Origin of the sequence: Rathayibacter sp. VKM Ac-2835 (genome assembly GCF_013266705.1) — a bacterium.
Taxonomy (GTDB): Bacteria; Actinomycetota; Actinomycetes; order Actinomycetales; family Microbacteriaceae; genus Rathayibacter.
This window is the reverse complement of the sequence record NZ_JABSNQ010000001.1, coordinates 1,026,845-1,138,100: the sequence shown is the minus strand read 5'-3', so window position 1 is coordinate 1,138,100 and position 111,256 is coordinate 1,026,845. Positions and strand designations below refer to the sequence as shown.

Genomic DNA, 111,256 nt, shown 5'->3' with positions numbered 1-111,256 from the left:
TGCCGGTGACGAGGAGGACGGATCGGGGCATGCTGATTCCTGCTTTCCGGCGCGGAGGCGCGCCGCCCGGAGGCTATCGGCGGAGCCTCCGAGAACGGTCAGCATCGAGCACCCGTGGCAGTCGAGCAGCCGCGCAGCGGCGGCCCATGCTGGTCGAGCAGCCGCGGAGCGGCGTATCGAGACCCGGCCTGCTGAGCACGGTGGATCTCGATACGCCCTCTGCGAGGGCTGCTCGATCAGCATGTCGGCGCCGCGTCAGCCCTTGTAGCGCTCACCCACCGGCACCTCGACCGGCAGCGTGTTGCCGGCCTGCGCGAGCGGGCAGGCCCAGGCCGGGTCGTACGCGCAGGAGGGGTTGTAGGCGAAGTTGAAGTCGAGCACGAGCGTCGACGGCGTCGCTCCGGTGCCGAGGTCGGCGCCCTTCACGGTGTCGAGCAGGTAGCGCCCGCCGCCGTAGGTGCCGCCCGGCGTCCCGGCCAGCGCGTCCTTGACGGGCACGAAGAGCCCGCCGCCGTAGGAGCCGAGCTTCCAGACGTCCAGGGTCCCTGCGGAGGGGACCTCGACGGTCCCGACCAGCTCGAACGGCACGACGCCGTCCGTCCCGGTCTCCACGTCCATCCGCCGCGCCTCCTCGGCCGGCGCGACCTCGAGCTCGAACCGCCAGGCCGCGTCGTACGGCGCGATCGGCAGCGAGCGGAAGTGCGCCCGGTCGGCGGGCAGCAGGGGAGTGGCGGGGTGGCGGTCGAACAGCGCGTTGCGCGCCCGGATCCACGACGCGTGCGCGGCGAGCAGGTCGACGTTCGAGAGCCTGCGGACCTCGGCGTACATCGCCTGGACGTGGCGGCGCCAGTCGGCGACCTCGATGGCGGAGGCGAGCCGGCGCCGCGGCGACACGGCGTCCTCGTCCTCGCTGCCGTCGTCCTCGCCGGAGGGCCAGCGGAAGCGCAGCAGGTCCGCGCGGGACAGCTCGACGGCCTCCTCGGCCGATCCGTCGGGGCTCACGGTGCGTCCTCCCCTCGGGGGCGGGTATCGGCGCCGACGTCGTGCCGCCAGGTCGGAGCCAGGGCGCGGATGCGGATCCCGCGCCACTGCCAGAACGCCCACATCGACGGCCAGAGCGCCGGCGAGGCGAGCCCGGCGCTGAACTCCAGCCGGTCGCGGAAGAGCGTGCGCCCGTCCGGGAGCGGGGCCACGGCCATCCGGTGGTCCCACGCGGTGATCAGCCGCAGCGCGCCGGACAGCGGAGCACCGTTGTCGCGGAGGATCCGGACGTCGGGCATCGACGGGACGCGGCGGTAGGAGAGGTCGATCTCCTGCGCGCCCATCGGCACGATCCCGAGGGCGTCCATCGCGACGTCGTGCGGCCCGAGGCCCCAGGTCGGCCGGAAGCCGCCCTCGTCGAGGGACGCGGCGGTCAGGAACGGGGACATCACCTCGCGGAACACGGCGGGACTCTGCAGGGCGCGCCAGGCGGAGTCGGGGTCGGTGTCGAGCACGTGCTTGAGCATCACCTTCACGGAGTCCATCCTCCTCCGGGTTCTCCCGGGCGGGAACCGGGTGCGCGCCGGGCCGCGGGCGTGTAGGCGGCGGCGGAGCGGTCGGTACCGTGGAGGAGTGAACGCCGCGCTCCCCGACTCCGACCGCACCGCCGCCGCCCCGGCCGCCGCCCTCGACCAGGGGTCGTACCAGATCCGCTTCGACTGGGGCTCCCGCGGTCTCCGGGCCCTCGCCCCCGCGCACATCACCGTGCTGGTCGACGCGCTCCCGGGAGAAGCGGACGACGCCGTCGACCCCGACGCGATCGACGGCCACGTCGTCCGCGCCGGCCTGGCCGACCGCACCGCCGTCGCCCGCTGGATCCTCGAGCGCCAGCACGAGAACGGCGGCCGGACTAGCGTCAACGTCGTCGCCGTCGGCGAGGTCGACGCGGCGGGCGAGCCGCGCTTCGCCGTGGAGGACCAGCTGGCCGCGGGCGCGCTGATCGACGCCCTGATCGGGCTCGGGATCGACCACGTCTCACCCGATGCGGCCGTCGCGTCCGCGTCCTACGAGGGTCTCCGCCGCGCCTGCGTCCACCTGCTGACCGCCTCCGCCACGGGTCGCCTGCTCACCGCGCGCGGCCGCGGGGCCGAGATCTCCGCCGCCGCTCGCGTGGACACCGTCGACACGGTGACGGTCCTGCGCTCCCCGCGCTGACGGATCGGACCTGAGCGTCTCCGCAAGGGCTCCGGCCGCGCTCGACCGGCGGGGGCGGGGCGGCGTAGCGTTCCCCGGGAGCGGAGGACCGCCTCCGCCGACCGTCTCCGCGACAGGAAAGCTGGCCCGAATGAAAGCCGTCCTCAACGACGTCGTCATCGCCGACGCCCCCGACTCCGATCTCATCTCCATCGAAGGCAACTGGTACTTCCCGCCCACGAGCGTGAACAACGACTACCTGGTGCCGAGCAGCACCCAGTACACCTGCCCGTGGAAGGGCGAGGCCCAGTACTACGACGTGAAGTCCGACGACGGGATGCTCAAGGACCGCGCCTGGTCCTACCCGACGCCGTACCCGACCGCGTTCGACCGCGTCGGCAAGGACTTCTCGGGCTATCTCGCGTTCTGGAAGGACGTGAAGGTCGTCGACTAGTCCTCGCCGCGGTCCGCGCGCTCGGCGCTCCGGCGCCGGTGCGCGCGGACCTTCGCCCGGTTGCCGCAGCGCTGCATCGAGCACCAGCGCCGCGAGCCGGCCCGGGAGGTGTCGAGGTAGAGGATGCGGCAGTCCTCCGCGTCGCAGCGGCGCAGCCGCCCCGGAGTTCCGCCGCCGAGCAGGTCGACCGCCTCGCGGGCGAGGGTCGAGAGCGCCTGCCGCGCCGCCGCGTGCGAGCGGCCGGCCTGGCGCGAGCCGCCGGAGAGCGACGGCGGCACGTCCGGCATCGCGGCGAAGAGGTTGACGACGTCGACGTCCGCCGGGTCGCCCGCGGCACCGCGCTCCGCGGCGACGGCCAGCCGGGAGACGGCGCCGCGGAGCATCAGCGCGTCGTCGAGCCGCGCGTCGCGGGCGGTGGCGTCGACGGCGTCGAAGCGCTCGGCGAGCCAGGCCGCCAGGGCCTCGTCGGAGTCGAGGCGCTCGCCGGGGATCCCGCGCAGCGGCCCGGTGCAGGCGAAGTCGAGCGCGAGGCTCCCGGAGTCGAACCACCAGCGGAGCCCGCCCGCGTCGACCAGCCATTGCCCGGTGCTCGGCACCCGGCCACGGACGACGCGATGCGGTGCGCCCTCGCTCACGCCGAGCGCCCGCTCGCGGCCGGTCGCGCCGGCACCTCGCGGCGCCGCCACTCGATCGCGTTCGCCGGCTCGAAGCGCCGCGCGCACTTGCCGCAGGCCAGCGGGCGGCTGGGCCGGCGGTGCCGGTAGAAGAGGTGGCCGCTCGGGCAGGTGCCGACCCAGGGCGCGAGCTCGTCCGCGGTCGGATTGCTGTGCGTGCGGTCGCCGGTGTAGCCGAGAGCGGTCGCCGCGCGCCGCCACGAGGGCCCGTGCCCGGCCTTCGGACCGGCGAGGGCGTGCGCGACCTCGTGCAGCAGCGTCTGCCGCACCTCCTCGTCGCTCCACCGCGCGGCGAGGCGCCGCGAGACGGTGATGCGCCGGTCGGTCCAGTGGCAGGCGCCGCCGCGGGTGCGGGCGTGGTCGAAGCCGAAGCTCCAGGAGTCGTCCAGGTGCTCGCGCAGCAGCTCGTCGGCCCAGCGGGCGACCTGGTCGAGCTCAGCCATCGATCGCGTCGGCTCCGGGGCTCAGGCCTCGTCGCCCTCGGCGCGGCGGCGGCCGCGCACGGCACCGTCCGCCCGGGGGCCGCGGGTCGACTCGTCCTGGAACTCGGAGGCGGCGGCGAAGCCGAGGCGCGCGACCTCGAGCTCCTCCTCCTCCACGCCGACGCGCTCGCCGAGCGCGGTCGCCGCGTCGAAGTCGCGCGCCGCCTGGCTGTACTCGCCGCTCTCGAAGAGCGCGAGCCCGCGGTGCTTGAGCGCGAAGGAGTGCTCGAGGTGCCACTCGTGGGTGCGCGCCTCCTCGACGCAGAGCGTCAGCTCCGAGAGCGCCTCGTCGGAGCGGTCGCGCAGCTGCATCAGGCGGGCGCGGCGGACGCGCGCGGTCAGCAGCTCGGCGCGGTCGCCGGAGAAGCGGGTGCGGCGGACGGCCTCGGTGGCGATGTCCCACGCCTCGTCGAGCCGCCCGAGCAGGCGGAGCAGCTCGGCCTTCTCGGTGAGCGCGGCGAGGGACCGGAGGGCACCGATCTCCTCCAGGCGCTCCTGGGCGGCGTCGGCGTCGATCTCCTCGCGGAGCGTCGAGGGGTCATGGCGGATGATGATGCTCAGGGCGGTTCTTCCTCGTGGATGCGGATCCGGATCGGCGCACGCGGCGGCGAGAGGACGGAGGGGGCGCTGGCCCCCGTCCACTGTACGGGCAACCGGGCCGGGCCGTCCGGCCGGGGCGTGCACGACCGCCGCCGGCCTCGGCGACGGTCCTCGCCCCGGCGACGGTCCTCAGCCCCGGCGGACCTGGAAGATGCTGCGTGCCGGCAGCGGCGACGGCGTGGCGGTGTCGTCGGTCACGACCGAGGCGCCGCCGAGGAAGTTCTCCAGCTCGCGCCCCTGCACCAGCTTCGCGGGCGCCGGATCGGAGGCGAGCCGCCGCGGCAGCCCGTCCACCGGCAGCGGCGACGGCGAGGCGAGCATCACGACGTTGCCGAAGCGCTTGGCCTTGAGCATCTGCGTGTCGGTCATGATCGCCGTGTGCGCGAAGACCGCCGCGAGCGTGGCGGCCTGGGCCCGGGCGAAGGCGAGCGCGCCGCCGTCGGCCACGTTCACCGCGACGATCCCGCCCGGAGCGAGCAGCGGCGCGATCTCCCGGTAGAACTCCGCGCTCGTGACGTGCGCCGGCGTCCTCGCGCCCGAGAAGATGTCGACCACGACGACGTCGACCGTGCCGAGCAGTCCCGGCGGCAGCTTGCCGAGCACCTCGCGGGCGTCGCCCTGGCGGATCCGGATCTGCGCCCCGCGGGGCAGCGGGAGCACCTCGCGCACGAGGTCGACCAGCGCCGCCTCGATCTCGACGACCTGCTGGCGCGAGCCCGGCCGGGTCGCGGCGACGTAGCGGGGGAGGGTGAGCGCGCCGGCGCCGAGGTGCAGCGCCGTCACCGCCTCGCCCTCCGGCGCGAGCAGGTCGATCGCGTGGCCGATCCGCCGCACGTACTCGAAGGAGAGGTGCGCCGGGTCGGCGAGGTCGACGTGCGACTGCGGGGTCCCGTCGACGACGAGGGTCGCCGCGTCGGCGGAGTGGCGGTCGGGCTCGATCTGCGCGAGGAACCCGCTGGCGAGTACGGCGCGGGGGTGCTCGGAGTCGTCGCCGCGTCGGCGACCGGTGCGTTCGGCCATCCGACCAGTCTGCCGTGCCGCGCGGGAGGCGAGGCGGAGGGAGGAGAGGCGGCATGGGAGAGGCGGGGAGGGCGGGACCCTCGACCAGGCCGTATACCCGAGCCCCGAGCCGGACGCAAGCACCTGCACTTGCGCGGCGTGGCGCTGGACATCTATAGTTGTACTTTGCGCTCCCGAGTGCCGAGTCGTCATATTGCGGTCGACCAGCCATCGGAACCCGGCATCAGATGGTGGATGCCGATGCCACACTCTAGCCCCCGCCCCGAAGGCCGCGTCAAACCGGTCGCTTCGTCGCTGCGGCCGCGTCACCGCGGTCACGGCACAGGGGAGCAGGACGTGTCGGCCCGCCCGGCGGGAGCCCACTCCACACATCCCACAGATTGAGACCCGCGAGGGTCTACGGAGGTTCCTTCCTTGGCTGCTGCGCCCAACGCAACCACCACCTCACCCAAGAACGGACGCGGAGCTTCGCGTCTCTCGTTCGCCAAGATCAGCGACACCCTGACGGTTCCGGATCTGCTCGCGCTGCAGACCGAGAGCTTCGACTGGCTCGTCGGCTCGGAGGCGTGGAAGACCCGCGTCGCCGAGGCGAAGGCCGTCGGCCGGGAGGATCTCCCCGCCAACTCCGGACTCGACGAGATCTTCGAGGAGATCTCCCCGATCGAGGACCTCAGCGAGACGATGCAGCTGAGCTTCACGAACCCGTACCTCGAGCCCGAGAAGTACACGATCGAGGAGTGCAAGGAGCGCGGCAAGACCTACGCCGCTCCGCTGTACGTCGAGGCCGAGTTCATGAACCACCTCACGGGTGAGATCAAGACCCAGACGGTCTTCATGGGCGACTTCCCCCTGATGACCGAGAAGGGCACGTTCATCATCAACGGCACCGAGCGTGTCGTCGTGTCCCAGCTCGTCCGCAGCCCGGGCGTGTACTTCGAGCGCCAGCAGGAGAAGACGTCCGACAAGGACATCTACTCCGCGCGCGTCATCCCCAGCCGCGGTGCCTGGCTCGAGTTCGAGATCGACAAGCGCGACCAGGTCGGCGTGCGCATCGACCGCAAGCGCAAGCAGTCGGTCACGGTCTTCCTCAAGGCCCTCGGCCTGACGAGCGAGGAGATCCTCGAGCAGTTCGCCGGCTACGAGTCGATCGAGCTGACCCTCGAGAAGGACAACATCCTCACCAAGGAGGACGCCCTCCGCGACATCTACCGCAAGCTCCGTCCGGGCGAGCAGGTCGCCGCCGAGGCCGCCCGCGCGCTGCTGGACAACTTCTACTTCAACAGCAAGCGCTACGACCTCGCGAAGGTCGGCCGCTACAAGATCAACCGCAAGCTCGGCATCGACAAGGCGCTGTCCGACTCGGTGCTCACGGTCGAGGACATCATCGCGACCATCAAGTACCTGGTCGCGCTGCACGACGGCCGCACCAACCTCCCCGGTGTGCGCGACGGCGCCGCGGTCGACCTCCGCCTCGACGTGGACGACATCGACCACTTCGGCAACCGCCGCATCCGCGCGGTCGGCGAGCTCATCCAGAACCAGGTCCGCACCGGCCTGTCCCGCATGGAGCGCGTCGTCCGCGAGCGCATGACCACGCAGGACATCGAGGCGATCACCCCGCAGACCCTGATCAACGTCCGCCCCGTGGTGGCCGCGATCAAGGAGTTCTTCGGCACCTCGCAGCTGTCGCAGTTCATGGACCAGAACAACCCGCTCGCGGGTCTGACCCACAAGCGCCGCCTGTCGGCGCTCGGCCCCGGCGGTCTCTCCCGTGAGCGCGCCGGCGTCGAGGTCCGCGACGTCCACCCGTCGCACTACGGCCGCATGTGCCCGATCGAGACCCCGGAAGGCCCGAACATCGGCCTGATCGGCTCGCTCGCGTCCTTCGCGCGCATCAACTCGTTCGGCTTCATCGAGACCCCGTACCGCAAGGTCGTCGACGGCGTCGTCACCGCGCAGATCGACTACCTCACCGCGTCCGAGGAGGACGAGTACCTGGTCGCCCAGGCGAACGCCCCCCTCACCGCCGACATGCGCTTCGCCGAGGGCAAGGTCCTGGTCCGCCCCAAGGGCGGAGAGGTCGAGCTCGTCGACGCCGAGCGCGTGCACTACATGGACGTCTCGCCCCGCCAGATGGTCTCGGTCGCGACCTCGCTGATCCCGTTCCTCGAGCACGACGACGCGAACCGCGCGCTCATGGGCGCGAACATGCAGCGTCAGGCCGTCCCGCTGCTGCGCAGCGAGTCGCCCGTCGTCGGAACCGGCATGGAGGGCTTCGCGGCCATCGACGCCGGCGACGTCATCACGGCCGACAAGGCCGGCGTGGTCCAGGAGGTCTCCGCCGACTCCGTCACCGTCCAGCTGGACGAGGGCGGCACGCAGACCTACTTCCTGCGCAAGTTCGACCGCTCGAACCAGGGCACCTCGTACAACAACCGCGTGGTCGTCTCCGCCGGTGAGCGCATCGAGGTCGGCGAGATCGTCGCCGACGGTCCCGCGACCGAGAACGGCGAGCTCGCGCTGGGCAAGAACCTGCTCGTCGCGTTCATGCCGTGGGAGGGTCACAACTTCGAGGACGCGATCATCCTCAGCCAGAACCTGGTGAAGGACGACGTCCTCTCCTCGATCCACATCGAGGAGTACGAGGTCGACGCCCGCGACACCAAGCTCGGCAAGGAGGAGATCACCCGCGACCTCCCCAACGTCAGCCCGGAGCTCCTGGCCGACCTGGACGAGCGCGGCATCATCCGCATCGGCGCCGAGGTCCGCCCCGGCGACATCCTCGTCGGCAAGGTCACGCCCAAGGGCGAGACCGAGCTCTCGGCCGAGGAGCGCCTGCTCCGCGCGATCTTCAACGAGAAGAGCCGCGAGGTCCGCGACACGTCGCTGAAGGTGCCCCACGGCGAGCAGGGCACGATCATCGGCGTCAAGGTGTTCGACGCGCAGGACGGCGACGACGAGCTCGGCTCGGGCGTCAACCAGCGTGTGGTCGTCTACATCGCCCAGAAGCGCAAGATCACCGAGGGCGACAAGCTCGCCGGCCGCCACGGCAACAAGGGCGTCATCTCGAAGATCCTGCCGGTCGAGGACATGCCGTTCCTCGCCGACGGCACCCCGGTCGACATCGTGCTCAACCCGCTCGGCGTCCCCGGCCGGATGAACTTCGGCCAGGTCCTCGAGATCCACCTCGGCTGGATCGCGAAGCAGGGCTGGAAGGTCGAGGGCAAGCCCGAGTGGGCCAAGCGCCTGCCCGAGCACGCCCGCGAGGCCGCTCCCGGCACCAAGGTCGCCACCCCGGTGTTCGACGGTGCGGCGGAGGAGGAGCTCGCAGGGCTCCTCGACTCCACCACCCCGACCCGCGACGGCGAGCGCCTGATCGGCTCGTCCGGCAAGACGCAGCTGTTCGACGGCCGCTCGGGAGAGCCCTTCCCGGACCCGGTCTCGGTCGGCTACATGTACATCCTGAAGCTGCACCACCTCGTCGACGACAAGATCCACGCGCGCTCGACGGGCCCGTACTCGATGATCACCCAGCAGCCGCTCGGTGGTAAGGCGCAGTTCGGCGGCCAGCGCTTCGGCGAGATGGAGGTGTGGGCCCTCGAGGCCTACGGTGCCGCCTACGCGCTGCAGGAGCTCCTCACCATCAAGTCGGACGACATCCTCGGCCGCGTGAAGGTGTACGAGGCCATCGTCAAGGGTGAGAACATCCAGGAGCCGGGCATCCCGGAGTCCTTCAAGGTCCTCATCAAGGAGATGCAGTCCCTGTGCCTGAACGTCGAGGTCCTCTCGGCCGACGGCACCGCGGTCAGCCTGCGCGACACGGATGACGAGGTCTACCGCGCCGCGGAGGAGCTCGGCATCAACATCTCCTCCCGGTTCGAGTCGTCCTCCGTCGACGACATCTGATCCCGCGCCAGCATCTGACGACTCCCCGTCTCTGACGAGACACCCTGTTTTCCGACAAGGAGAAAACATTGCTCGACGTAACAACTTTTGACGAGCTGCGCATCGGCCTCGCGACGGCCGATGACATCCGTCGCTGGTCGCACGGTGAAGTGAAGAAGCCCGAGACCATCAACTACCGCACCCTCAAGCCCGAGAAGGACGGTCTGTTCGGCGAGCAGATCTTCGGACCCTCGCGCGACTGGGAGTGCTCCTGCGGCAAGTACAAGCGGGTCCGCTTCAAGGGCATCGTCTGCGAGCGCTGCGGCGTCGAGGTCACCAAGTCCTCGGTCCGCCGCGAGCGGATGGGCCACATCGAGCTCGCCGCCCCCGTCACCCACATCTGGTACTTCAAGGGCGTCCCCTCGCGCCTCGGATACCTGCTGGACATGGCGCCGAAGGACCTCGAGAAGGTCATCTACTTCGCGGCGTACATGATCATCGACGTGGACGACGACGGCCGTCACGCCGACATGCCCGGCCTCGAGAACGAGCTCCGGCTCGAGATCAAGACCCTCTCGGACCAGCGCGACTCCCGCATCGCGGACCGCCTGGCGCGCCTCGAGACCGACCTCGCCGCCCTGGAGGCGGAGGGCGCGAAGAGCGACCAGAAGCGCCGCACCAAGGACGGCGCCGAGAAGGAGATGGGCCAGATCCGCAAGTCCTTCGACGAGGACATCGCGCGACTGGAGAGCGTGTGGGAGCAGTTCCGCACCCTGAAGGTCGGCGACCTCAAGCCCGAGGACGCCGTCTTCAACGAGCTCGTCGACCGCTACGGCGTCTACTTCGAGGCCTACATGGGCGCGGAGGCGATCAAGAAGCGCCTCGAGCAGTTCGACCTCCAGGCCGAGGCCGAGACGCTGCACCTGCAGATCGCCGAGGGCAAGGGTCAGAAGAAGATCCGCGCCATCAAGCGCCTGCGCGTCGTCAACTCGTTCCTCGCCACCGGCAACTCGCCGGCCGCGATGGTCCTCGACGTGGTCCCGGTCATCCCGCCGGAGCTGCGCCCGATGGTCCAGCTCGACGGTGGCCGCTTCGCCACCTCCGACCTGAACGACCTCTACCGCCGCGTCATCAACCGCAACAACCGCCTCCGCCGCCTGCTCGACCTCGGTGCCCCCGAGATCATCGTGAACAACGAGAAGCGCATGCTCCAGGAGGCGGTCGACGCCCTCTTCGACAACGGCCGCCGCGGCCGTCCCGTCACCGGTACCGGCAACCGCGCCCTGAAGTCCCTGAGCGACATGCTCAAGGGAAAGCAGGGTCGCTTCCGCCAGAACCTGCTGGGCAAGCGCGTCGACTACTCGGGCCGCTCGGTCATCATCGTCGGACCGCAGCTCAAGCTGCACCAGTGCGGTCTGCCCAAGCAGATGGCGCTCGAGCTGTTCAAGCCGTTCGTCATCAAGCGCCTGATCGACCTCTCCCACGCGCAGAACATCAAGGCCGCCAAGCGCATGGTCGAGCGCTCGCGTCCGCAGGTCTGGGACGTGCTCGAGGAGATCATCCGCGAGCGCCCCGTCCTGCTCAACCGCGCGCCCACCCTGCACCGACTCGGCATCCAGGCCTTCGAGCCCCAGCTGGTCGAGGGCAAGGCGATCCAGCTGCACCCGCTCGTCTGCGCCGCGTTCAACGCGGACTTCGACGGCGACCAGATGGCCGTCCACCTGCCCCTGTCAGTCGAGGCCCAGGCCGAGGCGCGCATCCTGATGCTCGCCTCGAACAACATCCTCAAGCCCTCCGACGGCCGCCCGGTCACCCTGCCCACGCAGGACATGATCATCGGCCTGCACCACCTGACGACCATCCGCGAGGGTGGCGCCGGTGAGGGCCGCGCGTTCTCCTCCGTCTCGGAGGCGATCCTCGCGAAGGACCAGGGCTCGCTGCACCTGAACTCGAAGGTCCGCATCCGCATGTCGGACGTGTACTTCGCGCAGGGTCAGGCCCCCGAGGGAGTCGAGATCGACGACAAGGGCAAGGTCACCGCGCCCGTCCTCCTCGACACGACGCTCGGCCGCGCCCTCTTCAACGAGGCGCTGCCGGTCGACTACCCCTACTTCGAGCAGGTCGCCGACAAGACGACCATCTCCGGGATCGTCAACGACCTCGCGGAGCGCTACCCGAAGGTGGAGGTCGCCGCCTCGCTCGACCGCATCAAGGACGCCGGCTTCTACTGGGCCACCCGGTCCGGTGTGACCGTCGCCCTCTCGGACATCCTCACCCCGCCCTCGAAGCCCGTCATCATCGCGGGCTACGAGAAGAAGGCGGCCAAGGTCGAGTCCGAGTACGACAAGGGTCTGACCACCCAGGCGGAGCGCCGCCAGGAGCTCGTGAAGATCTGGACCGAGGCGACCGACGAGGTCGCCAAGGCGATGCGCGCGAACTTCCCGATCGACAACACGATCAACCGCATGGTCACCTCCGGTGCCCGTGGCAACTGGCTGCAGGTGCGCAACATCGCCGGCATGCGCGGTCTGGTGAACAACCCGAAGGGCGAGATCATCGCCCGACCGATCATCTCCTCGTACCGCGAGGGCCTGTCGGTCGCCGAGTACTTCATCGCCACGCACGGTGCCCGCAAGGGTCTGGCCGACACCGCGCTCCGCACCGCGGACTCGGGCTACCTGACGCGTCGACTCGTCGACGTCTCGCAGGACGTCATCATCCGCGAGGACGACTGCGGCACGACCAAGGGCCTCGACCTGCCGATCATGCTCCAGGACGCCACCGGCGCCTGGATCCAGGACTCCAACGTCGAGAACTCCGTCTACGCCCGCTCGCTCGCCACCGCGGCGACGAACGAGGCCGGCGAGGTCGTGGCCGAGGCCGGGGAGGACGTCGGCGACGTCCTCATCGAGAAGCTGGTCGGCGCCGAGGTGCGCCACATCAAGGTCCGCTCCGTCCTGACCTGCGAGTCGGCCGTCGGCGTCTGCGCGGCCTGCTACGGCCGCTCGCTCGCCACCGGCAAGCTCGTCGACATCGGAGAGGCCGTCGGCATCATCGCGGCCCAGTCGATCGGCGAGCCCGGCACGCAGCTCACGATGCGCACCTTCCACACCGGTGGATCGGCCTCGGCCGACGACATCACGCAGGGTCTTCCCCGCGTGCAGGAGCTCTTCGAGGCCCGCACCCCCAAGGGTGCGTCGCCGATCGCGGAGGCCGCCGGTCGCATCACGATCGAGGACACCGACCGGGCCCGCCGGGTCATCCTCCAGCCGGACAACGGCGACGAGGCGGTCATCTACCCGGTGCTCAAGCGCTCGCAGCTCCTCGTCGAGGACGGCCAGTCGGTCGTGCTCGGTCAGCAGCTGCACGTGGGAACGGTCGACCCCAAGGAGGTCCTGCGCGTGCTGGGCGTCCGCGAGGTCCAGAAGCACCTCGTCGGCGGCGTCCAGGGCGTCTACCGCTCGCAGGGCGTCCCGATCCACGACAAGCACATCGAGGTCATCGTCCGGCAGATGCTCCGCAAGGTCACCGTCGTCGACCACGGCGACACCGACCTGCTGCCGGGTGAGCTCGTCGACCGCTCGCGCTACAGCGAGGTCAACCGTGCGGCTCTGACCGAGGGCAAGCGGACCGCGTCCGCCCGCCAGGAGGTCATGGGCATCACCAAGGCCTCGCTCGCGACCGAGTCGTGGCTGTCGGCCGCGTCCTTCCAGGAGACGACCCGCGTCCTGACGCAGGCGGCCATGGAGGGCAAGCGCGACCCGCTGATGGGCCTCAAGGAGAACGTGATCATCGGAAAGCTGATCCCGGCCGGAACGGGTCTGCCCCGCTACCGGAACGTGTCGGTCGAGGCGACGGAGGAGGCGAAGGCCGAGCGGTACCCCAACCGCATCTTCGCCGACGACGCCGCGTTCAGCGACGCGGACCTCTCGTTCGTCGACTTCGACTCGTTCTCGAGCGACGGCTACGAGCCCGGCAACTACAGCTGAGCACAGTCCGACTGACGAAGGGCCCCGCCGGGAGACCGGCGGGGCCCTTCGTCGTCCGCGGGCGGGTGAGGGCACCCTCACCCTGACTGGGGGTCCGTCGATTCCCGACAGAGAGCCCGAACGGGGGCGCCAGGGTGATTGACTTCGGGGACGTTCGTCCGGTCGATCCCCTGAACCCGCTCAGCAGGGGTCGCGGCGGTGAGGAAACGTGCGGATGAGAGTCCTGATCGTCGTGCTGTCCGCCCTTCTCGTGGCGGTCGGTGCCGTCGTCGTCCCCGCCGGCAGCGCGGTCGCGGCGGTCGCGGCCGCTCCGCCCGCCACCTGCGGGATCGCCGAGCTCGCGCCCGTGCTCGAGGGGGACGACGTGACGACGACGGCCGCCGCCTCGCTCGTGCCGATCCTGGTGCTGCACGGCTGGCTGGGCACCGCGACGCACGACGAGTCGCGCACGGGCGCCTTCTCGCACCTGGTCGACCTGATCGCCACGAACGGCGTGGACCAGCCGGTCACCACCTCGCAGCGCTCCCTCATCGGCGCGTTCCAGGACACCGAGGGGGCCGTCGTCTACACCTTCGACTACCGCGACCTCGCGGCGCGCTGGGTGACCGATCCCGGGATCGCCGACGCCCTCGCCTCCTCGATCGCCTGCCTCACGGCGGCGACCGGCCACCGCGCGGTCGTCGTGGCGCACTCGATGGGCGGCCTCGCCGCTCGGCAGGCGCTCAGCCAGAGCGTCGACGGCGTGCCGGTGGAGTCGATGGTGCGCGAGGTCGTCACCTTCGGCACGCCCAACACGGGCTCCGACCTCGCCCTCCGCCTGGGGCAGATCATCGACTCGACGGGGACGGTCAGCCCAGCGGTGGTCGGCGGCCTCGAGCCGCAGTCGCGGCTGGGCATCTCCGCGCTGCTCGCCTCCTGCGGCGAGGCCGCCTCCGAGGACGCGGCCAACGCGGGGGAGTGCACGGGGATGCCGATGATCGACGCGCTGTCCTCGCAGGCGGGGATCGCGATGCGCACCGGATCCACGGAGCTGGCGGCGCTCCCGCCGTGGCCGGCGGGTGTGCGCGTCGTCTCGCTCGCCGGCGACATCCGGGTCACGATCGCGTCCGTCCTCGGGTCGAGCACGGGCTCGGTCTCCCTCGGCGACATCATCGTCGCACCGCCGTCGGCCGAGTCGGGCGTCGACGAGTACGTGGTCTCGACCTGCTACTACACGATGCTGTCCATGCCCGACGTCCCGTCCGTGCTGGCGGAGCTCAGCCCGATGGCGCGCCTGGGCGACGCGCTGCGCTTCTCCGCGATGGTGGTCGCCATCGACGCCAGCCCCTGCCACCACGCCAAGCTGATGCGCAACGTCGAGCTGGCGGGGCACGCCGAGGCGGAGATCGCCGACGCCGTGGCCGGCGAGCTCGGCCTGCCGCACACCGACTCGGCTCGCGCGGGGCAGCGCCACCTCCCGCCGTCGGACGAGCCCCGCCGTCCGTTCCGCCGCTGATCGGCGAGACATGATGTCTGGAGTTTTGACGCGGGCATGATCGAGCGCCTACGGTCGGAACCGGCCGATGGGGCGGCCGCCTGGGGGACAGGCAGCGCGGCTCGCGCGGCTTCCGAGCCGAGCGCGAGCCGCGCCCGTCCGCGCGGTCCGGCTCCGTGTGTGACCTCCCGCGCAGCCGATGTGCACGACGACTGTCGGCGATCGTCTACGCTCGGGTGCACCGGGGACCCCGAAGCCACCCCGCTCACCCGCCTCCGGAGGCACGATGGGCAACGACACCCCGCCCGAGGTCCCGCCTCGTCCGGGCCGACTCAGTCGCGAGCAGGTCAGGACCAGGCTCCTCGACGCGGCCCTCGCCGTCGTGAGGGTGGAGGGCCTGCGCGTCGGCGTCTCGCACCTGCCGCTCGAGGAGGTCATCCGCTCGGCGGGAGTGCCTCGCAGCACCGTCTACCGGATCTGGCCCACCCGTCAGGCGTTCTACGACGAACTGGTCGCGGCGATCCCCGAGCGGATCCTCACGGCGCGGCTCGATCCCGCCTCGCTCTCCGCGGGGGACTCCTACCTGCACCGTCGCCTCGCCGAGCCGCCGAGCCCCGAGCAGATGCGCGAGATCCTCGTCGCCTCGCTCACCGTCGCGATCGAGGCCAACTACGACAACGTCTTCGCCTCGCAGCACTGGCGCAACTTCGTCGCCCTGATCGGCGCGGTCGACTCGCACTCGGAGCCGGCGAGTGCGGCGATCCGCGAGGCCCTGCACTCCCGCCAGGTGCACTTCATCGAGAACATGGCGAAGTACTACCGGCACACCCTGGCCGAGGCGGGTCTGCGCCTGCGCTCGGGGCGGGACGAGGAGTACGCCGTGCTCGCCTCCGCCATCTCCTCGTTCGTCGAGGGGCTCTGCATCGCCAGGATCGCCGCTCCCGAGCTGGTGACCGGTCCGATCGACCCCGGCCGCCCCGGCTCGCCCTCGCTCGTGGTCGCCGGAGCCCTGATGCTCATCGACGGGTTCTGCGAGCCCGCGCCCGCCGGACCGGCGGCACCGGCCGGCGCGGGCCCCGGGAACTCCGCTCCGCGCTAGTCGCCGGCGGGCGGGTCGTCCTGCGCGACCGGCACCAGCATCCCGTCCACGATCGAGCGGATCGTCCAGGCGGTGAGGGTCCACTCCACCGGCTCGCCGTCCAGCCCGGGCGCCTCGATCACGGCGTCGAGCTCGTCGTCGAGCAGGCGCCCGCGATGCACGAGACCGTCGGTCACGATCGCGGTCAAGTGCGCGAGCTGCAGCGTCGTGAAGCCGGGCTTCAGCGAGGAGCCGAAGCGATCGAGGACGTCCTGGTAGTAGTCGCGCATCCGCTGGGTCAGCATGGTCTCCAGCCGCAGGGCGGTCGCCCGGACCGCCTCCCGCGCCGGGCCCTCCTCCATCGAGAAGGTGCAGGCGAGCAGGGCGTTGTAGGAGGACCAGTCGACGGAGGCGCGCAGCGTCTCGACGCTCGAGTTGGCGCCGATGCGGATCATCTCCCAGGCCACCTCCCGGCGGCCGGCCGCCGTGCTGAGGTGGGCGGAGGAGCGCTCGTACACCTCCCTCATCGCCCGCGACGCGTCGGGGTCGGCGCCGTCGGCGAAGCGGTCGGCGACGAAGATCTCGCCGATCAGGTCGGCGACGAACTCCTCGCGCGTGCTCCAGATCCGGTACACCGAGCTCCGCGGCACGGCCGCCAGGCGGATGTACTCCTCCATCGGCAGGTGGGCGAATCCGACCGTGAGGCCGTTGACCGAGATGACCTCGCGCGCGGCGGCGAGCATCCGGGCCCGCACCTGGTCGGCGGGGATCCGGATCGAGCGGGTCGTGGTCTCGTCGGAGTCGTTCATCGCCTCGGAGACTAGCCCTCCTGGGCCGGGAGCGGGCGGCGATCGTCCCTGGAGCGCGTCGTCGCCCGCACGATGACGAGACGGAATGTCCCGTCCGTCGCCTGCGCAGCCGCCCTTTCGCTACGGTTCGATCGAGGACGGACCCGACCGTCCTCGCAAGGGGTTTCCGTGGCGGAATTCGAGAAGTTCGCTGTGTCCGTGGTGAGCGGTCCGACCATCGAGCGCGCAGCGCTCCTGGCTCTGCTCGCCCACGTCCTCCCACGCCTGCGCGCCGCGGACGCCGAGACGGCCGAGGCGGAGACGATCGCCGTGCTCGACCTCGACCGGGTCGCGCCCGACTCGCTCGCGAGCACGCTCGCGACCCTCAGCGCGCGCTATCACGGCCTGGTCGTGCTGTCCGCGTCGGACTCGCTCGAGGCCGTGCGCGCCGTGCTGCGCCTCGAGCGCACCGCGTTCGTCTGGAAGGGCGACGAGCCGGGCGAGCTCGTCGCGGCCGTGGTGTCGATCGCTTCGGGCCGCTCCTGGATCTCGGAGGCGGCACGGCACCGCTTCCTCGCCGCGGGAGAGCACCACCGTCCCGTGCTCAGCCGGCAGGAGAGCCGGGTGATGCGCTCGTACGGCTCCGGGACCGCGGTCAAGGACGTCGCCCTCGACATGCGGATCGCGGAGCACACCGTGCGGACCTACATCAAGCGGATCAAGGCGAAGTACCTCGAGGCGGGCATCGCCCTGCAGTCACGGGTCGACTTCTACCGCCACCTCGACGGGCACGACGTCGCCATCCGCAACGGCCGCGACCGGGTGCGGGCCGGCCTGCAGGAGGCGGACGGCGGCGCGCGCAGCGGCATCGCCTCGTGAGGCGAGCAGGATCGCGTTCCCGCTGCCGCGCCCCTCGGCGAACGACAGCGAGCCGACCGCGGCGGTGAGCGGCAGCGCCTCCCGCAGACCCTGCCGCAGGCGGCGCAGCCGGCGGTGATCGGCGTCGTCGGCCACGTTGACCGCCAGCAGCCCGTCCCCGTCGACCAGGCGCGCCAGACGGGCGAGCACCTCGGAGCGGTAGAAGGACTCGGGGATCTCGTCGCCGTCGTAGACGTCCAGCACGACGAGGTCGGCCGGCGGCACGGCGAGAGGACCGGCGGCGTCCGCGGTGACACGGCGCAGCCGGGTCCCGGCGGGCAGCGGCGCGTGCGCCAGGACGAACTCCACCAGGCCCGCCGCTCGCTCGACGACCGTCTGCTCGGAGCCCGGCCGGGTCGCCGCGACGTAGCGCGCGAGCGCCAGCGCCCCCGCGCCGAGGTGGAGCACGGTGACGGGAGCGCCCGCGGGTGCGAGAGCATCGACCGCGGCGCCGAGCCGGGCCAGGTACTCCAGACCGAGCTGCTCCGGGGCGAGGAGATCGATCAGCGACTGCTCGGAGCCGTCGATCTCGAGGACGAGCGATCCCTCGCGGATCGGGTCGGGCTCGAGCGAGACCACCGCGCCGTCGGGGAGGCGGACCGAGGGCGGCATCCGCTCACGCTAGCGCGCGCCCGAGCCTCGCGCCGGGCCTCGGCCGCGGCTACGGTTGCAGCCATGGCCGCCCTCATCCTGCTCGACGTCGACGGCGTCCTGAACCCGTCCGTCTCGAGCGACCGCGCCGCCGGCAGTCACCGGCTGATGCTCGAGCCCGAGCGCGAGGAGCTCGTCCGCCGCCTCGCTTCCGTCGGCACGATCGTCTGGGCGACCACCTGGCCGCCGAAGCTCACGTCGGTCCTCGCGGGCGACCTCGGGCTGCCGGCCGGGACCGAGGCGATCGTCTTCGGCGGCGGGCTGCCGCGCGACCCGCGCTTCCCCGGGCAGACCGGCAAGCTGCAGCCCGTCGCCGTCTGGCTCGAGCAGGCCCGGGAGCACGCGACGATCGACGCCGTGGTGTGGATCGACGACAACCTCCGCGGCGACGCGGTCGACTGGGCGCGCGAGCAGGAGACCCCCTTCCATCTGATCGTGCCCGACGCGGCGACCGGTCTGACGGCCGACGAGGTCGCCGGGGCGGAGTCGTTCCTCGCGGAGGTCGGGGTGTCCTCGGCGTCACACGGAGACATCCGGGAATAGCGGTCCCCCTCCTCCTGGTTGGCTGAGAGAGGGCGGGCGTGCGCGATCCAGCGCCGTCGGCTCCACCCCTCCCCACCGAACCGTGCGCGGCTCCGGCCGCGATCCGGTCGTGAGACTCCGCGATGCACCGAAGGAAAGACACCGTGACGCTCCTCCCCGCCCGCACCTCGCTGCGCGTCCTGCTCGGCACGACCGCGGCCGCCGCCGCCCTCGTCCTCGCCGGCTGCGCTCCCGCCTCCACCGACGACGTGGTCTCCGGCTCCAGCGACGACAGCACCGCCTCGACCTCCTCCGGGCTCACGCTCGCCGAGGTCGAGGAGTCCGGGAAGCTGACCATCGGCACCGAGGGCACCTACTCGCCGTTCTCGTTCCACGCCGACGGCGGCACCGGCGACCTCACCGGCTACGACGTCGAGGTCATCACCGCGGTCGCCGAGAAGCTCGGCGTCGAGCCGGAGTTCGAGGAGACCCAGTGGGACGCGATGTTCGCGGGTCTCGACGGCGGTCGCTTCGACGTGATCGCCAACCAGGTCTCGATCAACGACGAGCGCAGCGCGAAGTACGACTTCTCCGAGCCGTACTCGGTCAGCCCCGGCGTCGTCGTCGTCCCGACCGCGGACACCGAGATCACCTCGCTCGACTCGCTCTCGGGCAAGACCACCGCGCAGTCGCTCTCGAGCAACTGGTACACGCTCGCGCAGGACTCCGGCGCGACCGTCGAGGGCGTCGAGGGCTGGGCGCAGGCCGTCGCCCTCGTCGAGCAGGGCCGGGTCGACGCGACCATCAACGACCGCCTCACCTGGCTGGACTGGTCGACGACCTACCCCGACCAGGCCGCGGGCCTCAAGGTCGCGGTGACCACCGACGACAGCTCTTCGAGCGCCTTCACCTTCCCGAAGGGCTCGGACGACCTCGTCGCCGCGGTCGACGGCGCCCTCGACGAGCTGCGCGCCGACGGTACCCTCGCCTCCATCTCCGAGCGCTACTTCGGAGCCGACGTCTCCCAGTAGCACCGCCTCCGGCGGCGGGTCTCGATACGCCCCTGCGGGGCTACTCGACCAGCAGGAAGGACGCCTGCGGCGCTGGTCGCCGCTTCCGACTGCCGGCTGCGACATGCTGATCGAGTAGCCCGCGCAGCGGGTGTATCGAGATCCACCGTCACCGAGACGCGAGTCCGCAGACCACCGTGCCGGACGCGGTGGGTCTCGATACGCCCCTCCGGGGCTACTCGACCAGCATGGGTCGACCGACACCCCCGCTTCGCAAGGCCGAGCGGTCCCGGGAAATGCGTGCCAGCATTTCCCGGGAGCGGACGCACGACGCTCTACGATTCGTGACCACCTCGAAATGCCGACTGCGGTCTTCTCCCGCCTCCGGCGGGAGAAGACAAGATGGAACTCTTCGTCAGGTCGTTCTGGCCGATCCTGTCGGGCGGCATCGTCGGCACGATCCCGCTCGCGCTGTCGAGCTTCGTGCTCGGCCTCGCCCTCGCTCTCGCCGTCGCGCTGATGCGCCTGTCGCGGGTGAAGGTCCTGGCGTGGATCGCCCGCGCGTACATCTCCGTCATCCGCGGCACCCCGCTCCTGGTGCAGCTGTTCGTGATCTTCTACGGGCTGCCGAGCCTGGGTGTGAAGATCGACCCGTGGCCGAGCGCGATCATCGCCTTCGCGCTCAACGTCGGCGGCTACGCGGCCGAGGTCATCCGCGCCGCCATCCTCAGCGTGCCGAAGGGGCAGTGGGAGGCCGCGCACACCATCGGCATGGGCCGCGGGCTCGCGCTGCGGCGGATCATCCTGCCGCAGGCCGCCCGCGTCTCGGTGCCGCCGCTCTCGAACACCTTCATCTCGCTGGTGAAGGACACCTCGCTCGCCTCGCTGATCCTGGTGACCGAGCTCTTCCGCCAGGCGCAGAAGATCGCCACCGCCTCGAGCGAGTTCATGCTGCTCTACCTCGAGGCCGCCCTCATCTACTGGCTCATCTGCCTCGTCCTCTCCAGCGGCCAGAGCCTCCTCGAGAAGCGATTGGACCGCTATGTCGCCCGTTGACGCACCTTCCGGCACCGCAGGCCGCCCGGCTGACGGCGACCGCCCCGTCCTCCGCGCGACCGGGCTGCGCAAGTCCTTCGGCGGCGTCGAGGTCCTGCGCGGCATCGACCTCGAGATCCGGCGCGGCGAGGTCATCGCGCTGATCGGCCCGTCCGGCTCGGGCAAGACCACCGTGCTGCGCTCGCTGAACAGCCTCGAGGTCCCCGACGGCGGCGTCCTCGAGCTGGCGGACGGCGCCGTGCTCGACTTCGGCGGCACGGTGGGCAAGCGCGCCCTCACGGCGCTGCGCGACCGCTCGGCGATGGTCTTCCAGCACTTCAACCTCTTCCCGCACCTCACCGTCCTGCAGAACGTCACGGAGGGTCCGCTGCGCGTCCAGCGCCGCCCGGCGTCCGAGGTGGTCCCGGAGGCGGAGGCGCTGCTCGAGCGCGTCGGTCTCGGCGGCCGCGGCGGCGCCTACCCCTTCGAGCTGTCCGGCGGTCAGCAGCAGCGCGTCGGCATCGTCCGCGCCCTCGCGCTCCGGCCCGACCTGCTGCTCTTCGACGAGCCGACCTCGGCGCTGGATCCCGAGCTCGTCGGCGACGTCCTCTCGCTGATGCGCGAGCTGGCGAGCGAGGGCTGGACGATGCTGGTCGTCACGCACGAGCTGGAGTTCGCCCGCCAGGTCGCCTCCGAGGTCGTCTTCATGGCCGACGGCGTGGTCGTCGAGCGCGGCGCTCCCGCGCGGATCCTCCGCGACCCGCAGGAGCCGCGCACGCGGCAGTTCCTGCACCGCCTGCTGCACCCGCTCGAGTAGCGCGCCTCCGGGTGGATCCGTCCCCCGTCCCGGGGTGGGCGCGGCGGTCGCTCGCCCCGCGCGGACCCGTGCCTAAGCTGTTCGAGTGACGGGGAACAGCGAAGCCGAGACCACGCGGATGCCGACGACCGGCGACGGCACCGAGCCGACCCGGGAGTACGTCTGGCCCGAGCCGGAGCCGGGCGGCCGCCGCCCCGCGACCGGAGCCACCGCGGTGCAGGAGCGGCAGCCCGTGTCCCCCTCCCCGCTCGGCTCCGTCGAGCCGGAGCCCGAGCCCGTCCGCCGGAAGGGCAACCGCCTCGCCGGACTCGCGATCGCCCTGCTCACGACCGCTGTCTTCGCGTTCCTGCACCTGGTCGCCCTCACCGCGATCCGCCTGCTGATCGACGGCGTCGAGGGCGATCCCGTGACCGTCGCGCTCGCGCAGGGCCCCACGGCCGTCTTCCTCCTGCCGGTCGCCGCCTTCTTCGCCGGACTCGCCCTGATCGTCCTCGCCGTCAACCGCGCCGGCTGGTGGGCCTACGTCCTCGGCGGCTTCTTCGTCGCCCTGCTCGCCGGTGCGGCGGCCCTGGTCGGCGCCTGGTCCGCGGTCGGCGGCTTCGCCGTGCCGCAGGACCGTGCCGCCGTCGTCGACGTCCTCCGCGACCCTGCGACGCTGGCCGCCGTCGCCGCGGCCGCGGTGCTGGCCCGCGAGGTCAGTGTCTGGGGCGGGAGCCTCATCGCCGGCCGGGCGCGCCGAGTGAAGCGCCGCAACGCCGAGCGCGACGCCGCCGCGCAGTCGTGACGCCCGCCGGCCCGGGGGAGCAGGGCCGCGGCGCCGGGCTCGGCTACGGCATCGCCCTCGCCGCGTTCGCGTCCTTCCTCTACCTCGCGCTCGTGGTCTGCGCGTTCGGCGTGCTCAGCCTGCTGCTGGACCAGGACGTCGTCCCCGAGCGCGACGCCGGCCCGATCCTCGGCCCGGTCGTGGTGGCGGTCTGCGTCGTCGCCGTCCTCGTCTCGATGATCACGCTGGCGGCCCGGCCCGGCGTGACGCGGCTCGTCGGCCCCTCCGTCCTCACCGGTGCCGTCGTCTACGCGCTCTTCCTGCTGGTCGGCGGCGCGATCTACGGCCTGGGGCTGGGGGAGCCGGGGGCGATCCTCCGCTTCGTGCTCGACCACGCGGCCACGCCCTTCGCGATCGCCGCCGGAGTGCTCGCGGCCGGGGTGCAGATCCTCTTCCTCGCGATGCTCGCCCGCCGCGACGCCGGCGGCGGGACTCCGCGCTGGGGCTGGGAGGGCGACGAGCGCGAGTGAGGCTCCGGGGCGCCGTTCTCTCCCAGGGCGAACGCCCTCCGGTTGACCGCCCCCGTCACTCCCCGTAATATTCTTCGGGTGTGCGCTTTGTCGTGCGCTTGTGTCGTGCCTCCGGGTCGGCGCAGTGCCGCGCTTCGCTCCACCGGGTCCGCGAGGACCCGCGGGTTCGTCCGATCGGGCGGCCCCCACGGCATACCCCTCCTCCTCCAGGTCTCCGCTCGTCGGCGCCGAGAGGGAGTCGGGTCCAGATGAACTCGGCCGTCCCGGAGACGGGCAGGCCGAATGTCGACCATCGATCCGCTGTCACCGTGCAGCATTCAAGGAGCAAATCAGTGCCAACGATTCAGCAGTTGGTCCGAAAGGGACGCACGCCGAAGGTCACCAAGACCAAGGCGCCCGCCCTGAAGGCCAACCCCCAGCAGCGCGGCGTCTGCACGCGCGTCTACACGACCACCCCCAAGAAGCCGAACTCGGCCCTCCGCAAGGTGGCCCGCGTCAAGCTCTCCAACGGCACCGAGGTCACGGCCTACATCCCCGGTGAGGGCCACAACCTCCAGGAGCACTCGATGGTGCTCGTCCGCGGCGGTCGTGTGAAGGACCTCCCCGGTGTCCGCTACAAGATCGTTCGCGGCGCCCTGGACACCCAGGCCGTCAAGAACCGCAAGCAGGCTCGCAGCCGGTACGGCGCGAAGATGGAGAAGAAGTAATGCCTCGTAAGGGACCCGCTCCTAAGCGCCCCGTCGTCGCAGACCCCGTCTACGGCGCCCCGGTCGTCAGCCAGCTCGTGAACAAGATCCTCCTGGACGGCAAGAAGGGCCTCGCCGAGCGCATCGTCTACGGCGCGCTCGAGGGGGTCTCGACCAAGAACGGCCAGGACGCCGTCGTCACGCTCAAGAAGGCGCTCGACAACGTCCGTCCGACCCTCGAGGTCCGCAGCCGCCGCGTCGGCGGCTCGACCTACCAGGTCCCCGTCGAGGTCAAGCCGCACCGCGCCAACACCCTCGCCCTCCGCTGGCTCACCAGCTACGCGAAGGCCCGTCGCGAGAAGACGATGACCGAGCGTCTCATGAACGAGATCCTCGACGCGTCGAACGGTCTGGGCGCCGCTGTCAAGCGTCGCGAGGACACCCACAAGATGGCCGAGTCGAACAAGGCCTTCGCGCACTACCGCTGGTAGCGCACCCCGCGCCCGCCCTCGGCGAGCGCGACCCCCGGTCCCGCGGCGCGCGCCTCAGTGCGTGCGCCGCGGTCCCGGACCCGGCGGCGGATCCTCGGATCCGGCGTGGACGGGCGACCGCCACCATCACGATCCCAGCCGATCGGCCATGAACCCGTTGCGCTGGCTCCATCACCTATCGGAGGAACTCCGTGGCACAAGATGTGCTCACCGACCTGAACAAGGTCCGCAACATCGGCATCATGGCCCACATCGATGCCGGCAAGACCACCACCACCGAGCGCATCCTGTTCTACACGGGTATCACGCACAAGATCGGTGAGGTCCACGACGGCGCCGCCACGATGGACTGGATGGCGCAGGAGCAGGAGCGCGGCATCACGATCACGTCCGCCGCGACGACGTGCTTCTGGAACAAGAACCAGATCAACATCATCGACACCCCCGGTCACGTCGACTTCACGGTCGAGGTCGAGCGCTCGCTGCGCGTCCTCGACGGCGCCGTCGCCGTCTTCGACGGCAAGGAGGGCGTCGAGCCCCAGTCCGAGACCGTCTGGCGTCAGGCCGACAAGTACGACGTCCCGCGCATCTGCTTCGTCAACAAGATGGACAAGCTCGGCGCCGACTTCTACTTCACGGTCGACACGATCATCAACCGCCTCGGCGCCAAGCCGCTGGTCATCCAGCTGCCCATCGGCGCGGAGTCCAGCTTCGAGGGCGTCGTCGACCTCGTCGAGATGCGCGCGCTCACGTGGCGCGGCGACTCGAAGGGTGACGTCGCGCTGGGCGCGAAGTACGAGATCGAGGAGATCCCCGCGGATCTGGCCGACAAGGCCGCCGAGTACCGCGAGAAGCTGCTCGAGACCGTCGCGGAGACCTCCGACGAGCTGCTCGAGAAGTACTTCGGCGGTGAGGAGCTCACGGTCGCCGAGATCAAGGGCGCCATCCGCAAGCTGACCGTCAACTCGGACATCTACCCCGTGCTCTGCGGCTCCGCGTTCAAGAACCGCGGCGTCCAGCCGATGCTCGACGCGGTCGTCGACTACCTTCCCTCCCCGCTCGACGTCCCCGCCATCGAGGCGCACGACGTCCGCGACGAGGAGAAGGTCATCATGCGCCACGCGGACTCGACCGAGCCCTTCTCGGCGCTCGCGTTCAAGGTCGCGGTGCACCCGTTCTTCGGTCGCCTCACCTACGTCCGCGTCTACTCGGGCAAGCTCGACTCCGGCGCCCAGGTCATCAACTCGACCAAGGGCAAGAAGGAGCGCATCGGCAAGATCTTCCAGATGCACTCCAACAAGGAGAACCCGGTCGACTCGGTCACCGCCGGCCACATCTACGCCGTCATCGGCCTCAAGGACACCACCACCGGTGACACCCTGAGCGACCCGACCGCGCAGGTCGTGCTCGAGTCGATGACCTTCCCGGAGCCCGTCATCGAGGTCGCCATCGAGCCCAAGACGAAGGCCGACCAGGAGAAGCTCGGCACCGCGATCCAGAAGCTCGCGGAGGAGGACCCCACCTTCCGCACCGAGCAGAACCAGGAGACCGGTCAGACGGTCATCAAGGGAATGGGCGAGCTGCACCTCGACATTCTGGTGGACCGCATGAAGCGCGAGTTCAACGTCGAGGCCAACGTCGGCAAGCCGCAGGTGGCCTACCGCGAGACGATCCGCCGCACGGTCGAGAAGTACGACTACACCCACAAGAAGCAGACGGGTGGCTCGGGTCAGTTCGCGAAGGTCCAGATCTCCATCGAGCCGATGGAGGTCGAGGCCGACAAGACCTACGAGTTCGTCAACGGCGTCACCGGTGGTCGCGTCCCCCGCGAGTACATCCCCTCGGTCGACGCGGGCATCCGCGACGCCATGCTGGTCGGCGTCCTCGCCGGCTACCCCATGGTGGGCATCAAGGCCACGCTGACCGACGGTGCTGCGCACGACGTCGACTCCTCGGAGATGGCGTTCAAGATCGCCGGCTCCATCGCGTTCAAGGAGGCCTCGCGCAAGGCGCAGCCGGTCCTCCTCGAGCCGCTGATGGCCGTCGAGGTCCGCACGCCCGAGGAGTACATGGGCGACGTCATCGGCGACCTCAACTCGCGTCGCGGGATGATCCAGTCGATGGAGGACGCCGCGGGCGTCAAGGTCATCAAGGCCAACGTCCCGCTGTCCGAGATGTTCGGCTACATCGGCGACCTGCGCTCGAAGACCTCGGGCCGCGCGGTCTACTCGATGACGTTCGAGACCTACGCCGAGGTCCCCAAGGCCGTGGCCGAGGAGATCGTCCAGAAGAACAAGGGCGAGTAGCACCGTCCCCACCCCGCCGCGGTTCTGCGGAACCGCGGCGGGACTGGTAGTGTCGTGCGGGTTTGCTGCCGCGTTCTGCGCGCCTCGGATCCTCATCGGATGGCCCGCGCGACCACTGCCGGTAACATACGTACACAAAACCCCCGCAAGTCCTCCTGTCCTCGTGCCGCCCCGTGCGGCGTCGGATGCGGATGCTTGCACCTAAGTCCTGAGGAGGACCCACAGTGGCTAAGGCCAAGTTCGAGCGGACCAAGCCGCACGTCAACATCGGAACCATCGGTCACGTCGACCACGGAAAGACCACCCTCACCGCGGCGATCTCGAAGGTTCTGGCGGACAAGTACCCGTCCGCGACCAACGTCCAGCGTGACTTCGCGTCGATCGACTCCGCTCCCGAGGAGCGCCAGCGCGGCATCACGATCAACATCTCGCACGTCGAGTACGAGACGCCGAAGCGCCACTACGCGCACGTCGACGCCCCCGGTCACGCCGACTACATCAAGAACATGATCACCGGCGCGGCGCAGATGGACGGCGCGATCCTCGTGGTCGCCGCCACCGACGGCCCGATGGCTCAGACCCGTGAGCACGTCCTCCTCGCCAAGCAGGTCGGCGTGCCGTACCTCCTCGTCGCCCTGAACAAGGCCGACATGGTGGACGACGAGGAGATCCTCGAGCTCGTCGAGCTCGAGGTCCGCGAGCTGCTGTCCTCGCAGGGCTTCCCCGGCGACGACGCCCCCGTGGTCCGCGTCTCCGGCCTCAAGGCCCTCGAGGGCGACGAGGCGTGGACCCAGTCCATCCTCGACCTCATGGACGCCGTCGACGCCTCCGTCCCGGACCCGATCCGCGACAAGGACAAGCCGTTCCTCATGCCGATCGAGGACGTCTTCACGATCACCGGTCGTGGAACCGTCGTCACCGGTCGCGCCGAGCGCGGCACCCTCTCGCTGAACTCCGAGGTCGAGATCGTCGGCATCCGCCCGACGCAGAAGACCACGGTCACCGGCATCGAGATGTTCCACAAGCAGCTCGACGAGGCCTGGGCCGGCGAGAACTGCGGTCTGCTCCTCCGCGGCACCAAGCGCGAGGACGTCGAGCGCGGCCAGGTCGTCGTCAAGCCGGGTTCGGTCACGCCGCACACCGACTTCGAGGGCACCGCGTACATCCTGTCCAAGGACGAGGGTGGGCGTCACAACCCGTTCTACGGGAACTACCGCCCGCAGTTCTACTTCCGCACCACCGACGTCACCGGCGTCATCACGCTGCCCGAGGGCACCGAGATGGTCATGCCCGGCGACACCACCGACATGACGGTCGCGCTGATCCAGCCGATCGCCATGGAGGAGGGCCTCGGCTTCGCCATCCGTGAGGGTGGCCGCACCGTGGGTGCCGGAACGGTCACCAAGATCGTCAAGTAGGTTCTCCTACTGATCTCTCGAGAGGGGTCGTCCGCTTCGGCGGGCGGCCCCTCTCGTCGTTCCCGCCGCGGTCCGGTGCTCCTGATCGCAGCGCGGGTGGCCGACTAGCGTGGCAGGCATGCCCTTCGTCAAGACGAACCCCTCCGCCCCCGCGCAGTTCTTCGAGTGGGAGGCGGCGGGTCTGCGCTGGCTGGCCGAGGCGGAGCAGGCCGGGGGAGCGCGCTGCGTCGAGGTGCTGCGGGTCGAGCGCGGCCGCATCGAGCTCGAGGAGATCCGGCCCGCCCGCGCCTCGCGCGAGGCCGCTCGGCGGTTCGGCGCTGCCCTCGCTCGCAGCCACGACTCGGGTGCCGACGACTTCGGAGCGCCGCCGAGTGGATGGACGGGCTCCGCCTACATCGGCCGACGCGCGATGCCCTGCACTCCGGAGGCGTCCTGGGGCCGCTTCTACGCGGACCAGCGCGTCCGGCCCTTCCTGCGCCCGGCCGCGGATGCGGGGAGCCTGTCGGCAGCGGACGCCCGCACCGTCGAGAGCGCGCTCGAGCTCGTGGCGGCGGGCGCGTTCGACGACGACGACACCCCCGCCCGCCTGCACGGCGACCTCTGGAACGGCAACGTGCTGTGGTCGGACGAGGGCGCGGTCCTGATCGACCCGGCCGCGCACGGCGGACACCGCGAGACGGACCTCGCCATGCTCGCGCTGTTCGGCCTGCCTCACCTCGACGACGTCCTCGCGGGCTACGAGGAGGTGCACCCGCTGCGCGACGGAGCCGCCGAGCGCGTGCCGCTGCACCAGCTGCACCCGCTCGCGGTGCACGCCGCCGGCCACGGCCCCTCCTACGGATGCGCGCTCGCCGACGCCGCGGCCCGCGTCCTCGAGCTCGGTCGCTGACCGCCCCGGCGGGTCCTGCACCGATCGTCCAGGCGGTGTCGCCACACTGAGGCGCGCGCGGCCCTCGCCCGCACCGATGAAGGAGGAACCATGGTGGATCTCGGCAAGCTCGGACGACAGGCCGGCGAGCTGTTCAACAGCAAGAAGGTCCAGGACACGCTCCGCAGCGAGAAGGCGGAGGGCGTCTCGGATCAGGTGCTCGAGAAGACCGGCGACATCGCCAGCCGTCTGACCAAGGGCAAGTACGACGACCGCATCGAGGACCTCAAGCGCCAGGCCGACAAGCGCCTCGGCAACGAGTAGCGCAGGGCGCGGGGGCGCCCGTCAACCCGGTGCCGGTTCCGGCGCCCCCGCCCTATCGTCGGGTCGATGGCTGATTCGCTCACGCAACGACTCCGCAGGACCGATTCGAGCGGACGCGGCTACACGCGGGTCCGCTCCGGCTCCGGCTTCAGCTACCGCGACCCCAAGGGGGCGACGGTCACCGATCCGGAGCTGCGCGAGCGATTCGAGCATCTCGGCATCCCGCCCGCCTGGCAGGACGTCTGGATCGCGCCGTACCCCAACGGGCACATCCAGGCGACGGGTGTCGACGGCGCCGGCCGCCGGCAGTACATCTACCACCCGACCTGGCGCGAGCAGAAGGACCGGATCAAGTTCGACCGGGCGCTCCGGCTCGCGGAGGCGCTCCCCGCCGCGCGCCGGCGGGTCACGGTCGCCCTCCGCGAGGACGGTCCGACCCGCGAGCGCGCCCTCGCGACCGGGTTCCGGATGCTGGACACCGGCTCGCTGCGGGTCGGCAGCGAGCAGTACGCGAAGGAGCACGGCAGCATCGGACTCACCACGCTGCTCTGCTCGCACGCGACGACGCACGGCGACCGCGTCGCCCTCGCCTTCCCCGGCAAGAGCCACCAGGCCTGGACGAGCGAGATCCTCGACCACGACCTCGCCCGCGTGGTCCGCGCGCTCAAGCGCCGCGGCCCCAACGCGCGGCTCCTGGCCTGGAAGGACGGCCGGCAGTGGCGCCCCGTCTCGGCCGGCGACATCAACGACTACGTGCGCGAGCGCGCCGGGGACGACTTCACGGCGAAGGACTTCCGCACTCTGCACGGCACCGTCGCCGCGGCGCTGAGCCTGGCGAAGGCGGGACCGCAGCCCACCCAGCGGCTGCGCACGAAGGCGATCTCGCAGGCGATGAAGGACGCGTCGGAGGTGCTCGGGAACACGCCGACCGTGGCGCGCGCGAGCTACGTCGACCCCCGCGTCCTCGACCACTTCCGGGCCGGGGAGACGATCGATCCCTCGCGGCCGTCCTCCGCGGAGACGACCCTCCGGGCCCTGCTCTTCGAGTGAGCGGCGATCGTCGCCTCGGGCTCCTCAGTGCCCGGGATTCCGCGGCGGAGGGCCGGCGTCGACGGAGCTGCACGACGCGACACGCCCGGGTTGCAAGGCCCGCTCATCCGTGAGAGACTCTTCTAGTTCAAAATTTCCGCCTGCGCAGCGTGCTGCGAGGGGGTGGAACACTGCCAGGCAGTGCCGAGACGGCGCCCCAGCGGCTCGACCCGAGAGGGCGGCCCCGCGAGTGCGACGTCGAGGCGGCGGGTAGCAGAACGACAACAACCGACAACTCAACGGGCTCTCCGTGCGTCGTGCGTTCTGCACGGCTCTCAGAGCGCCTCGAGCGCGGTGCTTTTGACAGAAGAACACTGGTGCACTTCTCCGGTTCTCCGGATGTTCCTTCGCGAGCGCGTCCTATGCGACACGAGTCCGGCTCAGGCCGGGGGAGTGGCGTACGACGCAATAACAAGAGAGTGAGAGATCACACATGGCGGGACAGAAGATCCGCATCCGACTGAAGTCGTACGACCACGAGGTCATCGACACGTCGGCGCGCAAGATCGTCGACACGGTGACCCGTGCCGGTGCAACGGTCGTCGGCCCCGTGCCGCTTCCGACGGAGAAGAACGTGGTCTGCGTGATCCGTTCTCCCCACAAGTACAAGGACAGCCGCGAGCACTTCGAGATGCGCACCCACAAGCGCCTCATCGACATCATCGACCCGACGCCCAAGGCCGTCGACTCGCTGATGCGCCTCGACCTCCCGGCCGACGTCAACATCGAGATCAAGCTCTAAGGAGGAGTGCCACCATGTCTGTCACTGTTTCCCCCACGCTGAAGACCAGCAAGGGCCTCCTCGGCACGAAGCTCGGAATGACCCAGGTCTGGGACGAGAACAACAAGCTCGTCCCCGTCACGGTCATCGAGATCAGCCCCAACGTCGTGACCCAGGTCCGCACGGAGGAGAAGGACGGCTACACCGCCGTCCAGCTCGCCGCCGGTGCGATCGACCCGCGCAAGGTGAACAAGCCCGCCGCCGGTCACTTCGACGCCGCGGGCGTCACCCCCCGCCGCCACCTCACCGAGGTCCGCACCTCCGACGCCGCCGACTACTCGGCCGGCCAGGAGCTGACCGTGGACGCCGTCTTCGAAGCCGGCACCAAGGTCGACGTCGTCGGCACCTCCAAGGGCAAGGGCTTCGCCGGTGTCATGAAGCGTCACAACTTCAAGGGCGTCTCGGCTTCGCACGGTTCGCACCGCAACCACCGCAAGCCCGGCTCCATCGGCGCCTCCTCGACCCCCAGCCGTGTCTTCAAGGGCATGCGCATGGCCGGTCGCATGGGTGGCGAGCGCGTCACCGTGCTCAACCTCAAGGTGCACTCCGTCGACGCCGAGAAGGGTCTGCTGCTCGTCAAGGGCGCCGTCCCCGGTGCGCGCGGTCGCCTCGTGTTCGTTCGCAACGCCGTGAAGGGAGCGTAGTTCCATGGCTACCTCTGTCGACATCATCGACGTCCAGGGCAACAAGTCGGGCGCGTTCGAGCTCCCCGCCGAGCTCTTCGACGTCCAGACCAACATCCCCCTGATCCACCAGGTCGTCGTGGCGCAGCTCGCCGCGGCGCGCCAGGGCACCCACTCCACGAAGAACCGTGGCGAGGTCTCCGGAGCCGGCCGCAAGCCGTTCAAGCAGAAGGGAACCGGTCGCGCTCGTCAGGGCTCGATCCGCGCCCCGCACATGACCGGCGGTGGCGTGGTCCACGGACCCACCCCCCGCAGCTACGCGCAGCGCACCCCCAAGAAGATGATCGCCGCGGCTCTGCTCGGCGCTCTCTCGGACCGCGCTCGCGGCGCCCGCATCCACGTAGTCGAGTCCCTCGCCCTCGGCGACACCCCGAAGACGAAGGACGTCCTCGTCCTGCTCGACGCCCTCTCGGTGTCGCGCAACGTCCTCGTGGTCCTCGAGCGCGACGACTTCGTCGCCGAGCTCTCGCTGCGCAACGTGCCCTTCGTGCACATCCTGCCGTCCGACCAGCTCAACGCGTACGACGTGCTCGTCGCCGACGACATCGTCTTCACGAAGGCCGCACTCGACGCGTTCGTCGCCTCGAAGTCCGGCGCCAAGAAGGAAGAGGTGAACGCATGAGCCAGTCCGCCGCGTTCAACAAGGACCCCCGCGACGTCATCATCTCCCCGGTGGTGTCCGAGAAGTCCTACGGCCTGATCGACGAGGGCAAGTACACCTTCGTCGTCGACCCGCGCTCCAACAAGACCGAGATCAAGCTCGCGATCGAGAAGATCTTCGGTGTCCAGGTCGCGTCGATCAACACGCTGAACCGCCAGGGCAAGACCCGCCGCACGAAGTTCGGTGCAGGCAAGCGCAAGGACACGAAGCGCGCGATCGTCACGCTGAAGTCCGGCACCATCGACATCTTCACGAGCGTCGGCTGAGCCGAAGAAGCGTAGAGGAAACAGACAATGGCTATTCGTAAGTACAAGCCCACGACCCCCGGTCGCCGCGGCTCCAGCGTTGCCGACTTCGCCGAGATCACCCGATCGACGCCCGAGAAGTCGCTCCTTCGCCCGCTGTCCAAGACCGGTGGCCGCAACAACTCCGGCCGCATCACGACGCGTCACATCGGTGGTGGCCACAAGCGCCAGTACCGCCTGATCGACTTCCGTCGCAACGACAAGGACGGCATCAACGCCAAGGTCGCTCACATCGAGTACGACCCCAACCGCACGGCGCGCATCGCGCTGCTCCACTTCGTGGACGGCACCAAGCGCTACATCCTGGCTCCGAACAAGCTCTCGCAGGGCGACGTCGTGGAGTCGGGCTCGGGCGCCGACATCAAGCCCGGCAACAACCTGCCGCTGCGCAACATCCCGACCGGTACGGTCATCCACGCCATCGAGATCAAGCCGGGCGGCGGCGCCAAGCTCGCCCGCTCGGCCGGCACCTCGGTCCGCCTCGTCGCCAAGGACGGCCCCTACGCGCAGCTCCGCCTGCCGTCGGGCGAGATCCGCAACGTCGACGCGCGCTGCCGCGCCACGATCGGCGAGGTCGGCAACGCCGAGCAGTCGAACATCAACTGGGGCAAGGCCGGCCGCATGCGCTGGAAGGGCGTCCGCCCGACCGTCCGCGGTGTCGCGATGAACCCGGTCGACCACCCCCACGGTGGTGGAGAGGGCAAGACCTCCGGTGGACGCCACCCGGTCAGCCCCTGGGGCCAGTCCGAGGGACGCACCCGTCGCCCCAACAAGGAGAGCGACAAGCTCATCGTTCGCCGCCGCACCGCCGGTAAGAAGCGCAAGTAGGAGTTGTAGAAGATGCCTCGCAGTCTCAAGAAGGGCCCCTTCGTTGACGACCACCTGCTCCGCAAGGTGTTCACGGCCAACGAAGCCGGCAACAAGAACGTCATCAAGACCTGGTCGCGCCGTTCGATGATCATCCCGGCGATGCTGGGACACACCATCGCGGTCCACGACGGACGCAAGCACATCCCCGTGTTCGTGACCGAGACCATGGTCGGCCACAAGCTCGGCGAGTTCGCCCCCACTCGGACCTTCCGCGGTCACGAGAAGGACGACAAGAAGGGCCGTCGCCGCTGACGCGGCGACGAGAAGGAGGAGAGAAATGGTGGAGTCGATCGCACGCGTGCGACACATCCGCGTCACCCCCCAGAAGGCTCGCCGTGTCGTGAACCTGATCCGCGGGAAGCAGGCGGAGGAGGCCCTGGCCATCCTCAAGTTCGCCCCGCAGGGTGCGTCCGAGCCCGTCTACAAGCTCGTCGCCTCGGCGATGGCCAACGCTCGCGTCAAGGCCGATGCCTCGAACGAGTACCTCGACGACCAGGACCTGTTCGTGTCCCGCGCCTTCGTCGATGAGGGAACCACCCTCAAGCGATTCCAGCCCCGTGCTCAGGGTCGTGCCTTCCGCATCAACAAGCGCACCAGCCACATCACCGTCGTGCTGGCCACTCCTGAGGAGGGGACCAAGTAATGGGTCAGAAAGTAAACCCCTACGGTTTCCGTCTGGGAATCACCACCGACCACGTGTCGCGCTGGTTCTCCGACAGCACCAAGAAGGGCCAGCGGTACAGCGACTTCCTCGCTGAGGACGTCAAGATCCGCCGGCTCCTCGCCACGCAGCTCGACCGCGCGGGCGTCGCCCGCATCGAGATCGAGCGCACCCGCGACCGCGTCCGCGTCGACATCCACACCGCCCGCCCGGGCATCGTGATCGGCCGCCGCGGCGCCGAGGCCGAGCGCATCCGCGCCGACCTCGAGAAGCTCACCGCCAAGCAGATCCAGCTGAACATCCTCGAGGTGAAGAACCCCGAGGCCGAGGCTCAGCTGGTCGCGCAGGGCATCGCCGAGCAGCTCTCCGCCCGCGTGGCCTTCCGCCGCGCGATGCGCAAGGGTCTGCAGGGCGCGCAGCGCGCCGGCGCCAAGGGCGTCCGCATCCAGGTCTCCGGCCGCCTCGGCGGCGCCGAGATGAGCCGCTCGGAGTTCTACCGCGAGGGACGCGTGCCGCTGCACACCCTCCGCGCGAACATCGACTACGGCTTCTACGAGGCGAAGACCACCTTCGGCCGCATCGGCGTGAAGGTCTGGATCTACAAGGGCGACATCACCAACAAGGAGCTCGCTCGGGAGCAGGCGAACAGCAAGTCGTCGCGCCCCGAGCGCAGCGACCGTCCGCGTCGCGCCCCCCGCCAGCAGAGCGAGGCGCCCGTCGCAGCAGGAGTTGAGGCATAACCATGTTGATTCCGCGTCGAGTCAAGCACCGCAAGCAGCACCACCCGGGCCGTTCCGGCCAGGCCACCGGCGGCACCAAGGTGTCGTTCGGTGAGTACGGCATCCAGGCCCTCACCCCGGCCTACGTGACCAACCGTCAGATCGAGTCCGCTCGTATCGCCATGACGCGCCACATCAAGCGCGGTGGAAAGGTGTGGATCAACATCTACCCCGACCGCCCGCTGACCAAGAAGCCCGCCGAGACCCGCATGGGTTCCGGAAAGGGCTCGCCGGAGTGGTGGGTCGCGAACGTCAAGCCGGGTCGCGTCCTCTTCGAGGTCGCCGGCGTCGACGAGCAGCTCGCTCGTGAGGCCATGACCCGTGCCATCCACAAGCTGCCCCTCAAGGCACGCATCATCAAGCGCGAGGAGGGAGACGCATAATGGCGATCGGATCCAAGGAGCTCGTTCCCACCGAGCTCGACACCTTCGAGGACGAGCGTCTCGTCACGGAGCTGAAGAAGGCCAAGGAGGAGCTGTTCAACCTCCGCTTCCAGTCGGCCACCGGCCAGCTGGACACCAACGGCCGCCTGCGTGCCGTCAAGCGCGACATCGCCCGCATCTACACGGTCATCCGTGAGCGCGAGCTGGGCATCCGCGCCACCCCCGCACCCGTCGAGGCCCCGGCCAAGGCGGAGAAGAAGCCGAAGACCAAGAAGGCCGCCAAGGCCGAGGTCGAGGCGACCGAGTCGAACGAGGAGGCCAAGTAATGGCAACCGTCACTGACAGCGCCGGCCACGAGTCGGCCGCCCACGACATCAAGGAGGCGGGCGCTCGCGGTTACCGCAAGACCCGTCGCGGCTACGTGACCAGCGACAAGATGGACAAGACCATCGTCGTCGAGGTCGAGGACCGGGTGAAGCACCCGCTGTACGGCAAGGTCATCCGCCGCACGTCCAAGGTCAAGGTCCACGACGAGCTGAACTCCGCCGGCATCGGCGACTCCGTCGTCATCAGCGAGACCCGTCCCCTCAGCGCCACCAAGCGCTGGCGCCTGGTCGAGATCCTCGAGAAGGCCAAGTAGGCCCCGGCCCGCTTGAGTTAGCAGGAGAGACACATGCTTCAGCAAGAATCCCGAGTCAAGGTCGCCGACAACACCGGCGCCAAGATGCTCCTCACCATCCGCGTGCTCGGTGGCTCCGGCCGCCGCTACGCCGGCCTCGGTGACGTCATCGTCGCGACCGTCAAGGACGCGATCCCCGGCGGAAACGTCAAGAAGGGCGATGTGGTCAAGGCCGTCATCGTCCGGACCATCAAGCAGACCCGTCGTCCCGACGGCTCGTACATCAAGTTCGACGAGAACGCCGCCGTGATCCTGAAGAACGACGGGGACCCCCGCGGCACCCGCATCTTCGGACCGGTCGGTCGCGAGCTCCGCGACAAGAAGTTCATGAAGATCGTCTCGCTGGCACCGGAGGTTATCTAGTCATGGCCAAGATCAAGAAGGGTGACCTCGTGCAGGTCATCTCGGGCGCGACGCAGGCTCGCGGCGGAGACCGCGGCAAGCAGGGCAAGGTTCTCGAGGTCCTGGTCGAGAAGAACCGCGTCGTCGTCGAGGGTGTGAACTTCGTCAAGAAGCACAACCGCGTCGGCCAGTCGCAGCGCGGCTCGAAGGAGGGCGGCATCGAGACCATCGAGGCCCCGCTCCACATCTCGAACGTCGCGGTCGTCGACCCGAAGACCAAGAAGCCGACCCGGGTCGGCCACCGCAACGTGGCCGTCACCAAGGACGGCGTGACCAAGACGGTTCGCGTGCGCTACGCGAAGGCGTCGGGTGAGGAACTGTAATGACTGACACCACCGCAGTGGCTGCGAAGGTTCAGCCGCGGCTCAAGGCCAAGTACCAGGCCGACATCATCCCCGCTCTCAAGGAGCAGTTCGGCTTCTCGAACGTCCACCAGGTCCCCGGACTGGTCAAGGTCGTCGTGAACACCGGAGTCGGCGAGGCTGCCCGCGACGGCAAGATCATCGACGGCGCCATCAAGGACCTCACCGCGATCACGGGCCAGAAGCCCCAGGTCACGAAGGCCCGCAAGTCCATCGCGCAGTTCAAGCTGCGCGAGGGCCAGGCCATCGGCGCGCACGTCACCCTCCGGGGTGACCGCGCGTGGGAGTTCCTGGACCGCCTGCTCTCGGTGGCGCTGCCGCGCATCCGCGACTTCCGCGGTCTCTCGGACCGCCAGTTCGACGGCAACGGCAACTACACCTTCGGCATCACGGAGCAGTCGATCTTCCACGAGATCGACCAGGACCGCATCGACCGCGTCCGCGGCTTCGACGTGACCGTGGTCACCACCGCGAAGACCGACGACGAGGGTCGCGCGCTGCTCAAGCAGCTCGGCTTCCCGTTCAAGTCGGCGGACAACGCGTAGCACGACCCCCGAGGCCGGAGGGCGGATCACCCGCCCTCCGGCCTCGCTGTGCACCCGGCCGCCCCGCGGTCCGGGTGCACTCCCAGAGCTCCGGTCCTCCTCCGGGAGGATCGGCCGTCGGCCCTCGACCGCCGGCCCTCAGCCGTGTACCATGGCTCGTTGGCCTGCGCTCGCGCGGCCGCATGGGCGTCGACGTCGTCGGCGCCGTCCCACACCACAGGTCGTCACTCTTGTAAAGGGTGCCGAAACCAGGCGAGAAAGGCACCATCAGCCATGACCATGACTGATCCGGTCGCAGATCTGCTGACCAGAATCCGCAACGCGAACTCCGCGCACCACGACTCCATCGCCCTCCCCGGCTCGAAGCTCAAGGCGAACATCGCCGAGATCCTCAAGCGCGAGGGCTACATCTCCGACTGGAAGGTCGAGGAGGCGCGCGTCGGCACGACGCTCTCCATCTCCCTCAAGTACGGACCGAACCGCGAGCGCTCCATCGCCGGCATCAAGCGCGTCTCGAAGCCGGGACTGCGCGTCTACGCGAAGTCGACCGAGATCCCCACCGTCCTCGGTGGCCTCGGCGTCGCCATCCTGTCCACGTCGAGCGGTCTGCTGACCGATCGTCAGGCCGAGAAGAAGGGCGTGGGTGGGGAGATCCTCGCCTACGTGTGGTAACCCCATGTCGCGAATCGGAAGACTCCCCATCGAGATCCCGGCGGGCGTCGACGTCTCCGTCGCCGGATCCCTCGTCACCGTCAAGGGCCCCAAGGGCGAGCTGACCGTCCCGGTCGCCAGCCCCATCCAGGTCGCCGTCGAAGGCGGCCAGGTCCTGGTCTCCCGCCCCGACGACGAGCGCGAGTCGCGCTCGCTGCACGGCCTCACCCGGACGCTCATCGCGAACGACATCATCGGTGTCACGCAGGGCTACTCGAAGGGCCTCGAGGTCGTCGGAACCGGTTACCGCGTGCTGGTGAAGGGCTCGGACATCGAGTTCGCCCTCGGCTTCTCGCACCCGGTCGTCGTCACCCCTCCCGCGGGCATCTCGTTCACGGTCGAGGGCAACAACAAGGTCACCGTGCACGGCATCTCCAAGCAGGCCGTCGGCGAAGTGGCCGCCAACATTCGTAAGATCCGCAAGCCCGAGCCCTACAAGGGCAAGGGCGTGCGCTACGCCGGCGAGGTCGTTCGCCGCAAGGCCGGAAAGAGCGGTAAGTGATCATGGGACTCGGAACCAGAGGAAAGAGCAAGTCCGCTGCGCGCGGTCGTCGTCACGACCGTCTGCGCAAGAAGGTCGTCGGCTCCGCCGAGCGCCCCCGTCTCGTCGTCAACCGATCGGCCCGTCACGTCTTCGTGCAGATCGTCGACGACTCGCAGGGCCGCACCCTCGCGTCCGCGTCGACCCTCGAGGCCGACCTCCGCGTGTTCGACGGTGACAAGACCGCCAAGGCCCGCCGGGTCGGCGAGCTTCTCGCCGAGCGCGCGAAGACCGCAGGAGTCGAGGCGGTCGTCTTCGACCGCGGAGGCAACAAGTACGCCGGTCGCGTCGCCGCGATCGCCGATGGAGCACGAGAGGCAGGGCTCAACCTGTGACCGCCGCAGAGAGCAAGGAACCCGAGGTCGCCGCCGTGTCGGAGGCCCCCGTCGAGACCGCTGCGTCCACGCAGCCCCAGCAGGAGGCCCGCGAGCCCCGTCGTGGCGGCCGTGACCGCAACCAGGGTGGCCGCGATCGCGGTGGCCGCGATTCCGAGAAGAGCCAGTTCCTCGAGCGCGTCGTGACCATCAACCGCGTGTCGAAGGTCGTCAAGGGCGGTCGTCGCTTCAGCTTCACCGCGCTCGTCGTCGTCGGCGACGGCAACGGACTCGTCGGAGTCGGCTACGGCAAGGCCCGCGAGGTCCCCACCGCCATCTCCAAGGGCGTCGAGGAGGCGAAGAAGAACTTCTTCCGCGTCCCGCGCGTCGGCTCGACCATTCCGCACCCCGTCCAGGGTGAGGCCGCTGCCGGTGTGGTGCTCCTGCGCCCCGCCGCCGCGGGTACCGGTGTCATCGCCGGCGGTCCCGTCCGCGCCGTGCTCGAGTGCGCCGGCATCCACGACGTCCTGAGCAAGTCGCTCGGCTCGTCGAACACCATCAACATCGTCCACGCGACGGTGACGGCCCTGCAGCAGCTCGAGGAGCCGCGCGCCGTCGCCGCTCGTCGCGGGCTCGACTTCGACCAGGTCGCGCCGCCCCGGCTCGTCCGTGCCGAGGCCGACGCTCTCGCCGCCGCGTCCAAGTCGAAGGCAGGTGCCTGATGGCCCAGCTCAAGGTGACCCAGATCAAGTCGAAGGTCAGTGAGAAGCAGTACCAGCGCGACACGCTGCGCTCGCTCGGCCTCAGGAAGATCGGTCAGAGCGTCGTCCGCGAGGACAACTCTCAGAACCGCGGATACGTGAAGACCGTCGCCCACCTGGTGAAGGTCGAGGAGATTGACTAATGGCTGAGAAGAACCAGGCCGTCGCGGAGTCCACGACTCCCGAGCAGGCCTCGACCAAGGAGCACGTGCTCAAGGTCCACCACCTCCGTCCCGCGGTCGGCGCCAAGAAGGCGAAGACCCGCGTCGGTCGCGGTGAGGGATCCAAGGGAAAGACCGCCGGTCGCGGCACCAAGGGCACCAAGGCCCGCTACCAGGTGCGCGTCGGCTTCGAGGGTGGGCAGATGCCGCTGCACATGCGCACCCCGAAGCTCCGCGGCTTCAAGAACCCGTTCCGCGTCGAGTACCAGGTCGTGAACCTGTCCGCTCTCGCGGAGCTCTACCCTCAGGGCGGCGACGTCACCATCAGCGACCTGGTCGCGAAGGGTGCCGTTCGCAAGAACGAGAAGGTGAAGGTTCTCGGCGACGGGGACATTGCGGTTACGCTGAACGTCGCGGTCGACAAGGTCTCCAGCTCTGCCGAGCAGAAGATCGTCGCCGCGGGCGGATCCATCAAGTAGCACCAGCAGCTTGTCGGTCGAGCTTGTCGCGTCGACTCCCCACGGGGAGCGCGCGGCAAGCTCGACCTGTATCCCGCACCCAGAACTGAGCAGGAGACCCTAGGTAGATGTTTGGCGCCGTAGCGCGGATCTTCCGCACCCCCGACCTCCGCCGCAAGATCGGCTTCACCCTCGCGATCGTGGCGATCTTCCGGCTGGGATCCTTCATCCCTGCTCCGTTCGTCGACTTCGAGGCCGTCCAGGCCTGCCTCGCCGGCAACCAGGGCACCTCCGGTCTGTACGAGCTCGTGAACCTCTTCAGCGGTGGAGCCCTGCTCCAGCTGTCGATCTTCGCGCTCGGCATCATGCCGTACATCACGGCGTCGATCATCGTGCAGCTGCTGCGCGTGGTCATCCCGCACTTCGAGACCCTCTACAAGGAGGGCCAGTCGGGCCAGGGCCGTCTGACGCAGTACACCCGCTATCTCACGATCGCGCTGGGCGTCCTGCAGTCGACCACCCTCATCACCGTCGCCCGCTCGGGCGCGCTGTTCGGCAACTCCGGTGTCCCGGAGTGCTCGGCGCTCATCATCACCGACGAGTGGTACTCCATCCTGCTCATGGTCATCACCATGACCGCGGGCACCGGCATCATCATGTGGATGGGCGAGCTCATCACCGAGCGCGGCATCGGCAACGGCATGTCGCTCCTGATCTTCACCTCGATCGCCGCCCAGTTCCCCACCTCGCTCTGGTCGATCGCGCAGTCGCGCGGCTTCGAGACCTTCCTCCTCGTCCTCGCGGTCGGGCTCGTGCTCGTCGTCGCGGTCGTCTTCGTCGAGCAGTCGCAGCGGCGGATCCCCGTGCAGTACGCCAAGCGGATGGTCGGGCGCAGAACGTACGGCGGCAACAACACCTACATCCCGATCAAGGTCAACATGGCCGGCGTCGTGCCCGTCATCTTCGCCTCGTCGCTGCTGTACCTGCCCGCGCTCATCGCGCAGTTCAACCAGCCCGCAGCCGGCCAGGAGGCGCCCTTCTGGGTGACCTGGATCACGAACTACCTCACCAAGGGCGATCACCCGCTCTACATGGCGCTGTACTTCCTGCTGATCGTCGGCTTCACCTACTTCTACGTCGCGATCACCTTCAACCCGGACGAGGTCGCCGACAACATGAAGCGCTACGGCGGCTTCATTCCCGGCATCCGCGCCGGTCGTCCGACCGCCGAGTACCTGAACTACGTCCTGACCCGCGTGACGCTGCCCGGCTCGGTCTACCTCGGTCTGATCGCGCTCGTGCCGCTCGTGGCGCTCGCGCTCGTCGGCGCGAACCAGAACTTCCCGTTCGGCGGCACGTCCATCCTGATCATCGTCGGAGTCGGACTCGAGACGGTGAAGCAGATCGACTCCCAGCTGCAGCAGCGCCACTACGAAGGGCTCCTCCGATGACCTCGACCCCGGTCGGCTTCCGTCTGCTGCTGATCGGCCCTCCGGGCGCCGGCAAGGGGACTCAGGCCGCTCGGCTCAGCGAGGTCCTGAAGGTCCCCGCGATCTCGACCGGAGACATCTTCCGCGCCAACGTCGCCAACGAGACCGAGCTCGGCCTCCAGGCCAAGTCGTTCCTCGACGCCGGCCGCTACGTGCCCGATGAGCTGACCAACGCGATCGTGCACGACCGGCTGCAGGAGGCGGACGTCTCCACGGGCTTCCTCCTCGACGGCTACCCGCGCACGACGGAGCAGGTCGACGAGCTCGACCGCATAGTCGCGGCGGACGGCAACCGGCTCGACGCGGTCGTGCAGCTGACGGCCGACCCCGACGAGGTCGTCGCCCGCCTGCTCAAGCGCTCCGCGGAGCAGGGTCGCAGCGACGACACCGAGGAGGTCATCCGGCACCGTCTCGCCCTCTACGAGGAGCAGACCGCGCCGCTGATCGACATCTACGCCGCGCGCGGGCTCGTCATCGTCGTCGACGGCCTCGGCCCGGTCGACGAGGTCACCGAGCGCATCGTCGTCGCCCTCGAGGGCCACCGCGTCGGTCGCCTCGTCGGCGACTCGCCGGCCGCCTGACCCGTGGCGCTGCGCTCCTCCCTCTACAAGACGCCGGCCCAGCTGCGATCGATGATCGCGCCGGGGCTGGCGACCGCCGCCTCCCTCGACGCCGTGCGCGCCGCGGTCCGACCCGGGGTCAGCACGCTCGAGCTCGACGCGATCGCCGAGGCGGCGATCGTCGCGCTCGGCGGTCACTCGAACTTCCAGCTCGTGCCGGGCTACCGGCACACGATCTGCGCGTCGGTGAACGACGAGGTCGTGCACGGGATTCCCGGCGGCCGCGTCCTCGAGGCCGGTGACATCGTCTCGATCGACAGCGGCGCCGAGATCGACGGCTGGAACGGTGACTCGGCGATGACGCTCGTGCTGCCCGACGACGAGCGGCCCGACGAGGTCGCGCGCCGGGAGGCGCTGTCCCGCGTCACCGAGGGCTCGCTCTGGCGCGGCATCGCGGCTCTCGCGTCGGCGCGGCACCTCAACGAGGTGGGCGCGGCGATCGAGGAGTACATCGAGGACGAGGCCGAGGCCTCGGGCCGCGTCTACGGGATCCTCACCGACTACATCGGCCACGGCATCGGCCGCACGATGCACGAGGCGCCGCCGGTCTTCAACTACCGGGTCCGCCAGCGCGGCCCGGAGGTGAAGCCGGGCCTCGTCGTCGCCATCGAGCCCATGGTCACGGCCGGCAGCGCCGAGACCGTCGTGCGCGAGGACGACTGGACGGTCGCCACCGTCGACGGCAGCATGTCCGCGCACTGGGAGCACTCCGTCGCGGTGCACCGCGACGGCATCTGGGTGACGACCCTCGCCGACGGTGGGGCCGCGGGCCTGGCGCAGTACGGGATCGTGCCGACGCCGATCGTCTGAGGCGCTCCGACGTCCGGCCGCGCCTCGGCGAAGTCACACCGGGGGAGCGCCTGCCGCCGCGCGGACGGCGGCGACGCTCGTGGCGACATCGGCGGCATCGGTCGACCAGTTGCTCACCGAGATCCGCAGCACGTCCCGCCCGCGCCAGTGGGAGCCCGACATCCAGACGGTCCCGTCCTCGATGAGCCGGCGAGTCACCTCCCGGGTCCGTTCGTCGGACTCGAAGGCCAGGCAGACCTGGGTGAAGACGACCTCGTTCAGCACGCTGACACCCGGGATCGCCGAGAGTCGATCCGCCAGGTCCCGCGCGGTGGCGGCCAGTCCGTCGACGAGGGAGACGAGGCCGGTCCGGCCCAGCTGTCGCAGGGCCGCCCATACCGGGACACCGCGTGCTCGGCGGGACATCTCCGGTGTCAGGTCCATGGGGTCCGGCTCGTCGCCGTCGGCGCGGATCAGGTAGGCCGTCCGGGTCCCCAGAGCCGCACCCGCGGCCCCGCTCCGCGCCACGACGGCGACTCCGCAGTCGTACGGCACGTTGAGCGTCTTGTGCGCGTCGGTCGCCCAGGAGTCCGCCGTCTCGATCCCGCGCAGCAGCGGACGGAGCGCGGGGCTGGCGCCCGCCCACAAGCCGAAGGCGCCGTCGACGTGCACCCACGCGCCGTGCTCGTGCGCGATCGCGATCGCGTCGGCCATCGGATCGAAGGCGCCGGAGTGCAGGTTCCCGGCCTGGAGGCAGACGATCACGGGGCCGTCCGCACGCTCCAGCGCGACGCGGAGGGCGTCGACGAGGAGGCGGCCCTGGTCGTCGGTGTCGACGACAGCGGGTGCCCCGAGCCCCAGGTAGCGCAGGGCGAGATCGACAGAGGTGTGCCGCTCCCTGCCGGCCAGAACAGTGAGCCGCGGTGCTCCCTGCAGGCCGTGGGCGTTCACGTCCCAGCCCACCCGATCCAGTACGAAGGCGCGGGCGGCGGCCAGCCCGACGACGTTCGCCATCGTCGCCCCGGTGGTGAAGCCGACGTCCGCCGTCGCCGGGAGCCCGAGCGCCGTGAGCAGCCACTCGCCGGCGACCTGCTCGACGGCGGCCGTCGCCGGTGAGGCGTAGCGCATGGCGGCGTTCTGATCCCAGGCGCTGACCAGCCAGTCCGCGCCGAGCGCGGCGGGCAGGGTGCCGCCGATCACCCAGCCGAAGAAGCGCCCGGAGGGCATCGCCATCAGCCCGGGCTCGGCGAGCGTCGCGAGCTCCTCCACCACGACGGCGGGATCGAGCGGGCCCTCCTGCCACGGCCCGTCGAACGTCTCCGCCATCTGCTCGACGTCCCTGGACGGCGGTATCGGCCGACCCGGAAGGGACTCGATCCACCGCATCGCGGCGGCGGACGATCGATCCAGCGTAGAACGGTAGACCTCGGGATCGACAGACATGGGATGCTCCTTCGTCGCAGCGATCGGGGGCGCCCCCTGCCGAGTCTGACCGCCCACCCGCGCCAGGGACAGGGGCACGCCCTGATCGGGTTCCGCGGGGCGGCGCATCGAGACCCGCGTCAGCTGTCGATGACGCGGACGAGCTCCTCGATGAAGCCGCCGAAGTCCGTGGAGCGGCGGATGAGCCGCTGCACCTCGGCACGGTCGGCGAAGACCTCGACGAACTGGTCGAAGACGGACTGGAAGCTGCTGCGCCCGGCGGAGGCGAAGGCGATCATCGCGATCACGTTCACCCGCTGCTCGCCCCACGCCATCGGCACGTCGTTCACGACGATGGCGATCGCCGTGCGGCGCGCGCTCATCGCCATGGCGTGCGGGACGGCGAGGTTGTCGGTGAACGCGGTGGAGCTCATCCGCTCGCGCTCGATCGCCCCGTCGACGTAGTCGTCGTCGATGATGCCGCCGGCGATCATCCGCTCGCCGAGCAGCCGGATCATCGCGGCCTCGTCGCGGGCGTGCACGTTCCGGAAGAAGAGCGACTCGTCGAAGAACTGCAGCAGCTCGTCCTTGATCCGGGCCCGGCGGCGGTGCCGGCGCACGCGCGCGATCGCGCGCCGCACGGCGTCCACGTCGTGGTCGGTGAGGAACGGCTGCACCACGACGACGTCCTCGGAGGCGGGCCGCTCGTCGATCGTCGTGATCACCAGGTCGGCGGTGAGGCGGTCCCAGTCGACGTCGCTCCGGGTGATCAGGGAGCGGACCTCGACCTCGGTGCCGAGCGAGCGCTCCACCCGCAGCCGCAGCATGTGCGCGAGGTCGTAGTAGTTGGGGCAGACGATGACGCAGGAGAGCCGCTCCTCGCGCCGGGACACGCGCTCGAGGAACGAGCCGACGTGCAGGGCGATGTAAGCGATCTCGTCCTCGTTGACCGTGATGCCGCGGAGCCGCTGCAGCCCGCTCGCGAGGAAGACCGCGATCTCGTAGGTCATCGGGAAGCTCGTCTTGATCGAGCGCGTGAGCGGATTGCGCGAGTAGCCGCCTTCCGCCGCCCGCGCGACGAGGTTCCGCACGTGCAGCGCGAGGCGGACGATGAAGCCCTCGTCGTCCAGGTCGACCAGGTAGGCCTCGTTGACGTCGGCGACGAGCTCGCGGACGACCGCGACGTCCTCGGGGTCGAGGTAGTTCTCGACGACGGCCGCGACGGGCTCGTTCTGTCCTGGAGTCGCCACCCTCGTCGTCATCAGGATCGCCAGCTGGGCCAGCTCCGCGTCGGTCAGCCTCGTGGCGAAGTGGCGCTCGACGAGCTCGGCGAGCAGTGCGGCCAGCTCGCCGTGGACCGCGGGGGAGGGGCGCGAGCCGGACGGGTCGCCGATGCCCCGCGAGACGCGGTCGACGGCGATCGCGATGTGCAGCAGCACGCTGTTCACGCCGTAGTCGTTGATGTAGTAGCCGCGGGTCTCGAGCTCGGCGAGCAGCTCGGTCTTGAACGCGCCGAGACCGGGGGAGGCGAACTCGCGCTGCACGTCGTCGAGCGTGAAGACGCCCTGCGCGCTCTCGTCGCGGAACATCCGCGAGATCAGCCGGCGTCGCGCCTCCTCGCTGCCCTCGAGCCGCACGGCCGGGCCGCGGCGCACGAGGGCCAGCCCCGCCTCGTCCGCCAGCGCCTTGACCCGCCGCAGATCCGCGTCGATCGTCGATTCGCTGACGGAGAGCGTCTCGGCGAGAACGGCGACGTCGAGCCCGTCGTCGGAGTCGACCAGGCGCCGGACGATGCTGTACAGCCGGTCGCGCGGGGTGTCCGGCTCGACGTCGCGGAGCAGCCGGGTCTCGAGGAACGCCGAGTACGCGTCCCGCGCGAGCCGGTAGCCGTTGGCCGACGACTCCACGGGCTCGAGCGGAGCCGCCTGGGCCTTGACCGCGGTCACGTAGCTGCGGACGCTCCGGGTGGTGACCCCGAGCCGGTCGGCGAGCTCGTGCGCCGTCACCCAGCCGTCGGCGCGGGAGAGGTACTCCAGCAGTCGTTCGCGGTTGTCAGGCATCGGTCTTCCAGTCAACCATCTCCGGGTCGGCGGGGGCGGACCCGCGCCGACACCGCCGGGAGCGCTCTTCCGCCCCCGCGGAAGATTGTCTGCCGCAGCGGACGCGGGGCCCGGCGAGATGCTTGGATGAGGCAAGACCCGGACGCGAGGAGGCGAACGAGGTGCGCACGATCCTGATCGTCTGCGGTGCAGGCGCGTCGAGCACGTTCCTGGCCCACCGGCTGCGAGCGGGCGCGAAGCAGCGCGGCATCGATGCCGTGTTCCGATCCGAGACCCTCACGGGTGTCGCGGACGCCCTGCCCCTGGCGGACGTCCTCCTGGTCGGACCGCATCTCGAGTCGCAGTTCGACGAGCTCCGCCAGCGCGCGGTGCACGTCGGCGCCGCGGCAGCCCTCCTCCCTCACGACGTCTTCGGGGCGCACGGTGCCGATGCCGTGCTCGACACCCTGCCCGTCCTCTTCGCCGCTCGCGCGGTCGTCGCAGGATCGGACGGGGACGCCCCACCTCCCGCCACGGGCGCCGCGCCCGGCACCGGGAACCACTGACGCAGTTCCGACTGCAGGATCAAGGAGAAACGTTCATGGTCGAGCGCACCGTGCAGGTTGCATCGTCGAAGGGCCTCCACGCCCGTCCCGCCTCGCTCTTCAGCCAGGCCGCGGCGAAGTCGGGTCAGAAGGTCCTGGTCAAGAAGGGCGAGGGCACCGCGGTCAACGCGGCCTCCATCCTCGGCATCATCTCGCTCGGCATCGAGCACGGCGACTCGCTGACCCTCTCGGTCGAGGGCGACAACGAGCAGGCCGTCCTCGAGGAGCTCAGCGAGTTCCTCAGCACTGACCACGACGCCTAAGACCCCTCGCCCCCACCGCCCTCTCACCGCCGAGACGCACACAGGAACCGAGATCTCATGACGCTGTCCACTCCTTCGACCGCCTACGCCTCCGCGAAGCTCCAGGGCACCGGTGTCGGCCGCGGGCTGGCCCTCGGGCCGGTCCTGCGCATGCCCGATCCGCTGCCCGAGCCCGAGGACACCGCCAGCACGCGGTCCGTCGCTCAGGAGGAGGAGCGCGCGGTGTCGTCGCTGTCGGCGACCGCCGCGACCATCCGCCACCGCGGTGAGCGCGCCGGCGGCTCGGCGAAGGACGTGCTCGACGCGCAGGCGCTGATGGCGGAGGACCCCTCGCTCGCGGACGACGTCAAGGCGCGCCTCGCGACCGGCAAGACCGCCGAGCGCGCGGTGCACGAGGCGTTCGCCGGCTTCCGCGACCTGCTGGTCGCGATGGGCGGGTACATGGCCGAGCGGGCGACCGACCTCGACGACGTCTCGCAGCGGGTCGTGGCGCACCTGCGCGGCGTCCCGGCGCCCGGCGTCCCCGAGTCGGACGAGCCGTTCGTGCTCGTCGCCCGCGACCTCGCGCCGGCCGACACCGCGCTGCTCGACCTCGAGAAGGTCCTCGGCCTGATCACGAGCGACGGCGGCCCGACCTCGCACACGGCGATCCTCGCCCGGGAGAAGTCGATCACCGCCATCGTCGGCACCACCGGAGCGCTCGACCTGCGCGACGGCCAGCTCGTCATCCTCGACGCGTCCTCCGGTGTGGTGACGGTGAACCCGTCCGACGTCGAGATCGGCGACGCGAAGTCCTCGATCGCCGAGCGCGCCGAGATGCTCGCGGCGCCGGTCGTCCCCGGCGCCCTCGCCGGCGGCCACGCCGTGCCGCTGCTGGCGAACCTCGGCTCCGCCGACGGCGCCGCGAACGCGGTCGAGCTCGGAGCGGAGGGCGTGGGCCTGTTCCGCACCGAGTTCCTCTTCCTCGATGCGAAGGAGGCGCCGACCGTCGCCGAGCAGGCCGAGCAGTACACCCGCCTGCTGGCCGCCTTCCCCGGTCGCAAGGTCGTGGTGCGCGCGCTCGACGCCGGCGCCGACAAGCCGCTCGCCTTCCTCAACGACGACCACGAGGAGAACCCGGCGCTCGGTCTCCGCGGCCTCCGCGCGCTGCGCGCGAGCGAGCAGATCCTCCGCGACCAGCTCACCGCGCTCGCCCAGGCCGACGCCGCGACCGACGCCGACCTCTGGGTCATGGCGCCGATGGTCGCGACCGTCGACGAGACCCGCTACTTCACCTCCATGGCCAAGGAGCTCGGGATCCGCACGGCCGGCGTGATGGTGGAGGTCCCCTCCTCCGCCCTGCTCGCCGACCGGATCCTCGGAGTCGCCGACTTCGCCTCCATCGGCACCAACGACCTGACCCAGTACACCCTCGCCGCCGACCGGATGCTCGGCACCGTGTCGGCGTTCCAGGACCCGTGGCACCCCGCCGTTCTCCGCCTCGTCGGCGAGGTCGGGCGCGCGGGCGCCGCACTGGGCAAGCCCGTCGGCATCTGCGGCGAGGCCGCCGCGGATCCGCTGCTCGCCGTGGTCCTCGTGGGCCTCGGCGCGACGACCCTCTCGATGTCGCCGTCGGCTCTCGCCGACGTCCGCGCCGAGCTGGCCGAGCACACCCTCGAGGACGCGAAGCGCTACGCCGAGCTCGCCCTCGCGGCCGACAGCGCGGCGGACGCCCGGTCCGCCGTCACCGAGGCGATCGCCGCCTCCTGATCCCGGGGATCGCGCGGCCCGCATCCGCGCGATCCTCCGCAGCACCACCCCGCCCCACCGCACCATCCGCACCACCCCTGCACCACCCCGTCTCGTCCCGCCCCGCGGGAGCCCGGCCCGCCTCAGGAGCGACCGGATCTCCCACCCTCAGAATCGGAGAACACACCACATGACAACGACGTCAGCGACGTCGACGCGCGGAGGTACGCGCGTCCACGTCCAGCGATTCGGCACCTTCCTCTCGGGGATGGTCATGCCGAACATCGCGGCCTTCATCGCGTGGGGTCTCATCACCTCGCTCTTCATCGCCGCGGGCTGGCTGCCCAACGGCATCCTCGGCGGCTTCGGCGACGCAGCCCAGATCGGCTGGGAGGGTGCCCGCACCCAGCTCGCCGCCGGTGAGGACGGCGCGACCTTCCAGCAGTACGTGGGTCTCGTCGCCCCGATGATCACCTACCTGCTGCCCCTGCTCATCGCGAACACCGGTGGCCGCATGGTCTACGGCCAGCGCGGTGGCGTGGTCGCCTCGATCGCCACCATGGGCGTCATCGTCGGCGCCACCATCCCGATGTTCCTCGGCGCCATGATCATCGGCCCGCTGGCCGCGTGGCTGATGAAGAAGGTCGACTCGATCTGGGACGGCAAGATCAAGCCCGGCTTCGAGATGCTGGTCAACAACTTCTCCGCCGGAATCCTCGGCATGCTGCTCTCGCTCGGCGCGTTCTTCGGCATCGCCCCGATCATCTCGTTCCTCACCAAGATCCTCGGCGACGGCGTCGACCTCCTGGTGAACGCGGGCCTGCTGCCGCTGACCTCGATCTTCATCGAGCCGGCCAAGATCCTGTTCCTCAACAACGCCATCAACCAGGGCGTCCTCACCCCGCTCGGCACCGTCATGGCGCAGGAGCAGGGCAAGTCGTACCTGTTCCTGCTCGAGGCCAACCCCGGCCCCGGCATGGGCGTGCTGCTCGCCTTCGCGATCTTCGGTGTGGGCATCGCACGCGGCTCCGCTCCCGGCGCCGCGCTGATCCACTTCGTCGGCGGCATCCACGAGATCTACTTCCCCTACGTGCTGATGAAGCCCGCGCTCGTCGCGGCCGTCATCCTCGGCGGCATGACCGGCGTCGCGACCAACGTCGCGTTCGACTCCGGCCTCGTCGCCCCGGCATCGCCGGGATCGATCATCGCGGTGCTCCTGCAGACCTCGCGGGACAGCTACCTCGGCGTGATCCTCTCGGTCCTGCTCTCGATGGCCGTGTCGTTCGTCGTCGCGTCGTTCATCATCCGCGGCAGCCGCAAGCGCGACCTCGACGCGATGGCCGCCGGTGACGACAAGCTCGCCGCCGCCGTGGCCGCCAACTCGTCCAACAAGGGCAAGGAGAGCGCCGTCGGCTCGCTCCTCAACGCGAGCGGCGCCTCCAACCAGGACGGCGCCTCGGCGACCGCCACCGCCACCCAGGTCCGCAACATCGTCTTCGCCTGCGACGCCGGGATGGGATCGTCCGCCATGGGCGCGTCCGTCCTGCGGAACAAGATGAAGAAGGCGGGCTTCGAGGACGTCACGGTCACCAACAAGGCGATCGCGGCCCTCGAGGACGACGTCGACCTGGTCATCACCCAGGCCGAGCTGACCGAGCGGGCGCGCCAGCGCACGCCGGGCGCGATCCACGTCTCCGTCGACAACTTCATGAACAGCCCGAAGTACGACGAGGTCGTCTCGCTCGTCGCGGAGCAGCACGGCAAGTAATCGGGAACACCCCTGAGGGAGCCCGTAGGGTGCGACGTGGCGGAGACGCTCCGCTCGCCCCTGCGGGTTCCCTCCTTCGTTCACCACTCCACGGAAAGGACGCACGCCATGAGCGATGTGCTCACCATCGGACAGATCAACGCCTCCGGCACCGCCACGTCGAAGGAGACCGCCATCAAGGAGGCGGCCGACATGCTGGTCGGCGTCGGCGCCGTCACCCCCGCGTACCACGAGGCGATGCTCGCCCGCGAGGCGACCGTCTCCACCTACATGGGCAACCTGCTCGCCATCCCGCACGGCACGAACGACGCGAAGGACGAGATCCGCTCCTCGGCGCTGTCCTTCGTCCGCTACGCGCAGCCGATCGACTGGGACGGCAACGAGGTCCGCTTCGTCGTCGGCATCGCCGGCGTGAACAACGAGCACCTCGAGATCCTCTCCAAGATCGCGATCATCTTCTCCGAGGAGGACGAGGTGCAGAAGCTCCTCGACGCCCCGGACGCGCAGGCGCTCTACGCGCTGCTGGGCGAGGTCAACTCCTGATGCCCACCGCCGTCCACTTCGGCGCCGGCAACATCGGCCGCGGCTTCGTCGGACTGATCCTGCACGGCGCCGGCTACGAGCTCGTCTTCGCCGACGTCAACGCGGCGCTGATCGACCAGCTCGCCGCCGCCGACAGCTACGAGGTGCACGAGGTGGGGGAGTCGCCCGCGACCCACGTCGTCGACGGCTTCCGCGCGATCAACTCGAGCAGCGACGAGGAGGCGCTCGTCCGCGAGATCGCCGCCGCCGACATCGTCACTACCGCGGTGGGCCCGAACATCCTGCGCTTCGTCGCTCCGGTCATCGCGAAGGGCCTCGCGGCCCGAGCGGAGTCGGCGCCCCGCCTGGCCGTGATGGCCTGCGAGAACGCGATCAACGCGACCCGCCTCCTGCAGACCGAGGTCGCCGCCAGCCTGGGCGCGGACGAGTGGGAGCGCCTGCGCACCCGCGCGGTCTTCGCCGACACGGCGGTCGACCGCATCGTGCCGAACCAGGACGCCGGCCAGGGCCTCGACGTCACGGTCGAGAGCTTCTTCGAGTGGGTCGTCGACCGCACGCCCTTCGAGGGCTCCGAGCCCGAGATCCCCGGCGCGACCTGGGTCGACGACCTGGAGCCGTTCATCGAGCGCAAGCTCTTCACGGTGAACACCGGCCACGCGACCGCCGCCTACGTCGGCTTCGCGGCCGGCGCGCACAAGCTGTCGGATGCGCTCGCGCTGCCCGAGGTGCACGACGCGGTGAAGACCGCGCTCGAGGACACCAAGACGCTGATCGTCGAGAAGCACGGCTTCAGCGACGAGGAGCAGGAGGCGTACCTGCAGAAGACGCTGAAGCGCTTCGCCAACCCGCACCTGACCGACACGGTCGACCGGGTCGGTCGCCAGCCGCTGCGCAAGCTCTCGCGGCACGAGCGCTTCATCGGCCCGGCGGCCGAGCTCGCCGAGCGCGGCCACGTGCCGAGCGGTCTGCTCACGGCGATCGGCGCGGCTCTCCGCTTCGACGTGCCGGAGGACCCGCAGAGCGTCGAGCTGAAGGAGAAGCTGGCCGCGCTGTCGCCGGAGGACTTCGTCGCCGAGGTGACCGGGCTCGGCGCGGACCACCCGCTGTTCGCGCAGGTCGTCGCGGTCGTCCGCGGCTGATCCTCGCGGGTCCGCGTCCGACGGGGCGGGATCGGGTGCTCCGGCATCCGGCCCCGCCCCTTCGCGGTTCCGGGGCGGGCCGGACTAGAAGAGGCGCCAGCGGGTCAGCGGCCAGGCCACGGCGAAGACGCGCCCGACCACCCGCTCGATCGGCACCGTCTTCACGCAGGAGTCGATCGGGCCCGGCGCTCCGCGGCAGTCGCCGAGCGAGTCGTTGGAGTTGGAGCGGTGGTCGCCGAGGACGAAGAGCGTGTCCTCGGGCACCGTGTACTCCTGGAAGCAGCGGGCGGAGGCCGGCTGCGAGTCGCAGTCCTGGGTGCCAGGGGTGAACGGGAAGTCCTCGAAGACGTAGTCGCCCACGAGCGGCTGCCCGTCGACGAGCACGTGCCCCTCGGCGTCGCAGCAGGAGACCGTCTGGCCGCCGACGGCGATCACGCGCTTCACGAGGAACTCCTCGTGCGACGGGCCGATGCTCGTCACGTCGCCGAAGTACTTGACCGCCTCTGAGAGCGGGTTGCCGACCGCATCGGCCGCACCCCAGCGCGCGTCCCGCGAGAAGACGACGATCTGCTCCGACTCCGGCTCGCCCTGGAGGGCCGCGGTGCGGTCGACCAGGATGCGGTCGCCGAAGAAGCCGCCGCCCTGCAGCGTGTTCTCCATCGAGCCGGTCGGCACGGTGTACACCTTCACGAAGAACGTCTGCACGAGGGCGATGACGACGATCGCGACCAGCACGGTGACCAGCGGGTGGGAGTACCAGCTCCGCCGGCTCCTCGCCGGGGTGCCGTCCGTCGTCTTCTCCGTGCGCGCCATCCGCGGTCCCTTCGACGTGGGAGAGCCTAGGCGGCGGCCGCCGTGCCCGTCGCCCGCGGCGCGCAGCGCGCCGCCCACCGGCGACACGCCCGGGCTGGCGGAGAAGCGGGGATTCGCGTAGTATCGACCCTTGGTGTTTGCGCGTGCTCCGGCACGCCCGCGCACCGCCTTCCGGGCTCCGCCCGGGGGAGGATCGTCGCGGAAGCATTCGCACGACCAGTACACACACTACTTCCGAACGACAGTGAGGCTATGGCCAAAAAAGACGGTGTCATCGAAATCGAAGGTGCGGTTGTCGAGGCGCTCCCCAACGCGATGTTCCGCGTGGAGCTCACCAACGGACACAAGGTTCTCGCCCACATCTCGGGCAAGATGCGTCAGCACTACATCCGCATCCTCCCCGAGGACCGCGTGATCGTGGAGCTCAGCCCCTACGACCTGACCCGCGGCCGGATCGTCTACCGCTACAAGTAGACGTTCGCTCCGCTCAGTTCGCGACGTGCGTGTCCTGTAAGGAACGGCCCCGGCATCCGCCGGGAGCACGACGCCAGCGAAAACAAGGAACAGAACAATGAAGGTCAACCCCAGCGTCAAGCGCATCTGCGACCACTGCAAGATCATCCGCCGCCACGGCAACGTGATGGTCATCTGCAGCAGCAACCCCCGCCACAAGCAGCGCCAGGGCTAGTCCTCCGGGACTCCCGGCGCTCCTGCGAGGAGCGCGGGCGGGAAACCGCCCAGCAGCACGGCAACACACCACCCCGCAACGTCAGAAATCGCGCAGCGCCCCGGGTCTCCTGGGGTGAACGGCGAGGACACCTTCGGTCGGAGGCCGAGGCACCGACGTTGCTTCACACCTCCACTCACTCACAGGAGAAGCCACCATGGCACGTCTGGCAGGAGTAGACATCCCGCGCGAGAAGCGCGTGGAGGTCGCACTGACCTACATCTACGGAGTCGGCCGCACCAGCGCGCTGAAGACGCTGAGCGACACGGGGATCGACGGCAACATCCGCGTCAAGGACCTCACCGACGACCAGCTCGTCGCGCTCCGCGACTACATCGAGGGCAACTACAAGGTGGAGGGAGACCTCCGCCGCGAGGTCGCCGCCGACATCCGCCGCAAGGTCGAGATCGGGTCCTACGAGGGCATCCGCCACCGTCGCGGCCTCCCGGTCCGTGGACAGCGCACCAAGACGAACGCTCGCACCCGCAAGGGCCCGAAGCGCACCGTCGCCGGCAAGAAGAAGGCCGGCCGCAAGTAACGCGGGCGACACGGACCTAGAGGAGATAACAAGTGGCTACCCCCAAGTCGGCCGCGCGCAAGCCGCGCCGCAAGGAGAAGAAGAACATCGCTGTGGGCCAGGCCCACATCAAGTCGACGTTCAACAACACCATCGTGTCGATCACCGACCCCGCCGGGGCCGTCATCAGCTGGGCCTCGTCCGGTGGAGTCGGCTTCAAGGGCTCGCGCAAGTCGACGCCGTTCGCCGCCCAGCTCGCTGCCGAGTCGGCCGCGCGTCAGGCGCAGGAGCACGGCATGAAGAAGGTCGACGTCTTCGTGAAGGGCCCGGGCTCGGGTCGCGAGACCGCGATCCGCTCGCTCCAGGCCGCCGGCCTCGAGGTCGGCTCGATCAACGACGTCACCCCGCAGGCGCACAACGGCTGCCGCCCGCCGAAGCGCCGTCGCGTCTAACGCAGCACTCGCAGCCGTCGGCCGGCCGCACCCCGCGCTCTCCAGCGCGGCGTGAGGCCGGCCGGCGGATCGCGCATTTCTTTCACAACTTCAGACTCGCAAACGCACGTGTCATATAGCGGACACGTGATCGAAAGGAATCAACAGTGCTTATCGCACAGCGTCCGACGCTCACCGAGGAGAACATCTCGGAGTTCCGTTCCCGCTTCGTCATCGAGCCCCTCGAGCCCGGCTTCGGCTACACGCTCGGCAACTCGCTGCGTCGCACCCTGCTGTCCTCCATCCCCGGCGCCGCTGTCACCAGCATCCGGATCGACGGAGTCCTGCACGAGTTCACGACCGTCCCGGGCGTCCGCGAGGACGTCACCGAGATCATCCTGAACATCAAGGGACTCGTCGTCTCCTCCGAGCACGACGAGCCGATCACCGCCTACCTGCGCAAGCAGGGCGCCGGCCAGGTCACCGCCGCCGACATCTCGGCTCCGGCCGGTGTCGAGATCCACAACCCGGACCTCGTCATCGCGACCCTGAACGACAAGGCGAAGTTCGAGCTCGAGCTCACCATCGAGCGCGGCCGCGGCTACGTCTCGGCGACCCAGAACCGCAGCGAGTTCTCCGAGGCCGGCCAGATCCCGGTCGACTCGATCTACTCGCCCGTGCTCAAGGTCACCTACCGCGTCGAGGCCACCCGTGCCGGCGAGCGCACCGACTTCGACCGCCTGGTCGTCGACGTCGAGTCGAAGCCGGCCATCACGCCGCGCGACGCCATCGCGTCGGCCGGTCGCACCCTGACCGAGCTGTTCGGACTCGCCCGCGAGCTGAACAACGCGGCCGAGGGCATCGAGATCGGCCCCGCGCCGGTCGACGCCGTCCTCTCGACCGAGCTGTCCATGCCCATCGAGGACCTCGACCTCTCGGTGCGCAGCTACAACTGCCTCAAGCGCGAGGGCATCAACAACGTCAACGAGCTCGTCGCCCTCTCGGAGACGCAGCTCATGAACATCCGCAACTTCGGTCAGAAGTCGGTGGATGAGGTCAAGGAGAAGCTGACGGAGCTGGGCCTGTCGCTGAAGGACTCGGTCCCCGGGTTCGACGGCGCCCACTTCTACAGCTACGACGACGAGAGCATCTAGGTCTCCGCTCCGGCGTTCGACCTTCTGACACCCCTTTAGTACTGGAGTAAAGCCATGCCCAAGCCCACGAAGGGCCCCCGCCTCGGAGGCGGTCCCGCACACGAGCGTCTGCTGCTCGCGAACCTGGCCGCGGCCCTGTTCACGCACAAGAGCATCAAGACGACCGAGACCAAGGCCAAGCGCCTGCGTCCCCTCGCCGAGCGTCTGGTGACGTTCGCGAAGCGCGGCGACCTGCACGCCCGCCGCCGCGTCCTCGCGACCATCGGCGACAAGAGCGTCGTGCACGAGCTCTTCACCGAGATCGCGCCGCTCGTCGCCGAGCGTGAGGGCGGCTACACCCGCATCACGAAGATCGGCCCCCGCAAGGGCGACAACGCGCCCATGGCCGTCATCGAGCTCGTCCTCGAGCCCGTGACGCCGAAGGTCAAGAAGTCGCGCACCGCCGCCGCTCCCGTCTCGGCTCCGGTCGAGGACGAGACCGTCGTTGAGGACGCCCCCGTCGAGGAGGCGCCCGTCGCCGACACGACCGAGGCCGACGCGACCGTCCAGGACGCGCCCGTCGAGGACGCCCCGGTCGAGACGGCCGCCGAGACCAAGTAGTCCCGCGCACGTCTCGAGAGCCCTCCGCCCCTCCGGGGGCGGGGGGCTCTCGTCGTCCCGAGCGGCGGTCCCTGACGTGCTCGGTGGCGCGGAACGTCGCTTACGATGGCGGAATCGTTCCCCCGGCAGGGCGGGGCGCGACCGGATCCCGGACCCCGCCCCCGCCGCCCAGCAGGAGGTGCCCCGTGCGTCCGCACCACCCGCTCCTCGTCATCGCGGCGACGATCCTGCTGGCCGGCTGCTCCTCCGCCCCGGTCCTCGACGTGCCGGAGTCGGCGCGCACCGCCGCTCCGAGCTCCCTCGCCGCACCCGAGGCGGCACCGACGGCGTCCGCCACGGCCGACCTCCCCGCGTCGCCCGAGCTGGACTGCTCGACCGCGCTGCCGCCCGCCGCCGTGGAGAGCGCCGTGGGGCTGCCCGCGGGCACGGCCGCTCTGCAGCAGTCGGGCGACACCTGCTCCTACGCCGTCGCCGGCAATCCGTCCGCCGTCGTCGTCCGCGTCGGACCCGCGCGCCTCGCGGAGACGTTCATCGGGGCGGGCGAGGCGGTCGGCGCCGTCTCCGCCCCGCTGGGCGAGGCGGCCTACCGGCTCGAGGGCTCGCCGACGACGCCGTCCGAGCTCGCCGTGCTCGCGGGCGGCTACGAGGTGCACGTCGAGTCGTACGTGGGGGATCAGGACGTGCTCGCGGACTGGGCGGTCGCCGTCCTCGACCCGCTCGGTGTGCGGCTGTCCGCGGGCTGATCCGCCGCTGCCGATCGCTCCGGGCCGTCCTCGCGGACGATCTAGACTCGTCGGGTGCTCCGCCGTGTCCGCCTCGATCTGGCCTACGACGGCACCCACTTCGCGGGCTGGGCGCTGCAGCCCGGTCTCCGCACCGTCCAGGGCGTCCTGGAGGACGCGCTCGGGCTCCTGCTGCGCTCCGAGGAGCGGACGGTCGTCACGGTCGCCGGCCGGACGGATGCAGGTGTCCACGCGAGCGCCCAGGTAGCGCACCTCGATCTCACCCCGCAGCAGTGGTCGCGCCTGAACGGCCGGCCCCGCGCCGGGACCGAGGCCGTCGAGCCGGAGGTCGTGCTCCAGCGCAAGCTGCAGGGGATCCTCGGCCAGTACTCCGACCTGTCCGTGCACCGGGTCTCGCGGGCGCCCGAGGGCTTCGACGCCCGCTTCTCGGCGCGCTGGCGGCGCTACGAGTACCGGCTCGCGGACCGGTCCTCGCTCCGCCGGCCACTGGAGCGCGCCTACACGACCTGGATCAACGAGGCGGTCGACGAGACTCTGATGGCGGGCGCCGCGGAATCCCTGCTCGGCCTGCACGACTACGCCTCGTTCTGCCGGGCGCGCGTCGGGGCGACCACCATCCGCAGCCTGCTCGACTTCACCTGGGAGCGGGACGCGGACGGTGTCCTGCACGCGCACCTGCGCGCCGACGCCTTCTGCCACAGCATGGTGCGAGCGCTCGTCGGCTCCTGCGTGGCCGTGGGGATCGGCAAGCTGGACGCGGGGGAGCTCCCGCTGCTGCGGGACGCCGCGCGGCGCACCAACGCCTTCGCCGTCATGCCGGCGCGCGGTCTCGTCCTGCGCGAGGTCGACTACCCTGAGGACTCCGAACTGGCCGAGCGGGCCGTGCTCACCCGGGTGAAGCGCACCCTGCCGGGCGGGGACGCCGAGGGGGAGGACGACGCGTGATCCTGGGGAACCGCCGCGCGGCCGCTCTCGCCGCCGCGCTCGTCCTGCCGGCGGCGCTGCTGCTCGGCGGATGCTCCTCATCGACGATCGACGTGCCGGACGAGGCGCCGCCGACCGCCGTCCCGTCCACCGCGCCGAGTGGCGGACCCCCCGCGGAGCCGACCGCTCCCGCGCCGGCGCCGTCCGCCGCCGCGAGCGTCGAGGAGCTCGACTGCGCGGCGGTGCTGCCGGTGGAGACGATCGAGGCCGTGCTCGAGCTGCCCGAGGGGTTCGTGACGAGCTCCGATCAGGGCTCCGGCTGCACCTGGGCGATGGCGGGGAACCCCGCCGCGCTGGTCCTGCAGACGGCGACCGGCGCCGGCACGAGCGCGTTCGCCGCACAGGAGTCCGCCGGTCCGGTCGAGCCGAGCGGGCTCGGCGACGTCGCCTTCTTCCGCGCCGGCGATCCGGCGGCCGACCCGGCCGCGGCGGTCGTCGTGCTCATGGGCGACCGGCTGCTCTCGCTCCGGTCGTACGTCGGCGGGCAGGCCGCGCTGGAGGAGCTCGCGACGGACGCCCTCACCGCGCTGGGGCAGGGGCCCTCCTGAGCCGGGCCGCCCCTCGGCGGGCGGCGGCGGGCGAGCGCGAGCTTCCGCTCCGGTGCGGATTGCTGTACTGTCGACCCTTGGTGTTCTCGGCCGCATGCCGGCACCCGAAGTTGAGCCCTCCACCGGATCGGTTCGGCCCCCTCGCGGGTCGAACGGCCACGGAGCGGGATTCACGAACTCCTCACTCCGATCAGAAAGCAGCACTCACGTGACTCGCACTTTTTCTCCGAAGCCGGCTGACGTCCAGCACGACTGGATCGTCATCGACGCGTCCGACGTCGTGCTCGGCCGTCTGGCCACCCACGCCGCTGCGCTCCTGCGCGGCAAGCACAAGGCGACGTTCGCGCCGCACATGGACATGGGCGACTTCGTCATCATCGTCAACGCCGAGAAGGTGGCCCTCACCGGCCAGAAGCTCCTCCAGAAGAAGGCGTACCGCCACTCCGGCTACCCGGGCGGCCTCACGGCCACCACGTACGCCGAGCTCCTCGAGAAGAACCCGATCCGCGCCGTCGAGAAGGCCATCCGCGGAATGCTCCCCAAGAACTCCCTCGGTCGTGCGCAGCTGCGCAAGCTGAAGGTCTACACGGGCACCGAGCACCCTCACGCGGCTCAGCAGCCCAAGGCGTACGCCTTCACCCAGGTCGCCCAGTAGGCTCCGGCCCTCCCCGACACCCCAGACTTCGAAGACAAAGGATCACCTACACCGTGGCGAAGATCGCAGACCAGATCGACGTGGCTCCCGAGAGCTACTCCACCGAAAGCCCGGCCACCGAGGCGTCCACGACGCCCCGCGCCGTCCTCAACGTCTCCGGCGCAGCCGTGGGCCGTCGCAAGCAGGCCATCGCCCGCGTGCGCCTGGTCCCGGGCTCCGGCAGCCTGACCGTGAACGCCCGCGAGTTCGCGGAGTACTTCCCCAACAAGCTGCACCAGCAGCTGATCAACGACCCGTTCAAGGTCCTCGACCTCCTCGGCTCCTACGACGTGGTCGCGAAGATCACCGGCGGCGGCCCCTCCGGCCAGGCCGGTGCGCTCCGCCTCGCGATCGCCCGTGCGCTGAACGAGATCGACCGCGAGAACAACCGCGCCGTCCTCAAGAAGGCCGGCTTCCTCACCCGCGACGCTCGCGTCATCGAGCGCAAGAAGGCCGGTCTCAAGAAGGCCCGCAAGGCGTCCCAGTTCTCGAAGCGCTAATCGCTGCGGCCCCCGCGGCCGCCGATCAGCAGCTTCAGAAGGGGACTGGCATCATGCCGCGCCTGTTCGGAACAGATGGCGTCCGTGGCCTCGCGAATCGCGATGTCACGGCCGACCTGGCCCTCGGCCTCGCCCAGGCGGCCGCCCGTGTACTCGGTGCGGCCGCCCGGGCGGAGGGCCGTCGGCCCCTCGCCGTCCTGGCCCGCGATCCTCGGATCTCGGGTCAGTTCATCGGTGCCGCCGTCGCGGCCGGGCTCGCGAGCGCCGGCGTCGACGTGCTGGACGCGGGAGTGATCCCGACGCCCGCCGCCGCGTACCTCATCGCCGACGAGAGCGCCGACTTCGGCGTGATGATCTCGGCGTCGCACAACCCCGCCGCCGACAACGGCATCAAGTTCTTCGCGGCCGGCGGTCGCAAGCTGCCGGACGAGCTGGAGAACCGCATCGAGGCGGCTCTGGGCGTCCCGCCGCTCACGCCGCTCGGCCCGGACGTGGGCCGGATCCGCCGCTTCGCGGACGCCGAGGACCGCTACGTCCTCCACCTGCTCGGCTCGCTCGGCAGCACCCGCCTCGACGGACTGCACGTGGTCATCGACTGCGCGCACGGTGCCGCCGCAGGGATCTCGCCCGAGGTGTTCACCGACGCCGGCGCGACCGTCACCGTGATCGGCAACGATCCGGACGGCATCAACATCAACGACGGAGTGGGCTCGACCCATCTCGACCACGTCGCCGAGGCGGTCCGCGAAGCGGGCGCCGACGTGGGCATCGCGCACGACGGCGACGCGGACCGCTGCCTGGCGGTCGACGCCGAGGGGCGCGTCGTCGACGGCGACCAGATCATGGCGATCCTCGCGACCTCGATGGCGCGGCGCGGCGTCCTGCGCGACAACGTGCTCGTCGCCACGGTGATGAGCAACCTCGGCCTCAAGACCGCGATGGCCGACGCCGGCATCCGGGTGATCGAGACGGGCGTGGGCGACCGCTACGTGCTCGAGGCCATGAACGACGGCGGCTACTCGCTCGGCGGCGAGCAGTCCGGCCACGTCATCATGAGCCGCTTCGCCACGACCGGCGACGGCGTCCTCACGGGCCTGCAGCTGGCGGCCGAGATGGCGCGCAGCGGCAAGACGCTCGCCGAGCTCGCCTCGGTGATGCGCGTGTTCCCGCAGACGCTCGTCAACGTCCGCGGCGTCGACCGCGAGGGCGTGCACGACGACACCGTGATCGCGGCGGCCATCGCCGCGGCCGAGGCGGAGCTGGGCACCGGCGGGCGCGTCCTGCTGCGACCCTCGGGCACGGAGCCGATGGTGCGCGTCATGGTCGAGGCCTCCACGAAGGAGACCGCGGACCGGCTGGCGGAGTCGCTGGCGGCGGTCGTGCTCGAGCAGCTGCGCGTCGCGTCCTAGCGGCCGGAGCCGCTGACCGGGGATCTCGATCCGCCACTGCGGGGCTACTCGATCAGCATGCTTCCGCCTGCTCGCTGTGTGCTGGTCGACGACGCACGGCATGACTCGGCCTGCTCGCCGCATGCTGGTGGAGTAGCGCCGGAGGCGTGCATCGAGACCCGCCGTCGTCAGCAGGTGAGCCGTCGGCGATCCGTCGTCAGATCTTGCGGAGGAGCACCGAGGAGACGGTGTGGTCGGCCTGCTTGCGCAGGACGAGGCTCGCGCGGGAGCGGGTCGGCCGCACGTTCTGCAGCAGGTTCGGCTCGTTGATCGAGGACCAGATGCTGCGGGCCTGCGCGCGCGCTTCGTCCGGCGTCAGCGAGGCGTAGCGGTGGAAGTACGAGGTCGGGCTGGCGAAGGCGCCCTGCTGGAGGGCGAGGAAGCGCTCCTCGTACCAGCGCGCGATGTCGCTCGTGCGCGCGTCGACGTACACCGTGAAGTCGAACAGGTCGCTGACCGCGAGGCCGTGGCCGGGCGCAGGCGGCTGCAGCACGTTCAGTCCCTCCACGATCAGCACGTCGGGTCGGCGGACCACGATCTCCGCGTCGTGCACGATGTCGTAGGAGAGGTGCGAGTAGAACGGCGCGCGCACCTCGGCGGCCCCGCCCTTCACCTCCGAGACGAAGCGCAGCAGGGCCCGGCGGTCGTACGACTCCGGGAAGCCCTTGCGGCTCATCAACCCTCGCCGCTCGAGCTCCTTGTTGGGCAGGAGGAAGCCGTCGGTCGTCACCAGCTCGACGCGCGGGGTGTCGTCCCAGCGGGCGAGCAGCTCGCGGAGCAGGCGGGCGATGGTCGACTTGCCGACCGCGACCGACCCGGCCACGCCGATCACGAACGGGGTGGGCTGCGCGCGCTCGCCGAGGAACGTGCTCGTCGCCCGGTGAAGCTGGCGCGCGCCCCCGGCGTAGAGGGTGAGCAGTCGCGACAGCGGCAGGTAGACCTCGGCGACCTCGGTGAGGCTCAGCCGGTCGCCGAGCCCGCGCAGCTGCACGACCTCGGTCTCGCTCAGCGGCAGCTCGGTGCTGCGGGCGAGCTCGGCCCAATCGGAGCGGACGATCTCGACGAACGGGGACGGGTGCGCCTCGCGCCCGGGTTCGCGAGCTGACGAGGACATCTGCACGATCCTACCCGCCGCCGCGGCTCGGCCCCGTCGCCGCGGGAGCGCCCCCGCGCGCGATTAGGATCGAGCGCATGTGTGGAATCGTTGGATACGTCGGCGCGCGCGACAGCCTGGCCGTGCTGCTCGGGGGACTGAAGCGACTGGAGTACCGCGGGTACGACTCCGCCGGTGTGGCCGTGATCGACGCCGACGGCCGGATCGACAGCCGCAAGCGCTCCGGCAAGCTCAGCGTCCTGGTCGACGACCTCGAGGCGCACCCGATCGCGCAGGGCACGACCGGCATCGGGCACACCCGCTGGGCGACGCACGGCGGCCCGACCGACCGCAACGCGCACCCGCACCTCGCGGACGACGGGCGCCTGGCCGTCATCCACAACGGCATCATCGAGAACTTCCAGCCGCTCAAGGAGGAGCTGCTCGCCGAGGGCGCGGTCTTCGAGAGCGAGACCGACACCGAGGTCGCCGCGCACCTGATCGCGCGGGAGCACCGCCGCACCGGCGACCTGGTGCTCGCCTTCCAGGCCGTCGTCGCCCGCCTCGAGGGCGCGTTCACGCTCCTCGCGCTGCACCAGGACCAGCCGGGTGTCGTCGTGGGCGCCCGCCGCAACTCGCCGCTCGTGATCGGCCTCGGCGACGGGGAGAACTTCCTCGGCTCCGACGTCGCCGCGTTCGTCGAGTTCACCCGCCGCGCGGTCGCGATCGGGCAGGACCAGATCGTCACGATCACGCCCGAACTCGTCACCGTCACCGACTTCTTCGGCAACCCCGTCGAGACCGAGCCCTTCGAGATCGCCTGGGACGCGTCCGCCTCCGAGAAGGGCGGCTGGTCGAGCTTCATGGCCAAGGAGATCAGCGAGGGCCCGGAGGCCGTCGCCAAGACGCTGCTCGGCCGCATCCAGGACGGCGTGGTCGTGCTGCCCGAGCTCGCGGCGCTCGACGCCACCCTCGCGGACATCGACCGGATCACCGTGATCGCCTGCGGCACCGCCGCCTACTCCGGCATGGTCGCGAAGTACGCGATCGAGAAGTGGGCGCGCGTGCCCGTCGAGGTCGAGCTGAGCCACGAGTTCCGCTACCGCGACCCGGTGCTGACGCCGCGCACGCTGGTCGTCTCGATCAGCCAGTCCGGCGAGACCATGGACACGCTGATGGCCGTGAAGTACGCCCGGGAGAAGGGCGCCAAGACGCTCTCCGTCTGCAACACCCAGGGCGCGACGATCCCGCGCGAGTCCGACGCCGTGCTCTACACCCACGCCGGTCCGGAGGTCGCGGTCGCCTCGACCAAGGCGTTCGTCGCGCAGATCGCGGCGCTGTACCTCTTCGGTCTGCACCTGGCCGCTGTCCGCGGTGCCGCCTCGCCCGAGCTGATCGCCTCGCAGGCCGCGCAGCTCGCGGCCATCCCGGAGAAGCTCTCGCGCGTGCTGGACGCCTCGGAGGCGATCGCCCAGCTCGCCGGCTGGATGGCGGACACCCGCGCGGTGCTCTTCCTCGGCCGCCACGTGGGCTACCCGGTGGCCCTCGAGGGCGCGCTCAAGCTCAAGGAGCTGGCCTACATCCACGCCGAGGGCTTCGCCGCGGGCGAGCTGAAGCACGGGCCGATCGCGCTGATCGAGCCGGGACAGGTCGTCTTCGTCATCGTGCCGAGCCCGAGCGAGTCGTACGAGCTGCAGCGCAAGGTGATCTCGAACATCCAGGAGATCAAGGCGCGCGGCGCCCGGGTCATCGCGATCGCGGAGCAGGGCGATGCCGCCGCCATCCAGATCGCCGACGAGGTCGTGCCGATCCCGCTGGCCGACCCGCTGTTCGAGCCGCTGCTCGCCGTCACGCCGCTGCAGATGTTCGCGATGGAGCTCGCCTCCGCCAAGGGCCTCGACGTCGACCAGCCGCGGAACCTCGCCAAGTCGGTCACGGTCGAGTGACCCTGCCGTGATCGTCGGGATCGGCGTGGACGTGGTGGATCTCGCGCGCTTCGAGCGGGCGATCACGCGCACCCCGCGACTGCGGGAGCGGTTGTTCGCCGAGAGCGAACGCGATCTCCCGACGGCGTCGCTGGCGGGGCGGTTCGCGGCCAAGGAGGCGCTGATCAAGGCGCTCGGCGATTCGGCCGGGGCGCGCTGGCACGACATGGTGGTCGAGCGCGACGAGCACGGGAACCCCTCCTTCGCCCTGCACGGGGCGGCTCGCGCGGCGGCCGAGTCGCGGGGGATCGTCCGCGTGCACCTCTCGATGAGCCACGACGCCGGCATCGCCTGCGCGTTCGTGGTGGCCGAGTCGTGATCGCGCCGCTCGCCTACCGCGAGGCGCTGATCGACCTGGACGCCGTCGCGGCGAACACGGCGCGGCTCCGGGCGCTGACGGCCGCACCCCGGCTGATGGCGGTCGTCAAGGCGAACGCCTACGGACACGGCGCGCTCGCGGTGGCGCAGGCGGCGCTCGCCGGCGGGGCGGACGCGCTCGGCACCGCCGATCTCGAGGAGGCGGTGGCGCTCCGCGAGGCCGGGATCCTCGCGCCTGTGCTCTGCTGGCTGCACGACCCCGAGCAGGACTTCGACACCGCCCTCGAGCACGGCATCGAGGTCGCCGTGTCCTCAGTCGCGCAGCTCGACCGGCTCGCGCAGGCCGCCGAGGACCGCGGCGTGCGCGGCGCGGTGCAGCTGAAGGTCGACACCGGTCTGAGCCGCAACGGGGCGCCGGAGGCGGAGTGGGCGCCGCTCGCGCAGTCGCTCGCCCGGCACGCGGCGCGCGGCTCGCTGCAGCTCACCGGTCTGTTCTCGCACCTCTCGAACACCTCGCGCGAGGAGGACCTGGCGCAGCTCGCGGGACTGCGCCGGGCGGAGGAGGTGCTGCGCGCGCACGGGACGCCGGCGCCGCTGGTGCATCTCGCCGCGACGGCCGCCGCGCTCCGCCTGCCGGAGGCGCGCCTGGACCAGGTGCGCACCGGCATCGGCGTGTACGGGCTGTCGCCGTTCGACGACGAGACGTCCCTCGGGCTCGGCCTGGTGCCGGCGATGACTCTGCAGGGCCGCGTCGCCGGACTGCGCCGGGTTCCCGCCGGAACGGGGGTCAGCTACGACTACGCCTACCGGGCCGCCGGCGAGACGACGCTCGCGCTGGTGCCGTTCGGCTACGCGGACGGGATCCCGCGCGCCGCGTCCGGTGTCGCCGAGGTGTCGATCGGCGGGCGCCGCCACCGCATCGCCGGACGGGTCGCGATGGACCAGTTCGTGGTCGACGTCGGCGACGCTCGCGTCGCGGTCGGCGACCCGGTGACCCTCTGGGGCGACCCGACCACCGGCGTCCCCTCGGTCGACGAGTGGGCGCGATGGTGCGGGACGATCGACTACGAGCTGGTCACCCGGATCGGGCACCGCGTCCCGCGCAGGACGGTCGGCGGCCCCGCGGGAGGCGCCCGTGCCTGAGCGCGGCTGGTTCGCCGACCGCACCGTCGAGATCGCGGATCCGGAGGCGATGGAGGAGCTCGGCCGCTCCCTCGGGCAGGTGCTGCGCGCCGGCGACCTGCTGGTGCTGACCGGGCCGCTCGGCGCGGGCAAGACGACCTTCACCCGCGGCCTCGGTGACGGGCTCGGCGTGCGCGGGCCGGTCACCAGCCCGACCTTCGTGATCGCGCGGACGCATCCTCCGCTGCACGGCGGGCCGCCGCTCGTGCACGTGGACGCCTACCGCGTCGGCTCCGCCGTGGAGCTGGACGATCTCGATCTCGACCTCGAGCACTCGGTCGTCGTGGTGGAGTGGGGCGCCGGGCTGCTCGACGGCGTGGCGGAGTCGTGGCTCGACGTCGTCCTCGAGCGTCCGACCGGCGGCTCCGACGCCGAGGACGGCGAGGAGCCGATCGAGCCGCGCACGGTGCGCTTCCGCGGCACGGGCTGGTCCTGACCGCTCTGCTCACGGCGGGTCCCGAGACGCCGCTGCGCGGCTGCTCGACCAGCACAGGGAGCGCCGCAGGCTCCGCGGCCGGTGCCCCGTCGCCCGCGGGTAGCCTGTCAGGGTGCTGCTCGCGATCGACACCTCCTCCGGTACCTCCGTCGCCGTCGTCGGCACCGACGGCGTGGTCCGCGCCGAGCGCACCGAGACCGACACCATGCGGCACGCCGAGGTCGTCGGCCGGCTGATCCAGGAGGCCCTCGAGGCGGCGGGCGTCGGCCCCGACGCGATCGCGGCCGTCGCCGTGGGCATGGGCCCCGGCCCCTTCACGGGCCTCCGAGTCGGCATCGCCGCGGCCCGCGCCTTCGCGTTCGGCCGCGACGTGCCCACCCTCCCGGTCGTCTCGCACGACGCGGTCGCGCTCGGCGCGCTGCGCCACGGCCGCGCCGACGGCTTCCTCGTCGTCACCGACGCGCGCCGCCGCGAGCTCTACTGGAGTGCCTACGCCGGCCTCGACGAGCAGGGCCTCCCCGTCCGCACCGCCGGACCCGGCCTCGACAAGCCGCCGGCGCTGCCCTTCCCCGAGCTGCCCCGCCTCGAGGCGGAGACGGTGTCCGCCGCCGAGCTGGGCGTGGTCGCCGCTCTCACCCGCGCGGCCGGCCGCGCTCCCGCGGCGGACGAGCCGCTCTACCTCCGCTCGCCCGACGTCACGCTCTCGGCCGGCCCGAAGCGGGTCACCGCGTGAGCGCCGAGCTGCGCGACGCCACCGTCGACGACCTCGACGCGATCATGGCGATCGAGGAGTCGGAGTTCACCAGCGACGCGTGGTCGCGCACGATGATGCGCGAGGAGATCCGGAGCCGGCACACCCGCTACCTCGTCGCCGAGGACGCGGGCGAGCTGGTCGGCTACGCCGGGCTCCTCTGCCCGGTCGGCGCGCACGAGGGCGACGTGCAGACCATCGCGGTGCTCGCCTCCGCCCGCCGCACGGGGCTCGGTCGACGCCTGCTGCGCGCCCTCGTCGCCACCGCCGCCGAGCGCGGCGCCCGCGAGGTCTTCCTCGAGGTCCGCGCCGACAACCCCGCCGCCCAGTCGCTCTACCGCTCGGAGGGCTTCGAGGAGATCGGGGTCCGCCCCGCCTACTACCAGCCCGACGGGGTCGACGCGCTCGTGATGCGCGCGCCGATCCCCGCCCCTCGACAGGAGTCGTCATGACCGCCGGTCCGCTCGTCCTCGGCATCGAGACCAGCTGCGACGAGACCGGGATCGGCATCGTCCGCGGCACGACGCTGCTCGCCAACACCATCGCCTCGTCGATGGAGGAGCACGCCCGCTACGGCGGCGTGGTGCCCGAGGTCGCCGCCCGCGCGCACCTCGAGGCGCTCGAGCCGACGCTGCGCACGGCGCTCGCCGAGGCCGGCGTCTCGCTGCAGGAGCTGGACGCGATCGCGGTCACGAGCGGCCCCGGCCTGTCGGGCGCGCTGATGGTCGGCGTCGGCGCAGCGAAGGCGCTGGCGGTCTCGCTGGGGAAGCCGCTCTACGCCGTCAACCACCTCGTCGGGCACGTCGGCGCCGACGTCCTGCGCGCCGACGGCAGCACCGGCAGCCCGGTGGAGGTGCCGACGATCGCGCTGCTCGTCTCGGGCGGGCACACGTCGCTCCTGCACGTGCGCGACCTCGTCTCGGACGTCGAGCTGCTCGGCGAGACCATCGACGACGCGGCCGGCGAGGCGTTCGACAAGGTCGCGCGCGTGCTCGGCCTGCCCTACCCCGGCGGCCCGCAGATCGACCGCGTCGCCGCCGATGGCGATCCGAAGGCGATCCGCTTCCCGCGCGGCCTCACCCTCCCCAAGGACCGGGAGAAGCACCGCTACGACTTCTCCTTCTCGGGGCTCAAGACCGCGGTCGCGCGCTGGGTGGAGAAGCGCCAGGACGCCGGCGCGGAGGTCCCGATCGCCGACGTCGCCGCCAGCTTCCGCGAGGCGGTGGCGGATGTGCTCCTGACCAAGGCGGTCGCGGCCTGCGTCGACCGCGGGGTGCCGCGGCTGCTGCTCGGCGGGGGAGTGGTCGCCAACGCCCGTGTCCGCGAGCTGGCCGAGGAGCGCTGCGCGGCGGCGGGCATCGCTCTGCGGATCCCCGCGCTGTCGCTCTGCACGGACAACGGCGCGATGATCGCCGCCCTCGGCGCCCAGCTGATCGAGGCCCGACACCCTCCGTCGAGCCTCTCCTTCGGTGCCGATTCGACGCTGCCCGTCACCGAGATCCAGGTCCGCTGATCGGGCTACCGCACCGTCGCGCTGTGTCACAAGCACCGTCCAGCCTTTTGACAGCCCAGCGGGGACACTGCCACAGTGAGCCCACTCACTCGTTCCTGATCAAGGGGGATCCGCCATGACCACTCCGTACACGCCCGCGTCCGACCGCTACAACATCCTGGCGATCATCGGCTTCATCGCCTCGTTCTTCGTCTCGATCGTCGGCATCGTCCTCGGCTTCATCGCCCTGTCGCAGATCAAGCGGACCGGCGAGCGCGGTCGCGGCCTCGCCATCGCCGCTGTCGTGATCGGCTTCGTCGCCATCATCGTCACCATCATCTCCGTCGTCGCCCTGTTCTCGATCGCGGGCCTGGCGAGCACGACGACGGACTACTGATCGACAGCGTCCCGCGCCCCATCGGGCGGGACGTGACGTGCGCGAGGAGGGCGACGTGAACGACGACACCACCGGCGATCCGGCAGCGGGGTCGGCGGCACCGCCGCCGCGGTACGCGCCGCCCTCCGTCCCGCCGTCGCCGGAGTACGCGCCCCCGACGGAGCGGCCGGAGGCGGCGGGAACCGGGGAATCCGGCTCCGCCGTCGCGCCCGACGGGTCTGCCGACGGCGACGGCCGCCCCGGTGCCCCCGCACCGCGCCCGCCGCTGAACGGCCTGGCCGTCGCCGCCCTGATCTGCGGCATCCTCGGTCTCGCCCCCGCCGCGATCGTCCTCGGTCACGTCGGCTTCGCCCAGGCGCGCCGCTCGGGGCAGCGCGGCCGCGGACTCGCGATCGCCGGCTTCCTCCTCGGCTACCTCGCGCTCGTGCTGCTGCTCGTCGGCGCTCTGGCCTACTCGGCCTTCGTCGGCGGGCTCCGGACGGACGGCTACCTCCCGGCCTGAGCGGGGCGGCGACCTCGTCCTAGACTTCGAGGCATGAGCGACAGCAGCCAGCCCGGTTCCGACGACCGACCGGGTCGCCCTCCCGTCCCCCCTGCTCCTCCCGTGCCCCCGGCGCCCCCGGCCCCGCCCGCGTACTCCGCCGGAGCCCCGGCGGCCCCCGGCCAGGGCGTTCGCGACACCCCGCCGCCCGCCTACGGGACGCCGCTCCCGCCGGCCCCGACCGCCGCGCCGCCGCAGTACGCCTACGTCCCGGCGCCCACGACGGTGCCCAAGACGCTGAGCCTCACCGGCATGATCCTCGGCATCGTGGGCCTGGTGATCTCGATCTTCGGCTGGGGCTTCGGCTTCATCCTCTCGGCGCCCGCGATCGTGCTCGGCTTCCTCGGTCGCCGTCGCGAGCCGGGTGCCCGCGGTCTCGGGCTGACCGCGATCATCACCGGCATCGCCGGCGTCGTGATCTCGCTGATCTACCTGGCCGTCACGATCGTGCTCCTCGCGCTCGCGCTGGACGCGGCGAGCTCCCCCGGCGGGCTCTAGGCGGCAGCGGTCGGTCTCAGGACACGCGCTCGGCCAGCAGGGCGCGGTGGCGCCCCTGGATCCTCGTGAGGATCAGGACGGCGCTGCCCCGCCCCGCGAGGCCGAGCCTCCTGCGGAAGCGTGCGGGATCGACGTCGACCCCGCGCTTCTTGATCTCCAGGACTCCGATGCCGCGGGCGCGCAGCTCGCGCGCGAGGGTGCGCTCGTCCAGGGGCAGCTCCGCGAGCACGCGGAAGCTGCGGAGGAACGGCGAGACGGCCGGCTGGTCACCCGTGAGGTAGGCGATGCCCGGCGAGAGCATGCGCGAGCCGCTGGTGCGGGCCAGCTCGCCGAGCAGGCGCGCGCGGATGGCCGACCCGTCCGGCTCGTGGACGAAGGCGCCGAGGTCGCCCACCTCCTCGTCCTCGCTGTCGGCCGGCGCGGTGAGCTCGACGGCGCCGGTCGCCCCGAGCAGGAGCGCGGAGCGGCGCACGCCCGGCCGGGCCAGCGGACCGAACCAGAGCCCCGTCTCGACCAGCTCGCCGTCGACCGACACCCACTGCGCCTCCGCGTCCGCGGGGATCCGCTCGCGGTCGAAGCCCGGCCCGAGCTTCACGCCGACGGGCCGCGCCTCCGCCAGCCCGAAGGCGAAGTCGAGCGAGGGCGAGTAGTCGTCGGGATCGTCGAGGCGCCGGGTCTCCCGGTGGCCGGCGGTGCGGCGGGCCGGATCGAGGTAGACGGCGTCGAAGCCGTCCAGGTCGAACGCCTCGGCGTCGCCGTGCACGGCCTGCGCGGAGGGGAACGGGGCGAGATTGAAGCTGGCCAGGGTGGCGGTGATCTCGTCCGCGTCGACGGCGGTGACCTCGAGGTCGATGGCCGCCATCGCCAGGGCGTCGCCGCCGATGCCGCTGCCGAGGTCGGCGATGCGGGTGAGGCCGGCGGAGGAGAACCGGCCGGCGTGCAGCGCCGCGACCCGGAGCCGGGTGGCCTGCTCGAGTCCGGCGTCGGTGAAGAGCATCGACCGCGCGAACTCGCCGAACTTCCCGGTGGCCTTCGCGCGCAGCCGCGCCTGGGTCAGCACGGCCGAGACCAGTCCGGGGGAGTGGCCCGCGGAGCGGAGCGTCGCGACGGCGCGCACCAGGTCGTCCGCGCGGTAGCCGTCGAGCGAGTCGAGGAGCCGGAGGCCCTCGGGGGAGAGGAGCTCGACCAGCTCGGCGCGTTGCATCCGGCCATGCTAGGCCACCGTCTCCGACCGTCGCGGCGCGCCTGCCTGGCACTCTGATTGCACGAGTGCCAGCGGAGCCTCTACAGTGGAGCTAGCACTCTCGGAGCGTGTCTGCCAACGGCGGCGCTCCGCCCCCGTCGTCGTCAAGAAAGAGGTCAACCGTGTCGGTGTCCATCAAGCCGCTCGAAGATCGCATCGTCATCAAGCAGGTCGAGGCCGAGCAGGTCACTGCTTCCGGTCTCGTCATCCCCGACACCGCCAAGGAGAAGCCCCAGGAGGGCGAAGTCGTCGCCGTCGGCCCCGGCCGCATCGACGACAACGGCAACCGCGTCCCGCTCGACGTGGCCGTCGGTGACAAGGTCATCTACTCCAAGTACGGCGGAACCGAGGTCAAGTTCGGTGGAGACGACCTCCTGGTCCTCTCCGCTCGCGACGTCCTCGCGGTCGTCGTCCGCTAGAGACGGATCCCCGAAGGGCCCGGCGACGACAGTCGCCGGGCCCTTCGTCGTCCAGCGCAGTGGGCCCGGCGACAGGAGTCGCCGGGCCCTTCGTCGTGCGCCCCCGGTCCTCTTCGCGACCGGTGGCCTGATCCTGACGTCGGGTGACCGTTCCGGGCGGTCGGCGGGTCCGCGTCCTGCGTAGCATCGGACGGGTGCCCGCCTCCCGCCTCCCCGCCGACCCCGCCTCGCTGACGACGAGCGACGCCGCGGCCGGCGAGGGCGTCGAGGCGCTCCCGGTGAAGGGCTCCGGTGGAGCGCTGTCGTCGACCGGCCTGTGGTTCGGCTTCTCCGCCTACCTGCTGTGGGGCGCGATGCCGCTCTACTTCATCGCGATGGCGCCCGCCTCGCCGTTCGAGATCGTCGCGCTGCGGGTGCTCTTCTCGTTGGTCTTCTGCCTGCTCCTGCTGACGGTGACCCGCAGCTGGCACGGCTTCACAGCCCTCTTCCGCGAGCCGAGGCTGCTGGGCGTGATGGCGATCGCCGGTGTGCTGATCTACATCAACTGGCAGGTCTACGTCATCGCGACGACCACCGGCCACGTGATCGAAGCGGCGCTGGGCTACTTCATGAACCCGCTCGTGACGGTGCTGCTCGGCGTGATCGTGCTCCGCGAGCGGCTCCGCCCGGCGCAGTGGGTCGCGATGGGGATCAGCGCCGTCGCCGTCCTCGTCATCGCCGTCGGCTACGGCTCCTTCCCCTGGGTCTCGCTGGCGCTCGCGTTCTCCTTCGGCCTCTACGGCCTGGTGAAGAGCCGCGTCGGCGGACGGATGGACGCGGTGAGCGGCCTCACGCTCGAGACGCTCTGGCTCACGCCGCTCGCGATCGTGCAGCTGCTGGTGGTCGGCTCGATGGTCGGGCTGACGCTCGGCACCGAGGGGACGGGGCACGCGCTCATCCTCGCCTCGGCCGGCATCGTCACTGCCGTCCCGCTGCTGCTCTTCGCCGGGGCGGCACGGCGACTCCCGCTCTCGATCGTCGGCTTCATCCAGTACCTGACGCCGGTGCTGCAGTTCGTCGTCGGCGCGTTCGTCCTGCACGAGGAGATGCCGCCGGAGCGCTGGGTCGGGTTCGCGCTGGTCTGGGCGGCCCTGGCGATCTTCTCAGTCGACCTCGTCTCGGCCGAGCGCCGGAGGCGCCGCGCGACGGCCCGACCTGCGGATCGCGTCGCCGCAGAGCGCTCCCACGACGAAAAGTAACGATCAGGTCGCGAAACGCATCTGAAACACCCCCGTATTGTTCACGGCTTCTCCGAAGGTTAGGTTGGCCGAGCGGTTGCCTCCGGCGCCGCTCCCACGACAGAACCTCTCAAGGAGAAACATGCGCGTTCACGCGAAGGCCGGGACGGCCCGTACGCGATCCCTCCGGGCGACCCTCGGCGGCGTCGCCTTCCTGGGCGCCAGCGCTCTCGTCCTCGCCGGTTGCGCCAGCGGCGGCGGCGGAGACGCGGGCACCGACGGCGGCGAGTCCGGCGACCTGTCCCTCAAGATCGGCACGATCCTCCCGCAGACGGGCACCCTGGCCGTCCTCGGCCCGCCCGAGATCGCGGGCGTCGACCTCGCCGTCAAGGACATCAACGACGCCGCTGCCGGCCTCACCATCGACGTCGAGCAGAAGGACTCCGGCGACACCACGACCGACATCGCGACCCAGTCCGCGACCTCGCTCATCGCCGACGGCGCGAGCGTCATCATCGGAGCGGCCTCCTCGGGCGTCTCGAAGACGTTCATCGACCAGGTGACCCAGGCGGGCGTCGTCCAGATCTCGCCGGCCAACACCTCGCCGGACTTCACCACCTACGACGACGACGGCTACTACTGGCGCACCGCTCCCTCGGACGTGCTCCAGGGCCGCATCCTCGGCAACAAGATCCTCGGCGACGGCAAGACCAACGTCTCGATCCTGTACCTGAACGACGCGTACGGCACCGGCCTCGAGTCGAACATCAAGGAGACCCTCGAGGCGGGCGGCGCGACCGTCGCGGCCGAGGAGATCTTCGAGCCGGCCTCGACCGACTTCAACTCGGCGCTGACCTCGCTGCTCGCCCCGAACCCGGACGCGCTCGTCGTCATCTCCTTCGACGAGATCACCACGATCGCGGAGCAGCTCGCCGCCAAGGGCTTCGACTTCGCGAACCTGTACGGCACGGACGGCAACTACGGCGTCATCACCGACGCGGACACCAACGTCGACATCGCCGGCGCGCAGTTCACCAACCCCGGTGTGCAGGCGTCGGACGAGTTCCAGTCGAACCTCCAGGCCCTCGTCGAGGAGCAGGGGAACGACGCGCTGACGGTGTTCAGCTACGCCCCCGAGTCGTACGACGCCACGGTGCTCGCCGCTCTCGCCGCTCTCGCGGGCGGTGCGACGGACGGTGCGACCATCCGCGACAACCTGCAGGACGTCTCGACCGAGGGCACGAAGTGCACCACGTTCGCCGACTGCGCCACGATGCTCGCCGACGGTGAGGACATCGACTACGACGGCCTCTCCGGCCCGATCTCGTGGGACGAGAACGGCGACCCGACCGAGGCGTCGGTGTCGATCTACAAGTACGGCACCGGCAACGTCACCTCGTTCGAGGAGACCGTCGACGGCTCGCTGAACTAGCACCCCGCTCGCGGCTCCGGCCGTGACGCGCGAAGGGGCCCGGTCATCCGACCGGGCCCCTTCGTCGTGCCCGGGGTCTCGATACGCCGCTGCGCGGCTACTCGACCAGCATGAAGCGCCGGCTTCCCGTCGCGGTGGAGCGAGTGCTCGAGGAGGGCGAGCCGCCTCATGCCGGAGGGGAGGCAGGCCGCCTCATGCCGGAGAGGAGGCGGGCCGCCCCATGCTGATCGAGTGGCCCTCGGAGAGGGCGTATCGAGATCCACCACCGGACGATCGTGGGTCCCCGCTCCGTCCCTCCCGGGGCCGCACACTGCAGCGAGCGCGCGCCCCCCGAGGGGACGCGCGCTCGCTCAGGGCTCGGTGCGGCTCAGGAGGCGCGCAGCAGCTCGGCCTCCTGGGCCAGGCGGTAGGTCACGAACGAGCGGCTGTAGTTGCGGCGCTTGCCGCCGGTGGTCTCGGCGATCACGACCTGCGCGTAGACGCCGACGACGGACCAGCGCTCGTAGTCGCCGATCGCGCCGGTGCCGAAGGTCGCGCCGAGGGCGACGGGGGCGGGGGTGTAGCTCTTCATGGGTCGGCTCCTTCGAAGACGGGGACCGCGGCGCCGGAGGGGGCCGCGGAAGAGGGCAGGAGTCGGTGCCGAGGAGGCCGGGATCCGCCCCCTGATCAGGTGGGGAGGACTCGGGCGGAGCCGCGGGCGCCGACGTTTCTTGTCCCCAAAATTACGGCACGACGCCCTCCTGACCGGCCCTCGGAAGGGGGACGTGGGCGGAGAGAGAGACTCGGTGTCCCGGAGGTCCCCCAGGTCACTCCCAGTGGCAGGAGTCCCGGGCGATGAAGCGGTAGAGCGCCCCTCTCACGGCGTCGGAGACCCCGATCGCGACGACGCCCGACGTGCCGTCGTCGAGGGTGACGGCGACCGGGAGGAACGTCCCGCGCTTGTCCTCCGAGACGGTGTGCGTGCTGCAGTTGCTCGGCACGATCGCGAGGTCGACGCGGGTCGCCGCAGTGCCGGAGTCGACGCGCACGCCGACGGGCCAGGCGTCCTCGCCGGAGGCCGGGCGGAGCAGGATCGTGCGCCCGATCGATGCGATGGAGACGCCGCCGTCCGCCCCCGTCGGCGTCAGGGTCAGTCCGAGGTGCGCGACGGGCGTCCCGCTCTCCTGAGCGACCGTGACGGCGTCTCCGGGCACGATCGAGACGACCTCCGCCACCCGCTGCGCGAGGCAGTCCTCGGCATGGATGCGCGGCAGGCTGCCGAGCGGATCGTCCGGCGCGATCAGCGCCGTCCCCGAGACCTCGCCCTGCGTGAAGGCCACTCGCACCTGGGCCTCCGCACCGGTGCCGGTGCAGTCGGGCGGGGCGAGCTGCAGCCGGAGCGCGGTCGTCGTCCCCGGACGCACGGTGGTCGGGCCGTCGGTGCCGGCCGCCTCGGTGAAGGCGGGGGAGTCGAGCCGCGCCTCCCAGACGTCGAGCGGCTCGGTCGAGCCGTTCGTCACCAGGACCTCGAGCCGTCGAGGGCCGTAGTCGTCGCGGTTCTGCTGCACGCCCACGGAGACGCCCTCCGGCAGCTCGGAGACGGGGCCGGACCCGCAGCCCGTGAGGAGCCCCGTCGCGACCACGACAGCGAGCACGGCGGCGGTGCGGTGCATCCGGTCCTCCTCCTCGACGACGACGGGGCCCGCCGCCGCCGGAGCGGCGGACGACGGGCCCCGGAGGGTGCGGCGGGATCAGCCGCCGACGGTGGGCGTGCTCGTGGTGACCTCGTTGGTCGTCGCGAGCGTGCCGAGGTAGAGCTCGATCACCTTCGGGTCGTTCATCAGCTCGCGGCCGGGGCCCTCGTAGGCGTCGCGGCCCTGGTCGAGCACGTAGCCGCGGTCGCAGATCTGCAGGGCGCGACGGGCGTTCTGCTCGACGATCATGATCGAGACGCCGGCGCGGTTGATCCGCTGGACGTTGACGAACGTCTCGTCCTGGCGCATCGGCGAGAGCCCGGCGCTCGGCTCGTCGAGCAGCAGCATCGACGGGTCCATCATCAGCGCCCGCGACATCGCGACCATCTGGCGCTCGCCGCCCGAGAGGGAGCCCGAGCGCTGCTTGAGGCGCTTGGTCAGCTCGGGGAAGAGCTCCGTGACGAACTCGAGGCGCTCCTTGAACCGCTTCGGCTTCTGGTACATGCCCATCTCGAGGTTCTCCTCGATGGTGAGCGACGGGAAGACGTTGTTGTTCTGCGGCACGAAGCCGACGCCCTTCGAGACCAGTTTGTCGGCCTTGAAGCCGGTGATGTCCTCGCCGTTGAGCAGGACCGTGCCCTGGCGGATGTTCACCAGCCCGAACATCGCCTTGAGCAGCGTGGACTTGCCGGCGCCGTTGGGGCCGATGATGCCGACGAGCTCGCCCTTCTTCACGTAGACGTTCGACCCGTTCAGGATGTTGACTCCCGGCACGTACCCCGCGTGGAGGTCGTGCGTCTCGAGCGTGTTCTGGGTCACTTCTCGTCCTTTCCGAAGTCGACGGCGGGAGCGTCGGTCGTCGGCGCGATGCTCGTCGGGGCGCCGTCCGCGGGGGCGGCCGTCGCGGGGGCGCCCGTCGCGGGGGCGGTGCTCGCGGCGTGCGCGACGGCGGGGGAGGGCGCAGCGGTGGCCGCGGCGGGCGCGTCGTCGTGATGCGGGGGCACCGCGACACCGGCCGCCTCGGCCCGCTTCTCGACGTCCTCGCGGACCAGGTCCGAGTCCATCTCCTCCGCGACCTCGAGCTGGCCCTCGATCGTGCCGAGGTCGGTGTCGTGGTGGGCGCCGAGGTAGGCGTCGATGACCGCGGGGTCGTTCATCACGGTCGAGGGCGGACCCTCGGCGACGACCTTGCCCTCGGCCATCACGATCACCCAGTCGGCGATCGTGTTGACCATGTGCATGTCGTGCTCGACGAAGAGCACGGTCATGCCCTCGTCCTTCAGATTGACGATGTGCCCGAGCAGCGACTGCGTCAGTGCGGGGTTCACACCCGCCATCGGCTCGTCGAGCATGACCAGCTCGGGCTCCGACATCAGCGCGCGCGCCATCTCGAGCAGCTTCTTCTGTCCGCCGGAGAGGCTCGACGCGTAGTCGTCCTTCTTGGTGTCGAGCTTGAACTTCTCGAGCAGCCGGATGGCCCGGGTCTCGATCGACTCCTCCTCCTTCGACCACAGCGGCCGGATGAGCGACGTGAGGATGTTCTCGCCCTTCTGGCCCTTGGCGCCGAGGAGCATGTTCTCGAGCACCGTCATGCCGCCGAGGGCCTTGGTGAGCTGGAAGGTGCGCACCATGCCCATCCGCGACACCTTGTACGCCGGGACGTTGGCGAGGTTCTTGCCCTTGAAGTTCCAGCGCCCGGTGTTGGGCTTGTCGAAGCCCGTCAGCAGGTTGAAGAACGTGGTCTTGCCGGCGCCGTTCGGGCCGATCAGGGCTGTGATCGAGCCGCGCGGGATCTCGACGTGGGCGACGTCGACCGCGGTGAGGCCGCCGAAGCGGCGGCTGACGCCGTCGGCGACGAGGATGGGGTCCTTCTTCGTGACCCCGGGGACGATTTCCTGCTCGGTGATGTCCGAGACCGGCGTTTTAGGCAAAGTGCAGATCCTTCTTCTTGCCGAAGATGCCCTGGGGTCTGAAGATCACCAGGAGCATGAGGGCCACACCCACCACGATGAACCGGATCGGTCCGGTCTGCACGGTGGTGAGCTTGATGAGGTCGTTGTTGAGGACCCCGGTGTCGATCCCGAGCGTGAGCAGTCCGTCGGTCAGACCGAGGACGACCCAGAAGATGATCGAGCCGACGACCGGTCCGAAGACCGTCGCGGCACCGCCCAGCAGCATGATCGTGTAGAGGAAGAACGTCAGCTGGGTGCCGTAGTTGTCGGGCTGCAGCGAGCGCGGCAGGATGAACAGCGCTCCGGCCAGGCCGCCCAGCACACCGCCGAGGATCAGGGCCTGGATCTTGTAGGAGAAGACGTTCTTGCCGAGCGAGCGCACGGCGTCCTCGTCCTCGCGGATGCCCTTGATGACGCGGCCCCAGGGGCTGCGCATCAGCAGGAAGACCAGCAGGCAGGCCAGGAGCACCAGGCTCCAGCCGACGATGCGGACCCACCACTGGTCCTGGTTGTAGGTGAGGATGCCGAGGCCGAAGCGCCCCTCGGGGAGCGGGTTGAGGTCGTTGAACGCCTTCGCCGCGCCGTTGATGCCCTCCGAGCCGCCGGTGACCGCCGAGAACTCGGGCGTCTTGACCGAGAGCCGGACGATCTCCGCCGCCGCGATGGTGACGATCGAGAGGTAGTCCGCCCGCAGTCTCAGCGTCGGGATGCCGAGGATGAGGGCGAAGAGGGTCGCCGCGACGATCGTCGCGAGCAGGGAGCCCCAGACGGGCCATTCGAACTTGACCGAGGTGATGGCGAAGGCGTAGCCGCCCACCGCCATGAAGCCGGCCTGGCCGAAGTTGAGGAGGCCGGTGAATCCGAAGTGGATGACCAGGCCGATCGTCGCGAGCGCGTAGGCGGCGACGGTGGGATCGACGATCTGCCCGATCGCCAGCCAGATGAAGTTGAGGTTCATGGTGTCAGCCGATCCGTTCCTTGCGACCGAGGATGCCCTGCGGTCTGACCAGCAGGATGATGATCATGAGGACGAGCGGAGCCACGTACTTGAGGTTCTCCGGGATCCAGATCGTCGAGATGTTCATCATCAGGCCGATGATGAGCGAGCCGACCAGGGCTCCGTAGGCGGAGCCGAGGCCGCCGAGCGTGATCGCCGCGAAGATCAGCAGCAGGATCGACGCTCCGGTGTCCCAGCGCAGCGACTGGTAGTAGCCGATGTAGACGCCGGCCAGCGCGGCGAGGGCTCCGGAGAGCACCCAGACCACGCGGATGACGCGCTCGACGTTGATGCCGGAGGCGGAGGCGAGGGCCCGGTTGTCGGACACCGCGCGCATCGCCTTGCCGATCTTGGTCTTCGTGAGCAGCAGGGCCACGCCCACGATGCAGACGATGCCGACGGCCGCGCCGACGAGGTCGGTGAACTTCAGGCTGATGCCGAGCGCCGGCACCGTGAAGAACGGCGCCGTGCTGTTGGGCAGCGAGAGCCGGTCCGCGCCGAAGAAGAAGACGAAGGTGTAGCGCAGCGCGAGGGACAGGCCGATGGTCACGATCATCAGCGGGATCAGCTGGATGTTCTTCTTGCGCAGCGGCTTCCAGAGCAGGCCGTCCTGCGCGAAGCCGAACACCCCGCCGAGGATCACCGCGATCGGGATGGCGAGCAGCGCCGGCAGCCCGAAGACGCCGGAGAAGAGGTACGCCATCAGCGCGCCGAAGGTGACCAGCTCGCCGTGGGCGAAGTTGTTCAGCCCGGTGACGCCGTAGATCAGGGAGGCGCCGATCGCCGCGAGGGCGATCAGGAGTCCGAAGATCAGGCCGGTGACGACCTTGGGCCAGAAGATGATCCAGAAGGTGTCCGCCGAGACCGGCTGGTTCGCCGCACTCGACGTCCCGTCCGGATTCGTCGCGTCGTTGCCCGTGGTGCCCTCGGTGGCGGGGCTCGTCGGGGCGGCGGAGTCGCTGGGCACCGGAGCGCTCGCGCCCGTGCCGATCGGGTTCGCCGTCGAGACGATGAAGTTCACGATCTGGTTCTGCGAGGAGACGATCGTCACCTGCTTCGGGTTCTGACCCGCAGCGGGGTAGCCCTTGTCGGCGGGGAGCGTCGCCTCGTCGACCGTCACGCTGAACGTGCCGGCCTCCTCGAGCGGGAAGACGGCGCGGCCGTCGTCGCCCGTGGTGAGGGTCGCGGTCGCGTCGCCGCCGAGCTCGACGGTCACGCCCACGAGGTTCTCGTTCGTGCCCTGCACGCGGACCCAGGCGATGATCGACTGGTCGGCCGTGGTCTCGGCCGTCGCTGCGGGGGCTGCCGCGGCGACGCCGGTCAGGGTCGCGGCGAGCAGGCCGAGCGCGACGATGCCGTCGCGGAGCGTGCGCAGTGTGGGGAGCCTCCTAGGCACGGGGGGCCTCCCGGTCCGTCGGATGCAGGGTCGTCGCGCGCTTGTGGCGCGTCGAACGGCTGGCTGTGAGCAAGACGTCTACCTCTCGTCAGGGTGCACAGACGGATGGGGTCCTCGGGCGCGCCCGGATCGCCGTCGTCAAACAACGTTGGTTGACCATACGTTCCGCATGTGTCGGCAGTGTTTCCCGCCTGCACTACTGCGTGACGACATTATGCGGGGCGGAGAGCGCTCCAGCGTCCCCCACACGGGTAGCGAGCGCGTCCGGAGCACATCGGAGGGGCGGCCGGGCAGGAATACCGGGGGCGTCCGCGCGCTTAAGATTGAGCATCCGGGACACCCGTGACCGGATGCGCGACCACCACCTCCGGGCCACCCGCTCGACCTCATAAGGGGCATTGATGGACCAGCCGGATCCCTTCGGATTCCTCGGACTCACCTACGACGACGTCATGCTCCTCCCCGGGCACACGGACGTCATCCCGAGCGAGGCCGACACGGCCTCCCGGCTCACCAAGCGCATCACGGTCGCGACGCCGCTGCTCTCCGCGGCGATGGACACCGTCACCGAGTCGCGGATGGCGATCGCCATGGCCCGCCAGGGCGGGCTCGGCGTGCTGCACCGCAACCTCTCCATCGCCGACCAGGCCGATCAGGTCGACCGCGTCAAGCGCAGCGAGTCCGGCATGGTGTCGAACCCCGTCACCACGACGCCGGACGCGACCGTCGCGCAGGTCGACGAGCTCTGCGGGCAGTACCGGATCAGCGGCCTCCCCGTCGTCGACGAAAGCGGCGTCCTCGTCGGCATCATCACCAACCGCGACATGCGCTTCGTCTCGCCGTTCGAGAAGGCGTCCACCCTCGTCCGCGACGTGATGACCAGCACCGGCCTCATCACCGGCCGCGTCGGCATCCCCGACAGCGAGGTCATCGCCCTCTTCGCGCAGCACAAGATCGAGAAGCTGCCCCTCGTCGACGCGCAGGGCAAGCTCGCCGGGCTCATCACGGTGAAGGACTTCGACAAGTCCGAGCAGTACCCGAACGCGACCAAGGACGAGGAGGGGCGCCTGCGCGTCGGCGCCGCCATCGGCTTCTTCGGCGACGCCTGGCAGCGCGCCACCGCGCTCCTCGACGCGGGTGTGGACGTGCTCGTCGTCGACACCGCCAACGGCGACTCCGCCGGCGTGCTCGAGATCATCCGCCGCCTGAAGTCCGACCCCGCGTTCGCCGGCGTCGACGTCATCGGCGGCAACGTCGCCACCCGCTCCGGCGCCCAGGCGCTCGTCGACGCGGGCGCCGACGCCATCAAGGTCGGAGTCGGCCCCGGCTCCATCTGCACCACCCGCGTCGTCGCCGGCGTCGGCGTCCCCCAGGTGACCGCGGTCTACGAGGCGTCGCTCGCCGCCCGCGAGTCGGGCGTCCCGGTGATCGCCGACGGCGGGCTGCAGTACTCCGGCGACATCGCCAAGGCCCTCGTCGCCGGTGCCGACACCGTCATGCTCGGCTCGCTCCTGGCCGGCTGCGAGGAGAGCCCCGGCGACCTCGTCTTCCAGAACGGCAAGCAGTTCAAGACCTACCGCGGGATGGGCTCGCTCGGCGCGCTGCAGACGCGCGGCGAGCGGACGTCCTACTCCAAGGACCGCTACTTCCAGTCCGACGTCCCCACCGACGACAAGCTCATCGCCGAGGGGATCGAGGGGCAGGTGCCGTATCGCGGGCCGCTCGCGAACGTGGCGTACCAGCTGGCGGGCGGGCTGCGGCAGTCGATGTTCTACGTCGGCGCGCGGACGATCGCGGAGCTGAAGCAGCGGGGGAAGTTCGTGCGGATCACGGCGGCGGGGCTGAAGGAGTCGCACCCGCATGATGTGCAGATGGTGGTGGAGGCGCCGAACTACCGGCGCTGATGCTGCTGGGGTTCTGAAGGGGGTCGGCGTCGGGTCGTGAGGGCGGCCCCTCTGCCCGATGGGCCTTCGGTCCATACGCCCACCACACCGGAGGGGCCGCCCTCACGACCCGCCGCCTCCCACTCGGGCCGCGCGGACCTGTGGAAGACCGAGGGACGCAGCGCGAGCGGCGCTGAAGCGCCGCCGCGCCTGCGGCTGCTGTCGGCAGCGCGAGCGCGCTGCGCCCGCCGCGACTGCCCCGCCAGGGACGCTCGGCAGCAAGGTGGGAGCGCTATCCGGCGATCCGCGTGTCAGCGGATCGGCGTGCGCGGACGCGGGACGCTCTGCGGGACGCGACCACCTGCCTGAGCCGACTGCGGCCGTGCAACGAGCGCAGCGAGGCGCACGGCGCAGGAAGCACCGCCCGACTGCGGGTGAGCGACGAGCGGAGCGAGGAGCGAGCCACCGGTAACATCGCCCTCATGGAGATCGAGATCGGGCGCGCCAAGCGCGCTCGCCGCGCGTACGCCTTCGACGACATCGCGGTGGTCCCCAGCCGCCGGACCCGCGATCCGGAGGTGGTGTCGGTGAAGTGGGCGATCGACGCCTACCAGTTCGGCACTCCGATCCTCGCGGCGCCGATGGACTCGGTGGTGTCGCCGGCGACGGCGATCACGCTGGGCCGGCTGGGGGCGCTGGGCGTCCTCGACCTCGAGGGGCTGTGGACGCGCTACGAGGACCCGGAGCCGCTGCTGGCGGAGATCCGCGAGCTGCCGGCGGAGCGGGCGACGCAGCGCATGCAGGAGATCTACTCGGAGCCGGTGAAGCCGGAGCTGGTGACGGCGCGTCTGGCCGAGATCCGCGCGGCGGGAGTGACGGTCGCGGGCGCGCTGTCGCCGCAGCGCACCGCCGAGCTGTACCAGACGGTCGTCGACGCGGGGGTCGACGTCTTCGTCATCCGGGGCACGACCGTGTCCGCCGAGCACGTCTCGCGGGACACCGAGCCCCTCAACCTCAAGAAGTTCATCTACGAGTTGGACGTGCCGGTCATCGTCGGCGGGGCGTCGACCTACACGGCCGCTCTGCACCTGATGCGCACCGGCGCCGCTGGTGTCCTCGTCGGCTTCGGCGGCGGCGCGGCCTCGACCACCCGCGCGACGCTGGGCATCCAGGCGCCGATGGCGACCGCGGTCGCGGACGTCGCCGGCGCTCGCCGCGACTACCTCGACGAGTCCGGCGGACGCTACGTGCACGTGATCGCGGACGGCGGCCTCGGCACCTCCGGCGACATCGTGAAGGCCGTCGCGGTCGGCGCGGACGCCGTGATGCTCGGCTCCGCCCTCGCCCGCGCGACCGACGCTCCCGGCGGCGGCTGGCACTGGGGCGCCGAGGCGCACCACCAGCAGCTCCCGCGCGGCCGCCGCGTCCAGGTCGGCACCGTCGGCACGCTCGAGCAGGTCCTCTACGGCCCCGCGACCGACGCGAACGGCACCGCCAACCTGATCGGCGCGCTCCGCCGCTCGATGGCGACCACCGGCTACTCCGACCTCAAGGAGTTCCAGCGCGTCGAGGTCGTCGTCGCCCCCTACCAGCCCAGCTAGCCGGGCGGCCGGCCGAGGCGTCCCCGAACGGACCCGCATCGGGCTCCGATCGCCGCGGGGAGCCCGGAACGCGTCCCCTCGAGGGCTGCGGTCCGCGCGAGTCGACCCGGACCGGGGACCGCGGCGGCGGCGAGCCCCGACGGGAGTCGTCTGACGCGTCCGCCCTCGCTCGTCCTTGCTGGTCGAGGAGCCCCGGAGGGGCGTATCGAGACCCGTCGTCGTCCGCAGGCGGGGTCGGCAGACCTGACTTCTGGTGGACGTGGATCTCGATACGCCCGCTTCGCGGGCTACTCGATCAGCGGAGGGGACGGCTCGGCGCCGGGGACCGGTGACCTGGTCCTCCGTGGGCGAACGGGGGACGGGGGTGGGCGGTGGCCGCCTAAACTGGGAGGAATCCCGAGGTCGGAGCGCTGCGAGGCGCGGATGGAGCACGCATGGTCGAGGTCCGCAGGGTCAAGCTGCCCGGTGTCGGTGTCCTGCACACCTTCCTCACCGCCGACGGCGGCAAGGTCGGCGTCATCGCGCACCGCTCGGGTCACAGCGACCTCATCACCTTCGCCGAGGGCGACCAGGACGGTGCGAAGGTCTCGCTCCGGCTCAGCGACGACGAGGCGCACACCCTCGCCGAGCTCCTCGGCGGCACCCAGATCACCGAGTCGCTGACCGCGCTCGACCAGATCCCCGGCCTCTCGATCGACTGGTTCACCGTCGATTACGACGACCACATCGCGGGCCAGCAGCTCGGCAAGCCCGCCGACCGCGGGATCGTCGGCCTGACGGTCGTCGCCGTCGTCCGCGGCGACGCGGCCAACCCCGCTCCCGCCCCCGACTTCCGGGTGTTCCCCGGCGACACGCTCGTCGTCGCCGGCAGCCCCGAGAAGGTCGCCAAGGCCTTCGCCTTCTTCCGCTCCGGCGTCTTCGCCAAGGCTCCCGAGACGCCGCCCGGAGTCTGAGGATGCACCACGGCGAAGACCTCATCGTCCTCGGTGTCCTGTTCGTCGTCGCCTACGTCCTCGGGCGGCTGGGGCGCACGATCGGCCTCCCGGCCATCCCGATCTACATGGTCGTCGGCCTGCTCGCGAGCCCGAACTTCCACCTCTTCCCGCTCGACTTCGAGTCGTCCTACATCGAGCTGACGGCGGTCTTCGGGCTGATCCTGCTGCTCTTCAACCTCGGGCTGGAGTTCGATCAGGACGAGTTCTACGGCAACGCGGGGCGCCTGATCCTCTCCGGCGGCTCCTACATCGCCGTCAACATGGCCGCCGGGCTCGCCTTCGGCTTCCTGCTGGGCTGGGGCAGCCGCGAGGCGCTGATCATCGCGGGCATCACCGCGACGAGCTCGAGCGCGATCGTGACGAAGCTGCTGATCGAGCTCAAGCGCCTCGCCAACCCGGAGACGCCGATGATCCTCGGCGTGACGGTGGTCGAGGACATCTTCATCGCGGTCTACCTGGCGATCGTGTCGGTCGTGCTCTCGGGCGAGACCGAGCCGTGGCCGGTCGTCCTCAAGCTGGTCATCGCGTTCGCGTTCCTCGTGGTGATGTTCGCGATCGCGCGCTGGGGCGGCCGGGTGGTCTCGCGGTTCTTCCGGACCCGCGACGACGAGCTGTTCACGATCCTCTTCTTCGGGCTCGCGATCCTCTTCGGCGGGATCGGCGAGGTCCTCGGCGTCACCGACGCGATCGGCGCGTTCCTCATCGGCCTGGTGATCGGCGCCACCCGCTTCCGTGCGCGGGTCGAGCGGATCGCGATCCCGCTCCGCGACGTCTTCGGCGCCTTCTTCTTCGTCAACTTCGGACTCGGCCTGGATCCCGGTGCCTTCCCCGATGTGGTCCTGCCGGTGATCGCCGCCTCCGTGATGACGATCGTGCTCAACCTCGGCGCCGGCCAGTTCGTCGCCTGGCTGAACAAGCTCGGCCCGCGCGCCGGGCTGAACGCGGCCTTCATCCTGCACAACCGCGGCGAGTTCGCGCTCATCCTGGCGACGCTCTCGCTCTCGGCGGGGCTCGACGAGCGGATCCAGCCGTTCGCCGGCCTCTACGTCCTGATCATGGCGATCGTGGGCCCGATCCTGGCGTCGCGCTCGGAGAGCATCGGGCTGTTCCTCTCGCGCCGACGGCACCGGCCGAAGCCGGCCGCCCGCAGCGCGATGGCGGAGGAGGACTTCGCCCTGGTCGAGGCGGCGATGGCGGAGGGCGGTGCGGACGAGCGCCCGCAGAGCGACGCGCCGGACGCGCGGGTCGCCGAGCCGGCACCACGTCCGCGCCGCCCGGTCGAGCCCGACGAGCTGGACGACGAGTTCCCGGATCCGATGCGGCAGGCCCTGATCGACCAGGCGATGCAGCAGTCCGACGGGATCGACTCCGACCGGTCGCGGCGCCCGCGCGAGCCCGACTACTGATCCGCCGGCCGCCGACCCGCTCCGCAGCCGATCCGAGGGTCCTCCCACCCTGGTTGGCTAGGCTTCGTCGGTCCGCCGTCGCTGAGCGGATCCGCCCCCGAACGAGGAACGCATGACGCAGAGCCGCCCGCCGCAGAGCACGGTCTGGCAGGTCGCCCGCCGCCCGCGCTGGCTCGCGGCCCTCGTCCTGGCCCTCGTCATCGCCGGGCTGTTCGCGGCCCTCGGCCAGTGGCAGGTCGGACGCGCGGTCGAGGCCGCGGCCCCCGACTCCGGGATCTCCGAGACCGTGCTGCCGCTCGACGAGGTGGCCGCCCCGTCGCGCCCGATCACCGCGACCGCCGACGGCCAGCGCGTGGACGGGACCTCCGAGCTCGTCCCGGGCGGCGCCGAGATCCTCGGCGGACGTCTGAACGGCGAGCAGCCGGGCTGGTGGGTCATCGCGCGCACCCGCACCGCTGACGCCGACCTCGTGGTCGCCTACGGCTGGACCGCTGACCGCGAGCAGGCGGAGAGCGTCGCCGAGCGCCTGAACGACGGTGCGCAGACCGCTCCGACCGCGTTCACCGGACGCCTGGTCGCGAACGAGGCGGCCGAGGTGCCCGCCGAGGGCACCGACCCGATGACCCTGACCGCGCTGTCGATCCCCGCGCTGATCAACCGCTGGACCGACCCGCCGCTGGACGTCTACCAGGGCTACGTCGTCGTCGATCAGCCGATCGCGGGGCTGGAGGCGATCGACTCGCCGGCCCGCGTCACCGACGTCTCGCTGAACTGGCTCAACGTGTTCTACGCGATCGAGTGGGTCGTCTTCGCGGGCTTCGCGCTCTACCTGTGGTTCCGCCTCGTCCGCGACGCCTGGGAGCGCGAGACCGAGGAGGCCCTCGAGGCCGAGGAGCTCGCGCAGAGCCCGGTCACCGCCTCCGCCCCGTAAACTGGACCCCATGCCCCTCGAGCCCAAGCCCGCGCAGTTCCCTGCGATCCGGAGCGCGCTGCGCTTCTACCGGGTGACCTCGATCATCACCGGCGTGATGCTCCTGCTGCTCTGCGCCGAGATGCTGCTGAAGTACGTGTTCCACCTCGAGCTGTTCGTCTTCGGGCAGCAGGGGATCGCGCACTTCGCCCCGATGTACGAGGTGCCGGGCGGCGAGTGGAAGTCGAGCGGGACGGGCGCGAACCTGTCCACCGGCATCCTGATCGCGCACGGCTGGTTCTACGTCGTCTACCTCTTCGCCGACTTCCGCCTGTGGAGCCTGATGCGCTGGCCGTTCTCGCGGTTCATCCTCATCGCGCTCGGCGGAGTGGTGCCCACCCTGTCCTTCTTCGTCGAGACCCGCATCGCCCGCGAGGTCGAGCAGTACCTCGAGCGGCGCACCGCCGCCCTCGAGCCGACGACCCCGTCCGACTCCGTGGAGGCCCCCCATCAGTGAGCAGTCCGGCGCCAGCGCGCCGCAGTCCGCCCCGCAGCCGCACCTCGCCGCCCAGCCCGTGCTCGTCGTCGACTTCGGCGCCCAGTACGCGCAGCTGATCGCGCGGCGCGTCCGCGAGGCGAACGTGTACTCCGAGATCGTCCCGTCCGGCACGACGGCCGCCGAGATCGCCGCCAAGTCGCCGGTCGGGATCATCCTCTCCGGTGGCCCCTCGAGCGTCTACGAGGAGGGGGCGCCGCAGCTTGACCCCGCCATCTTCGATCTCGGCATCCCCGTGCTGGGCATCTGCTACGGCTTCCAGGTGATGGCGAAGACGCTCGGCGGCGAGGTCGCGAACACGGGCCTGCGCGAGTACGGCGCGACCGACGCCTCCGTCTCGGCCGACGGCGGCGTGCTCCTCGGCGACCAGCCCGTCGACCAGACGGTGTGGATGAGCCACGGCGACCAGGTCTCGAAGGCCCCCGCCGGCTTCGACGTCCTCGCCTCGACCGGCTCGACCGCCGTCGCCGCGTTCGGCAGCGACGAGCGCCGCCTCTACGGCGTGCAGTGGCACCCCGAGGTGAAGCACTCCGCGCACGGCCAGGCGGTCATCGAGAACTTCCTGCACCGCGCGGCGGGCATCCCCGCCGACTGGAACTCCTCGAACGTCATCGACGACCAGGTCGCGCTGATCCGCGAGCAGGTCGGCACCGGTCGCGTCATCTGCGGCCTGTCCGGCGGCGTCGATTCCGCCGTCGCCGCGGCGATCGTGCACCGCGCGGTCGGCGACCAGCTGGTCTGCGTCTTCGTCGACCACGGCCTGCTGCGCAAGGACGAGCGCCGCCAGGTGGAGGAGGACTACGTCGCCGCCACCGGTGTGCGCCTGGTGACCGTCGACGCGCGCGAGCAGTTCCTCGACGCGCTCGCCGGCGTCAGCGACCCCGAGCAGAAGCGCAAGATCATCGGCCGCGAGTTCATCCGCACCTTCGAGGGCGCCGCCGAGGCGCTCGTGCTCGAGGCGCAGGGCGAGGGCACGTCGATCGACTTCCTCGTGCAGGGCACGCTCTACCCCGACGTCGTCGAGTCGGGCGGCGGCACCGGCACCGCGAACATCAAGTCGCACCACAACGTCGGCGGCCTCCCCGAGGACCTGCAGTTCGCGCTCGTCGAGCCGCTGCGGACCCTCTTCAAGGACGAGGTCCGCGCGATCGGCCGCGAGCTCGGGCTGCCCGAGGCCATCGTCGGCCGCCAGCCCTTCCCCGGCCCCGGCCTCGGCATCCGCATCGTCGGCGAGGTCACCCAGGAGCGGCTCGACCTGCTCCAGGAGGCCGACGCGATCGTCCGCGCCGAGCTCACCGCCGCCGGCCTCGACAGCGAGATCTGGCAGTGCCCGGTCGTGCTGCTCGCCGATGTCCGCTCGGTCGGCGTCCAGGGTGACGGCCGCACCTACGGCCACCCGATCGTGCTGCGCCCCGTCTCCTCCGAGGACGCGATGACGGCCGACTGGACGCGGCTTCCGTACGACCTGCTGGCCCGCATCTCCAACCGCATCACCAACGAGGTGAGCGGCGTGAACCGCGTCGTCCTCGACGTGACCTCCAAGCCCCCGGGAACCATCGAGTGGGAGTAGCCGCGACCGCGGTGTGAGAACGGGCCTCCTCCGGGGCCCGTTCCTCGTCATGGGCGGGTGGTCCGATTCGCAGGTGCTCCCGGCGCGAGAGCGCGCTCACCCGCGTCGGGCGTGAACGGGCGGCCGGATCGCCTGCGGATCGGACCGGGGCAGGCGGGACGGACGGGTCAGACGGGGGTGTCGAGGACGCCGACGAAGCGGGTGCCGATGCCGTCGTACTCGTCGCGGCGCCGGCCCTCCGGGTGGTGCGGCCACTCGTCGGGGGAGTGGTCCTCGCAGACGAGGAAGCTGAACTCGGGCCACCACTTCTTCGGGCGCGCCGCCTCGGAGCGGCCGCAGATCGCGCACTCGAGCGTCACCCAGACCGGGCGCCTGCCCGTGCGGTTCTCGCGCGACTGGGCGAGCCAGGCGGGCGGGTCCTGCTCGAGGGCGACGAGCTCCTCCTCGGAGAGGCGGGTGGGCAGCCCGTGGCGCGTCGCCATCTCGACGGGGATGTCGAGGCGCTGAGCGGCTTCGCGTCGCGTGATCATCGGATCACCCTAGCCGAGCACCGGCCGGGCGGCCCGGGTCCGCGGCCGGAGCGAGGCCCGCGCGACCAGCCACTCCAGCGGCCCCTGCCCGACGAAGCGGCGCCAGAGCAGCGCGCCCAGCACGGACACGACGATGAAGGACGCGAGCAGGGTCCAGCTCTGCCAGGCCGCGAAGTCGAAGGGCTCGAAGGGGATCAGGTAGACGGCCAGCGCGACGAGCTGCACGGAGTACACCGTCAGCGGCATCGCCCCCACCGCGGCGAGCGGGGCGGTGACCGCGCGGACGGCGGCGAGGCGAGCAGCGAGCGCGGTGAGCGACCCGATCGCGACGGCCGCGATGCCGCCGGCGCCGAGGATCTCCGCGGTCGTGCTCGAGTGCGCCTCGACGCTCTCCGGTCCGCCGAGAGCGAGGCCGACGCCGTAGCCGAGCGCTGCGGCGATCGCGCCGCCGATCACGAGCCAGCGCTGCGTCGTGGCCGAGCGGATGTCGCAGCGCGCGATCAGCAGGCCGAGCATCACGTAGGCGAGCCAGGAGGGCACGGGGTAGTACTGCGTCAGCCAGGTGAGCGGCATCCGCGCGAGCAGGGCGTCCTCGGGGGAGAGCGTGGCGATCCAGTCGTCGCCGGCGGTGACGATGCGGTCGACGAGCAGGGGGCCGCCGATCGCGAAGACGGCGGCGAGGACGGCGAGCACCGCCCGCGGCAGGAACATCAGCACCGCCGCGACGACGAACATCAGGCCGTAGTGCGGCAGGATCACCGCGATCGGCGTGCCGAGCAGATTCAGACCGACTCCGATCACCAGGAGGTAGAGGCCTCGCAGGAGGATCGAGCCCGTGTCCTGGAACGGACGGGTCGAGCGCCGGGCGCCGCCGGACATCAGTCCGATCGAGACGCCCGCGAGCACTGCGAAGAGCACGGCGCTGCGGCCGTCCCAGGCCGCCTCGCGCTCGACCGGGGCGAGGTGCGCCGCGAACATGCCGAGCACGGCGAGACCCCGGGCGACGTCGAGTCCGACGATGCGGGACGAAGGGGCGGCCATCATTCCTCCATCGTGTCAGGAGCGGCTGGGCAGGGGCGTGCGGCCCGGCCGCGGAACGACGACGGGCGCCCGACCGGTGAGGTCGAGCGCCCGTCGGGCCGGTCCGGATCGCTCCGGATCGGGTGTGCAGACGACTACTGGCGGAAGATCGAGATCAGCCGCAGCAGCTCGAGGTACATCCAGACGACGGTGACGAGGATGCCGTAGGCGCCCGTCCAGCCGTAGATGCGCGGGGCGCCGTTGCGGACGCCCTGCTGGATGAACTCGAAGTCCATCACGAGGGAGTAGGTGGCGAGCGCGATGGCGATGAGGCCGATCACGATGCCGATGAAGCCGGTGCGCAGACCGAAGCCGCCGCCGACGCCGAACAGGCCGAGGCCGAGGTTGACGAGCGAGAAGACCGCGTAGCTGATCATGCCGATGAAGAAGATCTTGTTCAGCTTCGGCGAGGTGCGGATCTTGCCGTTCATGAACAGCGCCAGGGTGACACCGATCACGACGACGGTCGCGAGCAGGGCCTGGACGACCGCGCCCTCGTACGCGCTCTCGAAGAAGCGCGAGATCGCGCCGACTCCGATGCCCTGGGTCGCCGCGTAGCCGAGGATCAGGGCGGGCGAGGGCACCTTCTTGAAGGCGTTGACGATGCCGAGGACCAGTGCGACGAGCACGGCCGGGAGCATCAGACCGGGGACGAACCAGCCCACCGCGGCACCCGCGAGGAGCACGACGAAGGCGAGGGCCGTCTTCGCGAGGGTGTCCTCGACGGTCATCCGGTTGGTGTCGGCCGAGCCCGCGGCCGGACGGTTGTACATCTGGTCGAGCGTGCCGGGCGACACGTCCGGGACGTCCTGCACGCGGCCGGCGTAGCCCCGGTTGCTGAACTCCGGACGACCGAACGCCGGGTTGTTGCTTGCCATGGTTCCTCTTCTCTCAGGTGCGCTCGACGGTGACGGGAGGACCCGTCGGGACTCGCGGAGCTGAGTCGCTGTGACTGCGGGATCCGCCGGCTGCCCTCTCGGGACCACGAGCGGTACGCCCACAGTATCTGAGAACATCTCTCAGAGTCTGGCTATTCCCTTCGCGGGAGCCCCGGTTACGCCCGGAGGCGACTGCCCGCGCCCGTAGGATCGCCGCATGCCGCCCCGCCCCGTCCCGCTCGTCATCGGCCACCGCGGTGCCAGCGGCTACCGCCCGGAGCACACCCGATCGGCCTACGAGCTGGCGATCGCGCTCGGCGCCGACGCCGTCGAGCCGGATCTCGTCGCCTCGCGGGACGGCGTGCTGGTGCTCCGGCACGAGAACGAGATCTCCGGCACGACTGACGTGGAGCGTCGCCCCGAGTTCGCTCAGCGTCGCACGATCAAGCGCGTCGACGGCAAGGAGATCACCGGCTGGTTCACCGAGGACTTCACCTGGGCGGAGCTGTCGACGCTGCGGGCGCGGGAGCGGATCCCGGCCGTGCGCGCCTCCAGCGCCACCTTCGACGGGCAGTTCCCGATGCTGCGCTTCAGCGATCTCCTCGCCCTGCTCGACCGGGCGGGGGAGGAGTCGCCCTCGTCGCCGCCGGGGCTCGTCGCCGAGATCAAGCACGCGACGTACTTCGACGCGCTGGGACTGCCGCTGGACGTCCTCCTCGAGCAGGAGCTGGCCGCGGCGGGCTGGGAGCGGACCGATCCGCGGCTGACGATCGAGAGCTTCGAGAAGACCGTCCTCGAGCGCCTCGCGGTCCGAGGGGTGGGCACGCGGCGCGTCTACCTGATCGAGTCGCGGGGGACTCCGCCGGACCTCGTCGCCGCGCACGGCTCCCGGGCGACGCCCTACGCCGACTTCGTCACTCCCGCGGGTCTGCGCGGACTCGCCGGGACCGTCGACGGCGTCAGCGTCGACAAGAGCATGCTGTTCTCCCGGGACGGCGCGGGGCGGGCCACCGGGACGAACGCGCTGGTCGCCGAGGCGCACGCCGTCGGCCTGCAGGTGTACACCTGGACGCTGCGCGCCGAGAACCGCTTCCTCGAGAAGGTGCACCGGATCGGCAAGGAGCCGGAGGCCTACGGCGCCTGGCAGGACGAGTTCCGCGCGATCCTGCGCACCGGCATCGACGGCGTCTTCGCGGACCAGCCGGATCTGGCGATCGAGGCGCGCGCGGCCGAGGACGAGGCGAGGGGCCGCGCCGGCTGACCCGCCGTCCCGCGCTCCGGCGCGTGCGGAGGGAACGGGGAGCCTCCGCTGGCATCATCGGGCCCACGCGTCCCGAGTCCGAGCCGCGCCCGACCCGCCCCACCCGCAGCCCGACCCCGACCCGCCGAGAGGAGTCCGACCGTGAAGACCCGCGCCCGCATCACCCGCCGCTGGATCGTGTTCGCCGTGCTCGCCGCTCTCGGCGTGGCGGCCGTCTACTGGCTCGCCGTGCTGACCCCGCAGGGCCAGGCGGCCGAGAACTCCGGCCTCCGCGGCGCCGACCTCGTCTTCGGCCGTGCCACGGGCACGGCGGCGGGGGCGCTCGCGGACGTCACGCCGGTGTCCATGATCGGCGGTGCGCTGCTGGTCGCGGCGATCGCGCTGATCCGCCGGCGCCCCGCGCTGGCACTCGCCTCCGTCGGCTCGATCGTCGTCACGGCGGGGCTGACTCAGCTGCTCAAGAACGTCGTGCTCGAGCGGCCGCTGCTGGTGGAGACCGACTCCTGGTACACCGGCGGCAGCTTCCCGAGCGGGCACACCGCGGCGGCGGTGTCCGTGGTCTTCGCGCTGGCGATGGTCGTCCCGGGGCCCGGGCGCACGGTCGTGCTCGTGGTCGGCGGCGCCGTGGTGGTGCTGGTCGGCAATCTGACGATGGCGGCCTCCTGGCACCGCGCGAGCGACGTGCTGGGCGCCGATCTGGTCGGCCTGGCCTCCGCCTCGCTCGCCTGCGCCTGGCTGTCGACGCGGGCGCAGGTGGGCCGGGCGCCGCGGAAGCCGCCGCGCCGGGCGGTGCTGCGGGTCCTGCTCGTCTGCTCGGTCGTGCTCGTGCTGACCCTCGGGGCGCTCGCCGTGCAGGGCATCCAGTACTACCCGGACGACACGAAGGATCTCACCGCGTTCGTGCTGCTGCAGGTGCTCGCGGCGGCGACCTCCACGGTCGCGGTGGTCGGCTTCGCGCTGGCCTGGCGCGGCCTGGACATCGGCGGGACGCTCACCGCGCCCGCGCGGCGCCAGCGCGCCGCCTGACCGGGCGCCGGCCGAGCGGGGCGGCGTCCCGCGGCGGGGTGTCGGAGGGGCGATCTACACTCGGAGGGACATGAGCCTCCTCTTCGATCCGAGCGATTCCCGCGCCACCCCGGTCATCGTCGGCGCGCCCGGCGGGCCCTCCGGCGACTCCGCGCGCACCGACCCCGAGCACGAGCGGCTGGTGGCAGGTCTGAACCCGCAGCAGCGCGAGGCGGTCGAGTACCGCGGCGACGCGCTGCTCATCGTCGCGGGCGCCGGCTCGGGCAAGACCAGCGTGCTCACGCGGCGCATCGCCAGCCTGCTCGGCAGCGGCGAGGCCTGGCCGAGTCAGATCCTCGCGATCACCTTCACCAACAAGGCCGCCGCCGAGATGCGCGAGCGCGTCGAGAAGATCGTCGGCCAGGCCGCCGAGGGGATGTGGATCTCGACGTTCCACTCCGCCTGCGTGCGGATCCTGCGCCGCGAGGCCGAGAACTTCGGCATGACCTCGTCGTTCACCATCTACGACTCGGGCGATCAGCGCGCCCTGCTCAAGCGGATCGTGAAGGACCTCGAGGCGGACTCGCTCGGCATCACGGTCGCGAGCGCCTCGTCCAAGATCTCGAAGCTCAAGAACGAGCTCGCCGACGTCGACTCCTACGCGCGGACCGCGAACATGAGCGACCCGAACGAGGAGATGTTCCTCCAGGTCTTCCGCGCCTACTCGCGCGCCCTCGAGAGCGCGAACGCCTTCGACTTCGACGACCTGATCGCGCAGACGGTCTACCTCTTCCGGGCGTTCCCGCACGTCGCCGCGAAGTACCAGCGCCGCTTCCGGCACGTGATGGTCGACGAGTACCAGGACACGAACCACGCGCAGTACTCGCTGATCCACGAGCTGACCCGGGCCGTGCCGCCCGCGACGATCGCCGCTGCCGCCTTCGACCGCCCCTACCGCGGCCCGGTGACGGCCGACGGCTCGATCCCCGGGGCCTCGCTCACCGTCGTGGGCGACTCGGACCAGTCGATCTACGCGTTCCGCGGGGCGGACATCCGCAACATCGTCGAGTTCGAGCGCGACTTCCCGGGCTGCCGGGTGATCCTGCTCGAGCAGAACTACCGCTCGACGCAGAACATCCTCTCGGCCGCGAACGCCGTCATCTCGAACAACTTCGACCGCCGCGCGAAGAACCTCTGGTCGGCCAGCGGCGAGGGCGAGAAGATCATCGGCTACACGGGGTACTCCGGCCACGACGAGGCGCAGTTCGTCGTCGACGAGATCGCCCGGATCCACGCGGCCGGCACCGGCTACGACGAGATCGCCGTGTTCTACCGCACCAACGCGCAGACCCGCGCGCTGGAGGAGATCTTCATCCGCTCGGCGCTGCCCTATCGGATCCTCGGCGGCACCAAGTTCTACGAGCGCGCCGAGATCAAGGACGCGCTCGCGTACCTGATCACCGTCGCGAATCCGGCGGACGTGCTGGCGCTGCGCCGGATCATGAACACGCCCAAGCGCGGCATCGGCCCGGCGACGGAGGCGCAGCTGCAGTCCTTCGCCGATACCAACGCGGTGACCCTGCGCGAGGCGATGCGCAATGCCGGGTCGCTCGGCATGGGGCCGAAGGTGACGAAGGCCATCGTCGACCTCGCGACGCTGCTCGACGAGTGCGCCCTGATGCTCGATCCGGCGCGGCCCGAGGGCGAGGCGAAGGTGCACGAGGTGCTCACGGCGCTGCTGACCCGCAGCGGCTACATCGACATGCTCCGCGCCAGCCGCGACCCGCAGGACGAGGCGCGCGCCGAGAACGTCGACGAGCTCATCGCCGTGACGAAGGAGTTCGCCCGCAACAACCCCGACGGCGGTCTCGTCGACTTCCTGACCGAGGTGTCGCTCGTCGCGGCAGCGGACGACCTGGACGACGACTCCGGGACCGTGTCGCTGATGACCCTGCACACCGCGAAGGGCCTCGAGTACGACGCCGTGTTCCTCACCGGCATCGAGGAGGACCTGCTCCCGCACCGCATCTCGGCGAACGAGCCGGGCGGCCCCGCGGAGGAGCGGCGGCTGTTCTACGTGGGGATCACCCGCGCGCGGAAGCGGCTCTACCTCTCGCTCGCGATGACACGGGCGCAGTACGGCGAGACCTCGGTCGCGATGCCCAGCCGGTTCCTCCAGGAGATCCCGGCCGAGCTGATCGAGTGGCGCCAGTCGCCGGGGGCCGCGACCTCGCGCGGCGGCACCCAGCCGCGGGCGCTCAACGCGCAGCGGCCCGGCTTCGGCCGCTCGAAGTCGAACACCGAGTTCCGCCAGGCGCTCGCCGCGGCGCCGAAGGCCAAGGGCGAGTTCCCCAACCGGATCACCGGGATGGTGCGCGACAACGGCGACCTCGAGCTGATCGCGGGGGACCGCATCCGGCACACCGACTTCGGCGAGGGCCGCGTCAACGCGGTCACCGGCGAGGGCAGCAAGCGGGTCGCGCACGTGCTCTTCGACCAGGTCGGCGCCAAGAAGCTGCTGATCAAGGTCGCGCCGATCGAGAAGCTCTGAGCCCGTCGGGCGGTGCGGGGGCCGACGCCGTGACCGGGCGCGGTCCGCTCGCGGCGCGGGTGGCGACCGAGGCGTTCGCGCCGCCGGTCCTGGCGATGGTCGTGCCGCTGATCGTGGGCGCGCGGGTCGCGGATCCGCCGCTGCTCGGGGTGGCCTGGAGCGCGCTGGCGGCGCTGTTCGTGGGGGCGCTGCCGTATCTCGTCGTGCGGCTGCTGATGCGCGCGGGGCGGATCCGCGGGGATCACCACGTGCCTGATCGGCGGGAGCGCGCGCTGCCGATCGGCCTCGCGCTGGTCTCGATCGTGGTCGGGCTCGTGCTGCTCGCGGCGCTCGGGGCGCCGGCCGCGGTGACGACCTTCGGCGTGGTGACGGTCGCGGTGCTCGTCGTGATCGGGATCGTCAACCTCGGCTGGAAGCTGTCGGGCCATGCGGCCGTCGTCGCGACCTGCGCGGTGGTGGTGCTGATCGCCTACGGCCCGTGGTCCCTGCTGATCACCGTGCCGGTCGCGCTCTGGACCGGCTGGTCGCGGGTGCGCCTCGGCGCCCACACGCCGGCCCAGGTGATCGCGGGAGCCGTGGTCGGCGCCGTGCTCGCCTCGCTCGTCTGGTCCCTCCTGGGCTGAGGGGGCTACTTGTCGCAGGCGACGCCGTCGCCGTCGCGGTCGAGGTCGTACTCGTCAGGGCCGACGACCGTCACCGGGCCCCGGATGTAGACGGGTCCATCGCCGCTGCCGGAGGCGCAGTCGCCGTCGGAGGCGATCGGGACGCACTCGCCGGCGTAGCTGGGGTGGCAGCCTGCGTCGGCCGGCTCGGGAGCGGGGGCCGGAGCCGGGACCATCGTGCCGACCCGGGTGACGTCGTCGACGGCGGGAGTGGTGACCGCCTCCGACAGCTGGGCGCGGGAGACCTCGACGCCGTCGTGCTTGACGACCTCGAAGGTGCGGGTGAGCACGCCGTCGACGCCCGCGACGACGGTGCTCGTGCCCTGCGCGGCGGTCGGGTCGTCCTCGGTGCGCGAGGCGCGGGCGATCGGGGCGGTCTCGGTGACCTGCTCGGTCGTGATGACGACGGTCGGGGTGGGGGTCGGCGTCGGGGTGGGGGTGGGAGACGGCGTGGCCGCGCGAGTCGGCGCGGCGGCGAAGGACGCCGGGCTCTCGGTCCCGGACGCCACGGCCTGCTCCTCGGCCGGTGCCGGCGCGGACGTGGATCCGAACGCCGAGGTGCTCAGGACGAGCACGAGCATCGCCACGGCCCCCGTCATCGCCGAGGCTCGGCGGCGGCGCGGCAGTCCGAGCCAGGTCGGCCGGCGCAGGAGCACGCCGTAGGCGGCCGTGATCAGCACGACGAGGGCGATCATGATCAGCGCCGACCAGGGCCCGCCCGTCAGCCAGGCGACGAGGGCGAGGAAGAGGGTGACCCCGCCGACGATCCACTGCAGCGGAGTGAGGCGGAGCCGGGTGAGCCGCAGCGATCCCCAGTGCAGCGGGCGGCGTCCGGAGGGACTGCGATCGGCGACGCCGGCGGGCGCGCTGTCCTGGACCCTGCGCTCGAACGGCCGGCTCGGGGTGGGCCGCCGGTCGTCGGAGCGGCGGTTCCGCCGGGAGCGTCCAGGCAGATCGGGCGGGAGGTGCGGGTGGCGGGGGCTCATGGCGGTTCTTCCTGGTGGCGCGGCGGGACGCCTCAGCATGCCCCACGCGGCCCCTCATCCGTGTCCCCCGTAGAGGGCGCCGTCCGAAGGATGCCCGCCCCCGCGAGATGCCACTTGTGCACGCGACACGCCGGGAGAGGCGTGCACAAGTGGCATCTCGCGGGGAAGAGGGGACCCGGGCGGGGTCAGGAGTACTGGGCGACGAGCTCGCGCTTCAGGATCTTGCCACTCGGGCCCAGGGGGAGAGTGTCGACGAGCTCGATGCGGCGGGGGTACTTGAAGGCGGCGAGGTGCTCGTTCGCGTAGGCGATCAGCTCCTCCGCGGTCGCCGTCGCCGAGGGCAGCAGGACCACGGCGGCCATGATCTCCTGGCCGTGCTTCTCGTCCGGCACGCCGAAGACGGCGGCATTGGCCACGTCCGAGTGCCCGATCAGCACCTCCTCCACCTCGCGCGGGTACACGTTGTAGCCGTTGCGGATGATCATGTCCTTGGTCCGGTCGAGGATGCGGATGTAGTCCTCGTCGTCCTTCGTACCGAGGTCGCCGGTGCGGAACCAGCCGTCGACGACCGCCGCGGTCGACGCCTCGGGATTGCCGAGGTAGCCCTTCATCAGGTTGTGGCCGCGGACCACGATCTCGCCCAGCTCGCCGCGCGGGAGCAGCTCGATCCGGTCGGTCACCTCGGCCCGGGCGACCTCGACGTCCACGCCCCAGATCGGCGTGCCGACGGTGCCGGCACGCGGCGGGACGCCGACGTGGTTGAAGGTGGCGACGGGCGAGGTCTCGGTCAGGCCGTAGCCCTCGTAGATCTCGACGCCGAACACCTCGCGGAAGCGCTCGATCACGGCGACGGGCAGGGCCGCTCCGCCGGAGACCGCGTAGCGCAGCGGCGGGCGGTCCTCGCGGCGGGTCGCGGCGTCGAGCAGCGCGACGTACATCGTCGGGACGCCCTCGAACACGGTGCAGCCGTGCGCGATCATCGCCTCGAGCGCCGCGTCGCCGTCGAATCTGGGCACGAGCACGACGGTCGCCGCGGTGCGGAACGCCGTGTTCATCGCGCAGACCTGGCCGAAGGTGTGGAAGAGCGGCAGCGCGCCGAGCACGACGTCGCCCTGGTGCAGGTCGAAGGTGTTCATCAGGAGCACGTCGGACTGCGAGACGATCGCGAAGTGCGTGCCCTCAGCCCCCTTCGGCCGCCCGGTGGTGCCGCTGGTGTAGAGGATCGTCGCGGTGTCGAACGGCGAGCGCGGCACGTAGGTGCCGATCGGCGTCGCGTCGGCGGCGAGGTCCTCGAGGCGGGGGAAGGGGCTCTCGGTGCCGTCGGGCACCAGCACGCTCAGCACGGGGACGTCGGCCAGGGCTGCTCCGGCGGCGCCCTCGGCCAGCAGCGGGGCGGCGCAGATCAGGGCGGTCGCTCCCGAGTCGCGGAGGACGTAGGCGATCTCGTCGTGCTTCAGAAGCGCGTGCACCGGCACGACGACGGCGCCGAGGGCGAGGACGGCGAAGTAGCCGCGCGGGAAGTCGGGGACGTTGGGGATCAGCAGGGCCACCCGGTCGCCGGGGCCGACGCCCTGTGCGCGGAGGGCGCCGGCGTAGGCGCGGGTCTGGTCCCAGAGGGTCCGGTAGTCGATGGCCTGCGGGCCGACCCGGACCGCGATCGTCGTCGGCGTGCGGCGGGCCGCCTCCGCCAGGATCGCCGCGACCGAGACGCTGCCGAACCCGGCCGTGGGCGGGGGTGCGGCGGGTGCCTCGGTCGTGCGCGGTTCGGTGATGCTCATCGGGGCTCCAGTCGTCGTTGACCGCCACGGCGCTGTGCCGGGTGCTTCACGGTAGAGCCGCGGACGGCGCCGTTCAAGGGCGCCGCACCGGATGCTCAGCGAGCGCGCTCGGGATGCCGCAGAACGATGAGCGGACCCGGCACCGTCAGCGCGAGGCTGTGACTGACCGAGCCGAGCAGCAGGCGCAGGAACGCGCCGCGCCCGTGACTGCCGAGGACGAGCAGCCGGGACGAGGCCGCGAGCGCGGTCAGCCGCTCGACCGGGTTCCCGCGGACGAGCGAGCGGCGCACCTCGAGGTCGGGATGGGAGTCGCCGAGGCCGACGAGCGACTCGGCGAGCAGGAGGTCCTCGTCCTCCTCGATCGCATCGATGACCCGGCGCTCGACGGGGGTGGAGTCGCTCCAGGTGCCGGGGAGCTGCCAGGCGTGCAGGGCGAGCAGCGGCTCGTGGCGGCGGTCGGCCTCGTCGGCGGCGAAGCGGATCGCCGTGAGCGAGACCTCGGAGCCGTCCACCCCGACCGCGACTCCGGACCGGATCGGCTCGTCACCGTCGGGTTCGGGGATCAGCGCGACGGCGGAGCGGGAGGCCGCGGCGACCCGCACGGCCACCGGGGCGCTCCGTGCGACGGCGCGGCGGCTCAGCGGGTGGGCGCCGAGGACGAGCAGGGCGCCGGGCGGTGCCGCCTCGGCCAGCACGGGCACGAGGTCGCCCTGGAGTGGGCGCGCTCGCACGGGGACGTCCGGGAAGTCCGACGCCGCGAGCGAGCGGGCCCGGTCGAGGGCGTCGTCCGCGAGCACGCGCTGACCGGCATCGGCTCCGCGGAGCCGGGCCCGGGGCGGCTCGACCACGGCGACGAGCTCGACGGGCAGCCGGTGCGCCCGCGCGAACTCGAGCGCCCAGCGCAGGGCGGCCCCGCTCGGGCCCGCTCCGCCGACTCCGACCACGACCGCGTCCATGAACGCCTCCTCTTCGAGTGTCCAGCAGGCCCCATCATCCTCCCCGGAGGGCGAGAAGGGGAGTGGCTGCGGTGCCGCGCCGGCGCCCGTACAGTCGGACCGGCCGCGGTGTCGATCGGACGGACCCGGCGGTGACTCGGCGACGACGGAGGAGGCGGTCCATGCGCGGCGAGGCGACGCTCTACACCGAGACGATCGCGACGGCGCCCTTCGCGCTCGCCGTGATCGCCGAGGCGACCGGCTCGCGGGTGGTCGGCGCGCGGACCGCGGACGCGCATGTCCCGCTCTACAGCGGGCCCACCAGCGCCCGGGTCTCCGTCGCGGGGTTCGGCGACAGCGTGCCGATCGCGGTCGACGTCCGCGACGAGCGCGGGCAGGACGAGGCGCGGGCGGCGGCGCAGGCGCTCGGGCTCGAGCTGGCGGCCTACGCGGGCTGGACGATCACGCCCGGCTTCTGACGCGGGCGGCCGCTCCGCTATCGGACTCCGCGCGCACCCGGGCCAGGAAGAAGCGGCTCGGCGCCGTGCGCACCGCCGTCGGCAGGGCGCGGTAGACGGCGAAGGTGCGGGAGAGCGCCCGGTCGAACCTCGCCTGTTGCCGGGTGCTCCAGCGGAAGCCGAACGGCGCGCGGAGCTCCGGCGGCAGCAGGCCCGCCGTCATCAGGCGGAGGTAGGGGCCGACCGGGCGCAGCCACCAGACGGCGATCCCGCCGTCGAGCAGGTCGTGGGCGACCCGGCGCGCGGCGGGCGTGACCTCGAGCCGGGTGAGCTCCCGCTCCCAGTAGGCGTCGAACGCCGCGCGCGAGTCGGGCCAGAGCTCCTTGGGCATCTGCAGCGCGGTGCCGACCACGCGCGAGCGGTGCACGATGTCGTCCGCCTCCTCGCGGCCGAGCGGACCGAAGGCGCCCTCGTGGAGCTGCAGCATCGACTGGGTGATCGTCGCGGCGACCCAGCGCTGCAGCTCCGGATCGAACGCGGTGTAGCCCGGGCCGCGGACCGGGGCGTGTGCGCGGTTCACCCGGCGCTGCACGGTGCGGACGTCGTCCTCGGTCCCGAACTGCAGCGCGTAGAGGTAGGAGAGCGTGCCGAACAGCCGGCCGAGCGCGCGGTGCACGAAGTCGGAGTGCTCGGCGACGCCGGCGCCGACCGCGGGGTGCGCGATCTGCAGCAGGATCGCGCGCGCTCCCGCGACGAGGAAGACGCCCTCGCGGAAGACGTCGCGGTCGACGGGGGTGCGCACGGGCATCCGTCCACGGTACGCGGCGCGAGCACTCCTCCCCAGTCCGCGGCACCGGCATCCCTCCACCCACCGCTCCGCGGCACAGGAACGGCTCGCGGGGTCCGGAGTAGAGTTGGCGCGGCCCAGGAAGAGTGCCGACACAGAACCGTGCCGAGACTCCGGACAGCGCGCAGCGGACGAGCGGCGCGGATCCGGACAGCACGGATCGCGACGGCGCCGTGGGCCGACCTCGGACTCGGAACGCAAGCGCGCTCGGCGCGGAATGGGAATGCAGCGTGGATCTCTTCGAATACCAGGCCCGTGATCTGTTCGAGAAGTACGGCGTGCCCGTGCTCCCCGGCATCGTCGCCGACACGCCGGAGGAGGTGCGCGCCGCGGCGGAGAAGCTGGGCGGCGTCACCGTCGTCAAGGCGCAGGTCAAGATCGGCGGCCGCGGCAAGGCGGGCGGCGTGAAGGTCGCGAAGACCGCGGACGACGCGTTCGAGGCGGCGAAGTCGATCCTCGGCCTGGACATCAAGGGCCACGTCGTCAAGCGCGTCATGGTCGCCGGCGGCGCCCGCATCGACCGCGAGTTCTACTTCTCGGTCCTGCTCGACCGGGCCAACCGCTCCTACCTCTCGCTCACCTCCTACGAGGGCGGCATGGAGATCGAGCAGCTCGCCGTCGAGCGGCCCGAGGCCCTCGCCCGCGTCGAGGTCGTCCCCGGCCAGGGCATCGACCAGGCCAAGGCCGAGGAGATCGCCCGCGCGGCGAAGTTCCCGGAGGAGCTGATCGCCAAGGTCGCCCCCGTGCTCGTGAAGCTCTACGACGTCTACACCGGCGAGGACGCGACGCTCGTCGAGGTCAACCCGCTCGTGCTCACCGAGGAGGGCGACATCGTCGCGCTCGACGGCAAGGTCTCGCTCGACGAGAACGCCGGCTTCCGCCACGCCGAGCACGCCGCGCTCGAGGACAAGGACGCGGCCGACCCGCTCGAGGCCAAGGCCAAGGAGAACGACCTCAACTACGTGAAGCTCGACGGCGAGGTCGGCATCATCGGCAACGGCGCGGGCCTGGTCATGTCGACGCTCGACGTCGTCGCCTACGCCGGCGAGAAGCACAACGGCGTCAAGCCGGCCAACTTCCTCGACATCGGCGGCGGAGCCTCCGCCCAGGTGATGGCGAACGGCCTCGACGTGATCCTCGGCGACGAGCAGGTCAAGAGCGTCTTCGTCAACGTCTTCGGCGGCATCACCGCCTGCGACGCGGTCGCCAACGGCATCCTGCAGGCCCTCGAGATCCTCGGCGACTCGGCCACCAAGCCGCTCGTCGTGCGCCTCGACGGCAACAAGGTGGAGGAGGGCCGCGCGATCCTCGAGGCCGCCGCCAACCCGCTCATCACCCTGGCCGCGACGATGGACGAGGGCGCCGACAAGGCCGCCGCACTCGCCGCCGCGTAACGACCCCCTCGACTCAAGGAATCAGAGAACAAGCATGTCGATCTTCCTCAACAAGGACTCCAAGGTCATCGTCCAGGGCATCACCGGCGGCGAGGGCACCAAGCACACCGCGCTGATGCTCAAGGCCGGCACGAACGTCGTCGGCGGCGTCAACGCCCGCAAGGCCGGCACGACCGTCACCCACGGCGACGTCGAGCTCCCCGTCTTCGGCACCGTCAAGGAGGCCATCGAGGCCACCGGCGCCGATGTCTCGATCGCGTTCGTCCCGCCCGCCTTCTCGAAGGACGCCGTCATCGAGGCGATCGACGCCGAGATCGGCCTCCTCGTCGTCATCACCGAGGGCATCCCGGTGCAGGACTCGGCCGAGTTCTGGGCCTACGCGCAGGAGAAGGGCAACAAGACCCGGATCATCGGCCCGAACTGCCCCGGCATCATCACGCCGGGCGAGTCGCTCGTGGGCATCACCCCCGCGACGATCACCGGCAAGGGCCCGATCGGCCTCGTCTCGAAGTCGGGCACCCTGACCTACCAGATGATGTACGAGCTGCGCGATCTGGGCTTCTCGACCGCCATCGGCATCGGCGGCGACCCGATCATCGGCACCACGCACATCGACGCCCTCGCGGCGTTCGAGGCGGACCCGGAGACCAAGGCGATCGTGATGATCGGCGAGATCGGCGGCGACGCCGAGGAGCGCGCGGCCGACTTCATCAAGGCGAACGTCACCAAGCCGGTCGTCGGCTACGTCGCGGGCTTCACCGCTCCCGAGGGCAAGACGATGGGCCACGCCGGCGCCATCGTCTCCGGCTCCGCGGGCACGGCGCAGGCGAAGAAGGAGGCCCTCGAGGCCGCCGGCGTCCGGGTGGGCAAGACGCCCTCCGAGACGGCCGACCTGCTCCGCGAGGTCTACGCGGCGCTGTAGCGCACCCACGTCCCGCGCGCGCCGCGGGACACGATCGGACGGGATCCTCTGCCTCGGCAGGGGGTCCCGTCGGTCGTTCGGGCCCCCGGCGGCGGTAGCGTGCAGGGGTGACCCGCCGCCTCGGACTCGACTTCCTGACCTTCGTCCCCTACCCGGAGGGCCCCGAGCGGCCGGGCGACGCGGCGCGGAGCCTGGAGGACGGCCTCGCGCTGTTCGAGCTCGCGGAGGAGCTCGGCTACGACACGGGCTGGGTGCGCGTGCGGCACTTCGAGCGCTTCCTCGCCTCGCCGATGACCTTCTTCGCGGCCGCCTCGCAGCGCACCAGCCGCCTCCGTCTCGGCACCGCGGTGATCGGCGCGCGCTACGAGTCGCCCGTCCGGCTCGCCGAGGACGCGGCGACCGTCGATCTGCTCTCCGGCGGCCGCCTCGACCTCGGCGTCAGCAGCGGCTTCGCGCACCTCGCCTCGGTCTTCGACGGCGTCTTCGGCCAGGCCGAGGGCGACTTCCGCGCCGAGGCGCAGGAGCGGATCGAGCGCCTGCGCGAGGCGCTCTCGGGCTCGGTGCTGGGCATCGCGGAGTCGGCCCTGATGTCGGTGCCGGTCGGCGACCCGCTCGTCCAGCAGCCGCACGCCCCCGGCCTCGCCGACCGGCTCTGGTACGGCGCCGGTACGACCTCCTCCGCCGTGCGCGCCGGCGAGCAGGGCATGCACCTCCAGGTCTCGACGCTCAACACGGAGGAGACCGGGCTGCCCTTCGCCGAGCAGCAGGCCGCGCAGATCCGCGCCTACCGCGAGGCGTTCGCCGCGGCCCACCCCGGGCGCGCCTCGCGGGTCACGGCGGGGCGGATCGTGCTGCCGCTCACCGGCCCCGCCGACGAGGAGGCGCACCGCCCTTTCATCGAGGGCTATCTCGCGCGGATGGACGACGACGGCCGGCCGCGCACCGCCGATCGCTCGATCATCGCGGCGCCGATGCGGTTCAGCCCGCTGCACGTCGGCACGGTCGAGGAGATCGTCGCGTCGCTCACGGCCGATCCCGGGCTGGCGGAGGCGGACTCGCTCACGATCACGCTGCCCGCGGTCGGCGGGGTCGCGTCCCACCGGCGGATCCTGGAGACGATCGCGCAGGACATCGCGCCGCGTCTGGGCTGGACGCCGGCCGCCTAGCCCCGGCGGTGCAGCAGCGCCGAGAGCGGCCGCTGCAGGATCAGCAGCAGCAGCCACCAGAGCCCGATCGACGGCAGGATCAGAGCGAGAGCGAGAGCGAGCACGAGGAGGGCGAACGGGACGACGGCCGGTGAGAGCCGGACCGGCCCGGCGCCCTCGCGCAGCAGTCCCGCGCGCCTTCTCAGCCGCAGCTCGATCAGCAGCAGGGCCCCGCTGACCACGACCATCGTGCCGATGTAGAGGCCGATCGTCGCGCGGGAGTCGGGCAGCAGCGCGATGGCGCTCGTCGAGAACGGGAAGAACGCGATCGCCACCAGCCAGAGCAGATCGAGCCAGACCAGCCCCGCGTCGTAGTCGCCGGCCAGCTCGAAGACCCGGTGGTGGGGAATCCAGAACACCGCGATCAGCGTGAAGGACAGCGCGAAGGCGAGCACCGTGTCGAGGTGCTCGACGAGGACCGCGCTCACGCCGCCGCCGTCGCGGGCGATCTCGGGGGCGAGCTCGACCAGGGGGAGCACGAGGATCGTGATCGCGATGGCCACGGTCGCGTCGGAGAAGTTCACCAGGCGGTCCAGGCCCCGCTCGGTGCGCGCCGGGCGGTGCCGCTCGGGCGAGTGCCCGCGGTGCACCAGGCGCTCGATCGGGCCGGAGAGCAGCAGCAGCAGGAGCGCGAGCATGTTGACGCTCGGCACGGCGACGGCGAGCACGAGCGCGACGAGCAGCAGGGCGATCACGATCAGCGAGCGCGACAACGAGCGCGGCACGTCGACGCCGGGGGCGAGCAGCTCCGGGTCGCGCCGCACGATCAGCTGCATCGCCAGGGTCGCGGTGCTCGCGACGATCATGGTGCCGATGTAGAGCGCGAACACGCTCGGGTCGGTGGCGAAGACGTTCGACAGCAGATTCGCCGCGAACGGCAGCAGCACGATCGCCGCGAGCCAGACGAAGTTCACCGCGACCAGGGCGGGGGAGTAGCGGGCCACGCCCTCGAACACCGCGTGGTGCACCAGCCACAGCCGCCCGATCACGGCGAAGGTGATGAAGAACGCCGTGAGCGTGCCGGAGTGGCCGGCGAGCAGGGCGCCGAGGTCGGTCGCGCCGCCCTCCTCGACGACGTCGACGAGGGGGAGCACGAGGAACGTGATGGCGATGGCGACCGTGGCGTCGGTGAAGTTCACGAGGCGGTCGAGTCCGCGCTCGGTCCGCTCGCCGGTCGTCGTCACGGCTCGACCCTAGGGGACGGTCCGTCCTGTGAGGCGGGTGGATCTCGATGCGCCCGCTGCGCGGGCTACTCGACCAGCATGAGCAGCCCATGCTGGTCGAGTAGCCCCGGAGGGGCGTATCGAGACCCACCCGCCTCAGCGCTGCTTCCGACGCTGGTCGGTCGCCGCTCGTCCGGGGCGTCGCTGAGCCGTCGCGGGCGGGGCCGCCGATAGGCTCGACAGGCTCATGAACCGGATCACCGTCGCACTCCTCGCCGCCTTCGACGCCGCGCTCTCGGCGCTGATCGGCCTCGCGATCCCGCTCGTGCCGCTGACGATCCTCTGGGCCGTCCAGTACGACACGGCGGTCGACTGGAGCGTCTTCTGGCGCGTCGCCGCCGACGCCTGGCTGCTCGGTCACGGCGCGGATCTGCGGGCCGCCTTCGCCCCCGACTCGCCGCTCGCGCTCGGGCTGCCGGACGGCGGGCAGCCCTTCGCGATCACGCTCGCGCCGCTCGCCTTCGCCCTCCTCGCGATCCTCCTCGGCGCCCGCACGGGCCGTCGTGCGCAGGAGTCGCCCTACCGGCTGCTCGGCATCGGCTCGGCGATCGCCACCTACCTCCTCGTCGCCCTCCTGGTCACCCTCGGTGCGACCACCGACGTCGCGCGGGTGGACGTCGTGCAGGGCACCCTGCTCCCGCCGCTCGTCTTCGCGCTCGGCGTGGTGATCGGAGCGGCGACCCACTCGGCCCGCAGCGGCGAGCGCGACCCGATCGGCGAGTTCGCCGAGCGGACGCTGCACCGCCTCCCCGAGCCGGCCGCGCCGCTCGTCCTCGCCTCGCTGCGGGGCGGGACGCTCGCAGCGGCCGGCGTGATCGGGGTCGCCGGCGTGCTCGTCGCGGTGCTGCTGGTGGCGGACTACGCCGCCGTCGTCGCGCTCTACGAGGGCCTCGGCGGCGAGGCGCTCGGCGGCCTCGCGCTGACGCTCGGGCAGCTGGCGATCCTCCCGAACCTGGTGATCTGGGCGGCGAGCTGGCTGATCGGGCCGGGCTTCGCCCTCGGCGCCGGGTCGTCCGTCGCTCCGGCCGGCACACTCCTCGGCCCGATCCCGTCGATCCCGGTGCTCGCCGCGCTGCCGCAGGGCGAGCTGTCGTTCGCCTTCCTCGGGCTGCTCGTGCCGCTGCTGGCGGGCTTCCTCGCCGGCTGGCGCCTGCGCGCGGAGGTCGTCGACGGGCTCGACGGCCGGTCGCTGCTGCGCTGGGGTGCGGCCGCGGCGGGTGGCATCGGCGTGGTCGGCGGTCTGCTGCTCGGGCTGCTCGCCTGGTTCTCGGCCGGGGCGGCCGGGCCGGGGCGCCTCGTGCAGGTCGGCCCGGACCCGTTGCTCGTCGGGGCGTTCGCGGCGCTCGAGCTGGCGCTCGCCGCGGGCCTCGGCCTCGCCGCCGGCCGCATCCGCCGCGGCTGAGCGCCGGGCCCGAGCGCCGGTGGTCGCCGCGGAGGCGTCCCCCTAGACTTGCGCAGTGCTGAAGTTGGTCGTCCTCATCTCCGGCGGTGGCTCCAATCTCCGCGCGCTGCTCGAGGCGACGCGCGACGACCGCTTCCCCGCCCGCGTCGTGGCGGTCGGCAGCGACACCGACGCCGACGGCCTCCGCCACGCCGAGGCGCACGACGTCCCCTCCTTCACCGTCACGCCCGGCGCGTTCGCCTCGCGCGACGCCTGGGGCGCCGAGCTGCTCACGCAGATCCAGGGCTGGCAGCCCGACCTCGTCGTCTGCGCCGGCTTCATGCGGATCCTGCCGCCCGTCGTCGTCGACGCGCTCAGCCCGCGGATGATCAACACGCATCCCGCGCTGCTGCCGCACTTCCCCGGGGCGCACGCCGTCCGCGACGCCCTGGCCGCCGGCGCGACCGAGACCGGAGTGACGGTGCACGTCATCGACACCGGCGTCGACACCGGCCCGGTCATCGCCCAGGAGAGCCTCGCCGTGCTCCCGGGCGAGAGCGAGGCCGCGCTGCACGAGCGCATCAAGACCATCGAGCGTCGCCTGCTGGTGCAGACGGTGCTCGACATCGCCCACGGAACCGTCGACCTCGAGGAGCTCGCCCGCGCATGAGCATCACCGCACACGACCCCAGCAGCTACGACGACCGCGACGTCGTCCCCGTCCGCCGGGCGCTGATCTCGGTCAGCGACAAGACCGGACTGCTCGAGCTCGCCTCGGCGCTCGCGGGCGCCGGCGTCGAGCTGGTCTCGACCGGCTCGACCGCCGCGACCATCCGCGACGCGGGCCACTCCGTGACCGACGTCTCGGCCGTGACCGGCTTCCCGGAGTCGCTCGACGGCCGGGTGAAGACCCTGCACCCCGGCGTGCACGCGGGCATCCTCGCCGACGTCCGCCTCGCCTCGCACCGCGAGCAGCTCGAGCAGCTCCGGATCGCGCCGTTCGAGCTCGTCGTGGTGAACCTCTACCCGTTCCGCGAGACCGTCGCCGGGGGCGCCGACGCGGCGACCGTGGTCGAGAACATCGACATCGGCGGCCCCGCCCTCGTCCGCGCCTCGGCGAAGAACCACGCGAACGTGGCGATCGTCGTCGACCCGGCCGACTACTCCGGCATCGTCGCCGCGCTCGGCAGCGGCGGCACGACCCTCGCCGCCCGCCGCACCCTCGCCGCGCGCGCCTTCGCGCACACCGCCTCGTACGACTCCGCCGTCGCCGCCTGGTTCGCCGGGCAGGAGGCGGGCGGAGAGTCGGAGTTCCCCGGCTCGGTCGAGATCCGCGGCACCCGGCAGCAGGTGCTCCGCTACGGCGAGAACTCGCACCAGAAGGCCGCGCTCTACGTCTCGCCCGACGGCACCGGCATCGCCCAGGCGCGCCAGCTGCACGGCAAGGAGATGTCGTACAACAACTTCGTCGACGCCGACGCGGCCGTCCGCGCGGCCTACGACTTCGTCCTCCCCGCCGTCGCGATCATCAAGCACGCCAACCCCTGCGGCATCGCCATCGCCGGAGCGAAGGCGATCGACCCGATCGCGTCCGCGCACCGCCGCGCTCACGAGTGCGACCCGGTGTCGGCCTTCGGCGGCGTCATCGCCGCGAACCGCACCGTCACCCTGGCGATGGCCGAGACGGTGAAGGAGATCTTCACCGAGGTCCTCGTCGCCCCCGGCTTCGAGCCCGAGGCCCTCGAGGTGCTCAAGACCAAGAAGAACCTGCGCCTGCTGCAGCTGCCGGACTTCTACGCCCCCGTCGAGACCGAGTTCAAGCAGATCTCCGGCGGCATCCTGCTGCAGGAGCCCGACCGCTTCGTCGGCGGCCCCGGCGAGGTCAGCTCCGGCTGGGAGCTCGTCGCCGGCGAGCCCGCCGACGCGGACACCATGCTCGACCTCGAGTTCGCCTGGAAGGCCTGCCGCGCCGTGAAGTCCAACGCGATCCTGCTCGCGAAGGGCGGCGCCTCCGTCGGCGTCGGCATGGGCCAGGTCAACCGCGTCGACTCCTGCCACCTCGCCGTCTCCCGCGCCGGCGACCGCGCCCCCGGCTCCGTCGCCGCCTCCGACGCGTTCTTCCCCTTCGCCGACGGCCTCGAGGTCCTCCTCGCCGCCGGCGTGAAGGCCGTCGTCCAGCCCGGCGGCTCCGTCCGCGACCCCGAGGTCATCGACGCCGCGAAGCGCGCCGGCGTCACCATGTACACGACGGGGGAGCGGCACTTCTTCCACTGAGCGCCGCAGGCGCTCAGTGGGCGCTGTCTTCCACGCCGCTCCGTGCGCGGCGTGGCGCGGTCGGCTCCGCGGGTGGTGCGTTCCGTAGAGCGGGTCGCGTCGGACGCCGCGGGAATCGCTTGGCACGCGATCCCCGCACGCGCCCTCTCCCGGCGCTGTCTTCCACGCCGCTCCCTGCGCGGCGTGGCGCGGTCGGCTCCTCGGAGTGGTGCGTTCCGCAGAGCGGGTCGCGTCGGCCGCCGCGGGAATGGCTTGGCACGCGATACCCGCCGAG

At 71.2% G+C, this 111,256-nt stretch carries 119 protein-coding genes (1 of these 119 only partly in view); 92 read left to right on the top strand and 27 right to left on the bottom strand.

Annotation, left to right across the window (positions count from 1 at the left end; genetic code table 11):
- From HRK28_RS05370 to HRK28_RS05360, 3 genes are all read right to left on the bottom strand, one after another.
- A protein-coding gene (locus tag HRK28_RS05370) for an SDR family oxidoreductase (protein WP_160087588.1) crosses the window boundary here: on the bottom strand, positions 1-31 show its 5' end (the start). Its footprint begins 818 nt before the window's first position; 31 of the gene's 849 nt are visible here — the first part of the coding sequence; the start codon lies at positions 29-31; the stop codon falls past the left edge of the window.
- 224 nt (positions 32-255) lie between these two features.
- Positions 256-828, bottom strand: coding sequence for a DUF1684 domain-containing protein (locus HRK28_RS05365; RefSeq protein ID WP_123445360.1), 573 nt, complete (start codon positions 826-828; stop codon positions 256-258).
- 170 nt (positions 829-998) lie between these two features.
- On the bottom strand, positions 999-1,526 hold the full coding sequence (locus tag HRK28_RS05360) for a hypothetical protein (RefSeq protein ID WP_217274397.1): 528 nt from the start codon (positions 1,524-1,526) through the stop codon (positions 999-1,001).
- Between the two features lie 88 nt (positions 1,527-1,614).
- On the opposite strand from HRK28_RS05360, the gene HRK28_RS05355 reads away from it, so the two are divergent.
- Together HRK28_RS05355 and HRK28_RS05350 are read left to right on the top strand one after the other, a co-directional pair.
- Positions 1,615-2,196: a 2-phosphosulfolactate phosphatase gene (locus HRK28_RS05355; protein ID WP_173250621.1), complete on the top strand. Its 582-nt coding sequence runs from the start codon at positions 1,615-1,617 to the stop codon at positions 2,194-2,196.
- Between the two features lie 130 nt (positions 2,197-2,326).
- On the top strand, positions 2,327-2,629 hold the full coding sequence (locus HRK28_RS05350; RefSeq protein WP_123445021.1) for a DUF427 domain-containing protein: 303 nt from the start codon (positions 2,327-2,329) through the stop codon (positions 2,627-2,629).
- Here HRK28_RS05350 and HRK28_RS05345 read toward each other — a convergent pair.
- From HRK28_RS05345 to HRK28_RS05330, 4 genes are all read right to left on the bottom strand, one after another.
- Entirely contained in the window at positions 2,626-3,225 is a 600-nt protein-coding gene (locus HRK28_RS05345; RefSeq protein WP_367948344.1) for a CGNR zinc finger domain-containing protein, read from the bottom strand. The genes HRK28_RS05350 and HRK28_RS05345 overlap by 4 nt on opposite strands.
- 35 nt (positions 3,226-3,260) lie before the next feature.
- Complete coding sequence (locus HRK28_RS05340; protein ID WP_173250620.1) at positions 3,261-3,746, bottom strand: SprT-like domain-containing protein; 486 nt, start codon at positions 3,744-3,746, stop codon at positions 3,261-3,263.
- A gap of 21 nt (positions 3,747-3,767) precedes the next feature.
- The gene (locus HRK28_RS05335) at positions 3,768-4,427 is read right to left on the bottom strand and encodes a hypothetical protein (protein WP_173250619.1); all 660 of its coding nucleotides are present in this window, start codon (positions 4,425-4,427) and stop codon (positions 3,768-3,770) included.
- 87 nt (positions 4,428-4,514) lie between these two features.
- Positions 4,515-5,405 carry a spermidine synthase gene (locus HRK28_RS05330; RefSeq protein ID WP_160087596.1) on the bottom strand — a complete coding sequence of 297 codons (891 nt, stop codon included), beginning with the start codon at positions 5,403-5,405 and terminating at the stop codon, positions 4,515-4,517.
- 414 nt (positions 5,406-5,819) lie between these two features.
- Between HRK28_RS05330 and rpoB the strand changes: the two genes are divergently transcribed.
- The 4 genes from rpoB to HRK28_RS05310 all read left to right on the top strand — a co-directional run bounded on the left by rpoB (position 5,820) and on the right by HRK28_RS05310 (position 15,852).
- Entirely contained in the window at positions 5,820-9,311 is a 3,492-nt protein-coding gene (gene rpoB, locus HRK28_RS05325; protein WP_160087598.1) for a DNA-directed RNA polymerase subunit beta, read from the top strand.
- Positions 9,312-9,379: 68 nt separating this feature from the next.
- The gene (locus tag HRK28_RS05320) at positions 9,380-13,279 is read left to right on the top strand and encodes a DNA-directed RNA polymerase subunit beta' (RefSeq protein ID WP_159985828.1); all 3,900 of its coding nucleotides are present in this window, start codon (positions 9,380-9,382) and stop codon (positions 13,277-13,279) included.
- A 214-nt stretch (positions 13,280-13,493) separates the two neighbouring features.
- Positions 13,494-14,774 (top strand): triacylglycerol lipase, encoded by a 1,281-nt coding sequence (locus HRK28_RS05315; protein ID WP_160087600.1) that lies wholly within the window; start codon positions 13,494-13,496, stop codon positions 14,772-14,774.
- 265 nt (positions 14,775-15,039) lie between these two features.
- Complete coding sequence (locus HRK28_RS05310; protein WP_173250618.1) at positions 15,040-15,852, top strand: TetR/AcrR family transcriptional regulator; 813 nt, start codon at positions 15,040-15,042, stop codon at positions 15,850-15,852.
- Here the strand turns inward: HRK28_RS05310 and HRK28_RS05305 are convergent.
- Entirely contained in the window at positions 15,849-16,640 is a 792-nt protein-coding gene (locus HRK28_RS05305) for a hypothetical protein (RefSeq protein ID WP_173250617.1), read from the bottom strand. The genes HRK28_RS05310 and HRK28_RS05305 overlap by 4 nt on opposite strands.
- A 168-nt stretch (positions 16,641-16,808) precedes the next feature.
- On the opposite strand from HRK28_RS05305, the gene HRK28_RS20445 reads away from it, so the two are divergent.
- The 37 genes from HRK28_RS20445 to map all read left to right on the top strand — a co-directional run bounded on the left by HRK28_RS20445 (position 16,809) and on the right by map (position 43,024).
- On the top strand, positions 16,809-17,498 hold the full coding sequence (locus tag HRK28_RS20445) for a LuxR C-terminal-related transcriptional regulator (protein ID WP_160087606.1): 690 nt from the start codon (positions 16,809-16,811) through the stop codon (positions 17,496-17,498).
- A 714-nt stretch (positions 17,499-18,212) separates the two neighbouring features.
- Positions 18,213-18,731, top strand: coding sequence for an HAD domain-containing protein (locus tag HRK28_RS05295; protein WP_160087608.1), 519 nt, complete (start codon positions 18,213-18,215; stop codon positions 18,729-18,731).
- A gap of 143 nt (positions 18,732-18,874) precedes the next feature.
- Positions 18,875-19,741: an amino acid ABC transporter substrate-binding protein gene (locus tag HRK28_RS05290; protein WP_244231780.1), complete on the top strand. Its 867-nt coding sequence runs from the start codon at positions 18,875-18,877 to the stop codon at positions 19,739-19,741.
- Positions 19,742-20,122: 381 nt separating this feature from the next.
- Positions 20,123-20,776, top strand: coding sequence for an amino acid ABC transporter permease (locus HRK28_RS05285; RefSeq protein WP_123702092.1), 654 nt, complete (start codon positions 20,123-20,125; stop codon positions 20,774-20,776).
- Positions 20,763-21,572 carry an amino acid ABC transporter ATP-binding protein gene (locus HRK28_RS05280; protein WP_173250616.1) on the top strand — a complete coding sequence of 270 codons (810 nt, stop codon included), beginning with the start codon at positions 20,763-20,765 and terminating at the stop codon, positions 21,570-21,572. The genes HRK28_RS05285 and HRK28_RS05280 overlap by 14 nt, the downstream gene beginning before the upstream one ends.
- Before the next feature lie 85 nt (positions 21,573-21,657).
- Positions 21,658-22,356, top strand: a complete 699-nt coding sequence (locus HRK28_RS05275) for a hypothetical protein (RefSeq protein ID WP_160087614.1) — start codon at positions 21,658-21,660, stop codon at positions 22,354-22,356.
- Positions 22,353-22,865: a DUF6121 family protein gene (locus HRK28_RS05270; RefSeq protein ID WP_173250615.1), complete on the top strand. Its 513-nt coding sequence runs from the start codon at positions 22,353-22,355 to the stop codon at positions 22,863-22,865. Before HRK28_RS05275 ends, HRK28_RS05270 begins: the two co-directional genes overlap by 4 nt.
- 332 nt (positions 22,866-23,197) lie before the next feature.
- Entirely contained in the window at positions 23,198-23,572 is a 375-nt protein-coding gene (gene rpsL, locus HRK28_RS05265) for a 30S ribosomal protein S12 (RefSeq protein WP_011186743.1), read from the top strand.
- Positions 23,572-24,042, top strand: coding sequence for a 30S ribosomal protein S7 (gene rpsG / locus HRK28_RS05260; protein WP_056037355.1), 471 nt, complete (start codon positions 23,572-23,574; stop codon positions 24,040-24,042). The genes rpsL and rpsG overlap by 1 nt, the downstream gene beginning before the upstream one ends.
- Before the next feature lie 191 nt (positions 24,043-24,233).
- On the top strand, positions 24,234-26,348 hold the full coding sequence (gene fusA, locus HRK28_RS05255) for an elongation factor G (protein WP_123445036.1): 2,115 nt from the start codon (positions 24,234-24,236) through the stop codon (positions 26,346-26,348).
- 224 nt (positions 26,349-26,572) lie between these two features.
- A complete protein-coding gene (tuf, locus tag HRK28_RS05250; RefSeq protein ID WP_123445037.1) occupies positions 26,573-27,766 on the top strand; it encodes an elongation factor Tu in 1,194 nt (397 codons plus the stop codon).
- Positions 27,767-27,884: 118 nt separating this feature from the next.
- Entirely contained in the window at positions 27,885-28,655 is a 771-nt protein-coding gene (locus HRK28_RS05245; RefSeq protein ID WP_173250614.1) for a fructosamine kinase family protein, read from the top strand.
- Between the two features lie 90 nt (positions 28,656-28,745).
- Positions 28,746-28,958 carry an Rv0909 family putative TA system antitoxin gene (locus HRK28_RS05240; protein WP_133960597.1) on the top strand — a complete coding sequence of 71 codons (213 nt, stop codon included), beginning with the start codon at positions 28,746-28,748 and terminating at the stop codon, positions 28,956-28,958.
- Between the two features lie 66 nt (positions 28,959-29,024).
- Positions 29,025-30,008: a DNA topoisomerase IB gene (locus HRK28_RS05235; RefSeq protein ID WP_160087620.1), complete on the top strand. Its 984-nt coding sequence runs from the start codon at positions 29,025-29,027 to the stop codon at positions 30,006-30,008.
- Positions 30,009-30,480: 472 nt separating this feature from the next.
- Entirely contained in the window at positions 30,481-30,789 is a 309-nt protein-coding gene (gene rpsJ, locus HRK28_RS05230; protein ID WP_005050520.1) for a 30S ribosomal protein S10, read from the top strand.
- Between the two features lie 14 nt (positions 30,790-30,803).
- Positions 30,804-31,472 carry a 50S ribosomal protein L3 gene (rplC, locus tag HRK28_RS05225; RefSeq protein WP_104224566.1) on the top strand — a complete coding sequence of 223 codons (669 nt, stop codon included), beginning with the start codon at positions 30,804-30,806 and terminating at the stop codon, positions 31,470-31,472.
- A 4-nt stretch (positions 31,473-31,476) separates the two neighbouring features.
- Positions 31,477-32,133, top strand: a complete 657-nt coding sequence (gene rplD, locus HRK28_RS05220) for a 50S ribosomal protein L4 (RefSeq protein ID WP_173250613.1) — start codon at positions 31,477-31,479, stop codon at positions 32,131-32,133.
- Positions 32,130-32,438 (top strand): 50S ribosomal protein L23, encoded by a 309-nt coding sequence (rplW, locus tag HRK28_RS05215; RefSeq protein ID WP_160087624.1) that lies wholly within the window; start codon positions 32,130-32,132, stop codon positions 32,436-32,438. The genes rplD and rplW overlap by 4 nt, the downstream gene beginning before the upstream one ends.
- A gap of 27 nt (positions 32,439-32,465) precedes the next feature.
- Positions 32,466-33,305 (top strand): 50S ribosomal protein L2, encoded by an 840-nt coding sequence (rplB, locus tag HRK28_RS05210; protein WP_123445043.1) that lies wholly within the window; start codon positions 32,466-32,468, stop codon positions 33,303-33,305.
- Between the two features lie 12 nt (positions 33,306-33,317).
- Complete coding sequence (rpsS, locus tag HRK28_RS05205; protein ID WP_055787078.1) at positions 33,318-33,599, top strand: 30S ribosomal protein S19; 282 nt, start codon at positions 33,318-33,320, stop codon at positions 33,597-33,599.
- 25 nt (positions 33,600-33,624) lie between these two features.
- The gene (gene rplV / locus HRK28_RS05200) at positions 33,625-33,990 is read left to right on the top strand and encodes a 50S ribosomal protein L22 (protein WP_123445044.1); all 366 of its coding nucleotides are present in this window, start codon (positions 33,625-33,627) and stop codon (positions 33,988-33,990) included.
- Positions 33,990-34,748 carry a 30S ribosomal protein S3 gene (gene rpsC, locus HRK28_RS05195; RefSeq protein WP_056037327.1) on the top strand — a complete coding sequence of 253 codons (759 nt, stop codon included), beginning with the start codon at positions 33,990-33,992 and terminating at the stop codon, positions 34,746-34,748. Before rplV ends, rpsC begins: the two co-directional genes overlap by 1 nt.
- 2 nt (positions 34,749-34,750) lie before the next feature.
- Positions 34,751-35,170: a 50S ribosomal protein L16 gene (gene rplP / locus HRK28_RS05190; protein WP_123445045.1), complete on the top strand. Its 420-nt coding sequence runs from the start codon at positions 34,751-34,753 to the stop codon at positions 35,168-35,170.
- Complete coding sequence (gene rpmC, locus HRK28_RS05185; protein WP_056037322.1) at positions 35,170-35,496, top strand: 50S ribosomal protein L29; 327 nt, start codon at positions 35,170-35,172, stop codon at positions 35,494-35,496. The genes rplP and rpmC overlap by 1 nt, the downstream gene beginning before the upstream one ends.
- Positions 35,496-35,810, top strand: a complete 315-nt coding sequence (rpsQ, locus tag HRK28_RS05180) for a 30S ribosomal protein S17 (protein WP_123445047.1) — start codon at positions 35,496-35,498, stop codon at positions 35,808-35,810. The genes rpmC and rpsQ overlap by 1 nt, the downstream gene beginning before the upstream one ends.
- A 33-nt stretch (positions 35,811-35,843) precedes the next feature.
- Positions 35,844-36,212 (top strand): 50S ribosomal protein L14, encoded by a 369-nt coding sequence (rplN, locus tag HRK28_RS05175; RefSeq protein WP_123445048.1) that lies wholly within the window; start codon positions 35,844-35,846, stop codon positions 36,210-36,212.
- Between the two features lie 2 nt (positions 36,213-36,214).
- On the top strand, positions 36,215-36,574 hold the full coding sequence (gene rplX / locus HRK28_RS05170) for a 50S ribosomal protein L24 (protein WP_123445049.1): 360 nt from the start codon (positions 36,215-36,217) through the stop codon (positions 36,572-36,574).
- Complete coding sequence (rplE, locus tag HRK28_RS05165) at positions 36,574-37,158, top strand: 50S ribosomal protein L5 (RefSeq protein WP_160087626.1); 585 nt, start codon at positions 36,574-36,576, stop codon at positions 37,156-37,158. Before rplX ends, rplE begins: the two co-directional genes overlap by 1 nt.
- A gap of 273 nt (positions 37,159-37,431) precedes the next feature.
- A complete protein-coding gene (gene rpsH / locus HRK28_RS05160; protein ID WP_123445051.1) occupies positions 37,432-37,830 on the top strand; it encodes a 30S ribosomal protein S8 in 399 nt (132 codons plus the stop codon).
- A 4-nt stretch (positions 37,831-37,834) separates the two neighbouring features.
- On the top strand, positions 37,835-38,371 hold the full coding sequence (rplF, locus tag HRK28_RS05155; RefSeq protein WP_123445052.1) for a 50S ribosomal protein L6: 537 nt from the start codon (positions 37,835-37,837) through the stop codon (positions 38,369-38,371).
- Positions 38,372-38,373: 2 nt separating this feature from the next.
- A complete protein-coding gene (gene rplR / locus HRK28_RS05150) occupies positions 38,374-38,745 on the top strand; it encodes a 50S ribosomal protein L18 (RefSeq protein WP_160091229.1) in 372 nt (123 codons plus the stop codon).
- A 35-nt stretch (positions 38,746-38,780) separates the two neighbouring features.
- Positions 38,781-39,446: a 30S ribosomal protein S5 gene (gene rpsE / locus HRK28_RS05145; RefSeq protein ID WP_173250993.1), complete on the top strand. Its 666-nt coding sequence runs from the start codon at positions 38,781-38,783 to the stop codon at positions 39,444-39,446.
- On the top strand, positions 39,446-39,628 hold the full coding sequence (rpmD, locus tag HRK28_RS05140) for a 50S ribosomal protein L30 (RefSeq protein ID WP_173232138.1): 183 nt from the start codon (positions 39,446-39,448) through the stop codon (positions 39,626-39,628). Before rpsE ends, rpmD begins: the two co-directional genes overlap by 1 nt.
- Positions 39,628-40,125 (top strand): 50S ribosomal protein L15, encoded by a 498-nt coding sequence (rplO, locus tag HRK28_RS05135; RefSeq protein ID WP_160087630.1) that lies wholly within the window; start codon positions 39,628-39,630, stop codon positions 40,123-40,125. The genes rpmD and rplO overlap by 1 nt, the downstream gene beginning before the upstream one ends.
- 107 nt (positions 40,126-40,232) lie before the next feature.
- Complete coding sequence (gene secY / locus HRK28_RS05130) at positions 40,233-41,555, top strand: preprotein translocase subunit SecY (RefSeq protein WP_123445056.1); 1,323 nt, start codon at positions 40,233-40,235, stop codon at positions 41,553-41,555.
- Positions 41,552-42,175, top strand: coding sequence for an adenylate kinase (locus tag HRK28_RS05125; protein ID WP_173250612.1), 624 nt, complete (start codon positions 41,552-41,554; stop codon positions 42,173-42,175). The genes secY and HRK28_RS05125 overlap by 4 nt, the downstream gene beginning before the upstream one ends.
- Positions 42,176-42,178: 3 nt before the next feature.
- Positions 42,179-43,024, top strand: coding sequence for a type I methionyl aminopeptidase (gene map / locus HRK28_RS05120; protein ID WP_173250611.1), 846 nt, complete (start codon positions 42,179-42,181; stop codon positions 43,022-43,024).
- 33 nt (positions 43,025-43,057) lie between these two features.
- Here map and HRK28_RS05115 read toward each other — a convergent pair whose 3' ends face one another.
- Positions 43,058-44,446, bottom strand: coding sequence for an aminotransferase class V-fold PLP-dependent enzyme (locus tag HRK28_RS05115; RefSeq protein ID WP_173250610.1), 1,389 nt, complete (start codon positions 44,444-44,446; stop codon positions 43,058-43,060).
- Between the two features lie 119 nt (positions 44,447-44,565).
- The gene (locus HRK28_RS05110) at positions 44,566-46,485 is read right to left on the bottom strand and encodes a transcription antiterminator (RefSeq protein WP_173250609.1); all 1,920 of its coding nucleotides are present in this window, start codon (positions 46,483-46,485) and stop codon (positions 44,566-44,568) included.
- A gap of 161 nt (positions 46,486-46,646) precedes the next feature.
- Here HRK28_RS05110 and HRK28_RS05105 point away from each other — a divergent pair, with 161 nt between their 5' ends.
- The 6 genes from HRK28_RS05105 to HRK28_RS05085 all read left to right on the top strand — a co-directional run bounded on the left by HRK28_RS05105 (position 46,647) and on the right by HRK28_RS05085 (position 52,510).
- The gene (locus tag HRK28_RS05105; RefSeq protein WP_160087634.1) at positions 46,647-47,030 is read left to right on the top strand and encodes a PTS sugar transporter subunit IIB; all 384 of its coding nucleotides are present in this window, start codon (positions 46,647-46,649) and stop codon (positions 47,028-47,030) included.
- A gap of 35 nt (positions 47,031-47,065) precedes the next feature.
- Positions 47,066-47,332: an HPr family phosphocarrier protein gene (locus HRK28_RS05100; RefSeq protein WP_160087635.1), complete on the top strand. Its 267-nt coding sequence runs from the start codon at positions 47,066-47,068 to the stop codon at positions 47,330-47,332.
- A gap of 57 nt (positions 47,333-47,389) precedes the next feature.
- Positions 47,390-49,081, top strand: coding sequence for a phosphoenolpyruvate--protein phosphotransferase (gene ptsP / locus HRK28_RS05095; RefSeq protein WP_173250608.1), 1,692 nt, complete (start codon positions 47,390-47,392; stop codon positions 49,079-49,081).
- A 169-nt stretch (positions 49,082-49,250) separates the two neighbouring features.
- The gene (locus tag HRK28_RS05090; RefSeq protein WP_123702120.1) at positions 49,251-50,828 is read left to right on the top strand and encodes a PTS mannitol transporter subunit IICB; all 1,578 of its coding nucleotides are present in this window, start codon (positions 49,251-49,253) and stop codon (positions 50,826-50,828) included.
- 108 nt (positions 50,829-50,936) lie between these two features.
- Positions 50,937-51,371, top strand: coding sequence for a PTS sugar transporter subunit IIA (locus HRK28_RS20000; protein WP_160087637.1), 435 nt, complete (start codon positions 50,937-50,939; stop codon positions 51,369-51,371).
- Positions 51,371-52,510 carry a mannitol-1-phosphate 5-dehydrogenase gene (locus tag HRK28_RS05085; protein WP_173250607.1) on the top strand — a complete coding sequence of 380 codons (1,140 nt, stop codon included), beginning with the start codon at positions 51,371-51,373 and terminating at the stop codon, positions 52,508-52,510. The genes HRK28_RS20000 and HRK28_RS05085 overlap by 1 nt, the downstream gene beginning before the upstream one ends.
- 84 nt (positions 52,511-52,594) lie before the next feature.
- Here HRK28_RS05085 and lepB read toward each other — a convergent pair whose 3' ends face one another.
- Positions 52,595-53,323: a signal peptidase I gene (gene lepB, locus HRK28_RS05080; RefSeq protein ID WP_160087639.1), complete on the bottom strand. Its 729-nt coding sequence runs from the start codon at positions 53,321-53,323 to the stop codon at positions 52,595-52,597.
- A gap of 252 nt (positions 53,324-53,575) precedes the next feature.
- Between lepB and infA the strand changes: the two genes are divergently transcribed.
- The 12 genes from infA (at position 53,576) to glmM (ending at position 61,630) form a co-directional block, all read left to right on the top strand.
- A complete protein-coding gene (infA, locus tag HRK28_RS05075; RefSeq protein ID WP_022883252.1) occupies positions 53,576-53,797 on the top strand; it encodes a translation initiation factor IF-1 in 222 nt (73 codons plus the stop codon).
- A 97-nt stretch (positions 53,798-53,894) separates the two neighbouring features.
- Complete coding sequence (gene rpmJ / locus HRK28_RS05070) at positions 53,895-54,011, top strand: 50S ribosomal protein L36 (RefSeq protein WP_055787164.1); 117 nt, start codon at positions 53,895-53,897, stop codon at positions 54,009-54,011.
- 196 nt (positions 54,012-54,207) lie between these two features.
- Complete coding sequence (rpsM, locus tag HRK28_RS05065) at positions 54,208-54,588, top strand: 30S ribosomal protein S13 (protein ID WP_056037260.1); 381 nt, start codon at positions 54,208-54,210, stop codon at positions 54,586-54,588.
- 32 nt (positions 54,589-54,620) lie between these two features.
- Positions 54,621-55,019 carry a 30S ribosomal protein S11 gene (rpsK, locus tag HRK28_RS05060; RefSeq protein WP_056037257.1) on the top strand — a complete coding sequence of 133 codons (399 nt, stop codon included), beginning with the start codon at positions 54,621-54,623 and terminating at the stop codon, positions 55,017-55,019.
- A gap of 146 nt (positions 55,020-55,165) precedes the next feature.
- Positions 55,166-56,152 (top strand): DNA-directed RNA polymerase subunit alpha, encoded by a 987-nt coding sequence (locus tag HRK28_RS05055; protein WP_123445069.1) that lies wholly within the window; start codon positions 55,166-55,168, stop codon positions 56,150-56,152.
- A gap of 54 nt (positions 56,153-56,206) precedes the next feature.
- Entirely contained in the window at positions 56,207-56,752 is a 546-nt protein-coding gene (gene rplQ / locus HRK28_RS05050; RefSeq protein WP_173250606.1) for a 50S ribosomal protein L17, read from the top strand.
- Positions 56,753-56,937: 185 nt separating this feature from the next.
- The gene (locus tag HRK28_RS05045; RefSeq protein WP_173250605.1) at positions 56,938-57,495 is read left to right on the top strand and encodes a hypothetical protein; all 558 of its coding nucleotides are present in this window, start codon (positions 56,938-56,940) and stop codon (positions 57,493-57,495) included.
- Between the two features lie 54 nt (positions 57,496-57,549).
- Complete coding sequence (locus HRK28_RS05040; protein WP_173250604.1) at positions 57,550-58,440, top strand: tRNA pseudouridine synthase A; 891 nt, start codon at positions 57,550-57,552, stop codon at positions 58,438-58,440.
- Positions 58,437-59,027, top strand: coding sequence for a hypothetical protein (locus HRK28_RS05035; RefSeq protein ID WP_173250603.1), 591 nt, complete (start codon positions 58,437-58,439; stop codon positions 59,025-59,027). Before HRK28_RS05040 ends, HRK28_RS05035 begins: the two co-directional genes overlap by 4 nt.
- Before the next feature lie 208 nt (positions 59,028-59,235).
- On the top strand, positions 59,236-59,682 hold the full coding sequence (rplM, locus tag HRK28_RS05030; protein WP_160087644.1) for a 50S ribosomal protein L13: 447 nt from the start codon (positions 59,236-59,238) through the stop codon (positions 59,680-59,682).
- Positions 59,683-59,735: 53 nt separating this feature from the next.
- Positions 59,736-60,221, top strand: coding sequence for a 30S ribosomal protein S9 (gene rpsI / locus HRK28_RS05025; RefSeq protein ID WP_160087645.1), 486 nt, complete (start codon positions 59,736-59,738; stop codon positions 60,219-60,221).
- Positions 60,222-60,274: 53 nt separating this feature from the next.
- Positions 60,275-61,630 carry a phosphoglucosamine mutase gene (glmM, locus tag HRK28_RS05020; protein WP_160087646.1) on the top strand — a complete coding sequence of 452 codons (1,356 nt, stop codon included), beginning with the start codon at positions 60,275-60,277 and terminating at the stop codon, positions 61,628-61,630.
- Between the two features lie 196 nt (positions 61,631-61,826).
- Here the strand turns inward: glmM and coaA are convergent, their stop codons facing one another.
- On the bottom strand, positions 61,827-62,783 hold the full coding sequence (coaA, locus tag HRK28_RS05015; protein ID WP_160087647.1) for a type I pantothenate kinase: 957 nt from the start codon (positions 62,781-62,783) through the stop codon (positions 61,827-61,829).
- Between the two features lie 77 nt (positions 62,784-62,860).
- Here coaA and glmS point away from each other — a divergent pair, with 77 nt between their 5' ends.
- The 10 genes from glmS to HRK28_RS04965 all read left to right on the top strand — a co-directional run bounded on the left by glmS (position 62,861) and on the right by HRK28_RS04965 (position 70,362).
- Positions 62,861-64,708 carry a glutamine--fructose-6-phosphate transaminase (isomerizing) gene (gene glmS / locus HRK28_RS05010; protein ID WP_173250601.1) on the top strand — a complete coding sequence of 616 codons (1,848 nt, stop codon included), beginning with the start codon at positions 62,861-62,863 and terminating at the stop codon, positions 64,706-64,708.
- A gap of 7 nt (positions 64,709-64,715) precedes the next feature.
- Positions 64,716-65,066, top strand: coding sequence for a holo-ACP synthase (locus HRK28_RS05005; protein WP_173250600.1), 351 nt, complete (start codon positions 64,716-64,718; stop codon positions 65,064-65,066).
- The gene (alr, locus tag HRK28_RS05000) at positions 65,063-66,208 is read left to right on the top strand and encodes an alanine racemase (protein WP_173250599.1); all 1,146 of its coding nucleotides are present in this window, start codon (positions 65,063-65,065) and stop codon (positions 66,206-66,208) included. Before HRK28_RS05005 ends, alr begins: the two co-directional genes overlap by 4 nt.
- A 49-nt stretch (positions 66,209-66,257) precedes the next feature.
- The gene (gene tsaE / locus HRK28_RS04995) at positions 66,258-66,683 is read left to right on the top strand and encodes a tRNA (adenosine(37)-N6)-threonylcarbamoyltransferase complex ATPase subunit type 1 TsaE (RefSeq protein WP_160091230.1); all 426 of its coding nucleotides are present in this window, start codon (positions 66,258-66,260) and stop codon (positions 66,681-66,683) included.
- Positions 66,684-66,795: 112 nt separating this feature from the next.
- Positions 66,796-67,416: a tRNA (adenosine(37)-N6)-threonylcarbamoyltransferase complex dimerization subunit type 1 TsaB gene (tsaB, locus tag HRK28_RS04990; protein ID WP_160087653.1), complete on the top strand. Its 621-nt coding sequence runs from the start codon at positions 66,796-66,798 to the stop codon at positions 67,414-67,416.
- On the top strand, positions 67,413-67,886 hold the full coding sequence (gene rimI / locus HRK28_RS04985; protein ID WP_160087655.1) for a ribosomal protein S18-alanine N-acetyltransferase: 474 nt from the start codon (positions 67,413-67,415) through the stop codon (positions 67,884-67,886). Before tsaB ends, rimI begins: the two co-directional genes overlap by 4 nt.
- On the top strand, positions 67,883-68,947 hold the full coding sequence (tsaD, locus tag HRK28_RS04980) for a tRNA (adenosine(37)-N6)-threonylcarbamoyltransferase complex transferase subunit TsaD (RefSeq protein WP_173250598.1): 1,065 nt from the start codon (positions 67,883-67,885) through the stop codon (positions 68,945-68,947). Before rimI ends, tsaD begins: the two co-directional genes overlap by 4 nt.
- Before the next feature lie 115 nt (positions 68,948-69,062).
- Positions 69,063-69,323, top strand: a complete 261-nt coding sequence (locus HRK28_RS04975; RefSeq protein WP_160087659.1) for a DUF4190 domain-containing protein — start codon at positions 69,063-69,065, stop codon at positions 69,321-69,323.
- Between the two features lie 55 nt (positions 69,324-69,378).
- Complete coding sequence (locus tag HRK28_RS20725) at positions 69,379-69,825, top strand: DUF4190 domain-containing protein (protein ID WP_160087661.1); 447 nt, start codon at positions 69,379-69,381, stop codon at positions 69,823-69,825.
- 33 nt (positions 69,826-69,858) lie between these two features.
- Positions 69,859-70,362 carry a DUF4190 domain-containing protein gene (locus HRK28_RS04965; protein WP_173250597.1) on the top strand — a complete coding sequence of 168 codons (504 nt, stop codon included), beginning with the start codon at positions 69,859-69,861 and terminating at the stop codon, positions 70,360-70,362.
- 16 nt (positions 70,363-70,378) lie between these two features.
- On the opposite strand, the gene HRK28_RS04960 is transcribed toward HRK28_RS04965, so the two are convergent.
- Positions 70,379-71,566, bottom strand: a complete 1,188-nt coding sequence (locus tag HRK28_RS04960; RefSeq protein WP_173250596.1) for a class I SAM-dependent methyltransferase — start codon at positions 71,564-71,566, stop codon at positions 70,379-70,381.
- A 161-nt stretch (positions 71,567-71,727) separates the two neighbouring features.
- Here HRK28_RS04960 and groES point away from each other — a divergent pair, with 161 nt between their 5' ends.
- The 3 genes from groES to HRK28_RS04945 all read left to right on the top strand — a co-directional run bounded on the left by groES (position 71,728) and on the right by HRK28_RS04945 (position 74,673).
- Complete coding sequence (gene groES, locus HRK28_RS04955) at positions 71,728-72,024, top strand: co-chaperone GroES (RefSeq protein WP_068251574.1); 297 nt, start codon at positions 71,728-71,730, stop codon at positions 72,022-72,024.
- 278 nt (positions 72,025-72,302) lie between these two features.
- A complete protein-coding gene (gene rarD, locus HRK28_RS04950) occupies positions 72,303-73,262 on the top strand; it encodes an EamA family transporter RarD (RefSeq protein ID WP_367948366.1) in 960 nt (319 codons plus the stop codon).
- A gap of 121 nt (positions 73,263-73,383) precedes the next feature.
- On the top strand, positions 73,384-74,673 hold the full coding sequence (locus HRK28_RS04945; protein ID WP_160087667.1) for an ABC transporter substrate-binding protein: 1,290 nt from the start codon (positions 73,384-73,386) through the stop codon (positions 74,671-74,673).
- Between the two features lie 367 nt (positions 74,674-75,040).
- Here the strand turns inward: HRK28_RS04945 and HRK28_RS04940 are convergent, their stop codons facing one another.
- From HRK28_RS04940 to HRK28_RS04915, 6 genes are all read right to left on the bottom strand, one after another.
- The gene (locus HRK28_RS04940; protein WP_123445088.1) at positions 75,041-75,244 is read right to left on the bottom strand and encodes a hypothetical protein; all 204 of its coding nucleotides are present in this window, start codon (positions 75,242-75,244) and stop codon (positions 75,041-75,043) included.
- 235 nt (positions 75,245-75,479) lie between these two features.
- Positions 75,480-76,325, bottom strand: coding sequence for a hypothetical protein (locus HRK28_RS04935; RefSeq protein ID WP_173250595.1), 846 nt, complete (start codon positions 76,323-76,325; stop codon positions 75,480-75,482).
- Positions 76,326-76,403: 78 nt separating this feature from the next.
- Complete coding sequence (locus tag HRK28_RS04930) at positions 76,404-77,165, bottom strand: ABC transporter ATP-binding protein (protein ID WP_160087671.1); 762 nt, start codon at positions 77,163-77,165, stop codon at positions 76,404-76,406.
- Positions 77,162-78,277 (bottom strand): ABC transporter ATP-binding protein, encoded by a 1,116-nt coding sequence (locus HRK28_RS04925; RefSeq protein ID WP_173250594.1) that lies wholly within the window; start codon positions 78,275-78,277, stop codon positions 77,162-77,164. The genes HRK28_RS04930 and HRK28_RS04925 overlap by 4 nt, the downstream gene beginning before the upstream one ends.
- Positions 78,270-79,256, bottom strand: a complete 987-nt coding sequence (locus tag HRK28_RS04920) for a branched-chain amino acid ABC transporter permease (protein ID WP_160087676.1) — start codon at positions 79,254-79,256, stop codon at positions 78,270-78,272. Before HRK28_RS04920 ends, HRK28_RS04925 begins: the two co-directional genes overlap by 8 nt.
- Before the next feature lie 4 nt (positions 79,257-79,260).
- A complete protein-coding gene (locus HRK28_RS04915) occupies positions 79,261-80,691 on the bottom strand; it encodes a branched-chain amino acid ABC transporter permease (protein WP_244231781.1) in 1,431 nt (476 codons plus the stop codon).
- 401 nt (positions 80,692-81,092) lie between these two features.
- On the opposite strand from HRK28_RS04915, the gene guaB reads away from it, so the two are divergent.
- The 7 genes from guaB to guaA all read left to right on the top strand — a co-directional run bounded on the left by guaB (position 81,093) and on the right by guaA (position 89,612).
- Positions 81,093-82,595, top strand: a complete 1,503-nt coding sequence (gene guaB, locus HRK28_RS04910; RefSeq protein WP_173250593.1) for an IMP dehydrogenase — start codon at positions 81,093-81,095, stop codon at positions 82,593-82,595.
- Between the two features lie 461 nt (positions 82,596-83,056).
- Positions 83,057-84,175, top strand: coding sequence for a GuaB3 family IMP dehydrogenase-related protein (locus HRK28_RS04905; RefSeq protein WP_173250592.1), 1,119 nt, complete (start codon positions 83,057-83,059; stop codon positions 84,173-84,175).
- A gap of 434 nt (positions 84,176-84,609) precedes the next feature.
- Complete coding sequence (locus HRK28_RS04900; RefSeq protein ID WP_085475074.1) at positions 84,610-85,128, top strand: cation:proton antiporter regulatory subunit; 519 nt, start codon at positions 84,610-84,612, stop codon at positions 85,126-85,128.
- Between the two features lie 2 nt (positions 85,129-85,130).
- Entirely contained in the window at positions 85,131-86,576 is a 1,446-nt protein-coding gene (locus HRK28_RS04895) for a cation:proton antiporter (protein ID WP_173250591.1), read from the top strand.
- A 112-nt stretch (positions 86,577-86,688) separates the two neighbouring features.
- The gene (locus HRK28_RS04890) at positions 86,689-87,507 is read left to right on the top strand and encodes an SURF1 family protein (RefSeq protein WP_173250590.1); all 819 of its coding nucleotides are present in this window, start codon (positions 86,689-86,691) and stop codon (positions 87,505-87,507) included.
- A gap of 10 nt (positions 87,508-87,517) precedes the next feature.
- On the top strand, positions 87,518-88,003 hold the full coding sequence (locus HRK28_RS04885; protein WP_173250589.1) for a DUF3817 domain-containing protein: 486 nt from the start codon (positions 87,518-87,520) through the stop codon (positions 88,001-88,003).
- Positions 88,004-88,061: 58 nt separating this feature from the next.
- Positions 88,062-89,612: a glutamine-hydrolyzing GMP synthase gene (gene guaA / locus HRK28_RS04880; protein WP_208543740.1), complete on the top strand. Its 1,551-nt coding sequence runs from the start codon at positions 88,062-88,064 to the stop codon at positions 89,610-89,612.
- Positions 89,613-89,779: 167 nt separating this feature from the next.
- Here the strand turns inward: guaA and HRK28_RS04875 are convergent, their stop codons facing one another.
- The 3 genes from HRK28_RS04875 to HRK28_RS04865 form a co-directional block, all read right to left on the bottom strand.
- Entirely contained in the window at positions 89,780-90,142 is a 363-nt protein-coding gene (locus HRK28_RS04875; RefSeq protein ID WP_160087688.1) for a hypothetical protein, read from the bottom strand.
- Between the two features lie 9 nt (positions 90,143-90,151).
- Complete coding sequence (locus tag HRK28_RS04870; protein WP_217274395.1) at positions 90,152-91,186, bottom strand: DUF418 domain-containing protein; 1,035 nt, start codon at positions 91,184-91,186, stop codon at positions 90,152-90,154.
- A gap of 131 nt (positions 91,187-91,317) precedes the next feature.
- Positions 91,318-92,100 carry a Bax inhibitor-1/YccA family protein gene (locus tag HRK28_RS04865; protein ID WP_123702166.1) on the bottom strand — a complete coding sequence of 261 codons (783 nt, stop codon included), beginning with the start codon at positions 92,098-92,100 and terminating at the stop codon, positions 91,318-91,320.
- Between the two features lie 217 nt (positions 92,101-92,317).
- Between HRK28_RS04865 and HRK28_RS04860 the strand changes: the two genes are divergently transcribed.
- The 4 genes from HRK28_RS04860 to HRK28_RS04845 all read left to right on the top strand — a co-directional run bounded on the left by HRK28_RS04860 (position 92,318) and on the right by HRK28_RS04845 (position 97,540).
- Complete coding sequence (locus HRK28_RS04860; RefSeq protein WP_173250587.1) at positions 92,318-93,361, top strand: glycerophosphodiester phosphodiesterase family protein; 1,044 nt, start codon at positions 92,318-92,320, stop codon at positions 93,359-93,361.
- Between the two features lie 141 nt (positions 93,362-93,502).
- A complete protein-coding gene (locus HRK28_RS04855) occupies positions 93,503-94,387 on the top strand; it encodes a phosphatase PAP2 family protein (protein ID WP_173250586.1) in 885 nt (294 codons plus the stop codon).
- A gap of 70 nt (positions 94,388-94,457) precedes the next feature.
- Positions 94,458-96,917, top strand: coding sequence for an ATP-dependent helicase (locus HRK28_RS04850; protein WP_173250585.1), 2,460 nt, complete (start codon positions 94,458-94,460; stop codon positions 96,915-96,917).
- A gap of 29 nt (positions 96,918-96,946) precedes the next feature.
- On the top strand, positions 96,947-97,540 hold the full coding sequence (locus HRK28_RS04845) for a phosphatase PAP2 family protein (protein ID WP_173250584.1): 594 nt from the start codon (positions 96,947-96,949) through the stop codon (positions 97,538-97,540).
- A gap of 5 nt (positions 97,541-97,545) precedes the next feature.
- On the opposite strand, the gene HRK28_RS19990 is transcribed toward HRK28_RS04845, so the two are convergent.
- The 3 genes from HRK28_RS19990 to HRK28_RS04830 form a co-directional block, all read right to left on the bottom strand.
- Positions 97,546-98,565 (bottom strand): G5 domain-containing protein, encoded by a 1,020-nt coding sequence (locus tag HRK28_RS19990; protein WP_254304496.1) that lies wholly within the window; start codon positions 98,563-98,565, stop codon positions 97,546-97,548.
- Positions 98,566-98,750: 185 nt separating this feature from the next.
- Positions 98,751-100,343 (bottom strand): long-chain fatty acid--CoA ligase, encoded by a 1,593-nt coding sequence (locus tag HRK28_RS04835; RefSeq protein WP_173250583.1) that lies wholly within the window; start codon positions 100,341-100,343, stop codon positions 98,751-98,753.
- Positions 100,344-100,438: 95 nt separating this feature from the next.
- Positions 100,439-101,299, bottom strand: coding sequence for a universal stress protein (locus tag HRK28_RS04830; RefSeq protein WP_173250582.1), 861 nt, complete (start codon positions 101,297-101,299; stop codon positions 100,439-100,441).
- Positions 101,300-101,460: 161 nt separating this feature from the next.
- On the opposite strand from HRK28_RS04830, the gene HRK28_RS04825 reads away from it, so the two are divergent.
- The gene (locus HRK28_RS04825; RefSeq protein ID WP_160087704.1) at positions 101,461-101,757 is read left to right on the top strand and encodes a hypothetical protein; all 297 of its coding nucleotides are present in this window, start codon (positions 101,461-101,463) and stop codon (positions 101,755-101,757) included.
- Here the strand turns inward: HRK28_RS04825 and HRK28_RS04820 are convergent.
- Entirely contained in the window at positions 101,741-102,544 is an 804-nt protein-coding gene (locus HRK28_RS04820; RefSeq protein ID WP_173250581.1) for an oxygenase MpaB family protein, read from the bottom strand. The two genes, HRK28_RS04825 and HRK28_RS04820, sit on opposite strands and share 17 nt — an antisense overlap.
- Before the next feature lie 269 nt (positions 102,545-102,813).
- Between HRK28_RS04820 and sucC the strand changes: the two genes are divergently transcribed.
- The 3 genes from sucC to HRK28_RS04805 all read left to right on the top strand — a co-directional run bounded on the left by sucC (position 102,814) and on the right by HRK28_RS04805 (position 106,065).
- Positions 102,814-103,977 carry an ADP-forming succinate--CoA ligase subunit beta gene (gene sucC, locus HRK28_RS04815; RefSeq protein WP_160087708.1) on the top strand — a complete coding sequence of 388 codons (1,164 nt, stop codon included), beginning with the start codon at positions 102,814-102,816 and terminating at the stop codon, positions 103,975-103,977.
- A 34-nt stretch (positions 103,978-104,011) separates the two neighbouring features.
- Positions 104,012-104,899: a succinate--CoA ligase subunit alpha gene (gene sucD, locus HRK28_RS04810; protein WP_123445113.1), complete on the top strand. Its 888-nt coding sequence runs from the start codon at positions 104,012-104,014 to the stop codon at positions 104,897-104,899.
- Positions 104,900-105,006: 107 nt separating this feature from the next.
- On the top strand, positions 105,007-106,065 hold the full coding sequence (locus HRK28_RS04805) for an LLM class flavin-dependent oxidoreductase (protein WP_173250580.1): 1,059 nt from the start codon (positions 105,007-105,009) through the stop codon (positions 106,063-106,065).
- On the opposite strand, the gene HRK28_RS20720 is transcribed toward HRK28_RS04805, so the two are convergent.
- The gene (locus tag HRK28_RS20720) at positions 106,062-107,288 is read right to left on the bottom strand and encodes a TMEM175 family protein (protein WP_173250579.1); all 1,227 of its coding nucleotides are present in this window, start codon (positions 107,286-107,288) and stop codon (positions 106,062-106,064) included. The two genes, HRK28_RS04805 and HRK28_RS20720, sit on opposite strands and share 4 nt — an antisense overlap.
- Before the next feature lie 226 nt (positions 107,289-107,514).
- Here HRK28_RS20720 and HRK28_RS04795 point away from each other — a divergent pair, with 226 nt between their 5' ends.
- Genes HRK28_RS04795 through purH form a run of 3 tightly spaced genes read left to right on the top strand, consistent with a single transcriptional unit; the run spans position 107,515 to position 110,982 of the window.
- Positions 107,515-108,729, top strand: coding sequence for a DUF6350 family protein (locus tag HRK28_RS04795; protein ID WP_160087714.1), 1,215 nt, complete (start codon positions 107,515-107,517; stop codon positions 108,727-108,729).
- Positions 108,730-108,784: 55 nt separating this feature from the next.
- On the top strand, positions 108,785-109,378 hold the full coding sequence (gene purN / locus HRK28_RS04790) for a phosphoribosylglycinamide formyltransferase (protein WP_173250578.1): 594 nt from the start codon (positions 108,785-108,787) through the stop codon (positions 109,376-109,378).
- Positions 109,375-110,982 (top strand): bifunctional phosphoribosylaminoimidazolecarboxamide formyltransferase/IMP cyclohydrolase, encoded by a 1,608-nt coding sequence (purH, locus tag HRK28_RS04785; RefSeq protein WP_160087718.1) that lies wholly within the window; start codon positions 109,375-109,377, stop codon positions 110,980-110,982. The genes purN and purH overlap by 4 nt, the downstream gene beginning before the upstream one ends.
- Positions 110,983-111,256: the final 274 nt, after the last annotated feature.

Bases quoted from the DNA above. Each gene is read 5' to 3' on its own strand.
- HRK28_RS05365 (WP_123445360.1), bottom strand. From the start codon at position 828: ATGTACGCCGAGGTCCGCAGGCTCTCGAACGTCGACCTGCTCGCCGCG.
- HRK28_RS05360 (WP_217274397.1), bottom strand. From the start codon at position 1,526: ATGGACTCCGTGAAGGTGATGCTCAAGCACGTGCTCGACACCGACCCC.
- HRK28_RS05350 (WP_123445021.1), top strand. From the start codon at position 2,327: ATGAAAGCCGTCCTCAACGACGTCGTCATCGCCGACGCCCCCGACTCC.
- HRK28_RS05340 (WP_173250620.1), bottom strand. From the start codon at position 3,746: ATGGCTGAGCTCGACCAGGTCGCCCGCTGGGCCGACGAGCTGCTGCGC.
- HRK28_RS05330 (WP_160087596.1), bottom strand. From the start codon at position 5,405: ATGGCCGAACGCACCGGTCGCCGACGCGGCGACGACTCCGAGCACCCC.
- HRK28_RS05315 (WP_160087600.1), top strand. From the start codon at position 13,494: ATGAGAGTCCTGATCGTCGTGCTGTCCGCCCTTCTCGTGGCGGTCGGT.
- HRK28_RS05310 (WP_173250618.1), top strand. From the start codon at position 15,040: ATGGGCAACGACACCCCGCCCGAGGTCCCGCCTCGTCCGGGCCGACTC.
- HRK28_RS05305 (WP_173250617.1), bottom strand. From the start codon at position 16,640: ATGAACGACTCCGACGAGACCACGACCCGCTCGATCCGGATCCCCGCC.
- HRK28_RS05295 (WP_160087608.1), top strand. From the start codon at position 18,213: ATGGCCGCCCTCATCCTGCTCGACGTCGACGGCGTCCTGAACCCGTCC.
- HRK28_RS05285 (WP_123702092.1), top strand. From the start codon at position 20,123: ATGGAACTCTTCGTCAGGTCGTTCTGGCCGATCCTGTCGGGCGGCATC.
- HRK28_RS05280 (WP_173250616.1), top strand. From the start codon at position 20,763: ATGTCGCCCGTTGACGCACCTTCCGGCACCGCAGGCCGCCCGGCTGAC.
- rpsG (WP_056037355.1), top strand. From the start codon at position 23,572: ATGCCTCGTAAGGGACCCGCTCCTAAGCGCCCCGTCGTCGCAGACCCC.
- HRK28_RS05245 (WP_173250614.1), top strand. From the start codon at position 27,885: ATGCCCTTCGTCAAGACGAACCCCTCCGCCCCCGCGCAGTTCTTCGAG.
- HRK28_RS05240 (WP_133960597.1), top strand. From the start codon at position 28,746: ATGGTGGATCTCGGCAAGCTCGGACGACAGGCCGGCGAGCTGTTCAAC.
- HRK28_RS05235 (WP_160087620.1), top strand. From the start codon at position 29,025: ATGGCTGATTCGCTCACGCAACGACTCCGCAGGACCGATTCGAGCGGA.
- rpsJ (WP_005050520.1), top strand. From the start codon at position 30,481: ATGGCGGGACAGAAGATCCGCATCCGACTGAAGTCGTACGACCACGAG.
- rplC (WP_104224566.1), top strand. From the start codon at position 30,804: ATGTCTGTCACTGTTTCCCCCACGCTGAAGACCAGCAAGGGCCTCCTC.
- rplD (WP_173250613.1), top strand. From the start codon at position 31,477: ATGGCTACCTCTGTCGACATCATCGACGTCCAGGGCAACAAGTCGGGC.
- rplW (WP_160087624.1), top strand. From the start codon at position 32,130: ATGAGCCAGTCCGCCGCGTTCAACAAGGACCCCCGCGACGTCATCATC.
- rplB (WP_123445043.1), top strand. From the start codon at position 32,466: ATGGCTATTCGTAAGTACAAGCCCACGACCCCCGGTCGCCGCGGCTCC.
- rpsS (WP_055787078.1), top strand. From the start codon at position 33,318: ATGCCTCGCAGTCTCAAGAAGGGCCCCTTCGTTGACGACCACCTGCTC.
- rplV (WP_123445044.1), top strand. From the start codon at position 33,625: ATGGTGGAGTCGATCGCACGCGTGCGACACATCCGCGTCACCCCCCAG.
- rpsC (WP_056037327.1), top strand. From the start codon at position 33,990: ATGGGTCAGAAAGTAAACCCCTACGGTTTCCGTCTGGGAATCACCACC.
- rplP (WP_123445045.1), top strand. From the start codon at position 34,751: ATGTTGATTCCGCGTCGAGTCAAGCACCGCAAGCAGCACCACCCGGGC.
- rpmC (WP_056037322.1), top strand. From the start codon at position 35,170: ATGGCGATCGGATCCAAGGAGCTCGTTCCCACCGAGCTCGACACCTTC.
- rpsQ (WP_123445047.1), top strand. From the start codon at position 35,496: ATGGCAACCGTCACTGACAGCGCCGGCCACGAGTCGGCCGCCCACGAC.
- rplN (WP_123445048.1), top strand. From the start codon at position 35,844: ATGCTTCAGCAAGAATCCCGAGTCAAGGTCGCCGACAACACCGGCGCC.
- rplX (WP_123445049.1), top strand. From the start codon at position 36,215: ATGGCCAAGATCAAGAAGGGTGACCTCGTGCAGGTCATCTCGGGCGCG.
- rplE (WP_160087626.1), top strand. From the start codon at position 36,574: ATGACTGACACCACCGCAGTGGCTGCGAAGGTTCAGCCGCGGCTCAAG.
- rpsH (WP_123445051.1), top strand. From the start codon at position 37,432: ATGACCATGACTGATCCGGTCGCAGATCTGCTGACCAGAATCCGCAAC.
- rplF (WP_123445052.1), top strand. From the start codon at position 37,835: ATGTCGCGAATCGGAAGACTCCCCATCGAGATCCCGGCGGGCGTCGAC.
- rplR (WP_160091229.1), top strand. From the start codon at position 38,374: ATGGGACTCGGAACCAGAGGAAAGAGCAAGTCCGCTGCGCGCGGTCGT.
- rpmD (WP_173232138.1), top strand. From the start codon at position 39,446: ATGGCCCAGCTCAAGGTGACCCAGATCAAGTCGAAGGTCAGTGAGAAG.
- rplO (WP_160087630.1), top strand. From the start codon at position 39,628: ATGGCTGAGAAGAACCAGGCCGTCGCGGAGTCCACGACTCCCGAGCAG.
- secY (WP_123445056.1), top strand. From the start codon at position 40,233: ATGTTTGGCGCCGTAGCGCGGATCTTCCGCACCCCCGACCTCCGCCGC.
- HRK28_RS05125 (WP_173250612.1), top strand. From the start codon at position 41,552: ATGACCTCGACCCCGGTCGGCTTCCGTCTGCTGCTGATCGGCCCTCCG.
- HRK28_RS05115 (WP_173250610.1), bottom strand. From the start codon at position 44,446: ATGTCTGTCGATCCCGAGGTCTACCGTTCTACGCTGGATCGATCGTCC.
- HRK28_RS05110 (WP_173250609.1), bottom strand. From the start codon at position 46,485: ATGCCTGACAACCGCGAACGACTGCTGGAGTACCTCTCCCGCGCCGAC.
- HRK28_RS05100 (WP_160087635.1), top strand. From the start codon at position 47,066: ATGGTCGAGCGCACCGTGCAGGTTGCATCGTCGAAGGGCCTCCACGCC.
- ptsP (WP_173250608.1), top strand. From the start codon at position 47,390: ATGACGCTGTCCACTCCTTCGACCGCCTACGCCTCCGCGAAGCTCCAG.
- HRK28_RS05090 (WP_123702120.1), top strand. From the start codon at position 49,251: ATGACAACGACGTCAGCGACGTCGACGCGCGGAGGTACGCGCGTCCAC.
- HRK28_RS20000 (WP_160087637.1), top strand. From the start codon at position 50,937: ATGAGCGATGTGCTCACCATCGGACAGATCAACGCCTCCGGCACCGCC.
- HRK28_RS05085 (WP_173250607.1), top strand. From the start codon at position 51,371: ATGCCCACCGCCGTCCACTTCGGCGCCGGCAACATCGGCCGCGGCTTC.
- lepB (WP_160087639.1), bottom strand. From the start codon at position 53,323: ATGGCGCGCACGGAGAAGACGACGGACGGCACCCCGGCGAGGAGCCGG.
- infA (WP_022883252.1), top strand. From the start codon at position 53,576: ATGGCCAAAAAAGACGGTGTCATCGAAATCGAAGGTGCGGTTGTCGAG.
- rpmJ (WP_055787164.1), top strand. From the start codon at position 53,895: ATGAAGGTCAACCCCAGCGTCAAGCGCATCTGCGACCACTGCAAGATC.
- rpsM (WP_056037260.1), top strand. From the start codon at position 54,208: ATGGCACGTCTGGCAGGAGTAGACATCCCGCGCGAGAAGCGCGTGGAG.
- rplQ (WP_173250606.1), top strand. From the start codon at position 56,207: ATGCCCAAGCCCACGAAGGGCCCCCGCCTCGGAGGCGGTCCCGCACAC.
- glmM (WP_160087646.1), top strand. From the start codon at position 60,275: ATGCCGCGCCTGTTCGGAACAGATGGCGTCCGTGGCCTCGCGAATCGC.
- coaA (WP_160087647.1), bottom strand. From the start codon at position 62,783: ATGTCCTCGTCAGCTCGCGAACCCGGGCGCGAGGCGCACCCGTCCCCG.
- glmS (WP_173250601.1), top strand. From the start codon at position 62,861: ATGTGTGGAATCGTTGGATACGTCGGCGCGCGCGACAGCCTGGCCGTG.
- tsaE (WP_160091230.1), top strand. From the start codon at position 66,258: ATGGAGGAGCTCGGCCGCTCCCTCGGGCAGGTGCTGCGCGCCGGCGAC.
- tsaD (WP_173250598.1), top strand. From the start codon at position 67,883: ATGACCGCCGGTCCGCTCGTCCTCGGCATCGAGACCAGCTGCGACGAG.
- HRK28_RS04975 (WP_160087659.1), top strand. From the start codon at position 69,063: ATGACCACTCCGTACACGCCCGCGTCCGACCGCTACAACATCCTGGCG.
- HRK28_RS04965 (WP_173250597.1), top strand. From the start codon at position 69,859: ATGAGCGACAGCAGCCAGCCCGGTTCCGACGACCGACCGGGTCGCCCT.
- HRK28_RS04960 (WP_173250596.1), bottom strand. From the start codon at position 71,566: ATGCAACGCGCCGAGCTGGTCGAGCTCCTCTCCCCCGAGGGCCTCCGG.
- HRK28_RS04945 (WP_160087667.1), top strand. From the start codon at position 73,384: ATGCGCGTTCACGCGAAGGCCGGGACGGCCCGTACGCGATCCCTCCGG.
- HRK28_RS04940 (WP_123445088.1), bottom strand. From the start codon at position 75,244: ATGAAGAGCTACACCCCCGCCCCCGTCGCCCTCGGCGCGACCTTCGGC.
- HRK28_RS04935 (WP_173250595.1), bottom strand. From the start codon at position 76,325: ATGCACCGCACCGCCGCCGTGCTCGCTGTCGTGGTCGCGACGGGGCTC.
- HRK28_RS04920 (WP_160087676.1), bottom strand. From the start codon at position 79,256: ATGAACCTCAACTTCATCTGGCTGGCGATCGGGCAGATCGTCGATCCC.
- guaB (WP_173250593.1), top strand. From the start codon at position 81,093: ATGGACCAGCCGGATCCCTTCGGATTCCTCGGACTCACCTACGACGAC.
- HRK28_RS04905 (WP_173250592.1), top strand. From the start codon at position 83,057: ATGGAGATCGAGATCGGGCGCGCCAAGCGCGCTCGCCGCGCGTACGCC.
- HRK28_RS04900 (WP_085475074.1), top strand. From the start codon at position 84,610: ATGGTCGAGGTCCGCAGGGTCAAGCTGCCCGGTGTCGGTGTCCTGCAC.
- HRK28_RS04895 (WP_173250591.1), top strand. From the start codon at position 85,131: ATGCACCACGGCGAAGACCTCATCGTCCTCGGTGTCCTGTTCGTCGTC.
- HRK28_RS04890 (WP_173250590.1), top strand. From the start codon at position 86,689: ATGACGCAGAGCCGCCCGCCGCAGAGCACGGTCTGGCAGGTCGCCCGC.
- HRK28_RS04885 (WP_173250589.1), top strand. From the start codon at position 87,518: ATGCCCCTCGAGCCCAAGCCCGCGCAGTTCCCTGCGATCCGGAGCGCG.
- HRK28_RS04875 (WP_160087688.1), bottom strand. From the start codon at position 90,142: ATGATCACGCGACGCGAAGCCGCTCAGCGCCTCGACATCCCCGTCGAG.
- HRK28_RS04870 (WP_217274395.1), bottom strand. From the start codon at position 91,186: ATGATGGCCGCCCCTTCGTCCCGCATCGTCGGACTCGACGTCGCCCGG.
- HRK28_RS04865 (WP_123702166.1), bottom strand. From the start codon at position 92,100: ATGGCAAGCAACAACCCGGCGTTCGGTCGTCCGGAGTTCAGCAACCGG.
- HRK28_RS04860 (WP_173250587.1), top strand. From the start codon at position 92,318: ATGCCGCCCCGCCCCGTCCCGCTCGTCATCGGCCACCGCGGTGCCAGC.
- HRK28_RS04850 (WP_173250585.1), top strand. From the start codon at position 94,458: ATGAGCCTCCTCTTCGATCCGAGCGATTCCCGCGCCACCCCGGTCATC.
- HRK28_RS19990 (WP_254304496.1), bottom strand. From the start codon at position 98,565: ATGAGCCCCCGCCACCCGCACCTCCCGCCCGATCTGCCTGGACGCTCC.
- HRK28_RS04835 (WP_173250583.1), bottom strand. From the start codon at position 100,343: ATGAGCATCACCGAACCGCGCACGACCGAGGCACCCGCCGCACCCCCG.
- HRK28_RS04830 (WP_173250582.1), bottom strand. From the start codon at position 101,299: ATGGACGCGGTCGTGGTCGGAGTCGGCGGAGCGGGCCCGAGCGGGGCC.
- HRK28_RS04825 (WP_160087704.1), top strand. From the start codon at position 101,461: ATGCGCGGCGAGGCGACGCTCTACACCGAGACGATCGCGACGGCGCCC.
- HRK28_RS04820 (WP_173250581.1), bottom strand. From the start codon at position 102,544: ATGCCCGTGCGCACCCCCGTCGACCGCGACGTCTTCCGCGAGGGCGTC.
- sucD (WP_123445113.1), top strand. From the start codon at position 104,012: ATGTCGATCTTCCTCAACAAGGACTCCAAGGTCATCGTCCAGGGCATC.
- HRK28_RS04795 (WP_160087714.1), top strand. From the start codon at position 107,515: ATGAACCGGATCACCGTCGCACTCCTCGCCGCCTTCGACGCCGCGCTC.
- purH (WP_160087718.1), top strand. From the start codon at position 109,375: ATGAGCATCACCGCACACGACCCCAGCAGCTACGACGACCGCGACGTC.